The sequence below is a fragment of the Massiliimalia massiliensis genome (assembly GCF_900155615.1).
Lineage (GTDB): Bacteria > Bacillota > Clostridia > Oscillospirales > Ruminococcaceae > Massiliimalia > Massiliimalia massiliensis.
The window spans coordinates 1-113,930 of record NZ_FUHT01000003.1 but is presented as its reverse complement, the minus strand read 5'-3'; the positions used below and the strand labels follow the sequence as shown (position 1 = coordinate 113,930).

119 protein-coding genes, 1 tRNA gene and 1 riboswitch are annotated in these 113,930 nt (G+C 48.9%); of the genes, 41 read left to right on the top strand and 79 right to left on the bottom strand.

Annotation, left to right across the window (positions count from 1 at the left end):
• The first annotated feature begins 222 nt into the window (after positions 1-222).
• The gene (locus CZ360_RS04570) at positions 223-1,077 is read left to right on the top strand and encodes an LCP family glycopolymer transferase (RefSeq protein ID WP_077533034.1); all 855 of its coding nucleotides are present in this window, start codon (positions 223-225) and stop codon (positions 1,075-1,077) included.
• 35 nt (positions 1,078-1,112) lie between these two features.
• On the opposite strand, the gene CZ360_RS04565 is transcribed toward CZ360_RS04570, so the two are convergent.
• The 3 genes from CZ360_RS04565 to CZ360_RS04555 are packed head-to-tail and all read right to left on the bottom strand — an operon-like array spanning position 1,113 to position 2,217.
• A complete protein-coding gene (locus CZ360_RS04565; protein WP_077533033.1) occupies positions 1,113-1,466 on the bottom strand; it encodes a hypothetical protein in 354 nt (117 codons plus the stop codon).
• Entirely contained in the window at positions 1,453-1,887 is a 435-nt protein-coding gene (locus CZ360_RS04560; protein ID WP_077533032.1) for a hypothetical protein, read from the bottom strand. Before CZ360_RS04560 ends, CZ360_RS04565 begins: the two co-directional genes overlap by 14 nt.
• Before the next feature lie 36 nt (positions 1,888-1,923).
• Positions 1,924-2,217, bottom strand: a complete 294-nt coding sequence (locus CZ360_RS04555; protein ID WP_077533031.1) for a hypothetical protein — start codon at positions 2,215-2,217, stop codon at positions 1,924-1,926.
• 133 nt (positions 2,218-2,350) lie between these two features.
• Here CZ360_RS04555 and CZ360_RS04550 point away from each other — a divergent pair, with 133 nt between their 5' ends.
• The 6 genes from CZ360_RS04550 (at position 2,351) to CZ360_RS04525 (ending at position 9,137) form a co-directional block, all read left to right on the top strand.
• Positions 2,351-2,839 carry a metallophosphoesterase family protein gene (locus CZ360_RS04550; RefSeq protein WP_077533030.1) on the top strand — a complete coding sequence of 163 codons (489 nt, stop codon included), beginning with the start codon at positions 2,351-2,353 and terminating at the stop codon, positions 2,837-2,839.
• Between the two features lie 59 nt (positions 2,840-2,898).
• A complete protein-coding gene (locus CZ360_RS04545; protein ID WP_077533029.1) occupies positions 2,899-3,648 on the top strand; it encodes a biotin--[acetyl-CoA-carboxylase] ligase in 750 nt (249 codons plus the stop codon).
• Positions 3,649-3,882: 234 nt separating this feature from the next.
• Positions 3,883-4,821, top strand: coding sequence for a nucleotidyltransferase family protein (locus tag CZ360_RS04540; protein ID WP_077533028.1), 939 nt, complete (start codon positions 3,883-3,885; stop codon positions 4,819-4,821).
• The gene (locus CZ360_RS04535) at positions 4,818-5,942 is read left to right on the top strand and encodes a phosphotransferase enzyme family protein (RefSeq protein WP_077533027.1); all 1,125 of its coding nucleotides are present in this window, start codon (positions 4,818-4,820) and stop codon (positions 5,940-5,942) included. Before CZ360_RS04540 ends, CZ360_RS04535 begins: the two co-directional genes overlap by 4 nt.
• Positions 5,939-6,652, top strand: coding sequence for a glucosamine-6-phosphate deaminase (gene nagB, locus CZ360_RS04530; RefSeq protein ID WP_077533026.1), 714 nt, complete (start codon positions 5,939-5,941; stop codon positions 6,650-6,652). Before CZ360_RS04535 ends, nagB begins: the two co-directional genes overlap by 4 nt.
• 52 nt (positions 6,653-6,704) lie before the next feature.
• Positions 6,705-9,137 carry a beta-mannosidase gene (locus tag CZ360_RS04525; RefSeq protein ID WP_077533025.1) on the top strand — a complete coding sequence of 811 codons (2,433 nt, stop codon included), beginning with the start codon at positions 6,705-6,707 and terminating at the stop codon, positions 9,135-9,137.
• 50 nt (positions 9,138-9,187) lie between these two features.
• Here CZ360_RS04525 and CZ360_RS04520 read toward each other — a convergent pair whose 3' ends face one another.
• The 12 genes from CZ360_RS04520 to CZ360_RS04465 form a co-directional block, all read right to left on the bottom strand.
• Complete coding sequence (locus tag CZ360_RS04520; protein ID WP_077533749.1) at positions 9,188-9,724, bottom strand: GNAT family N-acetyltransferase; 537 nt, start codon at positions 9,722-9,724, stop codon at positions 9,188-9,190.
• A gap of 56 nt (positions 9,725-9,780) precedes the next feature.
• Positions 9,781-10,821: a [FeFe] hydrogenase H-cluster radical SAM maturase HydE gene (gene hydE / locus CZ360_RS04515; protein WP_143530151.1), complete on the bottom strand. Its 1,041-nt coding sequence runs from the start codon at positions 10,819-10,821 to the stop codon at positions 9,781-9,783.
• A gap of 102 nt (positions 10,822-10,923) precedes the next feature.
• The gene (locus CZ360_RS04510) at positions 10,924-11,334 is read right to left on the bottom strand and encodes a VOC family protein (RefSeq protein WP_077533023.1); all 411 of its coding nucleotides are present in this window, start codon (positions 11,332-11,334) and stop codon (positions 10,924-10,926) included.
• A gap of 41 nt (positions 11,335-11,375) precedes the next feature.
• The gene (locus CZ360_RS04505; protein ID WP_077533022.1) at positions 11,376-11,693 is read right to left on the bottom strand and encodes a hypothetical protein; all 318 of its coding nucleotides are present in this window, start codon (positions 11,691-11,693) and stop codon (positions 11,376-11,378) included.
• Positions 11,694-11,864: 171 nt separating this feature from the next.
• Complete coding sequence (cuyB, locus tag CZ360_RS04500) at positions 11,865-12,593, bottom strand: cysteate racemase (RefSeq protein WP_077533021.1); 729 nt, start codon at positions 12,591-12,593, stop codon at positions 11,865-11,867.
• Between the two features lie 27 nt (positions 12,594-12,620).
• Positions 12,621-13,838, bottom strand: a complete 1,218-nt coding sequence (locus tag CZ360_RS04495; protein WP_077533020.1) for a carboxylate--amine ligase — start codon at positions 13,836-13,838, stop codon at positions 12,621-12,623.
• A 207-nt stretch (positions 13,839-14,045) separates the two neighbouring features.
• The gene (rbr, locus tag CZ360_RS04490; protein WP_077533019.1) at positions 14,046-14,585 is read right to left on the bottom strand and encodes a rubrerythrin; all 540 of its coding nucleotides are present in this window, start codon (positions 14,583-14,585) and stop codon (positions 14,046-14,048) included.
• A 29-nt stretch (positions 14,586-14,614) separates the two neighbouring features.
• Positions 14,615-15,031, bottom strand: a complete 417-nt coding sequence (locus tag CZ360_RS04485; protein WP_077533018.1) for a Fur family transcriptional regulator — start codon at positions 15,029-15,031, stop codon at positions 14,615-14,617.
• A gap of 149 nt (positions 15,032-15,180) precedes the next feature.
• Positions 15,181-16,428, bottom strand: coding sequence for an ATP-dependent Clp protease ATP-binding subunit ClpX (gene clpX / locus CZ360_RS04480; RefSeq protein WP_077533017.1), 1,248 nt, complete (start codon positions 16,426-16,428; stop codon positions 15,181-15,183).
• 21 nt (positions 16,429-16,449) lie between these two features.
• A complete protein-coding gene (gene clpP / locus CZ360_RS04475) occupies positions 16,450-17,031 on the bottom strand; it encodes an ATP-dependent Clp endopeptidase proteolytic subunit ClpP (protein WP_077533016.1) in 582 nt (193 codons plus the stop codon).
• A gap of 132 nt (positions 17,032-17,163) precedes the next feature.
• Positions 17,164-18,450: a trigger factor gene (gene tig, locus CZ360_RS04470; RefSeq protein WP_077533748.1), complete on the bottom strand. Its 1,287-nt coding sequence runs from the start codon at positions 18,448-18,450 to the stop codon at positions 17,164-17,166.
• Between the two features lie 160 nt (positions 18,451-18,610).
• Positions 18,611-19,297 carry a metallophosphoesterase gene (locus CZ360_RS04465; protein WP_077533015.1) on the bottom strand — a complete coding sequence of 229 codons (687 nt, stop codon included), beginning with the start codon at positions 19,295-19,297 and terminating at the stop codon, positions 18,611-18,613.
• 230 nt (positions 19,298-19,527) lie between these two features.
• Between CZ360_RS04465 and CZ360_RS04460 the strand changes: the two genes are divergently transcribed.
• Positions 19,528-19,710: a DUF1540 domain-containing protein gene (locus CZ360_RS04460; RefSeq protein WP_077533014.1), complete on the top strand. Its 183-nt coding sequence runs from the start codon at positions 19,528-19,530 to the stop codon at positions 19,708-19,710.
• Positions 19,711-19,763: 53 nt separating this feature from the next.
• Here CZ360_RS04460 and thrC read toward each other — a convergent pair whose 3' ends face one another.
• From thrC to CZ360_RS04380, 16 genes are all read right to left on the bottom strand, one after another.
• Positions 19,764-21,257 (bottom strand): threonine synthase, encoded by a 1,494-nt coding sequence (gene thrC / locus CZ360_RS04455; RefSeq protein WP_077533013.1) that lies wholly within the window; start codon positions 21,255-21,257, stop codon positions 19,764-19,766.
• Entirely contained in the window at positions 21,247-22,203 is a 957-nt protein-coding gene (locus CZ360_RS04450; protein WP_159438104.1) for a dipeptidase, read from the bottom strand. Before CZ360_RS04450 ends, thrC begins: the two co-directional genes overlap by 11 nt.
• A 20-nt stretch (positions 22,204-22,223) precedes the next feature.
• Positions 22,224-22,631, bottom strand: a complete 408-nt coding sequence (locus CZ360_RS04445) for a YraN family protein (RefSeq protein ID WP_229408025.1) — start codon at positions 22,629-22,631, stop codon at positions 22,224-22,226.
• Positions 22,589-23,212: a ribonuclease HII gene (rnhB, locus tag CZ360_RS04440; protein ID WP_077533010.1), complete on the bottom strand. Its 624-nt coding sequence runs from the start codon at positions 23,210-23,212 to the stop codon at positions 22,589-22,591. The genes CZ360_RS04445 and rnhB overlap by 43 nt, the downstream gene beginning before the upstream one ends.
• Complete coding sequence (gene ylqF, locus CZ360_RS04435) at positions 23,205-24,095, bottom strand: ribosome biogenesis GTPase YlqF (protein ID WP_077533009.1); 891 nt, start codon at positions 24,093-24,095, stop codon at positions 23,205-23,207. The genes rnhB and ylqF overlap by 8 nt, the downstream gene beginning before the upstream one ends.
• A 72-nt stretch (positions 24,096-24,167) precedes the next feature.
• Positions 24,168-24,716, bottom strand: a complete 549-nt coding sequence (gene lepB, locus CZ360_RS04430) for a signal peptidase I (RefSeq protein ID WP_159438103.1) — start codon at positions 24,714-24,716, stop codon at positions 24,168-24,170.
• 98 nt (positions 24,717-24,814) lie between these two features.
• Complete coding sequence (gene rplS, locus CZ360_RS04425; protein WP_077533007.1) at positions 24,815-25,159, bottom strand: 50S ribosomal protein L19; 345 nt, start codon at positions 25,157-25,159, stop codon at positions 24,815-24,817.
• Between the two features lie 206 nt (positions 25,160-25,365).
• The gene (locus tag CZ360_RS04420) at positions 25,366-26,058 is read right to left on the bottom strand and encodes an LrgB family protein (RefSeq protein WP_407656944.1); all 693 of its coding nucleotides are present in this window, start codon (positions 26,056-26,058) and stop codon (positions 25,366-25,368) included.
• Positions 26,051-26,416, bottom strand: a complete 366-nt coding sequence (locus tag CZ360_RS04415) for a CidA/LrgA family protein (RefSeq protein WP_077533006.1) — start codon at positions 26,414-26,416, stop codon at positions 26,051-26,053. Before CZ360_RS04415 ends, CZ360_RS04420 begins: the two co-directional genes overlap by 8 nt.
• A gap of 250 nt (positions 26,417-26,666) precedes the next feature.
• Positions 26,667-27,929 carry a GTPase HflX gene (gene hflX / locus CZ360_RS04410; protein ID WP_077533005.1) on the bottom strand — a complete coding sequence of 421 codons (1,263 nt, stop codon included), beginning with the start codon at positions 27,927-27,929 and terminating at the stop codon, positions 26,667-26,669.
• 60 nt (positions 27,930-27,989) lie between these two features.
• The gene (locus CZ360_RS04405; RefSeq protein ID WP_077533746.1) at positions 27,990-28,592 is read right to left on the bottom strand and encodes a stage II sporulation protein R; all 603 of its coding nucleotides are present in this window, start codon (positions 28,590-28,592) and stop codon (positions 27,990-27,992) included.
• 59 nt (positions 28,593-28,651) lie between these two features.
• Positions 28,652-29,536, bottom strand: coding sequence for a 4-(cytidine 5'-diphospho)-2-C-methyl-D-erythritol kinase (gene ispE, locus CZ360_RS04400; RefSeq protein WP_077533004.1), 885 nt, complete (start codon positions 29,534-29,536; stop codon positions 28,652-28,654).
• Between the two features lie 14 nt (positions 29,537-29,550).
• A complete protein-coding gene (locus CZ360_RS04395; protein WP_077533003.1) occupies positions 29,551-30,687 on the bottom strand; it encodes a DUF362 domain-containing protein in 1,137 nt (378 codons plus the stop codon).
• Between the two features lie 63 nt (positions 30,688-30,750).
• The gene (locus CZ360_RS04390) at positions 30,751-31,941 is read right to left on the bottom strand and encodes an aminotransferase class I/II-fold pyridoxal phosphate-dependent enzyme (protein ID WP_077533002.1); all 1,191 of its coding nucleotides are present in this window, start codon (positions 31,939-31,941) and stop codon (positions 30,751-30,753) included.
• Positions 31,925-32,395 carry an Lrp/AsnC family transcriptional regulator gene (locus tag CZ360_RS04385; protein WP_077533001.1) on the bottom strand — a complete coding sequence of 157 codons (471 nt, stop codon included), beginning with the start codon at positions 32,393-32,395 and terminating at the stop codon, positions 31,925-31,927. Before CZ360_RS04385 ends, CZ360_RS04390 begins: the two co-directional genes overlap by 17 nt.
• 88 nt (positions 32,396-32,483) lie before the next feature.
• Positions 32,484-33,338, bottom strand: a complete 855-nt coding sequence (locus CZ360_RS04380) for a histidinol-phosphatase HisJ family protein (protein WP_077533000.1) — start codon at positions 33,336-33,338, stop codon at positions 32,484-32,486.
• Between the two features lie 361 nt (positions 33,339-33,699).
• Between CZ360_RS04380 and CZ360_RS04375 the strand changes: the two genes are divergently transcribed.
• Entirely contained in the window at positions 33,700-33,969 is a 270-nt protein-coding gene (locus CZ360_RS04375) for an ACT domain-containing protein (RefSeq protein ID WP_077532999.1), read from the top strand.
• Positions 33,970-34,065: 96 nt separating this feature from the next.
• Entirely contained in the window at positions 34,066-35,424 is a 1,359-nt protein-coding gene (locus tag CZ360_RS04370) for a PFL family protein (protein ID WP_077532998.1), read from the top strand.
• 47 nt (positions 35,425-35,471) lie between these two features.
• Here CZ360_RS04370 and CZ360_RS04365 read toward each other — a convergent pair whose 3' ends face one another.
• The 3 genes from CZ360_RS04365 to cls form a co-directional block, all read right to left on the bottom strand.
• Complete coding sequence (locus tag CZ360_RS04365; RefSeq protein WP_229407988.1) at positions 35,472-36,491, bottom strand: glycoside hydrolase family 172 protein; 1,020 nt, start codon at positions 36,489-36,491, stop codon at positions 35,472-35,474.
• 75 nt (positions 36,492-36,566) lie between these two features.
• Positions 36,567-36,983, bottom strand: a complete 417-nt coding sequence (locus CZ360_RS04360; RefSeq protein WP_077532997.1) for a hypothetical protein — start codon at positions 36,981-36,983, stop codon at positions 36,567-36,569.
• 17 nt (positions 36,984-37,000) lie between these two features.
• Positions 37,001-38,533 carry a cardiolipin synthase gene (cls, locus tag CZ360_RS04355; protein ID WP_077532996.1) on the bottom strand — a complete coding sequence of 511 codons (1,533 nt, stop codon included), beginning with the start codon at positions 38,531-38,533 and terminating at the stop codon, positions 37,001-37,003.
• A 184-nt stretch (positions 38,534-38,717) separates the two neighbouring features.
• Between cls and CZ360_RS04350 the strand changes: the two genes are divergently transcribed.
• Positions 38,718-39,491, top strand: a complete 774-nt coding sequence (locus CZ360_RS04350) for a type III pantothenate kinase (RefSeq protein WP_077532995.1) — start codon at positions 38,718-38,720, stop codon at positions 39,489-39,491.
• 40 nt (positions 39,492-39,531) lie between these two features.
• Here the strand turns inward: CZ360_RS04350 and CZ360_RS04345 are convergent, their stop codons facing one another.
• The 16 genes from CZ360_RS04345 to asd all read right to left on the bottom strand — a co-directional run bounded on the left by CZ360_RS04345 (position 39,532) and on the right by asd (position 53,194).
• A complete protein-coding gene (locus CZ360_RS04345; protein WP_143530149.1) occupies positions 39,532-39,993 on the bottom strand; it encodes a hypothetical protein in 462 nt (153 codons plus the stop codon).
• Between the two features lie 127 nt (positions 39,994-40,120).
• Positions 40,121-41,059 (bottom strand): diacylglycerol/lipid kinase family protein, encoded by a 939-nt coding sequence (locus CZ360_RS04340; protein ID WP_077532993.1) that lies wholly within the window; start codon positions 41,057-41,059, stop codon positions 40,121-40,123.
• Positions 41,060-41,151: 92 nt separating this feature from the next.
• Positions 41,152-42,177, bottom strand: coding sequence for an acyltransferase family protein (locus CZ360_RS04335; protein ID WP_077532992.1), 1,026 nt, complete (start codon positions 42,175-42,177; stop codon positions 41,152-41,154).
• Between the two features lie 141 nt (positions 42,178-42,318).
• Positions 42,319-43,602 (bottom strand): aspartate aminotransferase type Ic, encoded by a 1,284-nt coding sequence (locus CZ360_RS04330; protein WP_077532991.1) that lies wholly within the window; start codon positions 43,600-43,602, stop codon positions 42,319-42,321.
• A 117-nt stretch (positions 43,603-43,719) separates the two neighbouring features.
• Positions 43,720-45,009, bottom strand: a complete 1,290-nt coding sequence (gene larC / locus CZ360_RS04325) for a nickel pincer cofactor biosynthesis protein LarC (protein ID WP_077532990.1) — start codon at positions 45,007-45,009, stop codon at positions 43,720-43,722.
• The gene (gene larB / locus CZ360_RS04320) at positions 45,006-45,776 is read right to left on the bottom strand and encodes a nickel pincer cofactor biosynthesis protein LarB (protein ID WP_077532989.1); all 771 of its coding nucleotides are present in this window, start codon (positions 45,774-45,776) and stop codon (positions 45,006-45,008) included. The genes larC and larB overlap by 4 nt, the downstream gene beginning before the upstream one ends.
• A gap of 138 nt (positions 45,777-45,914) precedes the next feature.
• Positions 45,915-46,778 (bottom strand): YitT family protein, encoded by an 864-nt coding sequence (locus tag CZ360_RS04315; protein ID WP_077532988.1) that lies wholly within the window; start codon positions 46,776-46,778, stop codon positions 45,915-45,917.
• 23 nt (positions 46,779-46,801) lie between these two features.
• A complete protein-coding gene (locus tag CZ360_RS04310; RefSeq protein WP_077533744.1) occupies positions 46,802-47,131 on the bottom strand; it encodes a Mini-ribonuclease 3 in 330 nt (109 codons plus the stop codon).
• A 79-nt stretch (positions 47,132-47,210) separates the two neighbouring features.
• Positions 47,211-48,485, bottom strand: a complete 1,275-nt coding sequence (obgE, locus tag CZ360_RS04305) for a GTPase ObgE (RefSeq protein ID WP_077532987.1) — start codon at positions 48,483-48,485, stop codon at positions 47,211-47,213.
• Between the two features lie 167 nt (positions 48,486-48,652).
• The gene (rpmA, locus tag CZ360_RS04300) at positions 48,653-48,934 is read right to left on the bottom strand and encodes a 50S ribosomal protein L27 (protein ID WP_077532986.1); all 282 of its coding nucleotides are present in this window, start codon (positions 48,932-48,934) and stop codon (positions 48,653-48,655) included.
• A 5-nt stretch (positions 48,935-48,939) separates the two neighbouring features.
• Positions 48,940-49,257, bottom strand: a complete 318-nt coding sequence (locus CZ360_RS04295) for a ribosomal-processing cysteine protease Prp (protein ID WP_077532985.1) — start codon at positions 49,255-49,257, stop codon at positions 48,940-48,942.
• A complete protein-coding gene (gene rplU, locus CZ360_RS04290; RefSeq protein ID WP_077532984.1) occupies positions 49,257-49,568 on the bottom strand; it encodes a 50S ribosomal protein L21 in 312 nt (103 codons plus the stop codon). The genes CZ360_RS04295 and rplU overlap by 1 nt, the downstream gene beginning before the upstream one ends.
• Positions 49,569-49,703: 135 nt before the next feature.
• Positions 49,704-50,201, bottom strand: coding sequence for a prolyl-tRNA synthetase associated domain-containing protein (locus CZ360_RS04285; RefSeq protein ID WP_229407986.1), 498 nt, complete (start codon positions 50,199-50,201; stop codon positions 49,704-49,706).
• A 90-nt stretch (positions 50,202-50,291) separates the two neighbouring features.
• Complete coding sequence (gene dapB, locus CZ360_RS04280; RefSeq protein ID WP_077532983.1) at positions 50,292-51,041, bottom strand: 4-hydroxy-tetrahydrodipicolinate reductase; 750 nt, start codon at positions 51,039-51,041, stop codon at positions 50,292-50,294.
• A 75-nt stretch (positions 51,042-51,116) separates the two neighbouring features.
• A complete protein-coding gene (gene dapA / locus CZ360_RS04275) occupies positions 51,117-52,007 on the bottom strand; it encodes a 4-hydroxy-tetrahydrodipicolinate synthase (protein ID WP_077532982.1) in 891 nt (296 codons plus the stop codon).
• A gap of 107 nt (positions 52,008-52,114) precedes the next feature.
• Complete coding sequence (asd, locus tag CZ360_RS04270) at positions 52,115-53,194, bottom strand: aspartate-semialdehyde dehydrogenase (protein ID WP_077532981.1); 1,080 nt, start codon at positions 53,192-53,194, stop codon at positions 52,115-52,117.
• A gap of 234 nt (positions 53,195-53,428) precedes the next feature.
• Positions 53,429-53,607: riboswitch (Lysine riboswitch) on the bottom strand.
• A 203-nt stretch (positions 53,608-53,810) separates the two neighbouring features.
• On the opposite strand from asd, the gene queA reads away from it, so the two are divergent.
• The 3 genes from queA (at position 53,811) to CZ360_RS04255 (ending at position 56,723) form a co-directional block, all read left to right on the top strand.
• Positions 53,811-54,839, top strand: coding sequence for a tRNA preQ1(34) S-adenosylmethionine ribosyltransferase-isomerase QueA (queA, locus tag CZ360_RS04265; protein ID WP_077532980.1), 1,029 nt, complete (start codon positions 53,811-53,813; stop codon positions 54,837-54,839).
• 60 nt (positions 54,840-54,899) lie between these two features.
• A complete protein-coding gene (tgt, locus tag CZ360_RS04260) occupies positions 54,900-56,030 on the top strand; it encodes a tRNA guanosine(34) transglycosylase Tgt (protein WP_077532979.1) in 1,131 nt (376 codons plus the stop codon).
• A gap of 135 nt (positions 56,031-56,165) precedes the next feature.
• Entirely contained in the window at positions 56,166-56,723 is a 558-nt protein-coding gene (locus CZ360_RS04255; protein WP_077532978.1) for a manganese efflux pump MntP, read from the top strand.
• 24 nt (positions 56,724-56,747) lie between these two features.
• Here CZ360_RS04255 and CZ360_RS04250 read toward each other — a convergent pair whose 3' ends face one another.
• Positions 56,748-57,230, bottom strand: coding sequence for a GNAT family N-acetyltransferase (locus tag CZ360_RS04250; protein ID WP_143530148.1), 483 nt, complete (start codon positions 57,228-57,230; stop codon positions 56,748-56,750).
• 25 nt (positions 57,231-57,255) lie between these two features.
• The gene (locus tag CZ360_RS04245) at positions 57,256-58,239 is read right to left on the bottom strand and encodes a peptidylprolyl isomerase (RefSeq protein ID WP_077532977.1); all 984 of its coding nucleotides are present in this window, start codon (positions 58,237-58,239) and stop codon (positions 57,256-57,258) included.
• Between the two features lie 350 nt (positions 58,240-58,589).
• On the opposite strand from CZ360_RS04245, the gene CZ360_RS04240 reads away from it, so the two are divergent.
• From CZ360_RS04240 to CZ360_RS04165, 15 genes are all read left to right on the top strand, one after another.
• Positions 58,590-58,678, top strand: a tRNA-Ser gene (locus CZ360_RS04240).
• A 577-nt stretch (positions 58,679-59,255) separates the two neighbouring features.
• Complete coding sequence (locus CZ360_RS04235) at positions 59,256-60,146, top strand: LysR family transcriptional regulator (RefSeq protein ID WP_077532976.1); 891 nt, start codon at positions 59,256-59,258, stop codon at positions 60,144-60,146.
• 90 nt (positions 60,147-60,236) lie between these two features.
• Positions 60,237-60,614 (top strand): MerR family transcriptional regulator, encoded by a 378-nt coding sequence (locus tag CZ360_RS04230; RefSeq protein ID WP_077532975.1) that lies wholly within the window; start codon positions 60,237-60,239, stop codon positions 60,612-60,614.
• Positions 60,611-61,270 (top strand): flavodoxin, encoded by a 660-nt coding sequence (locus CZ360_RS04225; protein ID WP_077532974.1) that lies wholly within the window; start codon positions 60,611-60,613, stop codon positions 61,268-61,270. The genes CZ360_RS04230 and CZ360_RS04225 overlap by 4 nt, the downstream gene beginning before the upstream one ends.
• 11 nt (positions 61,271-61,281) lie before the next feature.
• Positions 61,282-62,727 (top strand): flavodoxin, encoded by a 1,446-nt coding sequence (locus CZ360_RS04220; protein ID WP_077532973.1) that lies wholly within the window; start codon positions 61,282-61,284, stop codon positions 62,725-62,727.
• A gap of 16 nt (positions 62,728-62,743) precedes the next feature.
• A complete protein-coding gene (locus CZ360_RS04215) occupies positions 62,744-63,187 on the top strand; it encodes a cupin domain-containing protein (protein ID WP_077532972.1) in 444 nt (147 codons plus the stop codon).
• 1 nt (position 63,188) lies between these two features.
• Positions 63,189-63,656 carry a flavodoxin gene (locus tag CZ360_RS04210; protein ID WP_077532971.1) on the top strand — a complete coding sequence of 156 codons (468 nt, stop codon included), beginning with the start codon at positions 63,189-63,191 and terminating at the stop codon, positions 63,654-63,656.
• 242 nt (positions 63,657-63,898) lie between these two features.
• On the top strand, positions 63,899-64,903 hold the full coding sequence (locus tag CZ360_RS04200) for an aldo/keto reductase (RefSeq protein WP_077532970.1): 1,005 nt from the start codon (positions 63,899-63,901) through the stop codon (positions 64,901-64,903).
• A 17-nt stretch (positions 64,904-64,920) separates the two neighbouring features.
• A complete protein-coding gene (locus tag CZ360_RS04195) occupies positions 64,921-65,607 on the top strand; it encodes a carboxymuconolactone decarboxylase family protein (protein WP_077532969.1) in 687 nt (228 codons plus the stop codon).
• Positions 65,604-66,296 carry a DUF4405 domain-containing protein gene (locus CZ360_RS04190; protein ID WP_077532968.1) on the top strand — a complete coding sequence of 231 codons (693 nt, stop codon included), beginning with the start codon at positions 65,604-65,606 and terminating at the stop codon, positions 66,294-66,296. Before CZ360_RS04195 ends, CZ360_RS04190 begins: the two co-directional genes overlap by 4 nt.
• Entirely contained in the window at positions 66,293-66,556 is a 264-nt protein-coding gene (locus tag CZ360_RS04185; protein ID WP_077532967.1) for a hypothetical protein, read from the top strand. Before CZ360_RS04190 ends, CZ360_RS04185 begins: the two co-directional genes overlap by 4 nt.
• A gap of 487 nt (positions 66,557-67,043) precedes the next feature.
• Positions 67,044-68,408: a hemolysin family protein gene (locus CZ360_RS04180; protein WP_407656939.1), complete on the top strand. Its 1,365-nt coding sequence runs from the start codon at positions 67,044-67,046 to the stop codon at positions 68,406-68,408.
• 372 nt (positions 68,409-68,780) lie between these two features.
• Positions 68,781-69,494 (top strand): ABC transporter ATP-binding protein, encoded by a 714-nt coding sequence (locus tag CZ360_RS04175; RefSeq protein WP_077532966.1) that lies wholly within the window; start codon positions 68,781-68,783, stop codon positions 69,492-69,494.
• Positions 69,487-71,103 (top strand): hypothetical protein, encoded by a 1,617-nt coding sequence (locus tag CZ360_RS04170; protein WP_077532965.1) that lies wholly within the window; start codon positions 69,487-69,489, stop codon positions 71,101-71,103. Before CZ360_RS04175 ends, CZ360_RS04170 begins: the two co-directional genes overlap by 8 nt.
• Before the next feature lie 51 nt (positions 71,104-71,154).
• Positions 71,155-71,625 (top strand): low molecular weight protein-tyrosine-phosphatase, encoded by a 471-nt coding sequence (locus tag CZ360_RS04165; RefSeq protein WP_077532964.1) that lies wholly within the window; start codon positions 71,155-71,157, stop codon positions 71,623-71,625.
• Between the two features lie 21 nt (positions 71,626-71,646).
• Here the strand turns inward: CZ360_RS04165 and CZ360_RS04160 are convergent, their stop codons facing one another.
• From CZ360_RS04160 to CZ360_RS04150, 3 genes are all read right to left on the bottom strand, one after another.
• Positions 71,647-72,474 (bottom strand): sugar phosphate isomerase/epimerase family protein, encoded by an 828-nt coding sequence (locus CZ360_RS04160; protein WP_143530147.1) that lies wholly within the window; start codon positions 72,472-72,474, stop codon positions 71,647-71,649.
• Positions 72,475-72,555: 81 nt separating this feature from the next.
• The gene (locus CZ360_RS04155) at positions 72,556-73,002 is read right to left on the bottom strand and encodes a hypothetical protein (RefSeq protein WP_077532963.1); all 447 of its coding nucleotides are present in this window, start codon (positions 73,000-73,002) and stop codon (positions 72,556-72,558) included.
• Positions 72,992-73,957, bottom strand: a complete 966-nt coding sequence (locus CZ360_RS04150; RefSeq protein WP_077533739.1) for a DNA adenine methylase — start codon at positions 73,955-73,957, stop codon at positions 72,992-72,994. The genes CZ360_RS04155 and CZ360_RS04150 overlap by 11 nt, the downstream gene beginning before the upstream one ends.
• Before the next feature lie 262 nt (positions 73,958-74,219).
• Here CZ360_RS04150 and CZ360_RS04145 point away from each other — a divergent pair, with 262 nt between their 5' ends.
• From CZ360_RS04145 to CZ360_RS04130, 4 genes are all read left to right on the top strand, one after another.
• Positions 74,220-74,897 carry a YoaK family protein gene (locus CZ360_RS04145; RefSeq protein ID WP_077532962.1) on the top strand — a complete coding sequence of 226 codons (678 nt, stop codon included), beginning with the start codon at positions 74,220-74,222 and terminating at the stop codon, positions 74,895-74,897.
• Positions 74,898-75,016: 119 nt separating this feature from the next.
• Entirely contained in the window at positions 75,017-76,141 is a 1,125-nt protein-coding gene (locus CZ360_RS04140; RefSeq protein ID WP_159438102.1) for an ROK family transcriptional regulator, read from the top strand.
• 150 nt (positions 76,142-76,291) lie between these two features.
• Positions 76,292-77,338 (top strand): NAD(P)-dependent alcohol dehydrogenase, encoded by a 1,047-nt coding sequence (locus CZ360_RS04135; protein WP_143530146.1) that lies wholly within the window; start codon positions 76,292-76,294, stop codon positions 77,336-77,338.
• Positions 77,339-77,499: 161 nt separating this feature from the next.
• Positions 77,500-80,520 (top strand): alpha-mannosidase, encoded by a 3,021-nt coding sequence (locus tag CZ360_RS04130; protein ID WP_077532960.1) that lies wholly within the window; start codon positions 77,500-77,502, stop codon positions 80,518-80,520.
• 67 nt (positions 80,521-80,587) lie between these two features.
• Here CZ360_RS04130 and CZ360_RS04125 read toward each other — a convergent pair whose 3' ends face one another.
• The 9 genes from CZ360_RS04125 to CZ360_RS04085 all read right to left on the bottom strand — a co-directional run bounded on the left by CZ360_RS04125 (position 80,588) and on the right by CZ360_RS04085 (position 87,935).
• Positions 80,588-80,932 (bottom strand): phenylpyruvate tautomerase MIF-related protein, encoded by a 345-nt coding sequence (locus CZ360_RS04125; protein ID WP_077532959.1) that lies wholly within the window; start codon positions 80,930-80,932, stop codon positions 80,588-80,590.
• Between the two features lie 19 nt (positions 80,933-80,951).
• Positions 80,952-81,305: an arsenate reductase family protein gene (locus CZ360_RS04120; RefSeq protein WP_077532958.1), complete on the bottom strand. Its 354-nt coding sequence runs from the start codon at positions 81,303-81,305 to the stop codon at positions 80,952-80,954.
• Between the two features lie 43 nt (positions 81,306-81,348).
• Entirely contained in the window at positions 81,349-81,516 is a 168-nt protein-coding gene (locus CZ360_RS04115; protein ID WP_077532957.1) for an EGFR-like transmembrane domain-containing protein, read from the bottom strand.
• A 33-nt stretch (positions 81,517-81,549) separates the two neighbouring features.
• Positions 81,550-83,565, bottom strand: coding sequence for a ferrous iron transport protein B (feoB, locus tag CZ360_RS04110; protein WP_077532956.1), 2,016 nt, complete (start codon positions 83,563-83,565; stop codon positions 81,550-81,552).
• 151 nt (positions 83,566-83,716) lie between these two features.
• Positions 83,717-83,950, bottom strand: a complete 234-nt coding sequence (locus CZ360_RS04105) for a FeoA family protein (RefSeq protein WP_077532955.1) — start codon at positions 83,948-83,950, stop codon at positions 83,717-83,719.
• Between the two features lie 201 nt (positions 83,951-84,151).
• Complete coding sequence (locus CZ360_RS04100; protein ID WP_077532954.1) at positions 84,152-85,327, bottom strand: phosphopentomutase; 1,176 nt, start codon at positions 85,325-85,327, stop codon at positions 84,152-84,154.
• Positions 85,328-85,345: 18 nt separating this feature from the next.
• Positions 85,346-85,738, bottom strand: coding sequence for a zinc ribbon domain-containing protein (locus CZ360_RS04095; protein WP_077532953.1), 393 nt, complete (start codon positions 85,736-85,738; stop codon positions 85,346-85,348).
• A gap of 97 nt (positions 85,739-85,835) precedes the next feature.
• The gene (gene hydF / locus CZ360_RS04090) at positions 85,836-87,080 is read right to left on the bottom strand and encodes a [FeFe] hydrogenase H-cluster maturation GTPase HydF (protein ID WP_077532952.1); all 1,245 of its coding nucleotides are present in this window, start codon (positions 87,078-87,080) and stop codon (positions 85,836-85,838) included.
• Positions 87,081-87,161: 81 nt separating this feature from the next.
• On the bottom strand, positions 87,162-87,935 hold the full coding sequence (locus CZ360_RS04085) for a polysaccharide deacetylase family protein (RefSeq protein ID WP_077532951.1): 774 nt from the start codon (positions 87,933-87,935) through the stop codon (positions 87,162-87,164).
• A 263-nt stretch (positions 87,936-88,198) separates the two neighbouring features.
• Between CZ360_RS04085 and CZ360_RS04080 the strand changes: the two genes are divergently transcribed.
• Together CZ360_RS04080 and CZ360_RS04075 are read left to right on the top strand one after the other, a co-directional pair.
• A complete protein-coding gene (locus CZ360_RS04080) occupies positions 88,199-88,639 on the top strand; it encodes a PH domain-containing protein (RefSeq protein ID WP_077532950.1) in 441 nt (146 codons plus the stop codon).
• A 37-nt stretch (positions 88,640-88,676) separates the two neighbouring features.
• Positions 88,677-90,137 carry a PH domain-containing protein gene (locus tag CZ360_RS04075; RefSeq protein WP_077532949.1) on the top strand — a complete coding sequence of 487 codons (1,461 nt, stop codon included), beginning with the start codon at positions 88,677-88,679 and terminating at the stop codon, positions 90,135-90,137.
• A 37-nt stretch (positions 90,138-90,174) separates the two neighbouring features.
• Here CZ360_RS04075 and CZ360_RS04070 read toward each other — a convergent pair whose 3' ends face one another.
• The 5 genes from CZ360_RS04070 to ilvD all read right to left on the bottom strand — a co-directional run bounded on the left by CZ360_RS04070 (position 90,175) and on the right by ilvD (position 95,592).
• Positions 90,175-90,855, bottom strand: a complete 681-nt coding sequence (locus CZ360_RS04070) for an HD domain-containing protein (protein WP_229407985.1) — start codon at positions 90,853-90,855, stop codon at positions 90,175-90,177.
• A 34-nt stretch (positions 90,856-90,889) separates the two neighbouring features.
• Positions 90,890-91,732, bottom strand: coding sequence for a hypothetical protein (locus CZ360_RS04065; protein WP_143530145.1), 843 nt, complete (start codon positions 91,730-91,732; stop codon positions 90,890-90,892).
• Positions 91,733-91,829: 97 nt separating this feature from the next.
• The gene (locus tag CZ360_RS04060; RefSeq protein WP_077532947.1) at positions 91,830-92,855 is read right to left on the bottom strand and encodes a sugar kinase; all 1,026 of its coding nucleotides are present in this window, start codon (positions 92,853-92,855) and stop codon (positions 91,830-91,832) included.
• Positions 92,856-92,871: 16 nt separating this feature from the next.
• Entirely contained in the window at positions 92,872-93,840 is a 969-nt protein-coding gene (locus CZ360_RS04055) for a bifunctional 4-hydroxy-2-oxoglutarate aldolase/2-dehydro-3-deoxy-phosphogluconate aldolase (protein ID WP_077532946.1), read from the bottom strand.
• A 36-nt stretch (positions 93,841-93,876) separates the two neighbouring features.
• Positions 93,877-95,592 carry a dihydroxy-acid dehydratase gene (gene ilvD / locus CZ360_RS04050; RefSeq protein WP_077532945.1) on the bottom strand — a complete coding sequence of 572 codons (1,716 nt, stop codon included), beginning with the start codon at positions 95,590-95,592 and terminating at the stop codon, positions 93,877-93,879.
• 155 nt (positions 95,593-95,747) lie between these two features.
• Here ilvD and CZ360_RS04045 point away from each other — a divergent pair, with 155 nt between their 5' ends.
• Genes CZ360_RS04045 through CZ360_RS04035 form a run of 3 tightly spaced genes read left to right on the top strand, consistent with a single transcriptional unit; the run spans position 95,748 to position 97,307 of the window.
• The gene (locus CZ360_RS04045; RefSeq protein WP_077532944.1) at positions 95,748-96,305 is read left to right on the top strand and encodes a hydrolase; all 558 of its coding nucleotides are present in this window, start codon (positions 95,748-95,750) and stop codon (positions 96,303-96,305) included.
• 37 nt (positions 96,306-96,342) lie between these two features.
• A complete protein-coding gene (locus CZ360_RS04040) occupies positions 96,343-96,963 on the top strand; it encodes a DUF4867 family protein (RefSeq protein ID WP_077532943.1) in 621 nt (206 codons plus the stop codon).
• A 17-nt stretch (positions 96,964-96,980) separates the two neighbouring features.
• Complete coding sequence (locus CZ360_RS04035; protein ID WP_077532942.1) at positions 96,981-97,307, top strand: hypothetical protein; 327 nt, start codon at positions 96,981-96,983, stop codon at positions 97,305-97,307.
• A gap of 39 nt (positions 97,308-97,346) precedes the next feature.
• Here the strand turns inward: CZ360_RS04035 and CZ360_RS04030 are convergent, their stop codons facing one another.
• From CZ360_RS04030 to CZ360_RS13995, 5 genes are all read right to left on the bottom strand, one after another.
• A complete protein-coding gene (locus CZ360_RS04030) occupies positions 97,347-99,257 on the bottom strand; it encodes an NAD(+) synthase (protein ID WP_077532941.1) in 1,911 nt (636 codons plus the stop codon).
• A 213-nt stretch (positions 99,258-99,470) separates the two neighbouring features.
• The gene (locus CZ360_RS04025; RefSeq protein ID WP_077532940.1) at positions 99,471-100,412 is read right to left on the bottom strand and encodes a transketolase family protein; all 942 of its coding nucleotides are present in this window, start codon (positions 100,410-100,412) and stop codon (positions 99,471-99,473) included.
• A gap of 3 nt (positions 100,413-100,415) precedes the next feature.
• On the bottom strand, positions 100,416-101,249 hold the full coding sequence (locus tag CZ360_RS04020; RefSeq protein ID WP_077532939.1) for a transketolase: 834 nt from the start codon (positions 101,247-101,249) through the stop codon (positions 100,416-100,418).
• A 136-nt stretch (positions 101,250-101,385) separates the two neighbouring features.
• Positions 101,386-103,740, bottom strand: a complete 2,355-nt coding sequence (locus CZ360_RS04015; protein WP_077532938.1) for a cation-translocating P-type ATPase — start codon at positions 103,738-103,740, stop codon at positions 101,386-101,388.
• Positions 103,716-103,853 carry a hypothetical protein gene (locus tag CZ360_RS13995; RefSeq protein ID WP_159438101.1) on the bottom strand — a complete coding sequence of 46 codons (138 nt, stop codon included), beginning with the start codon at positions 103,851-103,853 and terminating at the stop codon, positions 103,716-103,718. The genes CZ360_RS04015 and CZ360_RS13995 overlap by 25 nt, the downstream gene beginning before the upstream one ends.
• 137 nt (positions 103,854-103,990) lie before the next feature.
• On the opposite strand from CZ360_RS13995, the gene CZ360_RS04010 reads away from it, so the two are divergent.
• The gene (locus CZ360_RS04010) at positions 103,991-104,446 is read left to right on the top strand and encodes a GNAT family N-acetyltransferase (RefSeq protein ID WP_077532937.1); all 456 of its coding nucleotides are present in this window, start codon (positions 103,991-103,993) and stop codon (positions 104,444-104,446) included.
• 27 nt (positions 104,447-104,473) lie between these two features.
• Here the strand turns inward: CZ360_RS04010 and CZ360_RS04005 are convergent, their stop codons facing one another.
• The 3 genes from CZ360_RS04005 to CZ360_RS03995 form a co-directional block, all read right to left on the bottom strand.
• Entirely contained in the window at positions 104,474-105,547 is a 1,074-nt protein-coding gene (locus CZ360_RS04005; protein ID WP_077532936.1) for a tetratricopeptide repeat-containing glycosyltransferase family 2 protein, read from the bottom strand.
• A gap of 237 nt (positions 105,548-105,784) precedes the next feature.
• Positions 105,785-107,173, bottom strand: coding sequence for a hypothetical protein (locus tag CZ360_RS04000; protein WP_077532935.1), 1,389 nt, complete (start codon positions 107,171-107,173; stop codon positions 105,785-105,787).
• A gap of 113 nt (positions 107,174-107,286) precedes the next feature.
• On the bottom strand, positions 107,287-108,315 hold the full coding sequence (locus CZ360_RS03995) for a zinc-dependent alcohol dehydrogenase family protein (RefSeq protein WP_077532934.1): 1,029 nt from the start codon (positions 108,313-108,315) through the stop codon (positions 107,287-107,289).
• 293 nt (positions 108,316-108,608) lie between these two features.
• Between CZ360_RS03995 and CZ360_RS03990 the strand changes: the two genes are divergently transcribed.
• Positions 108,609-109,991, top strand: a complete 1,383-nt coding sequence (locus CZ360_RS03990) for an MATE family efflux transporter (protein ID WP_077532933.1) — start codon at positions 108,609-108,611, stop codon at positions 109,989-109,991.
• Between the two features lie 15 nt (positions 109,992-110,006).
• Here CZ360_RS03990 and CZ360_RS03985 read toward each other — a convergent pair whose 3' ends face one another.
• Both CZ360_RS03985 and CZ360_RS03980 read right to left on the bottom strand, forming a co-directional pair.
• The gene (locus CZ360_RS03985; RefSeq protein WP_077532932.1) at positions 110,007-110,696 is read right to left on the bottom strand and encodes an anaerobic ribonucleoside-triphosphate reductase activating protein; all 690 of its coding nucleotides are present in this window, start codon (positions 110,694-110,696) and stop codon (positions 110,007-110,009) included.
• Complete coding sequence (locus tag CZ360_RS03980; RefSeq protein ID WP_077532931.1) at positions 110,693-112,789, bottom strand: ribonucleoside triphosphate reductase; 2,097 nt, start codon at positions 112,787-112,789, stop codon at positions 110,693-110,695. The genes CZ360_RS03985 and CZ360_RS03980 overlap by 4 nt, the downstream gene beginning before the upstream one ends.
• Positions 112,790-113,171: 382 nt before the next feature.
• Between CZ360_RS03980 and CZ360_RS03975 the strand changes: the two genes are divergently transcribed.
• Positions 113,172-113,702, top strand: coding sequence for a DUF4854 domain-containing protein (locus tag CZ360_RS03975; RefSeq protein ID WP_077532930.1), 531 nt, complete (start codon positions 113,172-113,174; stop codon positions 113,700-113,702).
• Positions 113,703-113,930 lie beyond the last annotated feature (228 nt).

The window sequence follows — 113,930 nt, the reverse complement described above, 5'->3', positions numbered from 1 at the left end:
AGACGTTCTTTTCCAGCGTTACGTCCCCTTCCACAACAGCAGTATCGAAAACCACAGCTTCCGAATCAATTTTCGGTTCTTTTTCCATTCTCATAACCATTCCTTTCACATGGATTCTTTCTGCTGTTATCATACCATGAATAAAAAATCAGATCAAGTTCTGTTTATTTTTCTTTTCCTCCGCCCATACTTTACATAAATTGAAGGAAAGGAGATTCTGTTATGCCGCAGCGTACCCATCGCAATTCCAGCCTGTTCTGGAAAACCTTCTGGATTTCGGTCGGGTGCCTGGGACTAATTTTTGCAGTTTTCTATTTCTGGACCTTACGGCCCGTATCAAATGTCTCTCACAACGAGGTGTCCGTCCCGATTGAGGAAAGCTACACGCCCCAGGTATCAGATAATCAGAATATTCTAGTGATTGGCTGTGACGAGCGCAGCCAGCCCGCCAAATTTTTTCTGCTGCTTCGTTTTGACGCCGAGGATAACTGCTGCTATGTTACACCGCTGCCGCCGGAAGCGGAAGCAACAGTGAATGTAAAAACCATGTCCATCACCGAACACTATGACTATGGCGGATATGAATATGCAGTATCAGCCGCCGAGAATCTTTTTCTAATCCATATCCAAAAATATGTCCGGATCGACAAAAGCGGGATCGCTGCGTTAGTTGACTATTTCGGCGGAATGGAAATCGATCTGTCCCGAGGAGTGGAGACAGAACATTACCAGTTTGAAAGCACCAAGCAGCGGATTGACGGTGACCGGATGGCAGAGCTGCTCCTGTTAGGCGACACCAATCTCAACGGAGAATTAACCTGTGCATACATCAACCAATGTATGACTGAGGCCCTGGTAGAAAAGCGGTCAAATTTTTACTCTGCACTGTTTAACCAGTGCGACACCAATTTTACAAATCTCGACCTATCCAATTTGGTCACACCAATTAAACGTTTTTTTGCCCGGTCAGAGGAAAAGGCAATCCCTGTGCTTCTGGACGGCGACTATTTTGACGATGGGGAACGCTTCACACCCAATGAAGATTCTGTCAAAGAAATTCAAGAGCTGTTTCAGTAATATAGAGAAGGGTATGGCGTATGCCATACCCTTCTCTATATCAGGAGGTAACATAACGCTAAAATCAGCTTAGTGTCAGCTCCTTCCCGGATCAGTAAAACGAGCAGCATCAAAAGCATGATCTTTTCCTGATCCAGATCAAGGTTGGATAAAAACGAGGAGAGCCCCGAAGCCTGCGGCGCCGCCTCTGAAGAGACAGATGCAGGAACCGGGACAGCGTGGTTATGTTCGGTGTGTACCGGCGAGGAAGACGGTCTGTTCTGTCTAGCCGGAGGCGATGCCTGCTGTCCGAGCTTTTCATTGGCGCGGCGCTGCATTTCGCGGACACGCCGAATCGCATCCCTCTGCATTGACATCATATCCCCGCCGCTGTATCTATTTTCTGCCATCGCCAAACAATCCTCCCAGCAAACCGCTTTCCTGGATCATCGGCAGAAGGGAAAATAGCTGCAGCATTCGGATTGCCTTATCCACCTTTGCCTGCCTTGAATCCGAAAAGTGGGGTTTTAACGCGCGCAGCAGCCGCGTGTTGTCATCCTCCATGTTCATGGAGCTGACAATTTTCTGTACCTGCATCAGCATATTCAGGTCAATACCGGAAAGATCCAGTCCGGTATTCTCGGCTGGGGCCTGCTGCTCTGTATTCTGCGGGCTGTTATTGTTCCCCAGCATGTTTGACAATTCGGATAAATCCGGCATCTGCCCGCCGTTTTCTTCGTCCATGCCAAGCATCTGCGCCACGCTTTTTAGCTGTTGCTGACCCTCTTCACTGCTCAGAATACTCTGTAATTTTGAAAGCAGGTCATCCATTTTCTCTCCTCCTTGCCATGCTCAGCACTGGTTTTCTTATTTGGAATTAAAAAGCTTCTTCATCAAAAGCTTTGCCTGCGGTGTATCCATCAGTTTTTTGGCCTTTTCCGGATCGCTGATAATTTCCTGGAAGCTCTTTGCCTGCTGAGGCGGCAGCTTCCGCACAATATCATCAAGCTTTCCGTTATCAATCTGCTGTTTTAACTGCTGGGGAGAGGTGCCAATCGTCTGGCTCGCCTTTCCGATTAATCCCCCGACGTCCTCGCTCCGGTATTGCTGCTTCGGCTGATTATTTTTTCCATTCATTGGCTGTTTGTTTCTTTGATTCATTTTAAAACAACTCCTTTCTTAGTATTCTATTTTCATTCCTGCATTTTCGTGATATAATCATTCTATAAAAGAAGGTCTGTTATTATCCTATGCCTTCTGGTATGAAACTAGAACGCGGAAAGGGGCAAAAGAGATGCCAAACCGGGCTCGGATTATTGTGATTTCAGATACGCACGGCAGGTTCCGGCCGCTGTACGAAATTGTGTTAAAACATATGGAGGAGGCTTCCTGCTTCATCCATCTCGGAGATGGGATGAATGAGACAGAGGATATTCATGCCCTTTATCCGGATCTCGCGCTCTACTCTGTGCCCGGAAATTGTGACTTTGGCGCACAGGGGCCATTTATGAAATCGGTAGATGTAAGCGGGAAAACCATCCTTTTTACACACGGGCATTATCATCAGGTCAAATACGGGCTGTATGATCTCAAACAGATTGCACGTTCCCAGCATGCCAATATTCTTTTATATGGCCACACCCATCAGAGTATGGCCGAATATGACGACGGGCTCTATATTATGAATCCCGGAAGCCCGGTTCAGCCGCGGGACAGCAAGGCAGGATACGGCATCATTGATATTACAGAGGCCGGCATTGTTCTCAATCTGGTTCAGATATAACAAAATCAGCTTTAGTTTTCAGAAAGGAAGCTTTGCACCGGCAAAGTACAGGCGCCATTATGGAATGTAACTATACCATCTATTCATTTCAGGAACTCAGCTCCACGAACACCTATGCAAAGGAACAGCTTTCTTTCCTGCCGGATCGCTGTGTCATCACTGCGGACTGCCAAACAGCCGGCAAGGGACGGATGGGCAAAAACTGGTCAAGCCCTCCGGGATTAGCCCTATACCTCACATTTGTATTAAAAAATCCCCCATTTGATATTTCTATGCTCCCGCTGATCAGCGCGCTGGCGGTCTGCCGGGCTTTAGAACATGTGACAGAGGGACTTGACCTACAGATCAAGTGGCCGAACGATGTCCTGCTTCGCCGAAAAAAGCTGTGCGGAATCCTGTGCGAAAGCGTCCTAAAGAAAAACGATTGCTCGGTAATCAGTGGGATTGGCATCAATGTAAACCAGTGTAGTTCAGATTTTGCGTCTGATGCGCTCGCCTATGCCACCTCCCTTTTAATAGAAACCGGAAAGCGCTTTCCGATTCAGGAAATAAGGGACGCCCTGATCCAGTCCTTTGACGAAGCGCTGGAATTCTATGCCGCAGAAGGATTTTCCGCTTTTCAGCGTGAATATGAACGGCGGCTGGTCAATATCGGCAAGGAGGTGCGGGTTCTATACCGGGAGCATGAGGTCCAGGCCGTTGCGGTTGGAATTCTGGAAAACGGAAATCTGCTCTGTGAAAATGAAGAGGGACGTTTTGCTGTAAACAGCGGCGAAGCCTCCGTCCGGGGCTTATATGGGTATACATAAAAAAGAGAGAAAGAGGCGGCGTCTCTTTCCCTCTCTTTTATTCTTCACGGACTGGGATCGTCGCGCTCCGCGAGGCGGCGGTAGCATTTTTCGCATAACTGTATAGAAAGTCAGAACGAAACAATTTTTCGTTATCCTATTTTTATTTTGCTTTTTTCCTTCTTCCATCTGGTAATTTTATCCCCTATATCTTATAATAAAGGAAACAGACTTCATACATAAAGGAGCAGCTTCATGACAAAACCATCCTTAGTAGTGATGGCCGCCGGAATGGGCAGCCGGTTCGGTGGATGCAAACAGGTAAAGCCGATCGATTTGGCCGGGCATACCATCCTCGATTTCTCTGTCTATGACGCCATGCGCGCGGGTTTTGGCGCCGTTTATTTTATTATCAAGGAAGAGATGCGGGCATCCTTTCAGGAGACTGTCGGGAATCGGATCGCCGAACATATTCCGGTCTGCTATGTGTTCCAAAAAAATGAAGATCTTCCGTCCGGTTTTTCCTGTCCCCCGGAGCGCAGCAAGCCGTGGGGCACCGCCCACGCGCTTTTTGCCTGCCGAAACCAGGTGAAGGGACATTTCGCGGTCATCAATGCGGACGATTATTACGGTTCCGAAGCATTTCAGGCAATATTCCGTTTTTTTACAGAAAGCCCAGACGACACTCAATATGGCATGGCGGGATACCGGCTTGAAAACACCCTGTCGGATTACGGAGCTGTTTCCCGCGGAATTTGCCGGGTCAATCAAGATGGATCGCTTTTATCGGTTGTCGAACATCTCAATATCCGGCGGGAGGGACAGCAAATTTTGTCTTCCTGCCCCGATGGACGGCGCGTTCCGCTTCTCCCGGATCATACCGTTTCAATGAACTTCTGGGGACTGTCCGACTCTATTTTCCCTTTTCTGGAGCAAGGGCTTGCCCGCTTTCTCTCAGAACAGGACAGCATGGGCTTATGCCGCAATGAATACTACCTACCCAGTCTGATCAGCGAGCTGATCGAACAAAGGCTTGCTTCTGTCCGCGTAATTCCTACCGGTGAGAGCTGGTTCGGCATGACCTACCCGGAGGATTATCCTCTGGTGTGCCAGACTATCAGTTCGTTTCAGGAAAGCGGCCGCTATCCCAAATATCTTTGGGCACATTTGGAAGAGAGGAGGAACACCCTATGACAGACTATCCGGAAGCGTTCCTCCAGTCAGTCATCCGCCAGTTTCGGACAGAGGGAATATTTCAGCGAGTCAAACGCTTTGGAAACGGGCACATCAACGACACTTTCCTCGTGACCTGTGCCGATTCCAATCGGCAGTATATATTACAGCGGATTAACGGCCACGTCTTTTCCCATCCGGAACAGGTCATGGCGAACATGGCTGCGGTTACAGCCTATTTAAAGGAGGCTGTCCGACAGAGCGGCGGGAATCCTGAAAGGGAAGTTTTAACGCTGATCCCAGCTCATAACGGAAACCTGTTTTATCAGGATCATCACTGCGGTTTCTGGCGGATGACCCTGTTTCTGGAGCAGGCCTATTGCCTGGAGGCCGCGGCCTCCCCAACAGAATTCAGGCAGAGCGGCTTTGCTTTTGGGAGCTTCCAAAAACAGCTTGCCGCCTTCCCAGCCGATACGTTGTATGAGACAATCCCCTGCTTTCATGATACGCCCAAACGGTTGTCCGATTTTCAGAAAGCTGTTTCCGAGGATACATGCGGCCGAGTGAAAACAGTAGCTGAAGAAATTGAATTTATCCTGGAGCGGGCGCCCTTTACTACAATTCTTGCCCATGCATATGCGGAGGGTGATATTCCTCTGCGCGTTACCCATAATGACACAAAGCTTAACAACATCATGTTTGACAGCAACACGAGAAAGCCGCTCTGCATCCTGGATCTGGATACGGTGATGCCCGGATTTTCCGCAACCGATTTCGGAGATGCCATCCGGTTCGGCGCCAATATTGCAGATGAGGATGAGAGAGACCTATCCATTGTTCACTTTGACCTTTCCATGTATCAGGCGTTTGCTGAAGGATTTTTGGCAGGCTGCGGCGATATCTTGACGCGGAAGGAAATTAGCCTGCTGCCCTCCTCTGCCAAGCTGATTACACTGGAAAACAGCATGCGGTTCCTCGCGGATTATCTGGAGGGGGATCATTATTACCATACCTCCCGGCCCGGACAGAATCTGGATCGATGCCGCACCCATCTCAAGCTGGTTTGGGAGATGGAACAGCAGTGGAAGCAAATGAACGATATCATCGCTGAAATTAGAAAGAACAAAGGAGAGAAAAAATGAAAATCTATGAAGCGCACAGCATGGGAGAGATGAGCCGGAAAGCGGCAAACATCATTTCCGCTCAGGTGATCCTTTATCCGCATAGTGTTCTGGGGCTGGCAACCGGTTCTTCCCCCATCGGAACCTATGAACAGCTTGCCGATTGGTACAAAAAAGGCGACCTGGACTTTTCTGAGGTGACTACTGTAAACCTGGACGAGTACCGCGGGCTGGACGGAAGCAGCGAACAAAGCTACCGGTATTTTATGAACCAGCACCTTTTTTCTAAGGTAAATATCAAGCTGGAACGCACCCATATTCCCAATGGAATGGCAGAGGATGTGGAAGCTGAATGCAGAAGATACGACGAGCTGATCGCCTCGCTTGGCGGGATTGACCTCCAGCTGTTGGGCCTCGGCCACAATGGGCATATCGGCTTTAACGAGCCGAGCGGCGCCTTTGAAAAGACAACCCACTGTGTGGATTTGGGCGAGAGCACAATCCAGGCGAATTCCCGTTTTTTTGAAAGGATGGAGGATGTTCCCCGACAGGCAATCACGATGGGGATTAAGTCCATCATGCAGGCGAAAAAAATCCTACTGATTGTGGGCGGTGAGGATAAAAAAGAAATCCTGCATCGATCCTTGTTCGGCCCGGTAACGCCGAATGTCCCGGCATCGATCCTGCAGCTTCACCCGAATTTAACAGTGGTGTCCTGCAACGCGTTATAGTGATTCATCAGTTATTGAAAGGACAAAAGTCCTGAACATAAAGGAGGAAAAAATGGAGAGACAAAAGCTGCACAGTGGCTGGAGCCTGCAGATTGCAGGAGAGATGGAAAAAATCCCCGCGACCGTTCCCGGCTCAGTTTACAATGACCTATTGACAAATGGGAGGATGGAGGATCCATTTTGGCGCGACAATGAAATGAAGGCGCTGAAAATCATGGAACATGATTTCATCTATACCACAGCCTTTACGGTAGAACCGTCCGTCAGGGCAAGCGAACAGATTTTGCTGCACTGCGACGGCCTGGATACCATCTGCGAGCTCTATCTGAACGACGTTCTGCTGGGTTATGCTGATAACCAGCACCGCACCTGGGAGTTTGACGTCCAGGATTTGTTAAAAGACGGAGAAAATATTTTAAAAATCATCTTCTATTCTCCGACAAGATACATTAAAGAAGAACAGAAAAAGATTATTGTCGACGGTTCTTCTCACGCCATGGTAGGCTTCCCGCATATCCGAAAGGCCCACTGTATGTTCGGCTGGGACTGGGGCCCGAGACTGCCTGACGCGGGCATCTGGAGAGATATCGAGCTGCTGGGCATTAATGAGGCCCGGATCGACAGCGTATATATCACCCAAAACCATGCGGATGGGAAAGTGGATCTGGAACTGGAGGTAGAAGCCGATGTTCTCTGTGAGGAATGCGGCATTTCCTATGACGTGACCCTCACTGCACCAGACGGAACAGTCTCGCGCTATGAAGATTCACCTGAATCCATTTCCGTTGAAAATCCGCAGCTCTGGTGGCCAAACGGCTATGGGGAACAGCCGCTCTATACTGTCAGGGTAGAACTGAAAGTGGAAAATACAGTGGTTGACGTTTGGGAAAAACGGATCGGTCTGCGTACCATGACCATGCATATTGAAAAGGACGAATACGGGGAAAGCTTTGCCCATGAGGTAAACGGAGTACAGATTTTTGCCATGGGCGGCGACTATATTCCGGAGGACAATATCTTTTCCCGGATCACCCCAAAACGCACCCGCAAGCTTTTGGAGCAATGCGCTGCGGCAAACTATAATGCGGTACGCGTCTGGGGCGGCGGATATTATCCGGACGACTGGTTTTACGACGCCTGCGACGAACTGGGCCTGATGGTCTGGCAGGATATGATGTTTGCCTGTGCGGTTTATGAACTGACTGAGGAATTCGAAGAAAACATCAGGCAGGAGCTTATCGACAACATCAAGCGTCTCCGTCATCATGCCTCTTTAGGCCTGTGGTGCGGGAACAATGAAATGGAGATGTTTGTCGACCAGTGGGAATGGGTGACCACCCACAAGCAGAAAGCGGACTATATCAAGATGTATGAATACATCTTCCCGAACATTCTCAAGGAATATGATCCAAACACCTTCTATTGGCCTGCAAGTCCGTCCTCCGGCGGTTCCTTCGATTGTCCCAACGACCCAAACCGCGGGGATGTGCATTACTGGGAGGTATGGCATGGAAACAAGCCGTTCAGCGATTACCGCAATTTCTATTTCCGGTACGCTTCCGAATTCGGCTTCCAGTCCTTCCCCTGTGAAAAGACAGTGGAAGGCTTTACCCTTCCGGAGGACCGAAATATCTTCTCCTACGTAATGGAAAAGCATCAGCGCAATGATTCCGCCAACGGGAAGATTATGAACTACCTGTATCAGACCTATCGCTATCCTACCGATTTCGGCACGCTCCTGTATGCATCCCAGATGCTGCAGGCTGAGGCGATCAAATATGGCGTAGAACATTGGAGAAGAAACCGCGGGCGCTGCATGGGAGCGATTTACTGGCAGCTCAACGACTGCTGGCCGGTTGCAAGCTGGGCCTCTATCGATTATTTCGGTCGCTGGAAAGCACTGCATTACTACGCGAAACGCTTCTTTGCGCCCCTGATGCTCTCCTGCTGTGAGGAAAGCACCATGACCCAGGAACCAAATGTCAATGCGGAAAACCAGGACATTGAAAAGAGCATCCGCCTAAGCGTCGCAAACGAAACGATGAAGGAACAGTCTGTGGTTGTCCGGTGGGCGCTGCGAAATAACGACGCCTCAGTGGTGCAGAGTGGTGAGGAAGCTGTAACTGTCCCCGCGCTGAGCAGCCAGTGGCTTGAGAAGGTCTGCTTCCCAGAGGCCGATATCCATACACAGTATGCAAGCTTTGAAATGGAGCAGGATGGACAAATCATTTCTTCAGGATCAGTTCTGTTCTGCGCACCGAAGCATTTTATCTTCCTTGACCCGAAAATCTCTGTGACGGTGAAGGGAGATGAGCTGATCGTCTCCACAGCCGGCTATGCTAAGGGAATTGAGCTTTTGAACGAGAACGAGGACTGGGTTTTGGAGGACAATTATTTTGACCTGAATAACGAAACCAGAAGGGTGAAAATCCTTAACGGCTGTGCTGACTCAGTTAAAGTCAGAAGTATTTACGATATCCGGTAAAGAGGATAAACGAAAAGGCACTGTGGAAAAATCCACAGTGCCTTACTTTTCTATGGCAATACCTTGCATTCCAACTGGCAGTCAAACGGTTCCTGTTCTACATGCCCACGGTGATATTCCTTTGCTTCCACACAGCCCATCGCGCGGTAAAAGGACTGCGTCTCTGCCGCCGAATGAGATGAGATATAAAGCTTTTTCGCGCCATGTCCGGCTGCCCACTGCTGTGCTGCCCGAAATAAATCCCGGCCAATACCAGCCCGGCGCATCTCCTCCGATACATGCAGGCTGGACAAATCCAGGTATTCCTGTTCCTGCCCAAACAGTCCGGCCTCTACGGATACAAAGCCCTTAAGCCACCCCTGATGAAAAGCGCCCAACACCAAGCCGCCGGTTCGCACGGTATTTCTGAGGCAGGATACCAATGTATGGTAATCCTCCTCCGACCACTCATCAATAAAAGGCGCCTCTTGGATCAGCCATTCCCCGCCGATTTTTCTCCAGCAATCGGTCACAACCTGCCGCCGCCTGAATTTTGAAAATAGCGAACGGTCAATTTCTTCTTCCGTTAACTTTCGATATGTCGTCATTTCTGTCTCCATCTTGTCCTGCGGGCACAGCGAGAGCCGTGCCCGGATTTTGTTCGTTATTCCTTTTTGCAATCTCCACGGTCTACCAGCAAATGGTAGCCGATCTCCTCCATTCGCTGCTCCAAATCTGCCAAGCCTTCTGCTGCTTCCACACCGGAGGAAATCTTGTTGTCATACAGCATATATTTTTTTCGCACATCTAAGGGGGATAGGTTTGGCATTACGACATTGGCCCCTGCCAATACTCCCTTTTCCCTGCCAAACGGATGAATGGTTCCCAGCGCGGTGGTTGCTGGAATCAGGATATTCGGGAACATCAGCCGAAGAATACCGATCATCAGCAGGGTCTGTTCCATGCTGCCCGATTCATATTTGGCAAACGGGGTATCCTGATGGCGGATAAACGGACCGATTCCAACCATCTGCGGCCCCAGCTCCTTGAGGAAAAGCAAATCCTTCGCTAGATGGCGGGCGGTTTGGCCGGGAGAGCCAACCATGAAACCGGAACCCACCTGAAAGCCGGCCTCCTTGAGCCAGAATAGACACTGCTTCCTGTGGGCAGCGGAGAGATTCTGCGGATGAAGTGCTTTATAATGTGCTTCATCCGCAGTCTCATGGCGGAGAAGGTACCGGTTTGCCCCAGCATCAAAAAAGCGCTGGTAGCTTTCCTTGGAGCGTTCTCCAAGCGACAGGGTGATGGCGCAGTCCGGATAAGCCGAACGAATCCGGGATATGATGTGCGCCATCCGGTCGTCGGTGTAATATCCGTCCTCGCCGCCCTGCATTACAAAGGTTCGGAAACCCAGCTCATAGCCCACCTCGCAGCAAGATAGAATCTCTTCCTCTGTTAAGCGGTACCGTGAAGCCTTTTCATTGCTTTTTCTAATCCCGCAGTAATAACAGTCATTCTTGCAGTAGTTGCTGATTTCAATCAGTCCGCGGGTATAAATCCCATTTCCGTAATATTTCCCGGCAAGCTCACGGGACTGGCTGAACAGGTACTCCCTGTCCTCTTCGGAGGCTTTTTCGATCAGCTCCGTAAACTCATCCTCTGATAGAACCCGGTTTGCTTTGAGCTTATCAATCAATTGGCGCATTTTCATTCCTCTTTATCCGTTTATTATCCTCATTATATCTTTTTTTCATCTGCCTGTAAATAGAAAACCCGCATAGGAAATATTCCCATGCGGATTTTACTTTTAGTCGCTTAGCTGTGCGAATTCCAGGCGTTCCTGGCTTGGGCCGGTAATAAAGAAATATCGGCAGGTTTTCGGCGCAAATACATCAAGGTGTTCAATTCCGTCCGATACAATTTCATAGCCCTTATCCTGACATTCCTGATAGAGGTCGTCCAGATTATCAACCCACATTGCAATATGGTCGACATGCCCGTCTGCGCGCGCCATGTTCTTCGCGTTGATCTCTTCATCGAGCGGATGATATGCCTCGATCGTGCAGGTGCCGTTTTGGAGCATCACAACGTCAAACCCATTCAGGTTTTCCGCAATTGCTGTAACCTCAAAGCCAAACTCCTTGTAAAAATCAATGGTCTTGTGAATGTCCGCACATGGAACGCCGATGTGCGCCAATCCGGTTGGATTGTATTTCATGATAAGCCCTCCCTTTATTTTAAGCTGTCTGTACAGCCTGTTTACTCTTCCAAGTCCTCTTCAGCAGATTCAATCCATCCAATATACCGCTCATAGGCTTTGACCTGCTCCTCAACGTAAGGGAGCATATGCGCCTTGATTTTTGTCAGGATAGTATCCTTATCTGCTGTCAGCCAAATACCGCCCATATGGCTGCGGAACCCATAGTCTCTAAGACTCAGCCAGTAATCCACAAAGCAGTTCCCACGTTTGGGATCGCTCTGGTCTACTCTATATTCTACTGTCACTTCAACGTCATCCCGTCCGCATTCTTCCTCTGTTAGAAAAAAACGAAATGCGTTGAGCTTTTTATACTGCACAGCCCTCTACCTCTTTTCAGTTTCGCAATCTTGGTCTACAGCACATAATAGTTCCGGACTTTTGATATCCCGAAACCATTATAGCATAACGCTCTCCAGTTTGACAGCCTGTCCGCACTTTTTTGTCAGGAACATCAAAACGGTACAGAAAATTCTGTACCGTTTTCCAAATCAATTTTCACATGGCGTTTTCAGCTCTTTACCGGCAAACAAAATCGTCTGCTCCGCCAATACCGTCAGGGAATCTACCACATCCGGACATTCCGGCTGGAGATTCAAATCAGCAAACGCCACAGAAAGCTCCGTACATCCCAGCACGACCGCATCACAGCCTTTTTTCCGCAGAGCATCGATCACCGCCGTAAATTCCCGTTTTGAAACCGGCTTCCCGGCCTTGACCTGATGATAGATAATCTCCGTCACCTTTGACTGGATGTCCGATTCGGGCACAACGCATTTCAAACCATGCGTCTCGCAGGCCATCCCATAGGTGTTGGAGCAAATGGTACCCTCTGTGGCCATAATGCCAATCCTCTTGACACCGGGAATCCTCCTTTCGCAGTAGGAAACCGTCTCCTGAATGATATTAAGCAGGGGAATGTGAATTGACTGCTGAATCTTTTCAAAGAAATAATGCGCGGTATTGCAGGGAAGTACAATAAAATCGCATCCGGCCGCTTCCAGCATCTTGGCGTCCGCGACCATCACGTCCAGCGGCGATTCCTCGCTTTTTCCCAAAATATAGGCGGTTCGATCCGGAATTGTCGCATGGTTTGACACCAGCATGTCCAGATGCTCCTGGTCTTTGCTGGCGTTGGTTTTTTTGAGCAGCATTTCCATGAAGTAGACTGTCGCCATCGGGCCGACGCCGCCCAGAATCCCAACCAAACGCGATCTCATTCTCCGGTTCTCTCCCTTTCTTGTTTTTTACAGGTATGCTTCAAAACGCCGTTTCTGCTTGAGCATAAAATATTTCGCATACAGTTTGTGAATTAGATTGCTGTCACCCTTATAGTCGATCGGATTGGAGACCTTACCCTCCCGGTACAAGCGTTCTACCTGTTCTTTTAGCTTGTCATCCTTAACATATTTCATGATAATGGACTTCGGTATTACGGTATAAAGATTTTCACGATCTGCAATGACCGGTTCTCCATCGAATTTTTTATGATAAATCAAGTCGTCAACAATCCATTTCACCGCATTGAACCCGCTTCCGGTTACATAGAAATTGCTTCTCCCCAGACGGGTGTTGATCTCAAAATAACGGTAGCTTCCGTCCCGCATATCATATTTGATATCAAAATTCGCAAATCCGGTATACCCAACCGCTTCGAGCATAGCCTTCGCCTTGTTCATGACATCCAGCTTTACCTCGTTGATAATGGCAACCGGATTTCCAATCGCCATTGGGCCCTGGTCCTCCATCAGCGTGCGGCCGAAGGACATAAACCGCACCTTGGAATCGCGGTCACAGTAACAGGTCAGGATATTCATATAGGTATCGTCGCCCGGAATAAAATCCTGAATCAGGAATTTATAGTCATAGCTGCTGGTTTCCAGTTCCTTGAGCATCGCCCGAAGCTGATCCATTGTCTCAAATTTATAAACCTTCTTTTTCCCTTTAAACTCCGCATAGTGATACTGCGCACTGCTTGCCGGCTTTGCAATCACCGGGAATTCAAACGGCAGGTTCAGTTCATTCTTTTCCTTGCAGTCATATACAAAAGTCTTCGGATAAGGCACGCCGGTCTGATCGCAGATTTCATAGAAGCTGTCCTTCAGAACCATCCGGTTCATCAGCTCCTCGTCGATATAGGGGATAACATAGTATTCCCCCAGCTCCTTTTTATGTTCAATAATCAGCCGAACATACCAGTCCCCGCAGGCAATTAGAATCAGCTTCTTTTCCTTCCCGCGCGTTTTTCCCAATTCTAACAGTGTACGGAGGAACACTTCTTCCCGGTGCATGTTCGGTACAATAATATTTTCGATAATACCGGAATAGGAATTCAGCCAGTTTTTTTGCATGCTGATCGCGATCGACTTGATATGGTATTCTTCATGAAAGCTTCTTGCTAAGCTATAGGTGGTAATATCTCCGCCCAAAATAACCGGTAAAAATTCTCTTTCTTCTAGCTTCATTTTATTTCCGTCCCCTATTTACACAGGATTTTTCTTGATTTAGCCTATATTAGTATCACCAAAAGCGCCTAAATTATGGGCGCCTCTTCGTCTTCCGTCGAGGCCAAACCACACTTCCGTTTGACTTTTCCAGAAGTAAGCCTATTTATTTTATTATATCATAAAAAAGCCGGAACGACAACGCCGTTCCGGCTTTTTAACACTAAATTAATAGTTTTCCGCTTTGATTTGGAAATAAGACTGCGGGTGATTACATACCGGGCAAATCTGCGGCGCGTCTTTTCCAATATGGATGTGTCCGCAATTCGCGCACTGCCAAATCGTATCGCCGTCTCTGGAGAATACGAGCTTACCGTCCAAATTGCTGAGCAGCTTCAAATATCTCTCCTCATGCTCCTTTTCAATCTTCCCGACTTCTTCAAATAAATAGGCGATCTTGTCGAAGCCTTCTTCTTTTGCTTCCTTTGCAAAGGTAGCGTACATGTCAGTCCACTCATAGTTTTCACCAGCAGCAGCATCCTTCAGATTTGTCATCGTATCAGCAATTTCGCCGTCGTGGAGAAGCTTAAACCAAATTTTCGCATGTTCTTTTTCATTATTTGCTGTTTCCAGGAACAGATCCCCAATCTGGTTAAAGCCCTCTTTTTTCGCCTTGGAAGCGTAATATGTATACTTGTTTCTAGCCTGGGATTCTCCTGCAAATGCAGTCATCAGATTTTGTTCGGTTTTTGATCCTTTTAAATTCATTCTAAATTCCTCTCTTTCATCAATTGTATTTATTCTATCGGTTGTTTCACCGTAGAAGCCGGCCGGCATTCCTTTTCCCTGCATGACACGCATTTTCCCAGAAGCATCAGCCCACAGTGATTCATCTCAAATCCTGTTTTTAAGAGGATTTCCTGGGAGAACTCCTCCGCCAGGTCATGTGCAAGGTCAAAAACCTCACCGCATTGGGTGCAGAGCATATGATGATGCTCCACAACAGTTCCGTCAAACCGGTCAGAGGCATTCGGAACCAAAACCTTTCGGATCAGTCCGGCATCGGACAGAAAATTTAAATTCCGGTAGACGGTTCCCAAACTGATATTCGGCTCGGTCTTGCGCAGGATTGCAAATACATCGTCAGCAGTTGGATGGATCGGACGGCTTCTGACAGTCTCTAAGACAAGCTCCCTTTGTCTGGAATACTTCAACTGGAAAGCCTCCTATCTACAAAATTAAAAATAGTAATTATTACTGTTTCTGTTTTAAGAATACCATGCTTTGCTCAGTTTGTCAACTCTATTAATAAAAAAATTTCTGTACAAACACAGCGAGGCGCCTTCTCTGGGCGCCTCGCTCTCTATTTATGGTAGATTTTCACCTTTTCCGGTTCCTCGATGCTTTCCTCGTTCAGGACAATCCGGGTCACTGTTTCGTCCGATGGAATTTTAAACATAAAATCGGTCAGAACAGATTCCATAATTCCCCGCAGTCCACGCGCGCCGGTTTTGCGTTTGATCGCCTTTCTGGCAATCGCCCGCAGCGACTCTTCGGTAAATTCCAGAGCAACGCCATCCATGCGGAACATCGCCTCATACTGCTTCACCAAAGAATTTTTCGGCTCGGTGAGGATACGGACTAAGGAATCCTCGTCCAGGTCTTCCAACGCTGTAATCACTGGGAGCCGGCCCACCAATTCTGGAATGAGTCCATATTTTACCAGGTCATGCGGAATCACCTTTTTCATGACCTCTTTTCCGTTTACATCAGTTTTCGATTTGATATCGCTCCCAAACCCAATCGCGGAGGTATTAAAGCGTTTGTTGACGATCTTTTCGATCCCGTCAAACGCTCCGCCGCAGATAAACAGGATATTCCGGGTATCCATCTGGATAAATTCCTGATGAGGATGCTTCCTTCCGCCCTGCGGAGGAACATTGGAAACCGTTCCCTCAATAATTTTCAGCAGGGCCTGCTGAACCCCTTCTCCGCTGACATCACGGGTGATGGAGGTGTTCTCCGACTTGCGGGTAATCTTATCGATCTCGTCAATATAGATAATTCCGCGCTGCGCGGCTTCCACGTCATAATCCGCTGCCTGCAGCAGCCGGACTAGAACATTTTCTACGTCATCTCCAACATAACCGGCTTCAGTAAGCGTCGTTGCATCGGCAATCGCAAACGGAACATCCAGCGTGTTGGCAAGGGTCTGCGCCAGAAAGGTTTTCCCCACCCCGGTAGGACCAAGCAGCAGCACATTGCTTTTCTGCAGCTCCACCCCGAGTTCTTCCTGACAGTTGATCCTTTTATAGTGGTTATAAACTGCCACCGACAGGGTCACTTTTGCATCATCCTGTCCAATGACATATTCATCCAAAACAGCTTTAATTTCAGCCGGTTTTAAAAGCACCTGCGGCTGGTGGCTTTCTGCTTTTTTCTTTCTCCGGGAAAGCGGCGCTTCCTCTTCCTCATAAAGCATCTGATAACAGAGGCTGACGCATTCATCACAGATAAACGCGGTTTTCCCATAAAGCATCAGGTCAACCTCTGCCTCGGTTTTTCCGCAAAACCCACACCGCGGCGTTACCTTTTCTCCTACATTTTCCACTTAACTACCCCTAATCTTTTCTTACCGTTTTGTAAGAACCTTGTCAATCAATCCATATGCCTGTGCTTCCTCAGCAGACATAAAGTTGTCGCGGTCAGTATCCTTTTCAATTTTTTCAAGCGGCTGACCGGTTGCTTCTGCCAGCATCTTGTTCAATTTCTGCTTTGTTTTTAAAATCCAATCCGCATGAATCTGGATATCGGACGCCTGCCCTTTCACACCGCCTAAAGGCTGATGGATCATCACTTCGCTGTTCGGCAGGGCATAGCGCTTACCCTTTGCACCGGCTGTAAGCAGGAAAGCGCCCATAGAAGCCGCGAGCCCCACACAGATGGTGGACACATCGCATTTCACAAGCTGCATGGTATCGTAGATCGCCATGCCTGCGGTGACAGAACCGCCCGGGCTGTTGATATAAAGGCTGATATCCTTATCCGGGTCCTGGCTTTCCAGATAGAGAAGCTGTGCGACGACAAGACTCGCAGTCTGATCGTTTACCTCATCACAAAGCATGACAATACGGTCGTTTAACAGGCGGGAAAAGATATCATAGGAGCGTTCCCCGCGACTCGTTTGTTCTACTACATAAGGGACTAATGCCATAATCAATCGATCCTTTCTAATAATTAAAGTTTGATTCAATGTTGATCACATTACATTCATAAAGTGCTCTAAAATAAAGGCAGCCTGCCTGATAATTCAGACAGGCTAAAGCCTAAAATGAAACGAAGGTGCTTATTTTACCGTGATCTTTGCGGTATCTTTGATCAAGTCCACTGCTTTGTTAACAGCCATGTCTTTTCTGAACTCTTCGTCCGGAATAAAGCCTTTGACCTTTTCCACTTCCATCTTATACTGGTCAGCGAGCTTCTTATATTCTTCCTCGACCGCTTCATCTTCCACTGTGATGTTTTCAACTTCAACGATCTTTTCCAAAGCAAGACGAATTTTAACCTGTTTTTCAGCCTGTGCGGCAAAGGTTTTGCGGAAGGAATCCAGCTCCATGCCGGTATACTTCAGGTATGTTTCAAGGTCCATTCCCTGCATCTGAAGGCGGTATTCAAAGTCGCGAACCATTTCATCGATACGGACTTCATACATTTCTTCCGGAATTTCGCCGGTCATGTTTTCAAGCACAGTATCAATCAGTTTGTTTTCCACTTCGGTTTCAGCAGCTTTTTCATTTGCTTCTTCTGCCTTTTTCTTCAGGTCAGCTTTCAGCTCATCCAGAGAATCGAATTCGCTCGCGTCTTTCGCAAACTCATCATCCAGAATCGGCAGCTCCTTATATTTGATCTCATGCAGCTTGCATTTGAAAACAGCCGGTTTGCCTTTCAGGTCGTCTACATGATAATCTTCCGGGAAAGAAACATTGACGTCAAATTCTTCTCCAATAGATTTCCCAACGATCTGTTCTTCAAATCCTGGAATAAACTGGCCGGAACCAAGTTCCAGATTGAATTTTTCCGCCTTGCCGCCGTCAAAAGCCACACCGTCTACAAATCCTTCAAAATCAAATACAACGGAATCGCCGTTCTGCGCCGGACGGTCATCAACATCAATCATTCTAGCATGCTTTTCCTGCATGTTCTGTAGGTTTCTGTCGATTTCCTCGTCAGTCACTTCTTTTACTTCTTTTTCAACTTCAATACCCTTGTAGTCCTTGACTTCTACTTCCGGTTTTACTACGCATTTCGCAGTGAAGGTAAAGCCGTCAGCCTTGTTAACCTCTGTTACTTCTACTTCCGGACGTGCAACAACCTCCAAGCCCGACTCAGTGATTGCTTCCTGCAGAGCAGCCGGATAAAGGTCATTAATCGCATCTTCAAAGAAAACGCCTTCGCCATACATTCTTTCCACGATCTTTCTAGGTGCATGGCCTTTTCTGAAGCCTTGGATATCTATTTTCTTTACATTTTTGCGGTACGCTTTTTCAATTGCCGCTTCAAATTTTTCGGCATCAACTTTAACCACCAATTCATAGCGGTTTGTGCCGACATTTTTTGTTTCTGCTAAGCTCATTCTGGTTTCCTCCAACCTGTATTTTTGCTTCTTTCCCGGTATTCCGGGCATAGAGAGACATCTTCCTGATTATAGCATACTTCCATTGGAATAGCTACTATTTTTTTAAAAAAACAGCGAAATTTACAATTTTTTCACGCTATAAAAAGAACCTTTCCTCTTACAATACCTTCACCGGCGTAAAATCAACCTGATCGCAGGAGACGAGCCGGAATTGGATTCCCTTCCTGTCTCCATTGATCGCATATTCTGCCGATTTTCCATGGATATGCCCATAATAACAGCGCCGCACCTGGTACTGAAGCAGCACCTCTAAAATCTCCCAGCACTCGCTGCTCCCATAAATAGGCGGATAGTGCAGGAACGCGATCGGTTCTTTCCCGCTTTTCTTCCCATCCTCCAGCGAGCGTCTGAGCCGTCCGGCCTCCCGGTTTAATACCTTTTTATCAACCGCTTCTCCCTGCTCGTTGATCCATCCGCGGGTGCCGCACAGGACATAATCGCCATAGGGATAAGAATTATTAAATAAAATTTTGATGGAATCAAACCCCATCTGTTCCAGATATTGCTCCACCTTCGTTTTGGTAGTAAACCAGAAATCGTGGTTTCCCTTCATCAAAATTTTGGTACCGTTCAGTCGGTGGATAAAGGAGAAGTCCTCTCCGCAGTCCTCCAGATTCATCGCCCAGGAAATATCCCCGACTACGACGACTGTGTCCCGCGGTGTTACGATCCGGTTCCACCTTTCCTGGAGCAGCTCCACATAATTCTCCCAACCGGGGAAAACATCCATTGGTTTATTGCCGCCCAACGAAAGATGCAGGTCTCCTATTGCAAATAAACTCATACGTATGGCCTCAGCTTTCGCCCTGGCGAAAGCGCTCCTTTCTTAATAGAATTAAATCGGCGCCGCCGTTCTCTTTGATTTCCGCCCGGCTAAACAGCATCTCTTCGTTTCCGATGCCGGTTTTTCCCATGCTTTACGTCTTTTGCCATTGATATTTTTCCTCATCCGGCAAACGATAATACCGTGAAAGCAATCGCTTTTACAAGTTTAAGGAAAAGGAGTCGGAATTCATGTCTGATAAAGGCTGTAACAAGGAATGCATTCATGGCATTGCATGCAATGTCGAAAACTGCATCCACAATAACCACCACTGCGGCTGTACCGCAAATCAGATCGAAGTAGGGCCGTCCTTTGCGACAACAGTCAGCGATACGATCTGCCGTTCCTTTAAGGAGCAGAAAAAAACCTATTAGCTGTTGCTTCTCAATGAAATTCCCCCTGCCGGTGATGGCGGGGGGAATCTTTCTTAGGCAAGTCCCAACATGCCAAGGACAACCTGTTCCATCTCCTCTTTGTCTACAGAGCCAGTGAAACGAACCGTCTTATGCTTGAGCTCTGCCAACGCAGCCGGGATTTCCAGCTTAGACAGCTCATGAAGCTGTTCAAGCTGTTCATAGTCGTCTGCCGGAATCTCATCTGTGATCGCAGGCAAAACACTGGGTGCAAATTTATAAGGGCTGGCTGTAGAAGCAATAATCATCTTCCTGTCATCTCCGGTTTCCTTTTTATATTCCTGCGCCACCTTGACAGCAACCGCTGTGTGGGTATCGCAGAGATAGGAATATTTCCGGAATATTTCACCAATGGTTGCGCGGGTGGCGTCATCATCGCAGCAGCCCGCGTAAAATTCCTCAGACAGCTTTTCCATCACGCCGGCATCCACCGTATATTTCCCGGTCTCGGAAAGGGAAGCAAACCAAGTCTTAATCTTTTCGTCATCACAGCCGCACAGATCATACAGAAGCCGCTCCAGATTGGAGGAAATCAGGATGTCCATAGACGGCGAAATGGTGGTATGGAAATCGCGGACTCGGTTATAGGTTCCCGTACGGATAAACTCGGTTAAGACGTTGTTCGCGTTGGAAGCACAAATCAGCTTCCCGAACGGTACGCCCATCTTTTTAGCATAATAAGCCGCGAGGATATTGCCAAAGTTTCCGGTTGGAACAACGACATTTAATTCATCGCCCATCGCGATTTCTTCATCCCTGACTAATTCACAGTAGGTAGAAATATAGTAGACAATCTGCGGCAGGAGCCTGCCCCAGTTGATGGAATTTGCGGATGAGAACATCATATTGTTTTCCGCCAGCTTTTCAACTACTGCCGGATCGGTAAAAATCTTTTTGACGCCGGTCTGCGCATCGTCAAAGTTTCCTTTAATCGCGCTTACCGCAACGTTTTCACCCTCCTGGGTAGTCATTTGGCGTTTCTGCATCGCGCTTACGCCATCCTCCGGATAAAATACCAGAATCTGCGTGTCCGGCACGTCCTTAAAGCCCTCCAGCGCGGCTTTTCCGGTATCTCCGCTGGTCGCCACCAGGATAACAATTTTTTTGCCTTTCGCCACCTTTTTGGCAGAAGTAGTCAGAAGATACGGCAGAATCTGTAAGGCCATATCCTTAAACGCACAGGTCGGCCCATGCCAGAGCTCCAGCATATAGGTTCCGTCAAACAGGTGAGAAATCTCCGCAATATTATTGGTTTTAAACTTTTTATCATGATATGCATTTTCCGCGCAATAGCGGATTTCCACATCGGAAAAGTCTGTCAAAAATTTTGCCAGAATCACAATCGCGCGTTCTACATAAGATTTTTCAATTAAAGCGTTAAAATCCGCTTCGGTCAGCTTAGGAAGCTGCTCCGGAACAAACAGGCCCCCTTCGGCCGAAATTCCTTGTGTAATCGCCTGAGCAGCGCTCACCTTAGCGGCGCGGTCCCGGGTACTGTTATAAAACATTTTCTTTCTTCCCCTTTCTCCTCGTAACGCGGCGGAAAAACTCTGCGGCGTTGCCGAAAAAGACATCCTTTGTAATCTCTGTTCCAAAATATTTTATCATACTTTGGTATAGGTTTTCAAGTCCCTTTATATCCGGGATTGCGGCCGGCATATCGGCTCCGTCAAAATCGCTTCCTAGTGCAAGAATCCGTTCTCCGCCCAAAGACAAAATATGCTCCGCATGCCGGATTAGTTCATCAATCGCATACTCCTGTCCGCCGTTGACAAACAACGGATAAAAATTTAAACCAATCAAACCTCTGCGGTCAATGATACACCGGATCTGTTCATCTGTCAGGTTTCTCGGATGTGCGCATAGAGAGCGCGCATTGGAATGAGTTGCAGCAAAAGGTTTTTTCGCTAGCCTTTCCACATCATAAAACCCGGCGTCGTTGAGATGAGAAACATCGACAACCATACCGTTTTGTTCCATTTCCCTGACAGCGTTCTTTCCAAACGCGGTCAGTCCTTCGCCGCATCCGTCGATCCCGCTGCCCAGCTCGTTTTCCCCGTTCCAGACCAATGTCATCATGGCCACGCCCAGTCTGTAAAGCTCCCCGATCCGTTCGAGCTTCCCGCCGAGCACAGCCCCGCCTTCTACAGACAGCATCGCCTGACAACAGGGGTCTGTCGGAAAGGATGTCGGGCTCCAAAGCCGGATAGCCTCGGAATTTTCTTCCAAAAACCGGCGCATCAGCCTATATTGATCAAAAAAATGGTTCCATGCATCTTCGCCCCGATAACAATCGTCGATAAAAAAGGCAAGGGTCTGAATCCACCTCTCCGCCGTCTCTAGTCCCCGTTCAAGGTCAAGCTGCAGATGGTTCCTTTTCAGCTCGGCGCCCTGCTTTAGGCATGCTAAAACCGTATCGCAGTGCAGATCAAAAACCGCTATTTTTTCATTCATGGTCATTCCTCCTATCACTGCTATATGTTGGATTGGCCTGAATCATTCCGATCCTGAAACGCATTTTCCAGATACCGGATCAGCGCGCGCCGATCCTCAGTAAAATATATCTCGCAGACGTCAAAGCGCGGCTGCAGGGAGGCTGGGTGCTCCGCCAGATACAGGGCGGCGGTTTGGCACAGCCGTTCCTGCTTTTTGGGAGTTACGGCGTCCTGCGCGGCATATAAGCTGCCATACGCACGGGTCTTAACCTCGATAAAGGCAAGCACCGTCCCGCGCTCAGCAATAATATCAATCTCTCCATATGCGGCTGTAAAATTTCGCCGGACAATCCTCCAGCCATGCTGCCGAAGATATTTGCAGGCAAGGTTCTCCCCTGCCGTTCCTACTTTTTTTCGGCTGTATCCTCCTGCTTCTGCGCATAGTATTTTTTCAGAAAGCTGTGCCGGTGAACCGGGCTTTCCCCATATTCGTCCAGCTTTTCATAGTGGAGTCTGGTACCATAGCCCTTATGCTTTTCAAACTCATATTCCGGATACTGACGCGCCACTTCCTCCATGTAATGATCCCGCGCGACTTTCGCCAGGATCGAAGCAGCCGCTATGCTTGCCGAGGCCGCGTCTCCCTTGACAATGCATTTTGTATGTACCGGCAGTCCAGGGCCGCGGTTGCCGTCTACCAACGCCACCTGAGGCTGCTGTGACAAGCCCTCTACTGCGCGCCGCATCGCCAGAAAGGTCGCGTTGAGGATATTCACCTTTTCTATTTCCTCGACACTTGCTGTTGCAATGCAGAAGGACACCGCCTTCTCTTTTATTTCACAGAACAGTGCTTCCCGCTTTTTTGCAGTCAGCTTTTTGGAATCGTTGAGTCCCTCGATTTCACAGTCCATCGGCAGGATCACCGCGGCGGCGTAAACGTCACCGGCCAACGGCCCGCGGCCCGCCTCATCCACTCCGCAAAGCAGATTACACTGCTGTGATCGGTCAAATTCATATAAGTCACTCATCTGTTTGCTCTCCTTGTTTCACAGGACGGTCAAAGGTGATCTTTCCAAGTCTGCCGGAGCGGTATTCATCCATGACGGTAATCGCGGCGCGCTCAGTATTGACTTCGCCGCCGGAAACCAGCATCCCGCGCTTCCTGCCAACCAGCTCTAACAGATCGTATTCGTCCAGCTCCTGATAATTGGTTCCGGCCAGCTTATAGCGTTCTTCAATCGACTGAGGATATTCCTGTCTCAAATATCCCAAAAGGCGCATGGCGAGCAGTTCAATATCAATGACATCGTCTTTTACCGCGCCGGTAAAGGCCAGCTTTTCGCCTACAGCCGGATCCTCAAATTTCGGCCACAGAACGCCCGGCATGTCAAGAAGCTCCAGATCGCTGCTAATGTTCACCCATTGCCGCCCCCTGGTGACGCCCGGACGATCCTCCACCTTGGCGCGCTTAGAGCCCGCCATCCGGTTGATAAAGGAGGATTTCCCGACATTGGGAATCCCGACGACCATGACCCGGAGCGCGCCGCCAATCAGCCCTTTTTTCTTCCTTTTTTCCAATGTTTCAGAAAGCATTTCCTTCACTGTCGGCAAAAAACGGTTTAATCCCTTGCTGCTTCGGCAATCGCAGGCAATCGCCGGAATTCCTTGATCCCGATAGTATTCGATCCACTCTGCCGTTGCTTTCGGGTCGGCGGAGTCCGCCTTGTTCAGTAAGATCATCCGTGGTTTGGCGCCGACCCATCGGTCAAGCTCCGGATTCCGGCTGCTCTGCGGAATCCTGGCGTCTGTTATTTCCAGTACCAGGTCACAAAGCTTCAGGCTTTCCTGAATCAACCGCCGGGTTTTTGCCATATGGCCCGGAAACCATTGGATGGATGGAATTTCAATCATAGTGATACCCTGTTCCTTTCTCGCGGTCAGCAAACGTAATTCTCCCCTGCAGCATACCGGGCCAAGCCCGTCCTAAAAGTCAGTGCCCATTGCCTGAAAGGGATAAATTCGCAGTACCACTTTCCCGAAAATCTGATTTTCCCTGATGATTCCGACTTCCCTGTAACGGCTGTCCAGCGAATTGCCACGGTTGTCCCCCATCACAAAATAGCTGTCCTCGGGTACCTCAACCGGAAAAGACAGCATCCGGTCTTCATCATAGTCAGAAATCTGCGAGCTGACATAGGGCTCGTCCAACATTTCTCCATCCACCGTAACAGCTCCGGTGCGGAAATCAATATCAACCGTCTGTCCGCCGCAGGCAATGACCCGCTTGATGATCGGCCGTTCCTCATCACGGTGTATCACAACGATATCACCCTGCCCGGCCTGGTAAAACACCGGCAGCGTAATCAGGCGCTGACCGTCCTGCAGGGTGTTGTCCATCGAATCACCGTTGACAATCACAATCCCAATGACAAAAACAAACAGGAAAATCATGAATGCCAGGGCAATCATAACTGATTCCAGCCATTCTTCAACTTCCCGCTTGATATTGCGTTTTTGCTGTATTTCTTCCATTTCAGGTCCTCCAACATTCATTTTCCCCTGTTTCTCCGGTTCTAAAGATGGGAAAAAGAAAAAAGGACAGCTCAAGAACCGTCCTTTCTTTGCCGCAATTAGCGAAGTCTTTCTTTAACTTTTGCAGCTTTCCCAACTCTATCGCGCAGATAGTAGAGCTTGCTGCGGCGGACTTTACCGCTTCTTACCAGTTCGACCTTCTCAACATTGGGTGAGTGGATCGGGAAAACCCTTTCGATTCCACAGCCATGAGCTACACGGCGTACCGTGAAGGTTTCGTTGATTCCGCCATGCTTCTTAGCAATCACAGTGCCCTCAAAGATCTGGACTCTGGATTTGTCTCCTTCTTTGATTCTCACGTGAACTTTTACAGTATCACCAATTTCCATGCTTGGCGCTTCTTCTTTCATGCTCTGGGAGCTGATCAGTTTTAATGCGTCCATTTTGTTCCTCCTATAGTTTTCAGACATTCATGCTTTATCATACCAGCAGAGGACTGCCCGCTTTAATGTTTGAAGTGTACATTAATCCCCACTATCGAACGGTTTCGAAGCGGTGAAACCTCTGATCCCTCGATCAGAGCACACTAAATGCTTATATACTATACCACAAAGCCGAAGAAAATGCAAGTGTTTTTTCTAATTTTTTCTCATCCGGCAAACATTGCAAAAATTACGGTGCAAAGCCCTGCAGCTCCGATTGCAATCCCGCTCATCGCACCTTCTATCTCCCCGATCTCAATCGCCTTGGAGGTGCCCAGCGCATGGCTTGCGGTGCCGATTGCAACACCTGCCGCCACTGGATTCTTTACCCGAAACAGCTTAATCAGGGCTGGCGCGAGCATTGCCCCGACTATTCCTGTCACTACAACCGCTGCCACTGTGACAGATACGATGCCGCCATGCTGCTCGGAAATTCCCATTGCAATCGGGGTGGTGACTGATTTGGGAAGAAGAGAGGCCGTGATTTTCTCTTCAAGCCGGAACAGCCTGCAAAGCAGGGTAACGCTTCCCATCGACACGAGCGACCCCACTACCGCACCCGCTACCACCGGAACGATGTTTTTCTTCAGGATATCAAGCTGACGGTAAATAGAAACTGCCAGCACTGCTGTAGCAGGAGCAAGAAACATCGAGATAATATCTCCTCCCTGGTTATAGCTTTCCATCGGGATATGTAAGATCTGAATGACAAGCACCACCAGAATAATGGCAATCAGCAATGGGTTAAGCAGGGGCAGCCCGGTTTTCCGGTTAAGCCAGTATCCCACCGCATAGGCCAGCACGCTCAGGCAGATTGCAAAAAACGGGGACGAATAGATTTCCTGCAAAAACTCATTCATACTTTTCCCCCCTGTTCATCCACCTGGACACCAGGGCAACCGTCCCGGCCGTTGCCGCAAAGGTTAGGATCGTTGTGAAAAAACAGATAAAAAGAAATGGGAGGATAATCCCTTTTATGGTATCAAAATGCTCCAGGATGGAAACACCCGCCGGGATAAAGAAAAACGCCATATTTTTCAGCAAAAAATCAGCCTTATCCCGTATGTGTTCTTCCCGGAGCCACCCGAACAGAAGACAGAGGAACAGCAATACCATACTAACCACACTTGCCGGAACCGGAATCGGAATCAGCATGGATATTCCTTCTCCCAAAAGGCAAATTCCAAACACAATTGCAATTTGTATCAGCAGTTTCATTTATATTCACAGCCTTCGCCTCGGCGAAAGCTCTCCTTTCTCATGCATGAGGCCGACCTCGCTTGCAAGCCAGCTCCTTTTCTCAGACGGGATAGAAGCTGCCGGCAAAAAAACCGGCTGCTGCAGCCGGTTTTTCTTAGGTCTATTCCGCCTCGAACCAGAAACATTCTGTCAAACCGATTATAGCATGAAACGGGGGTTCGCGATAGCGGTAATCTACACAAAAATGAACGGTTCGGCCAAAGCAGTTTTATTCTGCCAGACGAAAGACTTCTGCCTCCTTGACCAGCTTGGCGTCTACATTGGCGCTGACCCTGATCCCATCCTCGGTATACTCCTCCGATAAAATTTTCCCGGTCTTTCGTATCCTGTCAAGAAATGGCATGTCGCGGTAAGGCACCAGAAGCTCCATCTGCCTTCTCCCCCCGCTCAGCATTTCACAGATCAGCTTCAGCAGACCGTCAATCCCCCGGTTTTCCTTTGCCGAGATAAAGACGCTCTTATCACTGATCGTGAGCATGCTCTGGAATTGATATAAGTCCGTTTTGTTGAATACGGTCAAAACCGGCGTGTCTCCGCAGCCCAAATCCCGGAGCAGTTCCCTGGTAACGGAAAGCTGTTCCTCCGCATCCGGGGAGGAAATATCACAGACATTTAAAATCAGGTCTGCATTTGCCGCTTCCTCCAGCGTCGACCGAAACGCCTCTACAAGCTGATGCGGCAACCTCCTGATCAGCCCGACTGTATCGATCACTACCGCCTTCTGTCCATCCGGCAGCCGAAGCTCCCTCGCCGTCGGATCAAGGGTGGCGAACAACTGGTTCTTGGCCAGTACCCCTGCATCGGTCAGCAGGTTAAGAAGCGTCGATTTTCCCACATTGGTATATCCGACAATTGCGATGGTGGTCACGTCGTTTTTCTGCCGTCTTTTCCGAATCCGTTCCCGCCTTTTCGCAAGACTGTCCAGTTCTTCCTGAAGCGCTTCAATCCTCCTGCGGATATGCCGGCGGTCTGTTTCCAGCTTGGTTTCACCCGGTCCCCGGGTTCCGATGCCGCCGCCCTGGCGGGAGAGCTCCGTCCCCAGTCCGGTCAGCCTCGGCAGCATATATTTCTGCTGCGCCAGCTCCACCTGCAGCTTTCCCTCCCGGGACAGAGCGCGCTGGGCAAAAATATCCAGGATCAGCATTGTCCGGTCAATCACGCGGACACGCACAGCCTGCTCGATATTCCGGATCTGCGCGCCGCTTAATTCATCGTCAAAGATTACAAGCTCTACCTCCTGCTGGGAACAGAACTCCTTTAGCTCATGCAGCTTGCCCGCGCCGATATAGGTCGCTTTGTTGGGGACAGACAGCTTTTGCAGCATTGTCCCCACTACCTGCGCCCCGGCGGTATCCGCCAATTCACAGAGTTCCTGAATGGATTCCTCCGCATTGTAATCCCCTGTATCCGCGCCGACCAGCACTACGCGCTGTAATGTTTCTTCCGTACTAAACAGTAGTTCCGCCCCCATCCCGTATTCGATTTAACTGTAAATCCATCATAGCATGATTTCCGGGATTGCGCAACCGGGTTAAGAGGCAAACCAGTTTTTGATCTTTTCGATAATCTCTACTGTCGCAAATTCCACCTGATAGTCCTCCGCATTTTCGATCATATCAGCCTGCGACTCAGTAAAGTTCTGTTCCAATTCCTCCTGGGGCTGGGCGGCGGGCAGGCAAAGCATGGGATAGAGCACGCACCACCAGTTATGCCCCTCGGCTTTGCCAATCGTTACCCTGACAGCGTCATACTGCCCGGCCGGAAGCGTAAACGTCTCATAGACGCGGGTATCGAAAAACATCCTAACCCGTTCCGCCTTAACAGGATAATCATACCCCTGCCTTTCGATCTCATCCGCAGCAATCTCTTCGATCTGCTCCAGGTTTTCATCCACCGATTGCTCTGCCGCCTCTTTGCTGTCAAGGCAGTTAAACAGCGTTCCGCTCTCCTCCAGAATCCGGTCGCGTACCGCCAGCTTGAGGTCTTGATCCTCCTGGGTGTCAGAATTTGCCAGAATATGTAACCGGAGCACCTTGTTCCTAATCTCTCCGCAATCCGCGGCAAAACCGGTCATAAACTGTACGGAAATTGCTACGAGTAAACCAATTGCAGCTGCTTTGATCCATCTGCTCATAAGAAAAGCCATCCTTCCTTTTTCGCTTTCAGGAAAAAGTATGGACAGCTTTTTTTCTTTTATACAATCACAGAGCCATGCGGAACAGGATTGCAGAGAAAACATTCCGCATACCGTTCCTTTAGTCTCTTTTCACAGGCGTATGCTCTGCCTCGGTCAGTAAAAATGCCAAAGACGGCCGAGCCGCTCCCTGTCATCAGCGCGCCCTTTGCGCCGCAGCTCATCATCATATTTTTGATGATTTCCACATCCCGCAGGCCGCAGACCCGCTCAAATGCATTATAGAGATTCTCTGAAACGCTCAGGATATCCCCTTCGCCTATCGCTTTGCACATCTTCTCTAAATCAAGGCTGGGAGCAATTCCTCTGCGGTCAAATTCTGCGAAAGCCCGCTGGGTACTGATTCCTCCCTTTGGCTTGGCAACCACAAACACACAATCCGGCAAATCAGGCAGCTTCGTGATTTTTTCCCCGATGCCCTCCACCAAAGCCGTACCTCCGGTCAGACAAAAAGGAATATCCGCCCCCGTTTCCTTCCCGATCCGGCATAATTCCTCCAAAGACAGCTTCGTCTGGTAAAGCGCGTTGAGCGCGGCTAAAACGCCCGCTCCGTTCGCAGAACCGCCGGCCATACCCGCCTGCTGCGGAATAAGCTTTTGAATATGAATCCGCAGGCTCCGATCTCTGATTCCGCAGGTATCAAAAAAGCTATGGGCAACCGCATAGGCGATATTATGCTCGTTGCATGGAACAGCCGGATGGGTGCAGGACAGGATAATCTCCTCCCCGGATGTCCCTTCGGGCTGCTTTTGGACTGTAATGGTATCATACAGGCCAATCGTCTGCATCACCATCTTCATAAGATGGTAGCCCCTGCCGTCCGTACCGACGATATCCAGAGCCAGGTTCAGCTTTGCAGGCGCCTTTACTGTAATCTCCTGCATCCTTTTCCCCCCTCTTAGTGATCAAATAAGGTCGTCCGCTTAATGTCAATCGCTTTGACCGGACACATCTCGTGGCAGCAGAAGCAGTGGATGCAGCGCTGATAGGAGATAACTGCTTTCCGGTTTTGGATCGCAATGGTTTTGGCCGGGCAGCTTTCCGCGCATTTTCCGCAGCCAATGCAGTCTTTTTTCCGGATCGCGGGCCGGGAGGTGAAAAATCGGTTGACAATTCCCTTCACCGGCTTCCGAAGCGCCTTTGGCACATGGCCGATAAAATCAATCCCTTTGTCCTGGGGTATGACAAACGGGCGCACCCTTGGCATCTCTCCCGCAAGCTCAATTTTGTCCAGATCGCCGCAGCAAAGGCCCCGTTCCACCGAGCTTTTCACCATACAAATCTCCATCGGATCTATCCCGATTACATGGCAAAGGAAAAAGTCCAAATCATAAAGGCTGTCGGAAGCGGCAATCATTCCAAGCTCCCGCAGCTCCCCGCCGGAGGGGCCGTTTCCTTCCATTGCCTGCACGCCGTCAACGAGGGCAAATCCGGGCCGGAGGGTTTCACACAGGTCGACCAGCATCTCCCCAAAAAGCTCCTTTTCCGGAAAACGCCAATGGTATTCCGGCTTCGTCAATCCCGGAATACAGCCAAACAGGTTTTTCACCGTCCCGCTCAAGCCGGTCATGGCATGAGTTTTCAGCTTGGCTATATCAATGATAAAATCTGCATCGCACGCCGGCTGAATAATCGGAAAGGATTTGACCAGATGATTTTCCGGCCTGTGGATCTCCCTGGAATCAGTAGAGAAGTTCAACGCCACCTGCTGGCGGCGGCAGACCTCCGAGATTCCGCAGGTGTCATAAATCCCTTTCAGGAGCTGGGCGGAATAAAGCCCTCCCGGGCTGTCCGCCACTGTAATGTTTTTGATTCCCGCTTCCTTCAGGCAGATAATCACAGCTTCTACCAGGGTGGGGTGCGTGGTGGTAAACTCCTCCGGCCTGCGCTTCATCAATAGGTTTGGCTTAATCAGGACACGGCTGTCCGCAGGAATGCGTTCTGTCAGGCGAAACCGTCCCAAATGCGTCCGGACATCGCTGAGGATCTGTTCCGGCGCATAGCCGGCTGTATGCGTAATGCTGACTAATGACATCTTCTTCCTTCCTTTTATGACAAAGACGGCTTTTTGCGTGTACAAAAAGCCGTCTCCTCCAGGTTATGATAAGGTATCGAGGAAACGGCGAATCCGTTCCACCGCCTCTAAAATATGAGTAACAGAATAGGAATAGGACACGCGGATAAACCCTTCCCCGCTCTCTCCGAACGCAGTCCCCGGCACAACCGCCACCTTTTGTGAAAACAGCAGGCGTTCACAGAATTCCTCAGAGGACAGCCCAGTGCTTTTGATGCAGGGGAAGATGTAAAACGCGCCCTCCGGCTCAAAGGTATCAAGTCCCAGACGGTTGAACTCGCTGACAATCAGCCTCCGGCGCATGTTATATTCATTCGCCATCCGCTCAATGCTCTCGTCTCCGTTGCGCAGCGCCTCAACCGCCGCATACTGGCTGGTGGTCGGCGCGCACATAATAGCAAACTGATGGATTTTTGTCATCTGCTTCAGAATAGGAGCAGGCCCCGCGGCATAACCAAGCCGCCAGCCAGTCATCGCATACGCTTTGGAAAATCCGTTGACTACCACCGTCCGCTCCTTCATCCCGTCGATGGAGGCAATAGAGGTATGCTTTCCATTATAGGTCAGCTCCGCATAGATTTCATCGGACATCACCACGATATCCCGTTCCCGCAGAACTTCCGCAATCTCTTCCAGATGCTCCCTTCGCATCACGCCTCCGGTCGGATTATTGGGATAAGGGAGCACCAGTACCTTGGTTTTATCGGTAATCTTGTCCAGCAAATCCTGCTTAGTAAGACGGAACTGGTTCTCCGCCTTGGTCTCAATCGGAACAGGCACCGCCCCGATCAGCTCCACCAGCGGAGTATAGCAGACAAAGCTGGGTTCAGGAATAAGGACTTCCTCCCCCGGATTGACCAGAGCACGCAGGCAAAGGTCGATGGCCTCTGAACCGCCCACTGTCACCAGCACCTCGTCCTTTGGATTGTAGGAGATGTCAAACCGGCGTTCCAGATACCGGCTGATTTCCGTCCTGAGCTCCATCAGCCCCGCGTTGGCAGAATACCAGGTCTTTCCGTTTTCAAGCGTGCGGATTCCCTCTTCACGGATTGCAAACGGGGTTTTAAAATCCGGCTCCCCTACTCCGAGGGAAATCACACCGTCAAGTTCGTTCGCAATATCAAAAAATTTCCGTATTCCGGACGGCTTGATCAGCTTCGTCTTGCTGGATAGCATATTTTCATAATCGATCACAGCCTTAAACGCTCCTCTCATCTTTCTCCGCAGTATCGAGCAGCACGCCGTGCTCCTTGTAGCGTTTCAAGAGGAAATGGGTTGCAGTAGACTCCACCGAATCCAGGGTGGAGAGCCGCCGTGCGACAAACATTGCTATATCCTTAAAGTTCGTTCCGGTTACCACCACAATCAGGTCGTATCCTCCGGACATTAGGTAAACGTCCTTTACCTCGTCGTAAGCGGCTACCTTTACCGCGATTTCATCAAAGCCGTGGTCGCGTTTCGGCGTAACCTTCAGTTCAATATATGCCTCGACATACTCTTTGTCCAGGCGCTCCTTGTCAATCACCGCTGTATAGCCAATCAAAATCCCATCCGATTCATACTGGCGGATCTGTTCCGCCACCTCCTCTTCAGAAATATCAAGCATTACCGCAAGCTGTGCATTGGTTAAGCGGGAATTCTCTTCCAGCAAACTGATCAATTGGTTCATATCGTTGACCTCCTTTTTCATTCGAAAAAACGTTATGATTCTCTTATCATAGCAAAATACAGACCGTTAGGCAAGCCTTTTCCTCCGGTCAGAGCGCAGTCTGAACCGGCCGGCGGTGTTCATAATAGGCGACATAGCGAAAACCCGCTCGGCGGAGAATATCATAGCCCTCTAAAATCCCGGTACCCAGCGCGGCAGGGTCATGCGCATCCGAACCGATTGTTACAAGCTCGCCGCCTAATTCCCGGAAGCGCCTTACATACCGTTCCTCCGGCAGGGTCGACTGGATTTTTTGACGCAGCCCGGAGGTGTTCAGCTCCAGCGCCTTTCCGGAATCAGCCAGGATTTTCAACACCTGTTCTATCATATCGTCGTAATAGGTCATATCATAGCTGACGTTTCGTTCCTTTAGATAACGGAACGGATAGGTAATATGCGCAAGCGTATCAAACCGGTTCCATTTCGCAAGCTCCGTCAGCTCCAGGAAATAATTGACCATGACCTCTCTCAGCTCCAGACGGGACATCGTGGAAAAATCAAGGAAATAAAAATCCGGGAATCCGGAAATATTGTGCAATGATCCAATGACCATATCATAGGGACGCGTTAAAATACGCTCCGCCTTTTTTAGATCCTGCAGCGGCTCTCCAAGCTCAATCCCATTCAGAATTTTCACCGGAGAGTCTGCCTCCTGCTCTTTTAACGCCATAACAGCCCGGAAGGCCGCCTCGGTATCTTCCCAATATTCACTGCGTTCAAATTCAAAATCATATTGAATCAGCTGCTCCTCCGGCGTATCACAGCAGTGGTCACAATGGTCGGTTACAGCATAAACGCTGATCCCAAGCTTCTCCGCCCGCCCGTACATCTCGTCGAGGCCCGCATCAGAATCATAAGAAAAAGCTGTATGGGTATGGCAGTCTATCAGCTGCGGCTGGGACATGGACTATCATTCCTTTCTGGAAAGCATTTGCCGTAAAAATTTATTTCTTTTTATTATACCATAAGTGAACTTTCTGAGCAAATAGAACCTCTGCCCTGCAGCCAACACCTGCTTTTTTGGTTTAGCCCTGCTTCTCTCCCTCTGAGCGTAAAGCAGAGGCTTTCTTTCTGTGTGCACCTTCCTTTTCCAGGGTTGTCATACATCATTCTGCCGTTTGACCGGATCGATATCGAAATACTATTGGTATTTTTACAACTGTGCCTTTACAATCGCCGGAAAAATGTGTTATAGTGGTTTATATAGATTGGGGACGTATGGCCGTTTTGCTAAATTGGAACCCCATGCAGGAGGAAGAAAGATTATGAAAGCTGTAATCACTGTTGTCGGGAAAGATACAGTTGGAATTCTGGCAAAGGTCAGTGCGGTCTGCGCTGAATATTCTGCCAATATTATCGACGTAAACCAGACTGTTATGCAGGACCTGTTTGCCATGGTAATGCTGGTTGAAACCGATCGGCTTTCGGTTGACTTGGGCGTCATGCGCAAAGAACTGGAAAAGCTGGGCGAGGCAAACAACCTGAAAATCCATGTAATGCATGAGGATATCTTTAACAGCATGCACCGCATCTAGCCGACAATATCGTAAACAGTACGTGCAGCTAACCCGCGCATCGTTCACCTTGAGCCCTTCGGCAATCGGCTCAAATCCCAAAGAAAGGTAATGAATATGCTCAACACCAATGATATTTTAGAAACCATCAAGATGATCCAGGAGGAAAATCTTGATATCCGTACCATCACCATGGGGATTTCCCTGCTCGACTGCATTGACAGCGATATTGACAGGGCCTGCGAAAAAATCTATCAGAAGATTATGAAAAAGGCGGGCAGTTTGGTCAAAACCGGGGAAGAGATTGAAAAGAAATACGGTATCCCCATTATCAACAAGCGGATTTCCGTTACACCGATTGCAATTGTTTCAGCCGCCTGTCCAGGGAAAGACCCGGTTCAGTTTGCATTAACGCTGGAACGCGCCGCCAGGGACTGCGGCGTCAACTTTATCGGCGGTTATTCCGCCCTGGTGCAGAAGGGCTTTTCTGCCGGAGACGAAGAATTGATTCGTTCTATTCCTCGGGCGCTCAGTCTGACAGACCACGTCTGCTCCTCGGTCAACATCGGTTCTACCAAAACAGGAATTAACCTTGACGCATGTAAAATAATGGGCGAGATCGTCCGGCAGGCCAGCGAAATGACTGCCGACCGCAACTGTATCGGCAGCGCAAAGCTTGTGGTATTTTGTAATGCGCCGGAAGATAACCCGTTTATGGCGGGCGCGTTCCACGGCGTGGGAGAGCCCGACTGCATTATTAACGTCGGCGTATCAGGGCCGGGCGTTGTTCGAGCAGCACTCGCCAAAGCGCCAAATGCAAATATTACAGAGGTCGCGGATATTATCAAGAAAACCGCGTTTAAAATCACCCGCATGGGCCAGTTGGTCGGGACAGAGGCCGGCAAAATGCTGGGCGTACCATTTGGAATTGTCGATCTTTCCTTAGCGCCCACCCCAGCGGTCGGGGATTCCGTTGCGCATATCCTCGAGGAAATCGGGCTGGAGCGATGCGGCACACACGGCACCACCGCCACCCTTGCCATGCTGAACGACGCTGTCAAGAAGGGGGGCGTCATGGCTTCCTCCAAGGTTGGCGGACTTTCCGGCGCATTTATTCCTGTTACAGAGGACGCCGGAATGATCGACGCGGCGCGCTGCGGTTCCCTCAGCCTGGAAAAGCTGGAAGCTATGACCGCGGTCTGCTCTGTTGGCCTTGACATGATCGTTGTGCCCGGCGACACGCCGGCGGATACCATTGCCGCCATCATCGCGGACGAAGCTGCAATTGGAATGGTCAATTCTAAGACAACGGCCGTCCGCCTGATCCCTGCAATCGGCAAGAAGAGCGGTGAGGAACTGGATTTCGGCGGCCTATTGGGATATGGCCCGATTATGAAAATCAACCCAAATTCCTCCTCCAAATTTATTAGCCGGGGCGGACAAATCCCCGCGCCGATGCAGAGTCTGAAAAACTAAATTAGATGATAAAGGCCGCTATGAAATCATCTCATAGCGGCCTTTTATTATTTCATAGTCAAATCAGTGTCATCCGGCAAGGTAAACGGCAATTGCGCCGGTCTGTCCAAATACCAGTATGCAACAGAAGTATAATCGTCATACCTAGGTCCTGTCCATCCAAGGTTATCCATGGTCATTTTAAAGCTTTTTTCAAAGTAGATGGCATCCACCACATGCCACCGGTACAGCAAAAACCTTTTCTGCGCGTTGTACATTTCATCCGTATTTCCCAATATCGCGTACATCCCCACATACAAACCGCTGAACGGCTGATATTTTTTCAGCGCAATATCGTTTCCAAACCCATAAGCCCCACAGAAGTAGTCCTCTGTGCCCGTGTAATTGATCGATGGGTATTCTTCTCCCTCCAGATACATCTTCGCTTCCCCTTCGACCCAACAGCTATTATGTCCGTTAACACCGACCGAAAGGGTCACACCAACAAAACGTCCTTTTCCAGAGATGTGATCGGCTACCACATAGCTTCTCCCTTTCTGCACCGGATGTTCCTGACGATAGGCAGCATGAAAATAGGAAATTTCCTTCGGCAGGCTGCCTCGCCAGCCAGTAATCATATAAAACAGATACTGTGATTCCGTTCCCCTGTTTTCTATGGTGATCCGACAGTGCTTCCGAAAAGGCATTTCAAAATAGCTGTTGTACCCTCTTCCGGGTGCTACCAGTATCATATTGGAATTCAACACAGGGTACCGGCCCTCTGTGTCGGCAAAATTTTCATCGTATCCGCAGCCAAAAAATGCAGAAATCGGCGCTTCTACACTGGGAAAATCAGAATTTTCCCAGTAGATCCGCAGAACAAAAGAATGTCCAATATACCCTGTAAACCATAAGTGGGTGATCATGCCCGGCCCGTCAATATCACACAAAGTCACGGTATCCCCAGGCGTCACAGAAAGGCATGGGCTCAATTTTTCACAATCCTTTCCATGGGTCCCGCCATTTCTAGCCCCAGTTGGATTTTCCGCAGAAAAGGCAAAGGTGGATCGATCCTGTAAAATATACATATTAATTCCTCATTTCTTAGTAAACTTACTTTCGCATATAACAAAGCAGCCGATAAAACTACTGGACAAAACAGCCTATAGGGCAGTGGTGAAATTCCCCAAAAATCCAAGCCACTTTTCAAACAATTCCGAAACACCGGTCGGCAGCAATACATAGACGGTATGCAACACTTCCTGATACATGACGATGTAAACGATTGTTACGCAAACGGTAGCCAAAAGGCCCAAAATCCAGAAAACCAACGCCACCCCGCAGGCAGCCTTTCCTTTGCCATCCCGCTTTTTTGCAAGATGGAATCCCGTCAAAATTAAGACCAAGCCGAGTACCACAAGGACAAGGTTATAAACCGATAGCGCACTACACAGTAAGCTGAGCACGCAGAAAAACACTGCCCACCCTGAAGCGTGGTTTACTGCCGATACCGGTGCGCTGCAACCCTTGCAGACAATATCAGTCGGTTTGATTTTTGAGCCGCAATAACTGCATCTCATAGCCTCTTCATTCCTCTCTACATTAATGGTGAAAATACTCTCAACAGCGCCCGCAGAATCCGGACAGGAAATTTCACCTTTCGACAATCCTCTTCTGTAACCTGCTCTGAAACCTTCTGCGTTTCCAGGAAATCATTCCTCACGTCCAGCACGGTGGAGGAACGGAACAGGAATACTCCACATTCAAAATGGAGGTAAAAACTCCGGAAATCAAAATTCTGTGTCCCTACAATTGCGTACTCATCATCTGAAACAATCGTCTTGGCATGGATAAAACCAGGCGTGTATTCATAAATCTTTACTCCGGAATAGACAAGCTGGTCATAATTCGCCCTGGTTACCGCATGGACATACCACTTGTCCGCAATATGCGGAGTAATAATCCGTACATCCACTCCGCACTGTGCCGCAGTACAAAGGCAGGTAGTCATCTCATTGTCCAGAATCAGATAGGGCGTCTGAATATAAACATATCGTTTCGCATTATTGATGATATTCATGTAGGTGATTTCCCCAACCAGATCGGAGTCAATTGGAGAATCGCCAAACGGCTGGACAAAGCCGTCTGTCGGATAGGGTCGGGTGGGCTTGTACGCCAAAAAATCAATATCGTCTTCCGAAAGGGAATTTCCCCAGGTCTGTAAAAACAGGATGGTAAGCGACCACACTGCATCGCCTTTGAGCATGATCGAAGTGTCTTTCCAATGCCCATGCTTTTCGTAGGCGTTAATATATTCATCAGCTAGATTAATTCCCCCGGTAAAACCAACATTTCCATCAATAATACAAATTTTCCGGTGGTCGCGGTAATTCATAAACACATCCGGGGACGGCCGGAAACGGTTGAATACCCGGCATTCAATTCCCAGATTTTCCATCTGCATCCGGAAATCGTCCGGAAGTGTCTGGATGCATCCCAAATCATCATACAGAAGCCGGATCTCCACTCCTTCGCTTACCTTCTGCTTCAGGATATCCAGGACGCTCTGCCACATAATTCCGTCCTGAATGATGAAATATTCCAGGAAAATATATTGGCGGGCTTTTTTCAGTTCCTGGAGCAAATATTCCCACTTCTGTTCCCCGGGAGTCAGGAGCTTGGTATAAGTGTTCTGGAAAACAGGCGCAAATGCCTTTTGCGTGATATAATAGCTCTGCTTGTAAGCGGCCGGATCGATTCGCCTTAGCTCTTCGCTCACATGTTTGGGCTGCTCATCGATCACCTTTCGCGCTTGGCTGTAAACCATTTCCATATAGCGGCGGATTTTCCGGGAAATATTTCTGCTTCCAAACAGCAAATATAAAAATCCTCCGACAATCGGAGCTGACAAAATCGGGATTAGCCATGCGATCTTATACATGGGATTTTGCGGCTGTGAAATAATGTATACCACCATAATCAGAGAAAGAACCTCTAAAAAAATCATGACATAACTGTAATAGCCGGCCAGAAACACCATACCGACAACCAGCACCACTAACTGTAAAACGATTAGAATGGCAAACACAACCAACCGGCTTGTTAGAATTTTAAACAGTTTTTTTAACATCGTATCTTTTTCCTCTTTTTCTCAGTAAAACCCCTAATTTCTCATTGTCTATATTATATCATAAATATAAAAAATGAAAAGTCCCATTAAAAATTCTTTCTGAATAAAGTTGCTTTTTCATTGGTTTATGCTATAATAGAAAAGCAAATATTCACATTCCTGGAATAGATTGGAGGAACCCAGTTTGCTTTTAGCCGTTGATATTGGTAATACAAATATGGAGTTCGGAATTTTTGAGCGGAATCAGCTAAAAGCAAGTTTTCGCCTGGCCACCCATCATGACGTCACTTCCGATGAGCTCGGCTTGTCGATCCGCCAGTTCTTCCTGATTCATGGGATAGACCTTTCCACGCTGGAGGATGTTTTAATTTCCTCCGTTGTTCCGCAGGTAATCTATTCGGTAAAAAACGCCATGAGGAAGTACCTGGGAATCGAACCGATGATTGTCCAGGAAAATTTTAACATCAACATCGTCAACCGGTACGATAATCCGGCAGAGGTGGGAGCCGACCGTTTGGTCAACGCCTATGCCGGCTTTAAAAAGTATGGCGGAGGGATTGTGGTCGTTGATTTTGGAACTGCTACAAACTTTGACGTGATCGACCGTGACGGAGCTTACTTAGGCGGCGTGCTGTACCCCGGCGTAAAAATCTCGATGGACGCCCTGGCGCAAAAGGCGTCCAAGCTTCCGAAGGTGGAAATTGAAACGCCGAAAAAGGTTATCGGCACCAACACCATCATGAGTTTGCAGGCAGGAATTGTTTACGGCTATACCGGTGTGGTCATCCATATTATCGAAATGCTGCAAAAGGAGCTTGGCTACCGACCCAAGGTAATTGCAACCGGCGGGCTGGCGCGGGTAATCGGGAAACAGACCGACGCCTTTGATGTAATAGACCGTTCCCTGACCCTTGACGGGCTGTGCATGATCTATCAGGATTACAAAACTTCCAAATAATATACTTTCAGTATAAAAGACCGCTGTTTTTACAGCGGTCTTATTCCATATTGGTAACTTCTTTTTTTCCGTCTCTGGAGACAGAGACCATTTCCCGGTTCTGCCGCAAATCTATCCTTTGCAGGCCTGCCTCGTCATAGGTCAGGACGACTCGTTTGGTATAGGCGGACTCCTCCTTCAGAACATAATCAATCTCCAGTTCCTGGTTTTGATGGGAAACACCCACTAATTTCCCCTCTGCAGGAAGCACTGATGAGACAGCGGACAGAACGGAATCGTTCGTGACCGTTTCCTCCTCTGCCTGCATCTCCAGAATACCGGCTGCGATGGTCCCGCCTGCGTCTCCCTGTAGTCCGTATTCCTCCTGATACCGGTTAAATTCCTGCACAGAAACCTGCTCCACCGTATGGCTTTGCTTTTGAACGGTGAGCACTACAAAAAGAATACCAAAAATCACAACTCCGGCCAGTACTGCCGTTAATGCCCATTCAAATTTTTTCACTGACAGAACTCCGCTTTCGCTAAAGCGAAGGCACTCCTTTCTCGTGGAATTGGAGCCGAATTTGCTTACAATGCTGCCGCTCATCCGGTGATGAAGGCCACAAACTACAGTGCGAAGGACTTTTTCCCTACGCTTCTTCCCCGGCCTCAACCCGCTCTATCAGCTTTTCCGGATCAGTCATAATTCGGATCGCCTGGCGGTGGTTCTTCACCCTGACCGCTTTATGCGTACCGCCGTATTCTCCGTCCAGAGTCCACGGCACGCCTTCCGAACAGGTCAGCTTCAGTTCAGAAGTCCGGAAGGTGGTGATAAAGTCCTGGTTGATCACCTTCTGCATCAGGGCACTGACAATCATCTGAAGCTCAATGGAGTTTTTCGGCGTCTTAATCAGGGATACCTCAAAAACACCGTCATCCAGCTTGACCCCTTTTCCCCGAAACCCTTTAAAGCCGCCGACAGAGGTCGAATTCGTTACCAGGCCAAAGATAAAATCGTCTTCCATCACCTGCCCGTTGTATTCAACAGCCATATGATAGGATTTAATGTTATATAGCTGCTTTGCTCCCTCCAGAACATAGGCCGTTCTGCCCAGGATGTTTTTAAAATGCTGCGGGGTCTGGTACGCCACATCGGTAAAGATGCCAAACGCGGCAACATAGGAAAAATACCGGTCATTGAACCCGCCGATATCGCAGGAGAACGGCGTTCCCTCCATGGCAAGATGTGCGGCTTTCAGCATATCCTTGGGAATGTGCAGGCTGGAAGCAAAGTCATTCACTGTCCCTGCCGGAATATATCCCAGGAGCGGTCGGTCAGCTACGCTCATTAGGCCGCTTACCACCTCATTCACAGTCCCGTCCCCGCCGCTGCATACAATCATGTCGTACTCCGGAGCGTTTTCCTGTACCAGCTCCAGAGCGTCCTGCTGTGCCTGTGTAGGGTGGGCAGTTACCTCATAACCATTTTTTACAAACAGGTCAATCATGTCCAAAAGCTTGCTTTTGATCTGCGCTTTTCCGGAACGGGAATTAAAGACAAACAATAATTTTTTCTGTTCTGTTTCCATTACCGCATCTGCCCCTCCTTTTTGCTTTTTTTATCATAGCATAAACAAAGCGCAAAATCTACTATTCTCTGTAGATATCCTGTGTATTTTCTTTAAAGTCCCTTCTCTTTCTTCCTGCCCATTACCCAAGGGAACGCCGTATTGATAATATAGCTGATCAGGGCCAGCAACAGGCAAGCAATCAAAACAGCCGCCAGGCTTTTGAAGCTGTTGATCCGAAACAGGATAAACCCGCTGGAAGCCAATGCGGCTACAATCGCTTCCGCTTCGGGCAGCGCTATAAAATTCTGGAAGGTATAATAGATCAGGCTGTTTCTCCCAATCCACTGGATAGGACGGCATCGGCTCACCTTCCGAAGCAGGATCATGCTGGCCCAAATTCCGAAAAGCGCTGACAGAAAATAATAGAATCCATTGCCAAGATGGCTGTAATACAGATCGATCTTACCTTCTTTTGAATAGTTTAAATAGCCCAAGACCAAATTTGCCGGAACAGCGAGAAGCAAAAAGCCCCAATGGAACAATATTGTAAGCTTTTCCATCCTCTGCCGCAGCAGATAGCCCGCTGCAAAGAAAAGAAGCGAGACAAACGCCGCGTCAATGTTCCATGGGAGAGAGCGTCCGATCCATTCCACATAAAAATACCCCGCCAGGGAACCTGCCAAAGCAATCACTAAAATGAACACCGGCCGATTTCCTGACAGCCGGACAACCCAGTACAGCAGCAAATCCATGACAAATAGACAGGCTACATACCATAGAGAAAAATAATAGGGCGTATCACGCATTTGCACCACTAATCCCAACAATGCCTGAAGGGTGTCCAACGTTAAGATATGATCCGGATTTCGGAAAAAGATTTTCCAGACAAACAGAATACTAACAAGCGCCAGATAAGGCAGCAAAAGGGTCTTAGCCTTATGGATAAAAAATTCCCGGAAAGACGCATATTTGGAAACGGAAAACACCATGCCGGAAAGGAAAAAGAACAGCGGCATATGAAAGGTGTAAATAAAGTTGATTCCCCATTCCGGCGTGAACTCGCAGTGTCCGATTAGGACGAGCAGCATAGCCACGCCCTTTCCTAAATCAATCCATTCAATTCGCTGTTTCGGCATTTTTTGATTCTCCCATTTTTCCGTAATTTTATTTAGATTATCTATACTATTTCATTCTGTGAAAATTAGCAGATAATATGAAAAAAAACACCCATAAATGGGTGTTTTTTTAATGCCCATTTTGTGAACGATAAGGCATATTTATCCTAGCAGCAATTTTTCCAGGCTAGCCAAGCGTATACATAGGCAGAACAGCTCCATAGCCTGCTCCAGCTCTGAAACCGACGGGTACGTAGGTGCAATCCGAATATTGCTGTCATGCGGATCCTTCCCATAGGGATAAGTTGCGCCGGCCTCCGTCATCACAACGCCCGCTTCTCTGCACAGGGCAACAACCCGTTTGGCACAGCCGTCCATGGTATCCAAAGAGATGAAATAGCCGCCGTTCGGGGCATGCCATTCGGCGATTTCCAGCGGTTTAATCTCCCGCTCCAGCACAGAGAGCACCATCTGAAACTTTGGCTCCAGAACCTTGCGGTGCTTCTGCATGTGTTCATAAACCCCCTGCGCATTGTGGAAAAACTTCACATGACGCAGTTGCTTGATCTTGTCAAATCCGATCGTCTGAATCGACATCTGCTTTTTTAGAAAGCTGAGATTTTCCTTTGTCGCGGCCATCGCCGCAATTCCCGCGCCCGGAAAACTGATCTTCGACATCGAAGCAAAGATAAAGACGCGGGATTCTGTCCCTATCTTTTTACATTCATCCATCAGGCTCAGAAGCTGATCCGGCGTTTGTGTCAGGTGATGGACGCAGTACGCGTTATCCCAGATAATTTTAAAGTCCGGCGCCGCAGTTTTCATCCTGGCAAACCGTCTCACCGTTTCATCAGAATATGTAATTCCCTGCGGATTAGAATACATTGGTACACACCAGATAAACTTAATACTTTCATCCTCAGCAGCCAATTTTTCAACCAGATCCATATCCGGGCCCTGCGGCGACATCGGGATATTGATCATTTCAATTCCAAACAACTCGCTGATCGCAAAATGCCGGTCATATCCCGGCGCAGGACAGAGGCATTTTACTTTTCTCTCGTCCTTCCAGGGGCGCGGGGAATCGTAGAACCCAAACATCATCGCCCTGGTAATAGTGTCATACATCATATTCAGGCTGGAGTTCCCGCCGATTATTACTTCATCTGTCCGAACGCCCAGAATTTCAGCGTACAATTCCTTTGCCTCCGGAATCCCATCCAAAAGCCCGTAGTTTCTGGCATCCAGCCCGTCTTCACATTTTAAGACATCGCTGCTGGTCAATACGTCCAGCATCCCCATCGAAAGATCAAGCTGCTCCGGGGAGGGTTTTCCCCTAGACATGTCAAGCTTCAAGCCCTGGCCTTTAAACTCCTGGTAGGCTTCGTCCAGCCTGTTCTTCTCCGTCAGCAATTCCTCTGCTGTCATCTGTTTATATGGAATCATAATCCGCCTCCTGCGCAATCTATCCTGTACTCCGATGTAAGCCAAATTTTGCATCGTTTTTTATTGTACTATATTATACGCAATTTTGCAAGATTGTTTTTCTAATCCTGCAAAAAATCATTGACAAATTTTTTTGAGGGTTTCTTGAATAACTTGTTCAATTGTCACATGATATATCTCCGCGGCCTGTTTTGCAGATTCAAACTCAACATATTGCTTTAAAATCTCGCCATATTTGCAGCATTTTACCTGAACCAATCCATAAGAGGTGTCCACCTCAATTATCTCTCTTTGCATAATTGCGCGTTCCAGATTGCTTTTTCTGATCCCAATCGCCGTTGTATTCTGAAAAATCAGCTTGACCGCACTCTGCTGAGCTTCTTCCTTCACCAGTACGCATAGCTTATACGCCGGGCGGTTCTTTTTCATGTAGATCGGCTCCAGCCATACGTCCAATGCGCCAGAATCGCGAAGCAGGCCGCAGGCATAAGCGAGCTGTTCCCCGGTTTGGTCGTCAATATTCGTTTCCAGCAGTACAACCTCGTCACTGTCCTGCCTGTCCGATTCCTCCAGCAGATAAGCACGCAGAACATTCGCCCGGTCAGGCAGATCTTTATTTCCTGCTCCATAACCGATTTTTTTTATATTCATCCGTTTCGGGACGGTAAACTCGTCACAGACTGCGCTGAGAATCGCAATTCCCGTTGGAGTAACCAGCTCCCCTTCCACTTCGGTCAGTTCCATCGGCACCTGGCGGGCTGCCGCGATATTTACCACAGCCGGAACCGGAACCGGCATCAGCCCATGCGCGCAGCGCACGCTGCCCTGTCCTTCGCTCAGAGGAGACGCAATCACTCGGTCAACCTTAAGCTGTTCCAGGCAGATCGCCGCGCCGCAGATATCAATAATGGAATCCACCGCGCCGACCTCATGGAAATGAACCTCCTCAACCGGCAGACCGTGGGCCTTTGCCTCCGATTCCGCGATAATATGGAAAATTTGTTTCGCGGTCTCCTTTGCGGCTTCACTCATTTCCCCGCTTTCAATAATTTCCAGCACGTCTCCCAGGTTTCGGTGGACATGGCCGTGATGATGGTGTTCATGTTCGTGGGAATGTCCATGCTTCCCGTCACTGTGATGATGTTCATGGCCAGCGCCATGATGAGAATGAGCGTGAGCATGCTCATGGTGCTGATCCGGATGCTCCGGATGTTCCAGCAGGACATCAAAATCAAATGCATCAATACCCGCTTTCTTGGTTCTGCCAAATTTCAAGGCATACCCTTCTATCTTCAGGCTGTTGAGTTCTTTTTCCAACTGCTTCTGATCCGCTCCCAAATCCAGCAGTGCGCCGACTGTCATATCGCCGCTGATTCCCGAACGGCATTCTAAGTAAAGCGTTCTCATCTTTCCATACCTTCCTTTCCTGTGCCGTTAGCAATCAGGCGGTTCACCTGTGCGCCGAGATAGCCGGCCCCGTAGCCGTTGTCAATATTCACCACTGATATGCCGTCCGCACAGGAGTTGAGCATGGTAAGCAGCGCGCTCAGCCCATGGAAATTGGCTCCGTACCCCACGCTGGTCGGCACCGCGATTACCGGTTTGTCAATCATACCCGCCAGAACACCGGCCAAAGCGCCCTCCATACCGGCAACTGCGATCACAACATTCGCCTGTTCAATCTCCGGCAGCTTATCAAACAGCCGGTGGATGCCTGCAACACCGACATCATAGTAGCGTTTGACCTTTGCTCCGAAAAAGGAAGCGGTTGCCGCGGCTTCCTCCGCCACCGGGATATCCGCGGTTCCGGCAGTGCAGACCGCAACCTCCCCTATGTAATGCGGCTGGTCAAGCATCAGCGTAATCAGGCCGCCGTTCTCCTGATATTCTGCATCCGGGCAGACCTTTAACACCTCTTGATATTGTTCTGTGCTGGCTTTTGTCGCCAATACAGAGGTGTCTTTTTCCGCCAGGTGTTCAAAGATCACCGCGACCTGCTCCTTCGTTTTTCCTTTACAGAAAATCACCTCGCCGAAGCCGGTACGCAGCTTGCGGTGATGATCAATCCTTGCAAAGCCCAGATCCTCGTAGGGCAGGGTTTTTAGCTGCTGTTCCGCCTGCTCCACAGATACGGTTCCTTCCCGGACAGCCCGCAGCAATTTTTCCACATCCATTTCATTTCCTCCTTTTTCCTGAGAAAATGGACGGAGTAAACTCCGTCCTGATTGGTTCATCGTTTCATTCTCTCCGGCTTACTGCCGGGTATTTTTCCAAGTCCGCGAGTCTCTGATCAGCCGGACGGTACGGCCTCTCTACACCTTATCAATCGCCTTAAAGCCTTCCCCGACTACCTCGCTCGCCGTGGTAACAATAATAAACGCCGCCGGGTCGATCTGCTGTACAATCCGCTTGAGGTGATAGTATTCATTCCGTCGGACTGCGCAGAGCAAAACCACTTTTTCCTTATTTTCATAGGCGCCGTTCCCCATCAGCTTGGTTACCCCGCGGTCTGCCCGCTTGATAATCTCCTTCGCAAGCTCGTCGCTGTGGTCGCTGATGATCATCACCATCTTTCCGGCGTCCAGCCCGTACAGCAGGGCGTCGATGATCTGTGCTGTCACAAACATGGCAATGGTCGCATAAAGCGCAGAGCTAACGCTTTTAAACACCACTGTAGAAACAGCGATAATAACGACATCAGTCAAAAATACGATTTTCCCGATTGGGATATGCGGCAGCTTCATCTGCACAACCTTGCTGCTGACGTCGATGCCGCCGGTAGAGCCATCCACCATAAAGGTCAGCGCAATCCCGGTTCCGCTCAGCACGCCGCCAAACAGCGCGGCCAGCATGGAATCTCCGGTGTACTGCGGAAGATTTGTCCATGCGAAAATATAATCATAGAACACTGTAAAGGCAAGCACTGAGAGGATGGACTTGATGACAAACTGCTTCCCCAGAAAGAACAGACCCAGAATTAAAAGCGGAATATTGATCAGCAGGTTCAGCCAGCCAATTGAGATATTTGTCAGAAAGTTAATCAGAATCGCAACGCCTGAAACACCGCCAGGCGCTATCTGGTTCGGCGCAATGAAAACATAGGTGCCGAGCGCCAGAAGCCCGGTACCGGCCACAACGACAATACAATCCCACCAAAAACGCTGTTTCTTGATCATGGCACAGTCCTCCCTATCTCAGATTAGTCTATCCAGATCAAGGCAAATAATTCTTCGATCCGCGGAATATCGCCCATCAAATACAGGTAGCCAAACAGCGCCTCCATTCCTGTTGCGCGGCGGTACTCCTGCGGATCTGCATTTTTAGGAACATGGTTTCCGTTAGCGTTCCTGCCGCGTTTATACACAGCAGCCTCCTCTTCTGTCAGGCGCCCCAGCAGCAGCTCGACCGCCGCCGACTGGGCCTTTGCGCACACCCTGTCCACCGTCATACGATGCAGCTTGTTCACAGGCATATTCGCCCGCTTCACCAGCCGCTCACGAACCATGATCTCCAGCACAGCGTCTCCCATATAGGCCAAGACCAGAGGGCTGTAAAGCTTCGGATTTTCATACTGCTGTTCCAATGTTCTAACCAAATCCCTTCCGGTTTTATTTTACGAAGTCAAACTGCAGCCCGAAAATATCGACTGTGTCGCCTTCCTTGATTCCCATTTCTTCCAGTTTATCAATAATCCCGGAAAAACGCAATACCCTCTGAAAATACTGCAGAGATTCATAGTCTTCCATATTGATGGTGGAGAGTACCGGTTCCAGAAACGGTGCGTCAATATAATAAATGCCGTCTTCTATCTCGATTTCAAACCGGCGGTCCTCCTTCTTCAGCTCCAGTTCCTCTAAAGACATCGGTTCCGGCTCGTATTCTGTAATAGGCGGCAGAGTATCAAGCAGCTTTCCAACCTCGTCGACAAGCTGTTTTGTCCCCTTTGTTGTCGCAGCAGAGATGTCAAAAAACTTAAGCCCCTGTCCTTCGATAAAGCTGCGGAACGCCTCCACCTGTTCGGCGGACGCCATATCGCATTTATTCCCCGCAACAATCTGCGGACGCTCGGCCAGCTCTTCACTAAAGCTTTTCAGCTCCCGGTTGATGGCATGAAAATCCTCAATCGGATCGCGCCCCTCAATGCCCGACACATCCACTACATGGATAATCAGCCGGCACCGGTCGACATGGCGCAAAAATTCATGTCCGAGTCCTACTCCTTCGCTGGCGCCTTCAATCAGCCCAGGGATATCCGCCATAACAAAGCTTTTCTGCTCGTCCAGCTTTACAACGCCCAGCACAGGAGAAAGGGTGGTAAAATGATAGTTTGCAATTTTCGGCTTTGCCGCGCTGACCACACTGATCAGCGTCGATTTTCCAACATTCGGGAATCCTACTAATCCAACGTCCGCCAGAAGCTTTAGCTCCAGAGTCAGCTCGTAGCCCTCGCCTACCACACCAGGCTTCGCAAAGCGAGGAATCTGCCGCGTCGGCGTGGCGAAATGCTGGTTCCCGGCGCCGCCCCGTCCTCCTTTTGCAATGATATAGGGATGATCCCCGGAAATATCGGCCAGAAGCCTTCCGGTCTCGCTGTCACGAAGCAGGGTGCCGCGCGGCACGCGGATCACCAAGTCCTCCGCGCCTTTTCCAGAGCAGCGGTTGCTCCCGCCGTCCTGTCCGTTCGGCGCGACAAATTTCCGCTTGTACCGAAAATCCACCAGTGTGGACATATTATCGTCTACAACAAAGACAATATCTCCGCCTTTTCCGCCGTCGCCCCCATCCGGGCCGCCGGCGTTGATATATTTTTCGCGGTGAAAGGACACCGCCCCGTTTCCGCCGTTTCCGGCTTTTACCGTTATTTTCGCCTTGTCAACGAACATTTTCCTTCCTCCTTTTTGATAAAATCAAAAAATTTTAAACCAGATCAGGCAAGGCCTGACCCTTCCAGTAATAGGATGGTTCCCATTCCAGAAATCATCCGCCCGGAAAAAGAAAAGGCGTGCTCAGGGCTCCGCCCCAAAAGCACACCTTCACGTTTCGGTTTCAACTATTGAGCAGCGTAAACGCTAACTTTTTTGCGGTCACGGCCAACACGTTCAAATCTTACGACACCGTCAATTTTCGCAAACAAAGTATCGTCAGAGCCGCGGCCAACGTTTTCTCCCGCGTGGATATGAGTTCCGCGCTGACGCACTAATATGTTACCCGCCAACACAAACTGACCGTCCGCACGCTTTGCGCCCAGTCTTTTGGATTCGGAATCACGTCCGTTTTTCGTTGAACCCATTCCTTTTTTGTGTGCAAAAAACTGCATGCTGATTCTTAACATATTACTTACACCTCCAGATCGGTAATTTTAATCGTATTCGGATAATCTTCTGCAAGCAAACTCAGTTGCAGATAAAACGCCTGCAAAAACAGCAGCGCTTCTTTTGATTCGCAGCTCACAAGCCGCAGATGGATTTCGTTCTCCAAAACCTCGATCTCAGCCTCCTGGCCAAGAATTTCGGTAATACCGTTGGCTGTCATCTGCAGCGCGGAGGAAACACTCGCACAAACGATATCCTCCCCGGCGTGTCCATAGCCGGCATGGCCGGAAATGCGAAATCCGCAAACAGCACCCTGATGCTTCTCAAACTGAGCGCGTACCATTATGCTTTGATGGATTCAATTCTTACCTGAGTGTAAGCCTGTCTGTGACCCATTTTGCGGGAAGAAGATTTTTTCGGTTTGTAGGTGAAAACAGTGATTTTCTTGCCCTTGCCGTTTTTCAGAGCGGTTGCGTTCACAACTGCACCGTTTACATACGGAGCGCCAACCTTTAAACCTTCGTCGGTGGAAACGGCAACAACTTTATCAAATGCTACGGCTGCGTTTTCTTCTACATCCAGCTTTTCAATAAAGATAACGTCTCCTTCATTGACACGATACTGTTTTCCGCCTGTTTCAATTACTGCATACATTCTAAGGCACCTGCCTTTTCTCTAATCTCGCTGTTTTCCAAGGCGGATACAACATAAAAAATTGCATCACTTAAAAAGCCCGATACATGCGGCTCTACTAGTTTAGCATAATCCCCCTCCAAAGTCAAGGGGTTTTTACAATTTGATCAGATCCACCGGATTCCCCGCCCGATGAAGCACCTTCACCAAATCATCAACTGCCAGATATAGGGTTGCTGTATTCTCATTCGGATGGACTGCCACCCTGCTTTGCTCTCTGAGATCCTCATCCAGGATCACCTGTACCTGATGGTCTCCGTTGTTGAGCACACCGAACGGCGTCACTGCGCCGCGCCGCAGGCCCAGATGCGTCATGAGGCGCTCCTCTGAAGCAAAGCTCAATTTGCTGCTCCCGATTTTCTGTGCAAGCTCCTTTAAATCGACCTTCTTCTCATGCGGCATGGTGACGAGAAAATGCTGCTTCCCATTTGCATTCCTCAAAAAAAGGTTTTTGGCTACGCATTCCAAATCCGGCAAAGCAAGCTGTACCATGTCGTCAATAGTATAAACCGGCTGATGCCGGATCAGCTCATAGGGAATTCCCATCTCGTCCAGCAGCGCGCATACCTCCGCTTGTCCCATCTTGATCACCACAGCTTCCGTCCCTGCGAAAGCACTTCCTTTCTTCTGGTCACAGAACTGATTTTATCCGCAAAATAATTTCCACAGGCTTCAGTCCAAAGACTACACCATCTTGCTCATATCATAAAGTCCTGCCGGCTGGCTCTTTAAAAAAACCGCCGCATTTACCGCGCCGACTGCAAATATTTCCTTGGACATAGCCTGATGCTTTAACGAAAGTATTTCGTCATGGCCTGCAAAAATCACCTCGTGCTCCCCGACGATTGTTCCGCCCCGGACAGCATGAATCCCGATCTCATTTTTATCCCTCTTTTTGCGCTGGGCATGACGGTCGTACATATATTTCTGGGTATGATCCATGGTATCGTTAATCGCGTCGGCCAGCATCAGAGCGGTTCCGCTCGGGGCGTCAATTTTCTGGTTGTGATGCTTTTCGATAATCTCAATGTCGAACTGCCCGCCCAGCACCTCAGCAGCCTTCTTTGCCAGCGAAACCAGCAAATTTACCCCCAGGGACATATTAAAGGAGAAAAATACCGGGATTTCCTGAGCCGCCTCCCGGATCATCTGAATCTGACCGGGCTGAAAGCCTGTCGTCGCAATGACTGCCGGAATTTTTTCCTGTTTCGCATAGGAGAGAATCCCCTCCAGCGCGGCAGGATTGGAAAAATCGATAATCACATCTGCCTTCTCTCCGCAGTCCTGCCAAGAGGAATAGATTGGAAAATCGCTGTAGGGATTGGTGTTTAAATCAATCCCGGCGGCAATCCGGCAATCCGGACGTTCTTCTACACAACGGCTGATCACCCTTCCCATTTTGCCGTTTGCACCGCTCAATAATATACTGGTCATAATTTTTCCCTTTCCTTTTCCTTCAAACACGTAATGGAAAAAATCTGCACATAGCTTATGTGCAGATTCCCCTTTTTATTTTACCAGGCCGGCATCCTGCAAGGCCTTCTTGAGTACTTCAATGGAATGGTCATCCATCCGGTAGAGCGGCAGTCTGCACTCGCCGACATTCATCCCCATCAGGTTCATCGCTTCCTTCACCGGGATCGGGTTGACATCCAGGAACAACTTGTTGGCGATATCCAGCAGCTTTAACTGAAGCTGGGCGCTTTCCGTAACCTTACCATCAAAATAAAGCTGGCAGATATCGTGCGTTTCCTTCGGCATAATGTTGGACAGCACCGAAATAACGCCAATCCCGCCCAAAGACAGAAGCGGCACAATCTGGTCGTCATTGCCGGAATAGATATCCAGGTCGTCTCCGCAGAGATGACGGATTTTAGCGACCTGTGAAATGTTCCCGCTCGCTTCCTTCACCGCGACGATATTCTCAATCTTTGACAGCTCATAGCAGGTTTCCGGCGCAATGTTCACCCCGGTCCGGCTCTGCACGCTGTAAAGGATAATCGGCAGAGAAACGCTTCCGGCAATTTTCTTATAATGCTCAACCAGACCGCGCTGGGAGGTCTTGTTGTAATATGGCGTCACCAGCAAAAGGCCGTCCGCGCCAAGCTGTTCCGCTTCCTTTGACAAGGAAACCGCATAGGCCGTATCGTTGCTTCCGGTTCCGGCCACCACCGGCACCCGGCCGGCTGTATACTGCACCGCAGCCCGAATCGCTTCGCGATGCTCCGCATCCGTCAGGGTAGAGCCTTCGCCGGTAGTTCCGCAGATGATAATGGAATCTGTCCCATTTTCAATCTGGAAATTAATGAGTTCGCCCAGTTTATCGAAATTTACAGACATATCCGGATTCATCGGCGTGATAATCGCGACGCCCGCACCTGTAAAGATTCTTTTCTTCATAGAAATGATCATTCCTTTCAGAAAGCAGACAAAGCGTATCTGCTTTTAGAATTCTGTGCCATCCGGCACGGTGCACATGTTTGAGCGCTTTCTGTTCAGCGCCCGGCCTAGTCCATATAACCCTGTGCCGCCAGTAGTTCAGCGAGCAAAACCGCCCCGCCTGCAGCGCCGCGCAGAGTGTTATGTGACATGCATACGAATTTATAGTCATACTGGCTGTCTTCTCTTAAACGTCCGATCGAAACAGCCATGCCGTTTTCCAGCATCCGCTCCGATTTAATCTGCGGGCGGTCCGGCTCCTCGAAATAGTGCAGGAACTGTTTCGGCGCGCTCGGCAGATTCAGCCGCTGCGCCTCCCCGCTAAAGGCTGCCCATTTTTCCTTGATTTCTTCTATCGACGGTTTGCGGTCAAAGGATACGAATACCGCTGCAGTATGCCCGTCGCTGACAGGAACACGCAGGCACTGGGTCGTAATTGCAGGGCCCTTCGCGTCCACAATGATGTCGCCTTCAATTTTTCCCCAGAGCTTTAACGGCTCCTTCTCAGATTTTTCCTCTTCCCCGCCGATATACGGGATCAGATTGTCGACCATTTCCGGCCATCTCTCAAAAGTTTTTCCTGCCCCGGAAATCGCCTGATAAGTACATGCCAAAGCTTTTGTAATGCCATATCCCATCAATGGATGGAGCGCCGGCACATAGCTCTGGAGGGAACAGTTGGATTTTACAGCGACAAAGCCCTTCTTTGTTCCCAGGCGTTTTCTCTGCGCCTTAATAATTGCAGTATGATCCGCGTTGATTTCCGGTACCACCATCGGAACATCCGGTGTGTGGCGATGTGCGGAATTGTTGGATACCACCGGGCATTCTGCCTTAGCATATGCTTCCTCCAGCGCGCGGATCTCATCCTTTTTCATGTCTACAGCGCAGAACACAAAGTCCGCCAGAGACGCGACTTTTTCAATATCCTTCGCCGCGTCCATCACAACCATATCCTTCATGGACTCCGGCATCGGAGTTGTCATTGCCCAACGGCCGCCGACCGCGGCCTGATATGTTTTTCCGGCACTGCGCGCAGAGGCCGCCAGAGCGGTAACAGTAAACCATGGGTGGTTTTCAAGAAGGGTCGCAAACCTCTGTCCAACCATCCCGGTTGCGCCGATGATCCCAACGTTATAATGTTTCATCTTTCTTACCATTCCTTTCTTCCCGAACCTGCATTTCCAGTGAAATAATGCAGGTTCCCTGTTTGAAAGGCTGTGCTTTCAAACTTTGTCTTTCCAATCCATGCGAAAGCAGGTGAATGTTGCCAAATGTATCCCCTTATAACCCACTATAAATATGAAAAAAACCGGTTGAAAACCGGCTCATCTTATTATATAATGGAAAAGTTGACGACACTGTCTGTTTCGTATTTCTTTTTTGTCGATAGCTCTCCATCAATAACTGATGACAATTCTATATCTCTTAAATATAGAATCAGGGCGAACGGCTGCCGTTTGCAGTTCCCCTTCGGCAAATTTTCCTTTCAACACAAACTCAAACGACTTCGGCAGTCTCCTTTGTTTTACTAATAAAATCCGCGACCTCTATCCGTTTTCTATTTAACTATTATAATAATATCACCGAACGTTTTGCCTGTCAATTCTTTCGTTTATTTTTTCCATTTCTTCTATTTTTTATTCAAACGGTCAATTCTATCATATGCGGATTGACGAGAAAAGGTTTCCTGTTTTTTTGCTTTTCGGATGATTTTTCTGAAAATATAGCGGATTCCGAAATTTGAAAGGATATGATCCAAAGATGAAAACCAGCGATTTTTATTACGACCTACCCCAGGAACTGATCGCGCAAACCCCGGTCGAGCCGCGGGATCATTCCCGTTTGATGGTGCTTGACCGGAAGAACGGAAGCTTGAGCCACCTCCATTTTTATGACGTGCTTCATCTTCTTAATCCCGGCGATCTGCTGGTAGTCAATAATTCCCGTGTCCTGCCCGCTCGGCTTTATGGGACGAAGGAGGATACCGGCGTGGCGATGGAGCTTTTGCTGCTGGAGCAAAAGGAGCAGCTTCTGTGGGAATGCCTGGTCAAGCCGGGCAGGCGCTGCAAGGAAGGCGCAAAATTCGTGTTTGGCAACGGGCTTCTGCACGGCGCGGTGGAAAGGGTTCAGGAGGACGGCAACCGTTTGATCCGATTTTCCTGCGAAAAGGACTTTTTCAGCACGCTCGATCAGATCGGCCAAATGCCGCTTCCGCCCTATATTACCGAAAAGCTCCAGGACAAGGAACGCTATCAAACCGTTTATTCCAAGGAACTGGGTTCCGCCGCGGCGCCGACAGCCGGTCTGCATTTCACCGCTGAACTGATGGACAAACTCCGCGGCAAGGGCGTCTCGATAGCAGAAGTGACCCTTCATGTCGGGCTGGGAACCTTCCGCCCGGTCAAGGCGGACGACATAAACAACCACAAAATGCATTCTGAGCATTATTTCCTGCCGCAGGAAACCGCTGATCTCATCCGTAAAACCAAGGAAAACGGCGGACGGGTGATCGCGGTCGGGACTACCAGCTGCCGGACGCTGGAGAGCGTCGCGACCTTCTGCAATGGCGCAATCGAGGAGTGTGAAGGATATACCGATATTTTCATTTATCCGGGTTATCAATTCAAGGTGCTGGACGGATTAATTACCAATTTCCATCTCCCGGAAAGCACGCTGATTATGCTGGTCAGCGCTTTCGCCGGATATGACCATACAATGGCGGCCTATCAGGCAGCCGTAGCAGACCGGTACCGGTTCTTTAGCTTTGGAGATGCAATGCTGGTCATCTAAGCAGGCAGGATAAAGCAGATAAAAGCAGCCGAACAAATGATATGATAGAAAGGAACTGTTATGTACACCTTATTAACCAAAAACGGACATGCCCGCAGGGGAGAATTCAAAACGGTTCATGGAACGGTTCAAACTCCCGCATTTATGAATGTAGGAACTGCCGCCGCAATCAAGGGCGGAATTTCCTCCTATGACCTGGTTGATCTCAAATGCCAGGTGGAGCTCTGCAACACCTACCATCTCCATGTACGCCCGGGAGATGATCTGATTTATGAGCTCGGCGGACTGCATCGTTTTATGGGCTGGGAGCGTCCCATCCTGACTGACAGCGGCGGATTCCAGGTGTTCTCGCTCGCCTCTCTCAGGAAAATTAAGGAAGAGGGCGTTTATTTCAACTCTCATGTAGACGGCAGAAAAATTTTTATGGGGCCGGAAGAAAGCATGCGCATCCAGTCCCATCTGGCTTCTACCATCGCAATGGCCTTTGACGAATGTGTCGAGAATCCATCCACCCATGAATACTCCAAGCATTCCTGCGAACGGACTACCCGATGGCTGTACCGCTGCAAGGACGAAATGGAGCGTCTGAACGCCCGGCACGATACCATCAACAAGCATCAGATGCTGTTTGGAATCAACCAGGGCTGCGTCTTTGAGGATCTTCGGATCGCCCACATGCAGGAAATCGCCAAGCTGGATCTTGACGGCTATGCAATCGGCGGCCTGGCGGTCGGCGAATCAACAGAAGAGATGTACCATATCATCGATATGGTAGAGCCTTTTATGCCCGCCGGCAAGCCGCGCTACCTGATGGGAGTGGGAACGCCGGGAAACATTATAGAAGCAGTGGCACGCGGTGTTGACCTGTTTGACTGTGTTATGCCCAGCCGAAACGCACGGCACGGGCATCTGAACACCTGGAGCGGTATCCGGAATATTATGAACGCCAAATACCAAAAGGATGATACCCCGATCGACGAGGAATGCGATTGCCCAACCTGCCGCCGCCATTCCAAGGCATATCTCCGCCATCTCTTTAAGGCAAACGAAATGCTGGCAATGCGGCTTGCCGTCATGCATAATCTTTATTTTTACAATACGCTGATGGAAAAAATCCGCGAAGCCCTGGAACAGGGAACTTTCCCGGAATTCCGCGACAGGTATTCCACCCTTCTTGATACCAGAATCTAGCATAACGCCTGGATATGCTTCATAAAATATATGGGTTATCCGAGCTGAATTGGGATTCCCTGATAAAACAAAGCGGCCGAATGTGATGAAAAGCCCTTGTTCTCGCGGCACTTTCAGAAAGGACTATGAACAGATATGGGGATATTTGAAGTTATTGTAATCGGGATTGGACTCTCTATGGACGCCTGCTGCGTATCTATCTCAAACGGGATGTGCACCAACCCGCTAAAGCCGCGGCATGCCCTGGCCGACGCGCTCTTCTTTGGGATTTTCCAGGGTATGATGCCGATCATCGGTTATTTTGCCGGCTCTTTATTTGTCGGCCTTTTCTCCCAGTACAGCTTTTGGGTTGTATCGGTCATCTTCTTGCTGCTGGGCGGTAAAATGATCTATGATGCGGTGACGGAGGAAGAAGCGGTCGTATGTAAAAAAATGACCTTCCGGCTGCTTCTGGTGCAGGCAATCGCAACCAGTATCGATGCCCTGGCTGTCGGTGTCAGCTTTAGTGCAATGAAGGTCAATATTTTTGTCTCCGCCTCCTTGATTGCCGCAACCACCTTTATCATTTCTTTTATTGCAGTCTATTTCGGACACAAGGTTGGAACAATCCTGAATAAAAAAGCAGGGATTTTCGGCGGCCTGCTGCTTTTGGGAATTGCAGTGAAAACATTATTGAGCGGCCTTTTCCAGTAAACATAAAGAGGGATGAAATGAATTTCATCCCTCTTTATGTTTACTCAAACTCTTTTGCATTAAAAAATTTAAAAGCTTTACGCCGCTCCGGTCAACGATGTTTTCGTGAAGCACCGCAAAACCGCAATGCTCAAAGAAACCCCTTGCAGTGATCGAGGCGAAGGTATAAATCCGGTCTGCTCGATCGGCTCTCGCTTTCTCCTCTATTCTCTCGAGCAATCTGCGGGCAACGCCCCTGCCCTGAAAGGCGGAATGAACATAGAGCCGATCAAGGTATCCGTTTTCTCCCAGATCGGCAAATCCAACCAACCGTCCGTCCTCTTCCGCAACCAGTGTATCATGCGCGAGCAGGGAATGATTCCATTCCGTTTCATCCCGGTCCGGCGGCGCCCAGACATTGAGCTGCGCTTGGGAATAATCCCTGGCATTGACCGTGTGAACGGTTTCATAAAAAAGCTCCATAGTCATCCGGCTATCCGATGGGCCGTATGGACGAATCGTGATCATCTGCGTTTCCCCGTTTTCGGCCTGATTAGCTCTTTGTATAGGTGTCTGTGGAAATCTTTTTATAGGTTCCCTTGTATTCCACATCCAGCTTTTCCTGAACCGCAGCCAGCTTGGATGAAAAATCTTCGTTGATTTCATCGTTGGCAAAAGACGTCTTGTTCTCCGCAATATAATCCATATCGAGCGGCATCCGCTTTATAATATGGTAGCCATAGCTCGTTTCTACAATATCGCTGATTCCGTTGATTTCCAGTGCTTGCGTTGCTTTGTAAAACTCCTCGACCAGCCCGCCGCCATCCGGAGTTTGCCCATTGATATCAAAGTAATAGCCCTGCGGTGTGCTTGTCATGCCAGGATCTTCCCCATATTCCTCAATCAGCGTGTCGAAATCCTCGCCGTCCTGTGCGCGTTTTAACAGTTTTTGGGCTGCCTCCAGTTCTTCTTTGTGCGTCTTCGCGTCCTCATCATCAAATTTCACCAGAATATGCTTGGCACAAAAATAATTTTCATCATTGACATTTTCCAGAATTTGATCCCCATAAAGCTGCTCGAATAGCTTTTCACTGAGCAGGTTGTTTTCCATCAGTTTCCGGTAAACATCCGAGGTCAGATTGCTTTGATCTAATGCTTCCTCCATCTTTTCTTCGCTGCCATACTGCTCGATCATTGACTGGATCGTATCATCTACTGTCTTTTTTTCATCCTCTGTCAGCGCCACGCCTTCTTCCTCCGCCAGCAGGCTGACCGCGTAGGAATTTAACAGATACTGGCTTGCCAGGGTTTTGAGACTGGCAATCTGATCTTCATTTTCCTCCCAGTAATTTTCATCCCCCTGGTCAAAATTCGACTTTAACGTGTTAAAATAATAGCGGTATTCCGCATTAGAAATCTCTTCTCCATCGATTGTCATAACCGTGGCATCTAAATCAGACGCCCCACAGCCCATCAGTATAGCTGAGGTCAGCGCTGCAGCAATCGCAATGCTTCCCGCTTTTTTCAAAAAATTCATATCGTAACTCCAATCTTTTCGATCTCTTTCAATCAGCCCGCAGGCTATTAAGTCTCATTATATCATACCCTGCTAAAAATGACAATCAGAAACTGCAAGAAAAGCCCTTGCAACAAAGCAAAAAATAGTATATAATATTATGGTCGTCATACGGAGATGTATCGAAGTGGTCATAACGAGAACGACTCGAAATTTATTGGATTAGTGTCAGTTTTGTCCACTGAGAATCCAGTATTTATGCGGGGTCACGCAGTTCGAAAAACCGAATATTTTGCTGTTCTTTCCGTCAGTTCTTTCCAAAAGTTTTTTCTTTGCAAAAAACATCAGGAAAATGGCGGGCTGACATATACGGAAGCGTATCGAAGTGGTCATAACGGGCCTGACTCGAAATCAGGTAGCCTTCACGGGCTCGTGGGTTCGAATCCCACCGCTTCCGCCATCGGAAACCGCATAAACCCAGTGTTTATGCGGTTTTTCCATACTCGAATGCTCTTACGGCAGGGATAAGAATTCCTGCCGTTTTGTTATTTTAGGAGTGCTGTTATCAGGATTTTTATGATAACAACGCTCTTTTTCGTTTCTTAACCGGAGCATTTAAAACCGTGACAAAATCCCGAATTATTGTAAAAATGTTATCAAAACGAGTAAAGCGATATGAAAAGATATAAGGAAACACGGGGCAATACATAACTCAAATAATTTGGAGGTAATAAAAATGTCAAATGAAAACAACAGCCTAAGTCCCGCAAAATCAGCAGACTTTCTTTGTGGTTGTTCAAAGTTAAGAATAAATAAAAAACGCTATTCGATATACCGGCAAGCATCGCCTTTGTGATACAGCAAAGACACTTATCAGGGAAAATCCCTGAAATCCTTAAACTATTTGTATCCATTTCAACTAAGATACCTTGCTTATCAGACGCCTTGGTATATAAAATTCATAATAGGCATATCTGTTGATTAGATATGTTGAAAATGGAACGGATTTATGTTAGACTATATGCGGAGGTGCTGATATGGAACTTCGTGTATTAAATTATTTTTTGGCAGTTGCAAGAGAAGAAAACTTTACAAAAGCGGCGCAGCAGCTTCACGTTACACAGCCAACGCTGTCAAGACAAATTGCAGATTTAGAACAGGAACTTGGCGTGAAGCTGTTTGTCCGCAGTAATCACAATATTATTTTAACCGAGGACGGCATGATATTAAAGCGCCGTGCGCAGGAAATTTTATCTTTGGCAGATAAAACAAAGCGTGATTTTATGCAAAAAGAGGAAGCGCTCTCCGGTTCCATTTCAATCGGCAGCGGTGAATTTCGTTCCACAGAATATCTGGCGAAAATCATTGCAGAATTCCGCAAAAAATATCCAAATGTAAAATATGAGATATACAGCGGAAATGCGAACAACATTCGGGATTATATTGAAAGAGGAATTCTTGACATAGGCTTGATGTCAGAGCCCGTTGATATGCGTAAATATAACTTTGTCAGTATGCCAATTAAAGAACAATGGGGTGTGTTTGTTCCGAGTGATTCTCCGCTTTCTGAAAAAAAGAGTATAACTCCTGAAGATCTAAAAGGAATGTCGATTGTGACAGCAACAGGCGACTTCAATCAAAGCCGCATCGGAAAGTGGCTTGGTGATTATAAAGATCAGGTAGAAATCGCAGCTACCGCTAATTTACCTTACAACGAAGCCGTATTAGCCAAAGAAAATATAGGCGTCATGCTTAGTATCAACCTTAACTGCATCTATGAAAATCTACGGTTTATTCCATTGCAACCCGTTTTGGAGATTTCAACGGTCTTAGGGTGGAAAAAGGAGCAGATATTTTCTGCTACAACCTCTACCTTTATAGATTTCGCCACAAAATACTTAAAAGGCATATCTTGCGATAAAATATAAGTATTAGACATTTCAAAGAACCGAATTTATAATAAAGGTGTTCCACGACGGAGCACCTTTATTTTATTGTTTACCCGGAAAGGAGTTCATATGACGATCTTTGAGGCAAGTGAAAAATATAACATCCCTGTTAAGATATTGCAGGAATATGAAAGCTGGGGACTGTGCGGCGAGGTAAAAAAGGTAATGGGCTCGTGGCAATACGACGACAGCGATATCGAAAGACTCAGCACCATTATGACGCTCCACGATATTGGATTCACAAACGCCGAGGTGGAAAGGTATATGAAGCTGCTTCTGCAAGGTACATCCGGTGAAGAAGAACGGCTTAAAATGCTGGAAACAAAAAGAAACGGAACGCTTGATGAAATCCACTTTAAGGAACGGCAATTAGACCGGCTGGATTATCTGCGGTTTGAAATGAAATCGCAGAACAAAAATAAAACGAAAAGGAGAAATGTAAAATGAAAAAATTAGTTTCTATCTTTATGGTACTCACTCTGCTGCTCTCTTTTGCGGCTTGCAGCGACAATAAGAATAATGAGAGTTCTTCCTCTGCGCCACAGCAATCAAGCAATCAAAATTCTACATCCTCGGAGGAATCAAACAGTCAAAACGATTCTTCCGCGCCGACCGAAACAGACTCTAAATCATTGGTGGTTTATTTTTCTTGGTCGGGAAACACCGAGAATGTCGCCAAGTCGATTCAGAGCCAAACAGATTCCGATATTTTTGAAATCGTCCCCTCCACACCGTACAGCGATGATTATGATACTGTTTTGGATTTAGCGCAGGAGGAACAGCGAAGCAATGCCCGCCCGGCAATTTCGGGCAGCATTGAAAGCATTGAACAATACGATGTGATCTATGTAGGTTTTCCGAACTGGTGGGGCGATATGCCGATGATCCTCTATACCTTTTTCGATACCTACGATCTGTCCGGCAAGACGGTTGCTCTGTTCTGCACCAGCGGCGGCAGCGGACTTTCTAACACGGTAAACGAGGTAAAGGGACTTGAGCCGAATGCAACGGTAACGGATGGACTTCATATCGGCAGTTCTTCCGCTTCCAATCCTGATGACGCGGTCAGCGAATGGCTGAACAACATAGGACTGGCGAAATAAGGAGTTATTTTATGAGAAAAACGATATCTCTGCTTTTATCGCTGTCCTTTATTTTCTCTCTGGCAGCTTGCGGTCAGTCAGAAAATCCCGGCACAAGTTCACAGCAGCCGTCTGCAAGCAATTCTCTGGAGGTAACTGATATGCAAGTACCCGAAAACTTTGTTTTAATAAAGGGCGGCTCGTTCCAAATGGGCAGCCCCGAATCCGAGGCGTGGCGCAGTGCCGATGAAACACAGCATCCGGTTACTGTCAGCGATTTCTATATGAGCAAATATGAGCTGACACAAAAAGAATATAAAGAAATCACAGGCAGTAACCCGAGCAATTTCAAAGGAGATAACCTGCCTGTGGAAAACATCTCCTGGCTCGACGCAGCAGCCTACTGCAACATCCGAAGTGAAAGGGACGGCTTAACCCCCGTCTATACAATCAACGGTCAGAATGTTTCTTGGGACAGGAGCGCAAACGGCTACCGCCTGCCCACCGAGGCGGAATGGGAATATGCCTGCCGTGCCGGTACGAGTACGCCGTTTTATATGGAAAATTCACCGAGCGCAGAGGATGCAAACTATTACGGGCATTACCCTTATGAAATAGAGGACAATTATTTTTCACAGGGCAATCTGCAGATAAAACCCGGCGAATACAGACAAACCACTGTCCCGGTAGACAGCTTTTCCGAAAACCCTTACGGGCTTTACAATATGCACGGCAATGTAGGCGAATGGGTTTGGGATTATTACGGCGACTATTCCGCTGATGAACAAACCAACCCCGCCGGTCCTGCCTCCGGCACGCTTCGGGTTTACCGGGGCGGCGGCTGGAATGATTTCGCTAAAAATATGCGCTCGGCATACCGCGCGACACTGGAACAAAATAAAGGCAGCTTTAATCTCGGTATTCGCTTGGTGTTAAATGCGGCTCCCGGTTCCGGCAGCGTTTCAGGCACAGGAGCACAAAATACATCCGCTGACGGAAACGGTAAAATCTTGATCGCTTATTTCTCGTGGGGAGGCAATACAGAGGGCATCGCCGAGGAAATCCAAAGCCAGACGGGTGCAGATATCTTTGAAATCACAATGGTAAATCCTTACTCAAGCGACTACAATACCGTTTTGGACGAGGCGCAGCGGGATCAAAACGCACAGGCCCGGCCCGAACTTGCAAATCACATAGACAATATGGACGAGTACGATATTGTTATGATCGGCTATCCCAACTGGTGGGCTTCTATTCCTATGCCGGTTGCGTCTTTCCTTGAAGAATATGATTTTTCAGGTAAAACGATACTTCCGTTCTGCTCCCACGGCGGCGGCCGGTTCGGACAGAGTTTGACGGCTATCGCTAAACTTGCGCCAAACGCTGCAATGGGAGAAGCTCTTTCTATTCACTATTCGGGCGGCTCGGAGCTTTCGGGTGATGTGTCCGAATGGCTGAATAGCAACGGAATCCAATAAAAGGGAGATATGATCAATGAAAGTGACAGATAAAAAACAGTTTGAAGCAATGAATGTGTTTGGGACAGGAAATCCCAACGAAGCCTTTGCACAGTATTTTACCGGCGAATCCTTTTTGAACCCGCTGACAAATCCGCAGGAAACAGCATTGTTTCTTGCCAATGTGACCTTTGAACCAGGCTGCCGCAATAACTGGCATATTCATCACGCCAAAAGCGGCGGCGGTCAGCTTCTTATCTGTACTGCCGGCGAGGGCTGGTATCAAGAGGAAAACAAAACGCCGGTTTCTCTCACCGCAGGGACGGTCATTACCATTCCGGCGGAGGTGAAGCACTGGCACGGAGCAAAAAAGGATAGTTGGTTTTCGCATATTGCCGTGGAAGTACCGGGCGAGGACACCTCGAATGAGTGGTGCGAGCCTGTGAGCGATGAAGAATATAACAAGTTGGAGGAAAAATAAGATGAAAAAATTAGTTGCATATTTTTCGGCGAGCGGCGTCACCAAAAGTGCCGCAGAGCGTTTGGCAAAGGCGGCCGGCGCCGATCTCTTTGAAATTAAGCCTGCTGTTCCCTATACCCGTGCCGATCTTGACTGGACGAATAAAAAAAGCCGCAGCTCTGTTGAGATGAACAATCCCGCTTCCCGTCCCGAAATCGCCGAACAGATTTCTAATATAGAGGACTACGATACCATATTTATCGGTTTCCCGATTTGGTGGTATGTCGCGCCAACCATTATCAACACCTTTGTGGAAAGCTATGATCTTTCTGGCAAAACAATCGTCCCCTTTGCTACTTCCGGCGGCAGCGGGCTGGGTAAAACCGCAGAAGTGCTGATTCCTCTCTGTCCGTATGCAAATTGGGAAAGAGGCAAAATGCTCAACCATGTATCAGAGCAGGAGTTGGAAACTTGGGCGAATCGCTTTTGAATAAAAATAAGGAGGCAGCGTTATGCCGCATATTGATATTATGATGATTCCCGGACGGGACGATACGGCAAAAAAGAGATAGCCGTTAAGGTTCAGCAGTTCCTGGCAAAGGAACTGAACATTGATGAGAAATTCGTTTCGGTGTCGATTGAAGAGGTCGAAAAGGAAGAATGGGCTGCCCATATGGAACGCTTGAAAGATAAAAAGATGTTTGTAGAGCCGGGCGTATAAGGAGATTTTTTATGGAATACACAAAATTAGGAAATTCAGATATAGAGGTGTCAAAACTGTGCGTCGGTTGTATGAGCTTCGGAAAAGCCGGAACGATGCACGACTGGACTTTGGATGAAGAACGAAGCGAAGCAATGATTCAGCACGCACTGGATCTCGGTATCAACTTCTTCGACACTGCCAATGGATATTCAGCAGGCACCAGTGAAGAATATCTTGGACGGGCAATCAAAAAGAATATCGCAAGAGACAAGGTCGTGCTTGCCTCAAAGGTATATTTTAACGAAGGGCGGCTTTCCCAAAAAGCAATTCTGCGAGAGATTGAGGGAACACTTGCCCGTCTGGGGACGGACTATCTCGATTTGTATATCATCCACAGATTTGATTATGATACACCGATTGAAGAAACGATGGAGGCCCTGCACTCTCTGGTAGTTGCAGGAAAGGTTCGGGCAATCGGCGCTTCCGCGATGTATGGTTATCAATTCCACAATATGCAGATTGCCGCAAAGGAACACGGCTGGACGCCGTTTTCCGCTATGGAAAATCACTACAATCTGCTTTACAGAGAAGATGAAAAAGAGTTGATTCCCATTTGCCGACAGATGAATGTCTCTCTAATGCCGTACAGCCCTCTTGCAGGCGGACATTTGGCAAGAAACACCTGGCAGTCCAATACCCTCCGCGGAAAAACCGACCGTGTGGCAAAGGGAAAATATGACCATATGGAACAGCAGGATATTCTTATCGTAAAGCGCGTAGAAGAACTTGCAAAAAAATATGACTGTACAATGTCTCAGATTGCTATTGCGTGGCAGTGGGCAAAAGGCGTGACCGCTCCTATCATCGGCGCAACAAAAGAAAAGTATCTTGATGACGCAGCCGGCGCATTTGGTATAAAACTGACGAACGAGGACATCGCGCTTCTTGAGGAACTATATGTGCCGCATCCAATCGTAGGTGCGATTGACAAAAATCCGGAGCAGGGAGTCATTCTGCTGAATGAGAAGAAATAAAGAAAGGGGAAATGAAAATGGATTTGCATATCACTGATCCCGAATTTGCAGAACGCTTCGAGCATTTTGCTTTCAACGAAGTGCCAAACGAAGAGAGTCAGCAGTTAGATGAAAAGACACGCTATATGGCAATTTTGGCGGCACTGATTGGCTGCCAAGGTGTAGACGCATACAGAGAAACGCTTCCCAAAGCGTTAGAGAACGGTATCACGCCGATTATTGCAAAGGAAATTGTTTATCAGGCAACCGACTATTTGGGTTTTGGCAGAATGCTGCCGTTTCTGAATATTACAAATAAAGTATTTGCAGAGCGAGGCGTTAAACTTCCTCTTGACGGGCAGGCGACGACTACCCTTGACAACCGGCTTGAAAAGGGAATTGAAGCGCAGGCGGAAATCTTCGGAGAACAAATGAAAGAGGCTTGGAAAGCGGGCCATATCAATCGCTGGCTGGCGGCAAACTGCTTTGGCGACTACTACACCCGAAAGGGTCTAACCCTTGCGGAGCGTGAACTTATTACCTTTTGCTTTCTTATGGCGCAGGGCGGCTGTGAACCGCAGCTTATCGTCCATTCCAAAGGAAATATCAAGATGGGAAACGATAAGACCTTTTTGATTAAGGTCGTTTCACAGTGTTTGCCGTATACCGGTTATCCCCGCAGCCTAAATGCGATTTCCTGTGTGGGTAAGGCGGTGGAGGAATGAAGCTGAAAGTTGTTATCAAATTATCTGTTGATATTTTCATGACGCTGGCACTGCTTTTCTTAATGGGCTATCATTTGTGGGGAGAAGCGCTCCACGAATGGGTAGGCGCAGGAATGCTGTTCCTTTTTATTGCTCACCACATTTTGAACGGGTATTGGTATAAATCCTTATTTAAGGGAAAGTACAACACAATACGTATTTTAACGCTCTGTATTGATATTCTTGTGCTTGTTTCTATGCTTGCTCAAATGTACAGCGGCATTGTGATGTCACGCTATGTGTTTGATTTCTTGCCGTCAATTGGCGGTATATCGTTAGCTCGGAGGCTTCATATTCTCGGTGCATATTGGGGCTATATTCTTATCAGCCTGCATTTAGGTCTGCACTGGAATATGATTTTGGGAATGTTTCGAAAGGCGGCAGGACTAAAAAACAAGTCAAAAATCCGCAGTATCGTTGCTTTTATTGCCGGATTGATGATTGCCGGATATGGTGTGCGGGCGTTTATCAACAGAGATTTTTCGACTTATCTGCTGCTGAAATCTGAATTTGTATTTTTGGATTACAGCGAATCGAAAATTTTGTTTACCATAGATTATCTCGCGCTTATGGGACTTTGCGTCTTTATTGCCCATTACTGCACAAAGATGATACGAAAATTAAGAAAGAAATCGGAGGAACAGCAATGAAAAAAGTTGTTTTAATCGTTTTAGGTGTACTGCTGTGTTTCGGTCTTTCCGCTTGTGCAGGTCAGCAAGTCAAACCGCATGTTTCCGAGCCAAGTTCCAGACAGGAGCAGTCGGACATACAAAACAACGATGAAGTTTCAGAAAATCAATCAACTAATCCGCAAGAGCCGAAATCATCGTCAAGCAATACAGAAGCACCCGAAACAGGAGAACAAAAAGTGAAGCTGACAATAGACGGACAAGAATTTGACGTGACCTAACAAAGGATTATCCGCCAGCACTTGCCGACGTGCACAGAGAATAGTAAGCGCCGCAAATGTTATCAAACCGCTCCGCACGCAAAAATAAAGCGATATGAACAGACAGGGCGGCTTTTTTATTCCAAACCTATGTGTTATCCTCTTGAGATAGGCGCAGGAGACAAATCTTCCCTATTGACGCAGCCAGTCCTAAAGAGCTTTAGCATCCAAACAAGGACTTTGCATCCTTTTTACTTGACTGAATCCCAAAAATCTCTTATACTATTTTTCATGAAAGGATGTGAGATCGTAGTGGATGCCCCTTCTGGCCCTGACGCAGAGCCTCCTAATCGAAGAAGCACAATAATCGGCTTTTATCATCCCGCTAAAGGTTTTTTCATACACATAGCAGAGGACAATGTTGTATTGTCTTTATTGTTATGTGTTTTTTTATTACTTTAAACGCAATATATGAAAGGTAGTTATCAACAACTGTGACAATTAAAATTTGGAGGTTATTATTTTGTCGGAAAGTCCGTTATTTTGGTTGCTTTTGCTCCAACTCATATTTATATGCCTAAATGCAATTTTTGCCTGTGCTGAAATTGCCGTTATTACGATGAATGACAACAAGCTTGCAAAACTTGCTGCCGCCGGAGACAAGCGCGCCCTGCGCCTTGCTAAATTAACCGAGCAGCCCGCAGGCTTCCTGGCAACCATTCAGGTTGGTATTACGCTGGTCAATTTGTTAAGCAGCGCCGTCGCTACAGAAAGCTTCTCAGACCGGCTGGTTGACTGGTTTGTCGGCATAGGCGTTACTATTCCCGTCTCCATCGTCAACGTGCTGTCAGTCGCTCTCATTACAATTGTACTGACCTATTTTACCGTACTGCTGGGCGAACTGATTCCAAAGCGGCTCGCTATGAAAAAAGCAGAGCAGATCGCGCTTGGCATGTCCGGCTTGATCTATGCAGTTTCCAGAATCTTCACACCTGCCGTCTGGCTTTTCACTGTGTCTACCAACGGCCTTCTAAGACTGCTGGGTGTTGATCCCAACAGCGAGGATGAAGAAAATGCGGAAGAAGAAATCCGCATGCTGCTGGATGCCGGCAGACAGAAAGGTACCATTCAGTCAGAGGAGCGGGATATGATTCAAAACATATTCGAGTTTGATGATACCTATGCCGGAGAAATTATGACTCACCGCACAGAGGTTACCCTTTTATGGCTTGACGAATCCGATGAACAATGGGAAAATGCCATAAATGAGAGCAGACATTCTGTTTATCCGATCTGCTCGGATAGTACGGATGATATTGTCGGGGTTTTATACACCAAGGATTACCTCAGGCTGAAAAACAAGGCGCGTGGCGAGGTGATGAAAAGCGCTGTAAGGCCTGCCTGGTTTATCCCAGAATCCGTTCGGGCCGATGTGCTGTTCCGCAACATGAAAAAATCTAGAAACCACTTTGCGGTTGTTGTCGATGAATACGGTGGCATGAGCGGGATTATCACCATGAATGATTTGCTGGAGGAATTAGTAGGAGATCTTGAAGACGATGTTTCCATTCCTGCGGTGTCACCGCCCATTGAGCGGATTGATTCCAAAACCTGGAAGATACAGGGAACCGCACCCCTGGACGAAGTGTCTGAGCAGCTTGGCGTGCTTCTCCCTGATGAGGAATACGACACTTTTGGCGGTCTGGTTTTTGGTCTGTTGGGAACTATCCCAAATGACGGCAGCACTCCAGAACTGAGTGAATATGGTCTGACAATCAAGGTACAGGAAATTAAAGAACGCAGACTGGAAAGCGCTGTGGTAAGTTTATCAGAAACGCAGTCCGCAAGCAAAGCCGGCGGTGAAATAGAATAGACTCTAAGTACAACAGTTGATTTTCAAACGCCTCCAGCCAGTGAGAAAGCCGCAGGATTATCTCTGCGGCTTTTAAAATATGAAATGTGTGTAAAAATTGCGTTTTCCCTCTTGTCCGACACAGGCAGATCAATTATAATAGTGCTAGATAGCGTAAAGAGCGAATCGATGGTCAATACAAAACGCGGTGCCGGCTTTCAGGCAAACCTCTCTTTGATTGAAAAAGCACACCTTTTCGTTCACGATATTTTTAAGTAATACACCCTTTTTTGGGGTGCTTTTTTATGCCTTTTTGATGGAACGGAAAGGTGTAACAGAACATTCAAGCCACTCTTCGCATTGTATGAACCAACCGAAAGGAAAGGAACAAAAATGGAACTGCAGCTAAAAGGAATTAAAAAATCGTTTGGAAGGAAAGAGGTCTTAAGGGACTGTTCTTTTGCCTTTGAAAAGGGTAAAATTTACGGCCTGCTCGGTCGGAACGGGGCCGGAAAAACCACCTTGTTCAACTGCCTGACAGATGAAACTCAGCCGGACAGCGGATCGGCCTCCATTCTTCCGGAAAACGGCTCACCCTACGAGCTGACTCCGGATCAGATTGGCTATGTTTTTTCAACGCCGGTACTGCCGGATTTTTTGACCGGATATGAATTCATCAAATTTTATATGGATATCAACGAGGGGCATATTGATGCAGGAAAAACCATTGACGATTATTTCGATATCGTGAAAATCCAACCGGAGGATCGGCATCGCTTGATTAAGGGATACTCCCATGGGATGAAAAACAAGATCCAGATGCTTTGTTTTATTATCTCACGCCCGCCGGTTATCCTGCTGGATGAGCCGCTCACCTCGTTTGACGTTGTCGTCGCATTGGAAATCAAGCAGCTTTTGCGCGAGATCAAGCACGACCATATCATTATATTCTCCACCCATATTCTCCAGCTTGCCACCGACCTCTGCGACGAGATTGTCGTGCTGAGCGAGGGACATCTGCAGCAGGTTGACCATGCTATGCTGCAGAGCAAGGACTTTGAGACACAGATTATTGAACTGCTGAAAGATGAGGGCGCCGATGATTAATACGTTAAAACAAATTGCCAATATGAAAGCCTCCCTCTGGGTGAATGCTTTTATCTTCTATTTTAAACGTCTATGGCTGATCGGGAAGTGTATGCCGGATTCCTTTTATTCGGACTATTCCCTGAAAAAAGCCTTGTCCTGGATTGCTGTGGTAATCCGGCAGATCATTGATTTTTTTGGCAAGCCGCTTTATCTGCTTTTCTTTGCAGGGCTGCCGCTAATGCTGTTCGCAGAATCTCAGCCGGGGCTAAAGGGGCGGGAATTTGCCGTCATGGTACACATCCTGTTTTTTCTCAGCTGCATCATCGGCGCATTCGGGGACAGCAATATCTTTTCCGTAACAAGGGATAAGGTTACCTTTATCAAATACATGCATATGAATGCCGGGAATTATATCCATGCTTCCTTTGCATTCAAATATGTCCCCTTCTTTGTTTATTATCTTCCCAGCCTGATTGCCGCCGCCCTGCTGCTTGGTGCTTCTGTGCTCGATGGTTTGCTGCTTTGGCTGCTGCTTCTCAGCTTCCGTATGTTAGGAGAAGCCTTCCAGCTTTTCTATTTTGACCGGACAGGAAAGGTGCTCAGCCGGAATATGCTTTTTAATTGGCTGATTATTATTGCAGGCGTTGCCGGAGCATACCTGCTCCCCGCAATGGGAATGCAGATTTCAGGCGTTCTGCTGCATCCCGCCTTTCTGATTGTCTCTGTCATCCTAGGCGGACTGGGCTTTTATTATATTGCTATTGGATATAAACAGTATGAGGAAAAAATCCCGCATTCCCTTGACCTGAATTTTCTTCTCTCTTCCCTTCTGAAGGTATCCTCCGGCGCAACCTTCAAGGACGTAGAGATCAAAGAAACAGATGCAAAGCTTTCTGAAGCAAACCAGTCGCAGTTTCAGCATCTGAAGGGGTATGCTTACTTTAACGCCCTTTTCTTCGCGCGCCACCGCAGGCAGCTGATCCGGCCTGTTATTTACCGGCTTTTACTGGCTGTCATCCTGTTCATCGCGGCCGCCGTATTCTTTTGGTTTAACCCGGAACGCGCCGAGGAGATTAGTCAAAATCTCACTGCCATACTCCCGGCATTTGTCTTTATCATGTATTTTATGACCGTTGCCGACAAGGCCAGCCGCGCTATGTTTTTTAACTGTGACAAGGATATGCTCCACTATGCTTATTACCGAAACCCAAACATGATACTGCAAAATTTTAAAGCGCGGCTGTTCCGGGTGTCTCTCTACGACCTCGCTATCGCCGCGGTTGTCTGCCTTGCGGCTATTGGGTTCTGCCTGATCTGCGGTACGAATATTTTTACAGTAGATATGCTGCTTTTCTGTCTTTCTATTCTGCTGCTTTCGATTCTGTTTACCACCCATCATCTCTGTCTGTACTATATTTTCCAGCCATATTCCGAAAGCCTGCAGATCAAGAACCCCTTCTTTACTGTGATCAATACCGCCATTTACATGCTCTGCTTCCTGTGCCTTCAGATCAATGTCGGTGGATTTGCCTTTACGATGACCGTCCTTGGCTTTACCGTTGTCTACATTGCGGCGGCACTGATTTTGGTCTATCGCCGTGCCCCGAGGTCCTTCCGGGTGAAATAGCAAATACTGCCGGATTTCAATTTTAAACAGGAAAGGGGTTATACTGATACTATGGTGAAGCTACTATTTATCTGTCACGGCAACATCTGCCGTTCTCCAATGGCGGAGTTTGTGATGAAAGAGCTGGTCAGGCAAAAGGGACTCGACGGCTTTTTTGAAATTGCATCCGCCGCAACCAGCAGGGAGGAAATCGGAAATGACATCCATTACGGTACCCGCCAGAAGCTTTTAGCTGAGAAAATCCCATTTCAAAAACGGCATGCGGTTCAGCTCACGAAAAAAGATTACAGCAGTTATCATCTTCTCATTGGGATGGATCGCTACAACCTGCGGAATATTGCCAGGATCATCGGCAGAGACCCGGAGCAGAAGGTTCATCTTCTGCTGGAATTTTCCGGCCAGAACCGAGACATTGCCGACCCCTGGTACAGCGGAAATTTTGACCAGACCTATGAGGACATCCTTTCAGGATGCACCGCGCTGCTGCAGAAGCTCATCAAAGAAAACCGCCTTCCCGGTTAACCGGGAAGGCGGTTTTTGTTTTTACCGGCAGGTTTCCCATACCTGGTGCAGGTGTGCAACCGCCGTTTTATATTCTTCATAAGTATCCAGATGCTCTACCAGAACCGGCATTTCCCTTCCCAGGGAATCCGCAAGCTTCAGCACCTTCCGGTAATTAATCGAGCCTGTGCCCGGCAGCACCTCGCGGATCGAACAGGGAAGCTGCGTTTCCGCAATAATATCCTTGGCATGGATTGACTTGATATAAGGCCCCAGCTTTTGGAAGCATTCCCTGATAAAGTCATCGCTGTTGAAATATTTGTCCAGGCCGTTGATCATATTAGTATAATCCATATGTACTGCAAACGCGGGGCGGTCAATATCCCGGATCAGCTTCAAATAATTGTCCGGCGAATCCGGATACATCCAGGGCATCGGTTCAATGGTATAAAAGGTATGCTTCGGGTTCACAGCATCGATGATCTGCCGAACAGTATCAACCGACAGCGCATAGGTGTCCTCGGTCAAATTTTCAGCATAGCATCCGTCCCAAACCTCTCCTGCCGCGCCCATAATATTAACGCAGCAGCTTGCGCCCAGCTCCTCCGCAAGCTCTAGCTGGCGAACCGCCTTTTCCACAGCCGCCTTCCGTTCTGTCAAATTGGGCGAAATGGGATTATTCCAGACGCCGACCTCCGCGATCAGGATATCATGCTCCTTCGCAGCCTCCCGATAAGCGCGGCGTTCCTCAGCAGACGCCGTATCGTCAATCGGGCTGGAAATTGCCTGGCAGTTTAAATCCCGCGCCTGCGCAATCCATTCTTCGGGATCTTTGGGATTCAGGCCCAGGTTTGCTCCTAATCTGATCATATGATTCCCTCTTTCTCACTCCCGCCGCAGCAGGTTTTTTCTCTGGTTTCATCTTATTCCATTCTGTCCCTGCTGTCAATCCTAATCCAGGCATTCCCGGTTTAATTTTCGGAACCACGCCTGAAATATCTCTCTTGTACAGTTGCAGCTCTCCTCTTTTTTGATCCCGTCACGGTCAAGCTCAATCACCCGGATCACCTTGATTTTATCCTCATGCAGTGTCCCTGCTTTTGCATAGTTCACCAGCACAAGGATCGCGCCCATGGCCTGCGCGGCCTGCCATAACGAGATAAATTTCCGTTTGTTCCTAAACCAGTACCGGTTGGGATGGCTAGTATAGGGCGTAGCGTTCGGCTGTTCCTCATCACAATTGAGATATTCAAATAGGATATAGCCGTACACCGGATGGTACTGCAAACGGTCAAAATTAATTGCCGCCGTCACATCGCCGTCCAGCATTTCCTTTGCAAACTGAAAACCACTCTCGTCATCGTGCTCCAGCTCTTTGCTTTTATTTTCATCTGCCACTGTTCATCCCTCCCATAGGATAATTCACGATCAGAACCTCTTCTGACGAATTTGAGGATTTATCCTTGGTGTGGTAGTTTGCATTGCCATAGTGGTAATCAAGCGGCACGACACAATATTGGGGATTGCAGTCCAGCCATTCCAAAAGAATCGGGTTTTCTTTTCCCTTGCTCCGCAGCACATTGGAGAGAGCAAACCGGATTTTCCGTCTATCCGCTTCGTCCAAAAACGCCAAAAGCTCCCGTTCCGCCGTCTCGTTCCATCCCCCCTGCTCGTTATAGGTGGCACAGGTGATCAGATAGGGCGGATCGGCATAGAGAAAGCTGCCGGAATCCAACCGATCCAGCGGGAACTCCCGGAAATCGCAGCAGGTAAATTCGTCCTCCCTTGTTTGCAGAGCGTCGATAAAGCGGCTGAGCTTGTCTCTCATCCGAAGATTAAAGTCCCGTTTTCCTACAGGCAGGTTGTATTCACCAGAACGGTTAAAGCGGATTTGGTTGTTAAACGCATAAACGATCAGCACATAGAGCAGGATGTCATAATATGCGCTGTCCTGATCTCTCTGGTTATAGTCGGCGCGAAGCTTTAAAAACCGTTCCCGGTTATAGGAGCCAAGCCCGGCCGAGCTGTTGCAGTGGTAGTAATCGTATCCGTATTCCGCCGAACGGGAAAGCCCGTAGCGGTCAATCGCCTCTTCGATCCAGGAGAAAATCTTTGTCTTTTCCACCTGACGGAATGTCCGGTAAAGCCGCATCAGGACAGGGTCAATATCATTAAACACAGTTTTTCGGCACGGAACATTGATCCCTACATTTCCTCCGCCGCAAAAAAGATCCACAAACAAATTCATTTCTTTTGGAAAAAGGGGAAGTATCTGCGGAAGAAGACGGTATTTTCCGCCGGTATAATTAAGCGGAGACTGGATCAGCTTCCGTTCCTCTGTCACTCTGCCCATATTTTCCCCCATTTCCCTGAAAATTGGATTTCTGTCCAAGAGCATACGTCACATTTGCTCCCTTATCGAGACGTTTCCTGCAATGCCGTAAGGCCTAAAGGAGTCTGTTCTGAGATCCGTTTAACGTTATTATAACATGTCAGTATCTCCGCATCAACGAAAGTTTCGGCTGTTTGCCAAACATTCCTGTCAGTTTGACAGTTGTTTTTCCGCTCTCCGTTTGTTAAAATGGGATGGTAATAAAATGGAAAGGAATCTGATCATGAAGCCGAAACCCAGTCCTCCCCGCCTATTTCCACTCCATGAATCGCTCAGGATAGGTATCTGCCTTGCCATTGTCGGCGGAATTTTAGACGCGCACACCTATCTCTTCCGGGGCGGAGTATTTGCCAACGCCCAAACCGGAAATATGGTCCTGTTTGGCATCTCCGTCGCGGAACAGGAGTGGCTGCGCGCCTTCTATTATCTGATTCCGATTGGAGCGTTCTTTCTGGGAGTTGCCGTCACAGAGCTGCTGAAGCGGAAGATATCTGAGCAGGCGTTTTTAAACTGGCGCCACACCATTCTGCTGATTGAAGCGGTTTTGCTCTGCGTGATGGGATTCTGCCCACAGTCCTTTCCAAATGCAATTGTCAATGTGGCCGTTTCCTTTATCTGTTCCCTTCAGGTCAATGCGTTCCGGACATTAAAGGGGAATGCCTACGCTACTACTATGTGCACCGGAAACCTCCGGTCTGCGGCCGAGCAGCTCTGCCGGTACTGGTTCGACCATGACCACAAGGCGCTTTCGCACGCCCTGCACTATTTTGTGATTATCTTTTTTTTCTGCTGCGGCGCGGCAATCGGCGCATTCCTTACCGAGTTCCTGTCCGGCGGCACGCTTTGGGTCTGCTCCGGAATGCTGTTTTTCACCCTGCTGATGTTGATAACAGATGAATGACAGAGAAGAAAACCAAATCTCAGCCTGTAAAAAGTTCCGAAAAAGCCTTGCGCTTTTTCGGAACTTTTGTTACACTCAGTTTAATAACTACTTTTATAAAAGAAACAGGAGATTCTACTGTGAAAGCAGAAGAAAAACGGCATAAACCGTTAAAACAACAAAATAAAATTAAAATTTTCCGCTATATTTGCCAACACCCGGAGGCCACAAAACAATCCCTTACCTACCACCTGAATATGAGTATGCCCACCGTTCTGCAAAATATCAAGGAGCTGGCAGAGGCAGGGCTGGTGGAAGAACAGGGAGTACTTGCCTCTACAGGGGGCAGGCGTGCGAAAACAATCTCTGTTGTCCGGGACGCGCGCTATGCACTGGGTGCGGACATCACCGCAAATCATATCAGCCTTGTCCTATTGGATCTGAGCGGTTCCATTACCGCACAGACACGAATCGCCAAGCCATATGCAGACGAGACGGAATACTACCAGTTTTTCGGCACGCTTGTTTCCTCTTTTATCGCAGACCATCAGGTTCCTGCGGAAAAGCTTTTGGGAATTGGGGTTTCTCTGCCGGGAAACATTGATGTTGACCATGATCTGATTACCCAGTCCCACGTACTGCATGTTTATCAGATAAACCTCCAAAAGTTCCGTCAGTTTTTGCCCTGCGACGCCATCTTCTGCAATGACGCAAACGCTGCGGGTCTCGCAGAGCTCAATCATATTGAGGATACGGCCGTTCTGCTCTCCCTGGGCTATACCGTTGGAGGGGCTATTTTCGTTCACCGCCAGCTCTATTTTGGAGAGCTATACAAAGGCGGCGAGTTCGGCCACATGATCCTAATTCCCGACGGAAAAACCTGCTACTGCGGCAAAAACGGATGTGTGGATGCCTACTGCTCTTCAAAGGTGCTCTCCGACTTGGCGGAGGGCAGCCTTCCCCTGTTTTTCGAGCGGCTTGAACAGCAGGAGGAAGCCTGCACAGAAGCCTGGGACGCCTATCTGAGGTATTTGGCCATCGCTGTGACAAACCTCCGGTCTGCCTTTGACTGTCCGATTATTCTAGGCGGAGATGTCGGAGGCTATCTCGAGTCCTACCTTCCCCGTTTAAAGCGTCTGGCTGCCCGGTATAACACCTTTGATCCCAATTCGGACTATCTCAGCCTCTGCCATTCCCCAAAGGAGTCCTTTGCACTCGGCGCCGGGCTCCAATTCATTGAGGCTTTTTACGACACGGTAATCTAAGCCTTTGTGGATAACTGTCAGAATGTAATCTACTGTCTTGTGACTTCATACAAAACACCTTTTTTCTATTGACAAAAAGGTGTTGCAGAACTATAATATAGATACTTTAATAAAACGTTTAACAAAAGTGTGAACAGGGAGGTTTTTGCTGTGAGCGAAAAAATGAAAGTTGCCGTCATGACCGGAATCGGCAAGATGGCCTTTGAAGAACGGGATATCCCGCAGCCGGCGGATAATGAAGTATTGGTGAAATTGGAGTATGTCGGAATCTGTGGTTCTGACCTGCATTATTTTGAGACCGGACGGATCAGCGATTTTATCGTAGAACCGCCGTTTGTCCTGGGCCATGAACCAGGCGGTACCGTCGTTAAGGTGGGAAAGGCTGTAACACATCTGAAGGAGGGCGACCGGGTCGCGCTGGAGCCGGGCAAAACCTGCGGCCACTGCGAATTTTGCAGAAAAGGGCTGTATAATCTCTGCCCGGATGTTATCTTCTTTGCAACCCCGCCGGTAGACGGCGTATTCCAGGAATATGTCGCGCATGAGGCGGATCTCTGCTTCAAGCTGCCGGATAACGTCAGTACCATGGAGGGCGCTTTGATCGAACCGCTGGCAGTCGGCTTCCACGCCGCGCAGCAGGGCGGCGCGCATGCCGGCCAGACCGCTGTTGTCACAGGCTCCGGCTGCATCGGACTGGTTACCATGATGGCGCTCAAAGCGATGGGCGTTTCCAAGGTGTATGTCGTGGACATCATGCAGAAACGTTTGGATAAAGCGTTGGAATTGGGAGCTACCGGTGTCATCAACGCGAAAGAAGAAGACCCGGTTGAAGCGATTATGAGATTGACCGACGGCAAGGGCTGTGATTTGGGAATTGAAACCGCCGGTACGGAAATTACCACAAAGCAGCTCATGAGGGCCGCGAAAAAGGGTTCCACGATTGTGTTGGTTGGATACAGCGCTTCCGGCGACCTGACCCTGCCAATGGGTATGGCGCTCGACAAGGAGCTCTCCTTCAAAACTGTGTTCCGTTACCGCCATATCTATCCGATGGCAATTGACGCAGTTGCTGCCGGCAAGGTAAACCTGAAGGGAATTGTAACCGACCTCTATAACCTGGACGATATCCAGGAGGCCATGGATCACTGCATCAATAATAAAGCCGATGTTGTAAAGGGCGTCATTAAAATTTGCTAAAAATACATAGCTTGTAACCCAGGAGTCATATAGCAGCCGCTATATGACTCCTGGGTTTGTTTTCAGTAAAATATTATGAGAAATTAAATGATATTCCCCTAGTAATTTCTCATTTCTTTCTGTATAATGAGATTATCAATACAATGATTAGGAGGAATTCTATGCCATTTGATTTCCATCATAAAGAACGTCTTGCCAAACATATTTCCCAGCTTGCTGAGCTGCGGTACCGCCCCTTAATTTCCCTGGATTCCTTTACAGCTTACGAGGATGACGGGACAGTCGGCGCCCGTTGTCCTGATCCGACGGCTGCGCCTTTTCAGATGCAGCTTGGCGACCACTGGAAGGGATGGGACAAATATCTCTGGCTTTGTACCGAATTTACTGTTCCTTCCCCCGGTATTGGGAAGGAAGCAGTCGGCATTTTCAATTTTGGAATTACCGGCGGCGGGAATACCAGCCATTTTGAAAGCCTGCTATATGTCAACGGCGAGCCTTATCAGGGCGTTGATTCCAATCACATGGAAGTCTTTTTCCCGCCCGAACTGACAAAAGAGCCGATCAATCTGCAGTTCCGTCTCTGGAGCGGATTAAACGGCGGCGGCCCGCATACTGTCATTGAGCATCAATTAAAGCAGGCCGATATTGTGCAGCTGGATCACCATACGGACGAGCTCTATTTTATGTCCCGGAGTATTCTGGAGACCATCGATCTGCTGGATTCGAACGACCCCAACCAGTCCTGGCTTTTCAATGTCCTGCTGCATGCGTTTAGGCTAATCGATTTTTCCTACCCGCGTTCGGAGGAATTCTACGCCTCCTGTAAGGAAGCCAACCGCTACCTCAATCGGATTCTTCAGGGACAGAACAAGCCGGACGTTTCCGTTTCCCTTATCGGACATACTCATATTGACGTGGCCTGGCTCTGGAGATACCGGCACACCCGCGAAAAATGCGCCCGTTCCTTCTCCACAGTCAACCGGCTGATGAAGCAGTATCCGGATTATCAATTTTTGCAGTCCCAGGCACAGGTGTATGATTTTATCCGACAGGATTATCCGGAAATCTACGCGCAGATTAAAAAGCTTGTCAAGGAAAACCGATGGGAACCAAGCGGCTCGATGTGGGTGGAATGCGACTGCAACCTTTCCGGCGGCGAGTCCATTGTCCGCCAGATTCTTTACGGGAAGCGCTTCTTCGAAAAGGAATTCGGCTATGAAAATGATTTCCTCTGGCTTCCTGACGTATTCGGATATTCCTGGGCGCTGCCTCAGATTTTAAAGAAATCCGGCGTCAATACCTTTGTAACTACCAAAATCAGCTGGAATGATACAAACAAGCTCCCATATGATACCTTCCTATGGCGCGGGATTGACGGAACGGAAGTAACAACCCACTTTATTACAGCGCCGGAAGATTCCGACAACTGGTACTATACCTATAACGGGAAAACCGATCCGTTTACCGTCAAGGGCGTGTGGGACGCCTACTCGAACAAGGATCTGAATACCGATATGCTGATCGCCTATGGCTATGGAGACGGCGGCGGCGGGGTGAACCGCGATATGCTGGAAACAATGCGTTGCGTCGCCAAAATACCGGGACTTCCGCATGTAAAATCAGAACATGTCCGCGATTATCTCAAGCGTCTTAACCGTACCCTGGCAGAAAATCCGCGTGAAGGTTACCTGCCTGTTTGGGATGGGGAGCTCTATCTTGAATTCCACCGCGGAACCTATACCTCACAGGCATATAACAAAAAGACCAACCGCAGGCTTGAGTTCGCAATCCGCAATGCCGAACTTCTTTCTGTTCTTGGGAATAATCCTTCGGCAAAGGCGCTTTTGTGGGAGGCCTGGAAAATCATCCTGAGAAACCAGTTCCATGACGTTATCCCTGGCTCCTCCATCCACGAGGTATATGAGGACTGCCATAAAGAATACCAGGAAGCGGCGGAACTGATCGAGGCGGCTGTCCAGCAGTCAACTGCTGCCCTCCTCAAAAAAGAGGAAGATGCCGTTACCGTCTACAACACATCCTCCTGGCCGCAATCCCAGATTATTGAAAGGGACGGCAAGCAGGCACTGGTTCAGGAGCTGCCGCCGTTTACTGCTAAGGTGCTCACCAGCTCTGATTTTGTCTCTAACACACCGATGGTATCTGCCAGCGCCCATGAATGCCAGACAGCATTCTACCGGGTTTCCTGGAATAAACAGGGACAGCTTACCTCTATTTATGACAGGGAAGCCAAACGCGAGCTGCTGCAGAACGGACTTTGCGGGAACGTATTCCAGCTATTTGAAGACAAGCCGAGACAATTCGACGCATGGGAGCTGGAAGCCTCCTTTGAGGATAAAATGGACACTGTCCGCGAGCTGAAGAAGGTTACTGTAACCAAGGGCGTTTATTCTGATACAGTTCACTTTGTTTGGTCTTACAAGCATACTACAATCCGCCAGGACATGGTACTATATGCCCATACCAAACGGATCGATTTCAAAACGGAAATCGATTGGCAGGAACGGGAAAAAATCCTGAAGGTTGCTTTCCCATTGGATATCCGCGCAACCACTGCCCGGTTTGACATCCAATTCGGCAGTATTGAACGGCCGATTACCCGCAATACCAGCTGGGAAGCCGCCAAGTTTGAGGTGGTCGGGCATAAATGGGCAGACCTTTCTGAAAGCGGGTATGGCGTTGCGCTGCTTAACGACTGCAAGTACGGTTATGATGTAAAGAACAGCGTGCTCCGCCTGAGCCTGCTCAAGAGTTCCAACTATCCGGATTACGATGCTGACCGCGGGATTCAGACCGTTACCTATGCGCTTTATCCGCATGAAGAGGTCTGGTATCAATCCGGTCTGGAACAGGAAGCCTGGACGCTCAACAATCCGCTCCTTGCGTTCTCGGGAAGCTGGCAGGGCAAAAAGAATCCTGCCCTTTCTATTGATCGTGACGGCATCTGTATTGATGCAGTAAAGCCTGCCGAAGAAGGCGATGGGTGGGTTCTTCGTCTCCACGAATGCAGCGGCATGCGAGGCGATGTCCATCTCACTGCCGCCCTGCCTTATGCTCAGTGGCAGGAATGCGACCTGATGGAACAGCCTTATGGCAAAGCGTCAGACGGCCCGATCAGCTTTACAATTAAACCGTTTGAAATTAAAACATTCCTGTTAAAATAATGAGAGAAAAAGGCCGAAGACTTATAGTCTCCGGCCTTTTTCTCTTCTGTAAGCGTCAAATCTGGGGTCAAAAATTCCCACCGTTCCAGCCCCAGTCATCCCCCGGGCTGTATTTGATGTAGATGCGGGACGGCGCGATCGAAAGCTCTTCTTCGAAAATCGCCATCACTTCCTTTGTCATCTGGACATACGCTTCTTTCGTGGATTCCCGGAACAGCTTAATCTCTACAAACGCAGTGGGTGTGTCGTTGTTTCCCTGGAAATACATCCTGCACTGATCCTCAACATTGAGCATCAGCCACTCCTCACTCTTTCCCGGGATCACTGAGATTGCCTTTCCCAGTCGTTCTTTCAGGCGCTGTTCCTTTTCCGCAGAGAGCGGAATACTCATTTTTGTTTCAATATAAGGCATTTTTTCTTTCCTCTCTTTTCTATTTAATCAAATGGCTTTGCCATTCTTTTTCTTTAAATCCAACCAGGATAAAATCATCTGCAATAATCAGCGGGCGTTTTACCAGCATTCCGTTGGTGCCCAGCAGCGCAAGCTGCTCCTCCTCGGTCATTGCCGGCAGCTTTTCTTTCAGGTTCATCTCTTTATACAACATTCCGCTGGTATTAAAAAAGCGTTTCAGAGGAAGCCCGCTGCGTTGATGCCACTCAGTTAGCTCCTCCTTCGTTGGATTCTGTTCCACAATATGACGGTCCTCAAAGGGAACCTGATGGTCTAAAAGCCATTGCTTTGCTCTCTGACAGGTAGAGCACTTCGGATATTCAATAAACAGCATCGTTCATTACCAAACCTTAATTTGAAAAGGTTCCTTTCTAATATTATATATTTTCATTTTTTTCTTCACTTTGATGAGGGCACTGCCCAGCCTGCGCACATCCCGCACAGCCGGAGCATCCACCCCGTTTTCTACGGCGGCGCATCAGTATAATTACAGCCACAATCGCCGTCAAAAGCAATCCCAGCACAACCCAGTCTGCGGCGCTCATGTAATCAACCCTTTCCGCTTTACACAGCAGTGATCAATGGAACCATATACTCCCGACCTGGAAAACCAGCGTTGCGACAAGATAAGCCGCCCCGGTCTGATACAGCGCCGTAAGCAGCGCTCCTCTGAGCGAACCCAATTCCCGTTTTGTAGCGGCGAACGCGGCCACACAAGGCATATAAAGGATCGTAAACGCCAGGAAGGAGATCGCGCTCAACGGTGTAAAAATTTGCTGCAAGGAAGCGGCAAGCTGTGCATCAGTAGAAGAGCCGGTCAGAACAGACAGGGTGCTGACGACGGTTTCCTTTGCCGTGATGCCAGTAATCAGCGCGGTAGAGGCACGCCAATCGTTGAAGCCAAGCGGGATAAAGACCGGCGCAATCACCGAGCCAATGGAAGCCAGGATACTTTTGGTTGCATCGCTTACCGGATTGAGGTGCAGGTCAAAGTTCTGCAAAAACCAGATTACAATTGCCGCCAGGAAGATAATCGTAAACGCCTTGCGGATAAAATCCTTCGCCTTTTCCCACATGTGAAGCAGCACGCTCTTCCCGGACGGAATCCGGTAGGACGGAAGCTCCATGACAAAGGGCACCGGTTCCCCGCGGAACAGCGTTCCCTTAAGCAAAAGCCCGGAAAGAATTGCGACGATAATTCCCAGCACATAAAGCCCGAACATCACAAAGCCGCCATAATCCGGAAAGAATGCCATTGTAATCATTCCATAGATGGGAAGCTTTGCGCTGCAGGACATGAACGGTGTCAGTACAATTGTCATCTTTCTGTCGCGTTCACTCGACAGTGTCCGGGTAGCCATGATTGCAGGAACGCTGCATCCAAACCCAATCAGCATCGGCACAAACGAGCGTCCGGACAGCCCGATTTTCCGCAGCAGTTTATCCATGACGAATGCGACGCGCGCCATATAGCCGCTGTCCTCCAACAGAGACAGGAAGAAAAACAGCAATACAATAACCGGCAGGAAGGAAAGCACACTGCTGATGCCGACGCAGGCTCCGTCAATAATCAGCGACCGCAGCCATTCGCTTACCCCAACCTCCTGCAGCAGACCGGAAAACTGCACGGTCGCAAAGCCCAGCATATCCTTCAGCAAATCCTGAAGCGGCTGTCCGATCACACTGAAGGTCAGCCAGAATATCACCAGCATAATTGCAAAGAAGATCGGAATGCCCAGGTATTTATGAGTGAGCAGGCGGTCAATCTTCTCAGAGCGCACCTGTTCATGAGTCTCCTGATATTTTACCACGCAATCCGCGCAGATATTCTCAATATAGCTATACCGCATGTCGGCAAGTGCCGCCTCACGGTCGGTATGTAGATGCTCCTCCATCTCCTCGACAATATGCTCGATGATATGTTCTTCATTTTCATCAATCTGCAGAGCCTTCATGGTCGGAGCGTCGCCCTCTACCATCTTGGTTGCCGCAAACCGGAGCGGATAGCCGGCCGCCTTCGCCTTATCCTCGATAATATGCGCAATCGAATGGATAGCGCGATGCACCTCTCCGGTACAGAAATCCAGCTTCGCCCTCGGCGGCTGTGCAGCCATCAGTTCCTTTACCGCCAGGGTCAAATCTCCAATCCCCTCGTTCTTTCCCGCCGAAATCGGAACGATGGGGACGCCGAGCATCTGGGACAGCTTCTGAACATCAATAGAATTTCCGCTGGCCCGCACCTCGTCCATCATGTTCAGTGCAATCACCATCGGCAGGTCAAGCTCCATAAGCTGGAGCGTCAAGTAAAGGTTTCGTTCAATGTTGGTCGCATCTACAATATTGATAATGCCGGTCGGATGCTCCTTGAGAATAAAATCTCTCGTTACAACCTCCTCAGAGGTGTAGGGGGAAAGGGAATAGATTCCCGGCAGGTCAACCAGCGTGACGCCTTTCAGCCCCTTGATCTGCCCATCCTTCTTTTCCACCGTTACGCCCGGAAAGTTTCCAACATGCTGATTGCTTCCGGTCAGACGGTTAAACAGGGTGGTTTTGCCGCTGTTCTGGTTTCCGGCAAGCGCAAATAAGCCATTCATATCTATAACCATACTTTGTAAGCCAAAGCTTCCTTTCCATCCGTAAAATTGTCCAGTTCAGTTTTAATCCGGGAAAAGCATAAAATGATCTTACGCCGGATCAATTGACGGCATAGCCTTTGCCGTCAATTTTTCAAAGAAAGGGCGTTGGTCAGGCTTTTTCAACCTGAACAACCTCGATTTTTGCCGCGTCCTCCCGCCGCAGGGTCAGCACATATCCCCGAAGAAAAAGCTCAATCGGATCTCCCATCGGCGCGACCTTCCGCACGGTTACCCTGGTATTGGGCGTTAACCCCATATCCAACAAATGCCGCCTTAAAGCTCCTTCTCCGCCAATGACCGAGAGAATTGCCGCATAGCCCGGCTTAACCTGATCCAATGTCATATCTATCCCGTACAGACCGCTCTGTACCCTCCCTTTACCAAAATAACAGGTGTCCCCAGTTAGTTTTACCTCATTTATTGTACTGTTTTTGTATATCCCTGTCAACTTACAATATGCACAAAAGCAGTCTCTCCGCAATGGCTGTCCTGAAACGAAAAGAACGGCGTCTTGCGGATTAATGCAAAACACCGTTCTTTTTATCTATTGCAATGCCGGAAGCAGGCTTTCGCCAAGCCCCTCTGGAGAAATGCCGAACAGGTCGCAGACAGTTGCCGCGATCCTGCAAAACCCCTTTTTCGTGCCCAGGTTGACACCTGCCGGAATCTGATTTCCATAAATCAGAAGCGGCGTGTATTCCCGCGAATGGTCGGTGCTCGGCGTCGCGGGATCACAGCCATGATCCGCCGTAATCATCAGTACATCGCCCCTGCGCATCAATGGAAGGAAATCTCCCAGCCAACGGTCAAATTCATTCAGCGCCAGGGTATACCCTGTCACATCATTGCGATGCCCGTACATCATATCGAAATCCACGAGATTCACAAAGCATAGGCCATGGAAATCTTTCTCTGCCAACACCCTCGTCACTTCCATCCCATTGGTATTTCCGGTAGTCCGATAGGTTTCCGAGATTCCCTTTCCCGCAAAAATATCGTATATTTTCCCAACGCCAATGGTATCCAGTCCCGCTTGTCCCAGCCGGTCTAACATGGTTTCGGCAGGCGGCTTTAAGGAAAAATCGTGCCGGTTTGAAGTCCGCTTGAAGCTGCCTGGCTCCCCGATAAACGGACGGGCAATGACCCGCCCTACACCATGCTCGCCCTGAAGAATCTCCCTGGCAATTTCACAGTATTCATATTGCTGCTCAATCGGTACGATTGCTTCGTGCGCCGCGATCTGAAACACGCTGTCCGCCGACGTATAGACAATCAGGGCGCCGGTTTTCATATGCTCCTCGCCGTAATCCTCAATCACCTTAGTTCCGGAATAGGGCCGGTTACAGAGTACCGCGCGTCCTGTCCGGCGGGAAAATTCATCCAAAACCTCTTTTGGGAATCCGTTCGGATAAGTCGGCATCGGCTTCGGGGAAACAATGCCTGCAATTTCCCAATGCCCGATGGTTGTGTCCTTTCCTTTGGAGAGCTCCTCCAACCGCGCAAAGCTTCCTGCCGGGACTTCGCCCCCGGACGGAAGCGAGACGCCGTCAATTTCGGAGAGTCCCAGGCGTATCATATTGGGAACCAAAAGCTTGCCGCTGGCAGCACAGGCGGCCAGGGTATTGCTCCCTTCATCCCCATATTGCGCCGCATCCGGCATCTCCCCGATTCCGACACTGTCCAATACAATCAAAAAAATCCGTTTTGCTTTTTCCGCCACGCCGAAGCCCTCTTTCCTTTATGTTTTTTTCTCAAACTGCCGCCTGCATTTCGGACAGGTCACCCGAAGCTTTCCGCGTCCCTTAGGCAGCCGTATTTTCTGCCTGCAGTTCGGGCATCGGGTAAAGCGGTAAACCTTCCGGTCAGCCCAATGCTGTTTTGTCCTCCGGAACCACCCGGCAACCCGGCTCCACACTGCAAGAAACCTTGCGTTTTCTTCTCCGCGCTTTAAAATATTGCGCGAAAACATCCGAAATATACCATAGCCCAGAGGGAGATAGGAAATCATTGAAAGGAAGGGAACCGGAACCCACATCAGGACAAAAGATAAAAGGAAGGAAAAAATCAACAGCGCCAAAGTCAACTGGTCGGCCCCATACCGTCCCACCATAAAATTTCTCAGCCAATTCACGTGCTATTACGCCTGCCTATCATAAAATTTAGTTGTAATAAAGTATAACAGATCTTTGTGTCCAATTTATCACGCAACTTTAAAGAAATAGAACTTTTTATTCGCCGCAGGTCTGTTTCCAAGCCTCCATCGCATCTGCAAACGGTTCAATGCACCGCGGTAAAATTCCTTTCATGCAGGCAATCAGAATGCCGTAATTCACAATCGGAACGCCCTGCTCTGCACAGCAGGCAGTGCGGTAGAGCATCTCCCTGCGGTTTAGCATACAGCCGCCGCAATGTATCACCATCTTATAGTTTGACAGTTCCTTCGGGAATTCGGTGCCGCTTGAGGTTTCATACCGGATATCCCTGCCGGTGTATTCCCTCAGCCATTTCGGAATCTTGACTGTTCCGATATCCTCGCATTGGCGATGATGGGTGCAGCCCTCTGAAATCAAAACGGTATCGCCGTCCTGAAGCCGGGACACTGCTTTCGCCCCTGCGATCAGGTCGGGCAGCTCTCCTTTATACCGCGCCATCAAAATGGAAAAGGATGTCATCGGGATTTCCTGTGGCGTATCCTTTGCTACCTGGCCGAATACCTGGGAATCAGTTACTACCAGCTTCGGCGTTTTCCCGAGGCTTTGCAGCGTCTGCTTAAGCTCTGTATTCTGGCACACCACTGCAACCGCGCCGGCATCCAGGATGTCTCTTACAGCCTGCTGCTGCGGCAAAATAAGGCGGCCTTTCGGCGCGGCCTTGTCAATTGGAACAACCAACACGACCATATCGCCCGGCTCCAGCAGATCGCCCAGAAGCCTGCGTTCCTCCTCATCCGGAACCAGGGAGGCGATTTTTTCTTTCAGCTCTCTGACCCCATCCTTTGTCTTGGCGCTGACGGCAAGTACCGGAGAGTTTGTCTGTTCTGCAATTTCTTTTATCCGTTCCTGTACAGAACCACGATAGCGGTCGGCCTGATTTAAGACAATCAGATACGGAATCTGCTTTTTCTTAATCTGCTCCAGCAGTCCCGCTTCAAATGACGAAAAGCCTTCGGTAATATCACAAATCACCAGCGCAATATCCGTTTTGTTCAAAACATCGTTTGCCTTCTCCACTCTCAGCCTGCCCAATTCCCCAACATCGTCCAAGCCGGGTGTGTCAATCACGGTAACAGGCCCTAGCGGCAGCAGCTCCATTGCCTTGAAAACCGGATCAGTTGTAGTTCCTTTTACATCGGAAACAACAGCCAAATCCTGTCCGGTGATCGCATTGATGACACTGGATTTTCCTGCATTCCTCCTGCCAAAGAGCGCGATATGCACCCTTTCTCCCTTTGGCGTTTGATTCAAGCCACTCATTTTCTTTTTCCTCCTCAAAGCGTACCGTACCCCCCTTGCAGGCACGCTTTTCTTTTATTATATCAAAAAACAGGCAGAAACTCAATCTGCCTGTTTTTCTTTCGCGTGCTGACGGCCCGCGTGGTCAATTTCATATTCTTCCTGACAGATCAGCTCTCCGACTGGCACGATCTGGTAGCCTTCTTCCTGGATGTCAACAATGATATGCGGCAATGCCTGGGCCGTATACTTGGTGTCATTGTGAAACAGCAGAATTGAACCCTTTTGCAGTCCTTTCATGATTCTCCGGCGCATTTCATCTACGCTGAGTCCCTTCCAGTCCAGGCTGTCGCAATCCCATTGAATCACCTCATATCCCATCTCCCGCGCTGTGTCTACCACCAGATTATTATATGCACCGGAAGGCGGACGGAACAAGCTTGGCTTTTCTCCGGTTACTGCCTCAATTTTGGAAGAGCAGTCGTTGATCTCCTTCATAATTTCGTTCCGTTCCAGAGAGGGCATGTCGGGGTGTGTATCGGAATGGTTTCCGATTTCATGTCCCCGGTTTTTGATTTCCTTCACACTCTCCGGATATTTTTCACACCAATCCCCTACTAAAAAGAAGGTCGCCTTTACCTGGTACTGATCGAGTGTATCCAGTATCTCGGGAATATCTTCATTCCCCCAGGCACAGTTGATCCCAAAGGAGACCTTCATTTCCTCTGTCTCTACAGAATAGACCGGCAGGCTGCGGAATCCCGCGGCAACCTGCAGGGCTGTTTCCCGCACACCCAACAGACAGAAAAAGCCGATTCCAATTACCAGTACCGCCGCAAGGCACAGTCCCTTTTTTCCTATGATTCGATATCGCATGATCCTTCACCAATCCCCTATTACGCAAAAGGAATGAACCCCTGCTGCATCAGCCCAATCCTTCGCATGATTATCTCCCTGTCTTATGCTTATGCCCCAAGGGCTTGACCCATGCATAAAACGACAGGTTTCTATTTACATAAATATCCCAGAATGTTACAATAATAAAATAGATTCCAAGTTAAGAGAAAGCTGTTTGAAACAACAATTCTAATTCCATAAGAAAGGAATGCTCTCGCATTGCGAAAGCTAAGGCTGTCAAGATGAAATATGAAATGCTTCCCAAGCGGAGCCTTGTCTTTTGGGAACTGCTGTCCTGCCTGCTGTTCGGAGGACTGATTGCCCTGGCCTGGATTTTTCTTCCGGTCTCCACCTGGATTTGGTATGGCGTGCTTTGGATCCTGGGCGCTTTATTGATCCTGTCGTCCTTTTTATATCTGCCCCTTTTATATCTCAGCGTGGGTTATTGCTGCCGCGGTGGAGATATTATTGTAAAGGGCGGGGTGATTTTCTATAAAACCCGGTTTTTAAAGCGGGATAAAATATCCTTTGTCACTGTATATAACACACCGTTTACCCCATTGATCCATCTGAGTATGCTGGTGATCACCGCGCCGGGATCGCATCTGGTAATCCCATTTCTTGAGTCCAGCCGCGCCGATCAGATCGCAGATGACCTAAACCGGGAATTGGCTGAACGCTAACAGCCTGTCTGATTACTTTACTAAAGGAGGTGGAGGGATGAAAGCAATGCGTTCGCATCCAATCAATATCCTGGAAAATACTTCCCGGTTCCTCATCCTGCTGCTGCTCCCTCTGCTCCGCGCGCTGATTATCGGACGGATGGGCTTTTATGAGTGGCTCTCCGGCGCGTGGTTTGACCTTTTGATTGTCGCGCTCATCATCGCGCTCGGCGTTTACGGCTGGTACAGCTACACCTTCACCATCAACGAGGCAGGTATCCATATCTTTCGCGGCGTGATCGTTCGTCAGAGCCGCTTCCTTGCATTTGGAAATATCACTGCCATCTCCGTAGAATCGCCATGGTATTACCGTCCGATTAAGGCGGTTCGCCTGCAGGCAGATACCGACGGCGGAGAGACCTCCCAACCGGATTTTTCTATTACAGTAAAGCGCGAGCTGGCTGAAATGATCATGGAAGCCTCCAGAACGCCGCTGATCCCAAAAAGCTCGTTCTTCAAAACCTACATTCCGCGCAACCTGTATATCACCATCTTCTCACTCCTGACCTCCAACTCTCTCACCGGCGTACTCTATCTCTGGGCGGCGTTATCCCAGGCTGAAAAGGTGTTCGGGAAGCCGTTCCGAAACGAACTGCTAAATACCTTTACCCAGCTTGCGGAGCTAAACAGCTTCGGGCTGCCGCCAGTCTTTGCTATTATCGCATATATTATTCTGGGCTGCTGGCTGTTCTCCTTCCTGCGGAACATGGAACAGCACCTCCGTTTCCAAACCACCCGGTATGGCAACGCGCTTGGCATCCAATCCGGTTTATTCACTATCCGGCGTTATTCCATCTCGGTTCCCAGGATTAATTTCCTCACGCTGCGGCAATCGCTTTTTTCCAAGCTGTTTGGGATTACCAGCGTATTCATCCATTGTACCGGTTATGGGAAGAAAAAAGACGAGCTCGCCGTTCTTCTGCCCTCCGGTTTGAATCAGGAAATCAAAAGCAACCTAAATCTTCTGTTGCCGGAAATCCCCTTTGTCAAAAAACAGATTAAGCCGAAAATCCAAAACCTGTCCCGCTTTTTAATTCCGCCGCTCACCCTCTGCCTTTGTGTGCTGGCGGCAGGGCTTTTGGCGCTTTACTTCATCACCGGCTTTGACCGGCCTCTGATCTTTGTGCTGGTTATCTGTGAAATCCCATGCCTTTGGTGGCTGACCGTCAAAACCTTTGCCTATTTCCATACGGGTATCGGCGTCTCGGAAGAAGCCGTTACAATTTACTACACGCGGCTATACCAGATCATAAGCTGCTCTATTCCCAAGGACAAAATTACTAAGATCGCTTTGCAGCAAACCCTGTTTCAAATCCCGACCAAATGCTGTGACGTCCATATCTATACCTGGGCAGAAGGGACAAAACGCCAAAGGGTGCTGAATATGTATCTTCCCGAGGTGTTGGATCTACTGGCGCCGGAAGCCTTTTTCGAGCTGGAAAAAGAGAAGGAGGTATAAAACAGGAGACGTTTTAATAGAACGTCTCCTGTTTTATTTATTTTGTTATATTTTTTTCAAGCAGTTCCATTCCTCTGCGGCGGGAAGCTGTGATCTCCTCGAGCATATTTTTATAAAATGTTGCAGCAGCATTCTGCCGCTCCAGAGCAATCTCCTTGCCGCGCTCAGTATAGAATTGGGTATAAAGCGTTTCCAGCTTATACTTATACTCCCGAAAGAAGGACGGGCTTGTGTCCCCGCTTCCATCAGAAATCTCTCCGTTTTCTCTCAATACATACAGAGGCTGTCCCGTCTGCCCTTGATAACAAATCGTACGTGCAATTCCCAGCGCCCCGCAGACATCTATCTTGTCGGCATCAAACAGAATTCTTCCTTCCAGACTTTCCGGTGAATTTTCTGTCCTGAAGCGATGGGTTCTGATACAAGACGCCACGCTTTCAGCAAAGACAGAAGCAAACCCATTTCTCTTCAAAAACGCCCGCGCCTTCTCTGCCCCTACAGCAGCATGACATAACTGTGGGTTTTCAAACTGCTCCCGTCTCCCGATATCATGCAGGAGACAGGCTGCTGTTAAAACATCACAGTCAACGTGCTCTTCTTTTTCAGCAATATCCAATGCCACATACAGCACCCTGTAAATATGCTCCTGATCATGGGCGCTGTCCTCCATGCAGTCAAGCATATACTGTTCAATCCTCTGATAATCTGAAGCTGTCACAGCAATCACCTGCCATACTCAATATATCATGTTTCTACTCCGCCTCTGCCTGTACCTCACAGGTCAGGGTTTCCTTTATCTCTGCCCACTCAGGCAATTCAAAGGTTTTAAATTGTCCTGATTTTGGCTGTAACGAAAGCGCAAGCTTTTCATCGGAAAGGTCGGCGGCCACCTTCCCTGTCGCGGTGTTGACCACCTGAAATTCAGAGAAGGCAGTAAAGCTTTTTTCTTCCTCTGTCCCGTTCCAGAAATAAACCCGTACTGCCAGCCTGCCTTCTTCCGTTTGATACAGCACCTGAGCATCCGCTCCGTACAGTCCGGGCAGGTAACTGCCGATATCCGCGTACGGACAATTAAACTTGACGCTCGCTTTGCTGGCGGCCGCTTCCCCGCCGAACATTGCTGCTGTGGCCTGTTCCGCCAGATTTTGATATTCCTGCTGCGTAGGGTTGCTGTCTATTTTCCAGCTTCCATTTTCCCGCGCCATCATATAGGAATAACCAGCAAAATCGTTTTCTGTGCTCTTTTCTGATACGGTGTACAGCATCAGATATACATATGCCTGGCTTCCGTTGGAAGCGACTACCTTTACTTCCCGGTCATGTCCGTCAAGGTTGACGTCCGTATTATACTCGCTTTTCACAAACTGCTCGTTCAGATTCCCTTCCTTGAACAGTGAGAGGAACGAATCATAGTCGTGAGCGGACAAATATTGGACATACTCCCCTATAATCTGCTCCGCCTCTTCTCCGGCCATTGGTTCCCCTGCCTCTGTATTCGCTGGCTGCGATGCCGACGGAGAGCTGTTCCCAGTTCCCGAACATCCTGCCAGCCCAAATAGAGTAACCGCAAGGATTACTGCGATAAATCGCTTCATTTTTTCTTTCTCCTTTTTCTTGTCCGTCACTCCGGTTATCCGGAATAAAACCGGGCCAGATCCTCTGTCATAAGCCGCAGATCTGACCCGGTATGGTTTATCTCTGTACCTTTCCTGAGCCGTCTCCGCCGGCCAGAGCTTTTACCTCTTCTACGCCTTCCACACTGACATCCCCTTCAATGGAATGCTTCAGCACGCCGGAAGCAACCGCAAACTCAATCGCTTCCTGCGCCGGGAATTCATTCATGATTGCGTAGATGATCCCCGCGCTGAAGGCGTCGCCGCTGCCAACCCGGTCTACCATATGGATCAGGTAATTTTTCGCATGATAAAACCCCGCTCCGTCGTCATAACAGGCTCCGAAATAATTGTCGTCTCCGGACACCGAACCGCGCAGGCTCAGCACGATTTTTTGAAGCTGGGGCCAGGTTTCCCGAAGCTGAGCGCATAAGCTCTGGCATCCGCTGTAATCAACCTCCGTCTCTTTAATTTCAGCACTCACTGCCTGCATTCCAAACAGGCTTTTCACCTGTTCCTGGTTCGCAATCAGCACGTCTACATAGGGCATCAGCTCTTTCATAACGCAGCCTGCTTCTTCCAAACTCCAAAGGTTTTTCCGGTAGTTCAGGTCACAGCTCACGATAATTCCCTTGTCCCTGGCAGCTTTGCAGGCGTCAAAGCTGATTTGCTTTGCATTTTCCCCCAATGCAGGCGTAATACCGGAAAAATGGAGCCATTTCGTACTAGCAAGAATCTTATTCCAGCAAAATTCGGCCGGATCGGCCAGGGCAAACGCAGAACCTGCGCGGTCATAGACCACCTTTGCAGGGCGCTGTGCCGCGCCCATTTCCAGGAAATAAATCCCCAGCCTTGCGCCGCCGCGCACAATTGCCGATGTGCTTACCCCGTATTTTCTCAATTCATTGACAGCAGCCTGTCCAATCTCATGAGAAGGAATTTTGCTGATGAAGCCTGCATCCATCCCAAAGTTAGAAAGCGCCATCGCTACATTTGCTTCTCCGCCGCCATACACAATGTCAAATTCGCCGGCCTGAACAAACCTCCGGTGCCCCTTTGGGGAGAGCCGAAGCATAATCTCGCCCAATGTCATAATTTCTGCCATCTGCCGTCTCCCCCTCCTAGCTGTCCTTAGCGGCAAGGTGAACTCCAAACCCGCCAATTTCCTCTTTCAGATAGATGAAATTGAGAGCTCCCCTTTCATTATAGCGTGCCGTATCATAATTGAATTCGATGCCCTTTGCCTCCAGATAGGCGACCGCGCGGTCAACATAATTACAGGCAATTCCGATATGCCCATGCGTCCCGCGCCCAGTGCCGCTCATGACCTCGACCAGATCTCCGGCAAAGACAGAAATCGGCGTCGGACGGACTTCCTGCTGCAGCGCGCTGCCAAAGAGCTTTGCAATTCCCATTGCCTGGTCTGCATCCTCCGCATTGACTCCGACATGCTTTACCTTAAAGTCCAGCATTGTTTCTACAGCCTCGCGGGTGAGACGGGTAATTTCCTCAAAATCACCTGCTTTCATGAGATCCTCCCGGACCATCCAGCTTCCGCCACAGGCAAAAATTTGCGGAAAGGAGAGGTACTCATTCAGGTTTTTGGCGTTGATGCCGCCGGTCGGCATAAATTTTATCTTCGTATAAGGCGCCGACATTGCCTTGATCATAGGCAGGCCGCCGGCCGCCTCCGCAGGAAAGAATTTCACAGCCGAAAGCCCCAGCTCAAGCGCCTGCTCCACATCGCTGGGATTCGCGCAGCCGGGCATTACCGGGATATTGCGTTCTACGCAATATCCCACCACCCTGGGATTCAGGCCGGGGCTGACAATGAATTTTGCGCCTGCCGAAACCGCCTCGTCCACCTGCTCGGTGGTTAGAACTGTTCCCGCGCCGATTAACATCTGCGGCGCCGCTTCACTCATCAGCCGGATTGCTTCCGCCGCGCCCTCTGCCCGGAAGGTTACCTCCGCACAAGGCAGACCGCCCCCGCACAGAGCCTTTGCCAAGGGAGCCGCCTTTTCCAGGTCTTCTATTTTGATGACCGGTACAATCCCGATCTTTGAAATTTGCTCTAATACTTCGTTCATTCTCAAAATCTCCTTTTCGCTGAAATGGCTTTTCTGCTATCTCATATATCCGCCCTTCATAGGGGAAACGGCATGCTGAGAAAATATTTTAAGCACCCCGGACCGGTATTTTTCCGGCTTAGGCGTCCAATGCTGTTTGCGGTTCGCCAGTATGGCCTCGATTTCCTGTTCGGATTTTCTTTCGCCCCGAACGCCGACAATCCGCAAAACCCGATTTAGAATGTCAATTTCAATCAAGTCATCCTCTTCCACCAGCGCGATTGGGCCGCCCTCGGCCGCTTCGGGAGAAACATGCCCGATTGCCGGCCCTTTGGAGGCTCCGGAAAACCGGCCGTCTGTGATCAGGGCGATAGCCGAACCAAGCTCCGCATCCGAGGAAATGGCCTCAGTAGTATAGAACATCTCCGGCATCCCGCTTCCTTTCGGCCCCTCATAGCGGATCATAACTGCGTCGCCGGGACGGATCACATGTTTTAATACCGCGTCGATTGCTTCCTCCTCACAGTCGTATGGCTTAGCCCGTAAAACAGCCCTGTGCATCTCTTTTGGAACAGCGGAATGCTTTACTACCGCACCCTCCGGTGCAAGGTTGCCTTTCAGAATGGCAATTGTCCCGTTTGTGCCGATAGGCTTGTCATACGGACGAATCACGTCACGCCGGGTCAAACCGGTTTTTTTCAGATATTCCTCACAACGTTCATAGAAGCCGTTTTTCTTCAAATCCTCCAGGTTTTCGCCCAGGGTTTTTCCAGTCACAGTCATCGCGTCCAGATGCAGCCGGCCCTTGATCTCTTCCATAATCGCAGGAACACCGCCTGCATAATAGAAGTACTGTGCCGGCCATTTTCCCGCCGGACGGATATCAAGCAGGTAATGCGCGTCTGCATGAATCCGGTCAAAGGTTTCCTCGTCAATCTGCAGCCCAAACTCATGAGCCGCCGCCGGGAGATGAAGAAGAGAATTTGTCGACCCCGAAATCGCCGCATGCACCATGATCGCATTTTCAAAGGAGTCCATCGTCACCATATCGCGCGGCTTTAATCCCAGTTTTGCCAGTTTTACCGCCTGCTTCCCTGCTTCTGCGGCAAAGGTTTTTAAATCCTCGCAGGTTGCCGGCATTAAAGCGCTTCCCGGAAGCATCAATCCCAGCGCCTCCGCCATGATCTGCATGGTAGAAGCCGTCCCCATAAAGGAACAGGCTCCGCAGGACGGACATGCATGGTGTTTATACCAGGTAAGCTGTTCCTCTGTAATTTCCCCGCGCTGGCACATCGCGCTGTAGGCGCCGATTTGTTCCAGGGTCAGCAAATCCGGGCCCGCTTCCATCACGCCGCCTGTAATGACAATCGACGGGATATTGATCCGCCCAATCGCCATTAAATGCGCGGGAACCGCCTTGTCACAGCTTGAAATAAAGACTCCTGCGTCAAACGGCGTTGCATTTGCATGAATTTCAATTAGGTTCGCTATGGTATCCCGGGACGCCAGGGAATAATTGATCCCGTCGTGTCCCTGCGCCATACCGTCGCAGATGTCAGTTGCAAAATAGCGCGCGGCTTTTCCGCCGGCTTCTGCTACCCCTTCCGCCGCGCAATTGGCAAACGCAAGGAGATGCGCGCTTCCCGGATGGCTGTCGCCGAACGTGCTCTCCACGATAATCTGGGGCTTTTCCAAATCCTCAACCTTCCAGCCCATCCCCATTCGCAAAGGGTCCATTTCCGGTGCAATCCGTCTAATTTCCTGACTCACCATAGTTTCCACTCCCCATTTCCGATAAAACTTCCAGCCATAGTATTTTCATTATAGCATTTTCACTGAATATTGAAAAGTTTTTTCTCCAGCTCGTGTAATTCCTTTTCCTCTTTTTTGTGATATAATGAAAAACAGAATTGAAAGGAGGTAATCGGATGGGAACGATTCCCAGCCTATCAGAGGCACAGGCTTTGCTGGAGGAATATAATCAAGAGGAGTTTCACCTCCGCCACGCCAAAATTGTTTCAGAGGTATTGGGGTACTTTGCCGGGGAATACGACAGCGAACGGGTCGAATTCTGGAAGGTGGTCGGACTGCTGCACGATCTGGACTTCGAGCAATATCCCGAACAGCACTGCATCAAGAGCCAGGAAATTATGCGGGAACGCGGCATTGACGAATCGGTTATCCATGCTACAGCCAGCCATGGATGGCAGCTTACCGTTGACATCGAGCCGGCTTCCACAATGGAGAAAATCCTTTATGCAACCGACGAGCTGACCGGGCTGATCGGCGCTGTAGCCATTATGCGCCCGTCAAAAAGCGTGCAGGATTTGGAGCTTAAATCGGTAAAAAAGAAGTTTAAATCCGCAAACTTTGCCGCCGGCTGTTCCAGAGAGGTTATCTCCCGTGGGGCAGAGCTGCTCGGATGGCCGTTGGATGAATTAATTATCCGTACCATTGAAGCTATGCGGACTATTGAGGGCTGCTGAAAATAATATTTTATTGATAGGGAAAGAAGGAATAGCCATGAAAATTTATCAGGTAACAGACAAAGAATTTGCAAAATATGGACGGGTTCTGGAAGGGTATGACTTTTCAGAGCTCTGCAGCGCTATGATGAAAACACCGATGTCCGACGGGGTCGCCTATGTGCCGTCTGTCCCGGAGCTGGAGGCCTGCGGGGTCTATGATGACTTGACAGTCAAGGCATTTGGAGAGCTTCCTATCCAGCTTGGCTACTGCAACGGGCATAACCATCTGCTCAACGCACTGGAATACCACCGTTCCTCCGAGCTGGACATTGCGGCTACCGATTTGATTTTGCTGCTGGGAATGCAGCAGGATATCCAGGATGATTTCACCTACGATACCGCCAAGGTTGAGGCGTTCCTTCTTCCTGCAGGCGTCGGAGTGGAGCTTTATGCAACGGCCCTGCACTACGCGCCATGCAGTGTCGGCGGCAAGGAGTTCCGTTGTGTGGTAGTTCTGCCAAAGGGTACCAATACCGGCCTTTCCAAACCGCATGGCGGCGACGGGGAGGACAAGCTGATGACTGCGAAAAACAAATGGCTGATCGGTCATAAGGACGGCGGCTTCACAGGAAATGAATTCATCGGTTTGATCGGAGAGAATATCAGCGTAGAATAATCGAGAGGATATATAAAATGAATCCTAGCTATCAGAACGATTTAAAACAATTTTTAAATATTGGCGAAGAATTGTGCAATGGTGAGGAAACGGCAAAATTGAAAAAACTTCTGGCTCAGGACAAGCCTCTTCCACCAGGTTACCGGCAGAGTCCCAGTGATCCCGAATTATTTTATAAAAGTATTTCAGATTTATCAGAGGAAATACTAGAAAAACGAATGCTGCTGGAACAAGCCAAACATATTAAAACCATCAAAAACTGCGTTGTTGCCCTGACAGTTCTATCCGGAATTTTCCTCTTAGTATTTTTATATTGCATGCTTCCATATGTCTTTACAAATTAAAAGCAGGGGATACAGTGATGAACCGTATCCCCTGCTTTTTTATTCCATCGAATCGATTTCATTCAGCCACAGATGCGCCACCGCGTCGCTCGGCATCCGCCAGTCACCGCGCGGAGATAGGGTAACCGACCCTACCTTCACTCCATCGGGCAGACAGGAACGTTTAAATTGCTGGGCAAAGAAACGGCGGTAAAAGGTTTTCAGCCATTTCAGGATTTCGTCCCGGGAATAGTTATCCTCAAAAGCAATCTTTGCCAGATGGTTTACCTTGCGCGGAGAAAAGCCATACCGCAGGATATAATAGAGGAAAAAGTCATGCAGCTCATACGGGCCGACAATATCCTCGGTTTTCTGGGCAATTTCCCCGTCTACGGCCGGCAGCAGCTCCGGGCTAACCGGCGTGTCCAGAATATCATAAAGCACGTCATGAATAGTCTGGTTTCCCGAAAAATCCGCGTAATAAGAAACCAGATACCGCACCAATGTTTTCGGGATCGACGCATTTACCCCATACATGGACATATGGTCTCCGTTATAGGTCGCCCATCCCAGCGCAAGCTCAGACAAATCTCCCGTTCCAATTACAAGGCCGGCCTCCTTATTGGCAACATCCATTAAAACCTGGGTGCGCTCCCGCGCCTGGGAATTTTCATAGGTTACATCATGGGCGGTTAGCTCCTGGCCGATGTCCTGAAAATGCTGGATTACCGAATCAGTGATCGGTATTTCCCGGAAGTCCACGCCCAGTGCCTCCGCCAAAATCTGCGCGTTGGAACGGGTGCGGTCAGTGGTGCCAAAGCACGGCATTGTCACTGCCAGGATATCTGTCCTGGGCCGGCGAAGCAAATCCATCGCCTGGACAGTTACCAGCAGAGCCAGGGTGGAATCCAAGCCGCCGGACAGGCCTACCACCGCAGTTTTCGCGCCGGTATGCGCCAGGCGCTTTTTCAGCCCGGCAACCTGCAGGGAAAGTATTTCCTTGCAGCGGCTTCGGCGTTCTCCTGATTCATACGGGATAAAGGGCTGCGGGGATACAAAGCGGGTCAGCGCCGTATCCCGGCAAGGAAAATCAAAATATACTGTCTCATACCCCTCGTCGACGTGAGAAAAGGTGTTCATCCTACGGCGTTCCTCCGCCAGGCGCATCACGTCGATTTCTGACAGGATGATGTCATTTTCAAACAGGGTGCTTTCCTCCAGCAGTACTCCGTTTTCTGCAATCAGGTCATGCCCGGCGAAAACGAGGTCTGTCGTAGATTCCCCTTCTCCGGCATCCGCATAAAGATAGCCGCAGAGAAGCCGGGCAGACTGTCCGGCCACCAAATCGCGCCGGTATGCGCTCTTGCCAATTGTCTCGTCGCTTGCAGATAGGTTTCCGATGATAGTCGCGCCGGCCATTGCATGCCCAACTGACGGCGGATTTGCCACCCACAAATCCTCACAGATTTCAAAGCCGACTGTAAACTGGGAAAACCTTGCATAGGAGAATAACAGCTTTGTTCCAAACGGATATTCTTTCCCGCCTATCACTATCACGCCGTTTTCCTCTGGCGCAGGGGCAAAATGACGCAGCTCATAGAATTCACTGTAATTGGGAATATTTCTTTTGGGGACGATTCCCAAAATTTTTCCGTTGCACAGGATCACTGCACAGTTATATAGCTTCTGGTGATGTACGAGCGGAGCGCCCACCGCTACAAGCATGTCATGCCCGGCAGTCGCCTTTCGGATTTCCTCTAAGGAATCCCGCACGCTCTTTAACAGCAGATCCTGCAAAAACAGGTCGCCGCAGGTATACCCTGTCAGGCAAAGCTCCGGCAGAACCAGCAGCTTTGCCTGGGCATCTCTCGCTTTGCCAATCGTCTCAATAATCTGCGCGGTATTATACTCACAGTCTGCCACCCGGATATTCGGCGTTGCGGCCGCGACCTTGATAAAACCGTATTTCATCGTTATGACCATACCTTTCGAGAGAATAGAAAGTCCTCCTATCCTCTTCCGTTTCTTTCCAGTTTATTATTCACTACCTCTACTATACATGACAGCGCCTGATCTTTCAAGCCCTTTCCGGGAAAACATCGTTTGATTCTCTCTCCACAGTATGCTCTGTTCAGGATAAAAAAATGCCTCTTTTCTGCTGAAAAGAGGCGTTTTTGTTGATTCTTATTTACCCAGGACTTCTTTCACTTTTTTCACAATGTGCGGAGCAGTCAGGCCGTATTTATCAATCAGCTCCACAGCCGGGCCGGATTTGCCGAATTCATCATTCATGCCAATCTTGTAAACCGGAACCGGGTTTTCAGCAATTGCGCCAATTACCGCGTCGCCCAAGCCGCCGATCACAGAATGTTCTTCCACTGTGACAATCTTTCCGGTTTCCGCAGCCGCCTTTGCAATCAGCTCCGCATCAATCGGTTTGATGGTATGAATATTAATCACACGTGCGTCAATCCCATCCGCCGCCAGCTCTTCCGCTGCTTTCAGGCTTTCGCTGACAGTCAGGCCGGAAGCGATAATGGTGATATCCTTTCCGTCTTTTAAGGTAACGCCTTTGCCGAGTTCAAATTTGTAATCCGGGTTATCATTGATTACCGGGACGGCCAAACGGCCAAAACGCAGGTAAACCGGGCCGACATATTCCAGCGCCGCACGGACAGCAGCCTTTGCTTCCACATCGTCAGAAGGGTTGATCACAACCATTCCGGGAATGGTTCTCATCAGCGCAATATCCTCGTTGCACTGATGGGTCGCACCGTCCTCCCCAACAGAAATACCCGCGTGAGTCGCACCGATCTTTACGTTCAGATGCGGATAACCGACAGAGTTTCTCACCTGCTCAAAGGCACGCCCTGCGGCAAACATCGCAAAGGAGCTTGCAAACGGAATCATCCCCGCAGCAGCCATCCCAGCCGCTACGCCGATCATATCGCATTCTGCGATCCCGCAGTCAACATGGCGTTCCGGATAAGCCTTTTTAAAGGTTCCGGTTTTGGTCGCGGCTGCAAGGTCGGCGTCTAACACAACCATATTCGGAAAATCAGGGAAGCATTCAACCAACGCGTTCCCATAGCTTTCTCTTGTCGCAATTTTCTTTACATCTGCCATTGTCTAGCCCTCCAATCCTGCTGCAATCGCGTCTAAATCAGCCATTGCTGTTTCATACTGCTCTGCGTTCGGGGCGGCGCCGTGCCAACTCGCTTGGTTTTCCATAAAGGATACGCCCTTGCCCTTAACCGTTTTCGCAATGATTGCGGTTGGCTTTCCTTTGGTTTCTTTTGCTTTTTCAAAGGCTGCCGCAATTTCATCAAAGCAATGACCGTCAATGCAGATTACTTCAAAGCCAAATGCCGCAAATTTTTCATCAATTGGATATGGAGACATGACGTCGGCAACGTTTCCGTCAATCTGGAGCCCGTTATTGTCCACAATAACAACCAGATTGTCCAGCTTATTGTGCGCCGCAAACATCGCAGCCTCCCACACCTGGCCTTCCTGGATTTCGCCGTCGCCAAGCAGCGTATAAACGCGGTAGTCCTTGTTCATCAGCTTTCCGGCTTTCGCCATGCCGCAGGCGGCAGAGATGCCCTGTCCCAAAGACCCGCTGGACATATCAACACCCGGAATATGCTTCATATCAGGATGGCCCTGCAGCCTGGAGCCCAGCTTGCGCAGGGTTTTCAGCTCTTCTACCGGAAAATAGCCCCGGTGAGCCAGCGTACTGTAATAAGCCGGGGCTACGTGCCCTTTGCTCAAAACAAAGCGGTCTCTGTTTTCATCCTCCGGTTTGCTCGGGTCAACCTTCATTTCTGCGAAATACAGATATGTAAAAATATCTGTCGCTGACAAAGAGCCGCCCGGATGTCCGGATTTTGCATTGTAAACCGCTTCAATGACGCCTTTTCTGATGTCATTGGCAGTTTTTTTGAGTTGTTTTACATCCATATAACACACCTACCCAATCTGATAATTTGGCAAAAAATCGAAACCCTTTCCCCTTTTGCCCTTTCGATTTGATACACTGTTATTGTACTTCAAATCCCAGTAAAAGTCAATTTATATCCGGCCTTGAAAACGAATTTTATACACCGCGCCGCTTCCCTCCGGACGGCTTCTTGCCGGCTCCGGCAAAGCGCTCCAGACACCAATAGAAAAATTGGAATAAAAGAAAACATAGTATACCCAACACAAGGAGAATCCAGAACATTTCCATAGAGAAGGGGGCAAAATCGAAAAACCATTTGAAGGCGGTCAAGCCCAGCGCCATCCCGCCCAGGACTACCGCCAGCAAAGCCGTCCGAATCGGTGTGAACGGGATTGAAATCCGGATCAGCAGCAGAATACCCGTCAGGGCTGTCAGCACAACCGCCATCGTGGAAACCTGGCTGTAATTGAGCTCAAACCATCCCTGGCAGAGATATACAAGCCCAATATTGATTACAATTGTCAAAGCGCCCGGAATCGCCCTGGAAATAATATTCCAGAAAAAGTTTCCGGTCACCCGGTCTTTGTTTGGTTCCAGCGCCAAAACAAAGGATGGTATCCCAATGGTAAACGCGCCTACCAAGGACATTTGGATTGGCTGAAACGGATAGCGCAGATGCACCAGAACCGTCAGCAGGCCCAGCAGGATGGAAAAGAGTGTTTTAACCAAAAACAGAGAGGAGCTTCTCTGGATATTATTGATCGAGCGCCGCCCTTCGGCAACTACACGCGGCATAGCGGAAAAATCATTATTGATCAGCACAAGCTGCGCGACATTTCTGGCAGCGTCGCTTCCCGCAGCCATCGCCACCGAGCAGTCCGCTTCTTTCAAGGCCAGCACGTCGTTCACCCCATCTCCGGTCATTGCGACGGAATGCCCATTCTCCTTGATTGCCTTGATAAGCTTCTGCTTCTGCTGCGGCGTTACTCTGCCGAATACAGTGCATTCTTCCGCCGCTTTTTTGAGCTGCTCCTCAGTCTGCAGGGCGGAGGCGTCCACGGCCCGCTCCGCATTCGGAATCCCGGCTATTTTGGCAATATTGGATACCGTCGTCGTCCCGTCTCCGGAAATCACCTTGAGCTGGACTCCCTGCTCGGTGAAATAGCGGATTGTTTCCTCCGCATTATCCCGGATTTTATCCTGGATCATTACCAGCGCCATCGGCTGCGCTTCTCCGATCAAATCGCCGTCCTCAGTAAATCCTCCGGGCACCTCTGCAAGGGTCAGTACCCGGTAGCTGCCCGCTTTCTCCTGTATAACGTCCGCAATCAGGGAATACCTGTCTTTTAAAATAAATTCACCCGCGCCGACCACGTAGCCTGTTCCATCCTCCAGCACGGCACCCGACCATTTTTTCTCCGAGGAAAAATCAATGAACCGGCTGACTTCCCGGGCCGGCGCGTCCTGAAAAAAGCTTTTTAGAGCATTCATGGTAGAATTATCGTCATGGGAGGCATGGGCAATCGAGGCCAGGATTTCATCTGTTTTTGTCTCTTCCTGGCCAAGCAAAGGAATAATCTGCTTTAATTCCATTTCATCGCAGGTGATGGTTCCCGTTTTATCCAGGCATAATACATCCACCCGCGCCAATGTCTCGATACAGTAAAGATTCTGCACCAGCACCTTATGCCGGGACAGCCGGATTACTGAAACCGCCAGCACCGTACTGGTTAAAAGAATCAGCCCCTCCGGAATCATCCCAATCAGCGCCGCGACCGTATTGACAATTGCACTCGAAGCCGTCGCCCCATCCGCGGTATACTGATTATAAAAAAGCAATGCGCCAAGCGGAAAAATAATCACCGAAACGAACCGAATAATCCGGTTAAAGGTGTCCATGATTTCCGAATTTACCTTTTTGAGATATTTGGCGTTCCGGTTAATGACAGACGCATAGTTGTCCTTGCCGACATGGACTACCCTTGCCACACATTCGCCCGATACGATAAAGCTGCCGGAGAGCAGCTGATCTCCTTCACGCTTCCGGATCAAATCTGATTCGCCGGTCAGGAGGCTTTCATTGACCATACAGGAGCCGGACAATACCTCAGCGTCAGCTGGAATCTGATCTCCTCTCCTCAGCCGGACCACATCGTCAAGCACAATCTCCTCGATTGGGATTTCCGTAAGCCGCGCGTCACGATATGCCTCCGCCTTCTCTGAAACTACAATGGACAGCTTGTCAACAGCGCGCTTGGAACGGATTTCCTGGATGATCCCAATCATGGTGTTGCAGAAAATTACGCCCATAAACAGCATATTTTTATAAGAACCCACCGCCAGCAGCGCGGCGGCAAGAACAAAGTTAATCAGGTTAAAGAGGGACAGGATATTTTCTGCGCAGATCCGTTTGATTGATTTGGTCTTGACATCCACATTCAGGTTAACCTGTCCGGCGGCTCTTCGCTGTGCTACTTCGCCGCTGGTCAGTCCCTGGCCATTCCATTCCATGATTTTTCCCCCAAGCCTTTGTCGATAATAATTTGTTTCCGGCCGCTCTGGCCAGCTCCAAACTGCCCTCTCCGGAGAATCCAGAGCAGTGAAACTACTTGCTCTTTTACCATATCATGTTTTTCCTTTCACTTTGTTACGAAACCATAACAATTTGCAGAGATTTTTCTTATTGTTTTTTGTTCTGTCCCATGCTATGATAGTGTAACAGGAACGGTTGTCCCTGAAATTCAAAAAGGAGGGAACCCCTATGTACCAAATCTGTTTTTTACAGGATTGCCCCCAGCGCAGTCAGGAGCTGGCCGACTATGTCTGCCGAAATTGGCCGGCGGTCAAGGATGTCGTACTGCCGGAAATTCCCAAAAGCCTTCACCCGCAGGACAGTCTGCCCTTGACGGTACTGCTGCTTCGGGATGGTGAGATGAAAGGATTTTATCAATTGCTGGAGCAGGAGTGTATTCAAAGAAAAGATCTGTCTCCCTGGATTTCCCCCTTGTTTGTCGATGAGTCAGAACGCGGACATGCGCTGGGCGAACAGCTTTTATGGCACGCACGCCAGACTGCCGGTTCACTGGGCTATGACCAGGTTTATCTGACGACAAATCATATCCAGTATTATGAAAAATACGGTTTTCGGGAAATCGGACTGGATCTGTTTGAATCCGGCCGCCCCACCAAAATTTATGTACACAAGACCATCAAATAAGAGGAACGGCTCTGAAGGCCGTTCCTCTTATTCTTCAAAGGAAAGGAAATAATCTCGGTTATGCTGGTAGGCTTCCGCATCCGGCTTGAATTTTCCGGCAAGATCGTTGTACTGCTTTGCAGCCGCAAGGTTTCCCAGACGGTCATAGCAGACGCAAAGCTGGATTGCCGGGATATAGCCATAGCAGTCCGGCAGTACAAACGCGCCGCTCTGGTCATTGCGCGGCGTTTTCAGTGCCTGCTCATACCAGAAAACAGCAAGCTGGTACGCCTGGCGTTCTGCAAAATAGAAGCCGATTTCGCAGCATAGCTCTGCTCGCGGAATATCATATGCAAAGCTCTGGAAAAGTGCCGGCAGGATTTTTTCCGGCTGCCCGGCATCCTGGTAGCAGTAGGAAAGCATCCGACAGGCCTCTATTTTATTTTCTGCCCAGCCGTCGGGGCGCTGTAGAAACTGTTCAAACTCATAAATCGCCTTTTCGTACCAGCCGTGGTAATAAAGCTCCCGCGCATAGTAAAATTCTGCCCGCGGGTCAAACGGTACGCCCTGTTCTTTTTTCGCTTCATAAATTTTCAGGTTGCGGCCCGACGAGCTTTTCTTCACCCGGCGGTGAGTCACCGCAATATCAGAATATAAGATGTTTCCGAACGGAGCAATGACCTCATGAACAAAGCCTTGCCACAAGGGCGCCGGTTTTCTCCGGATGAGCCGTTCCCGATAGTAGGAATAGGTTGGATTCCCCTGGTCATCAAACTGAACATGGTATTTCATCATCACTACATCGGTTTCTTCCGGCAGAGAAGCTTTCAGCTGGAGCAGCGCCTGCCGGTCTGCTTCAAGCAGGATATCATCCGCATCCATCCACATGCAGTAATCCATTGCAGCCCTGGCAAATGATTCATTTCGGGCTGCTGAAAAATCGTCATTCCAGTTAAAATCATATATATTTTGTGTATAGCGCTCCGCAATCTGTTTTGTCTGGTCTGTACTGCCGGTATCAACAATCACAATCTCGTCAAACACATCCCTCACGCTGTCAAGGCAGCGTGCCAAAACCTGTTCCTCATCCTTCACAATCATACATAAGCTTAATGTAATCATTCGTATCTCGACCTTTTATCATCGATTTTATCGCCGTACAATCACGATAAATCTACAGCAGCAAACAAAAATCAGACAGATCCGCTCTTTAATATTTCTGCGCAGTCCTTTCCAGAACTGCGCAGAAACAGATCGATTCCTGTTAAGCTGCAGCATAATGAATGGTGCTCGATTGAAAAATCCGATTCCACAATAGTCTTTCAGCTTCTTTTTGCCAATTTTTCGCTGTTATGCCGATTAATCGACAGACAGGGACACATCGTCAAGATCCATGCTTTGCGATCCGTCGGCATTGACGGTAAACTGAATTCTCGCTGTCACTGTGCCGGTCGGCGCGGCAGAAGTGATTCCACGGAAATAGGTGAAAATCCGGTTTGAAGTGACTAAATCCTGCTGTCTTACCTGAATAGTCAAAGCATCGGTCTGCTGGTTCTGGGCGTTCAGATAGATAACCTTCGCTGTGAACCCAACCTGGCTTCCTTCTCCTCTTGCAAAGAAGGAGAACTGATAGAAGCAGCCGGCCTCCACTGCAATATCCTGATAAAGAACAGCATGGTCCTTCAGATTAACCGCCCAGTTCCCGGAATGCACTCTGCCCTGCTGGCCAACTTTAGAAACAAGAGCTGGGTTGTTCGCCGTCCACCCAGTCGGAATGTTTTCAGTAAAGGATTCCATCCCGCCGTTAACAACCATCTCACCCTTTGACCGACAGGTGCACGAACAAGTTCCAGTGGCACCTGTAGCGCCCGTTGCTCCAGTTGCTCCCGTAGCGCCGGTAGCACCCGTTGGGCCGGTAGCACCCGTTGGGCCGGTAACACCTGTAGCGCCAGTTGGGCCAGTGACTCCAGTAATGCCCGCAGCACCGTCGGCTCCGGTGGCTCCTGTAGCGCCAGTTGCTCCATCGGTTCCATCAAAGCCTCTGGGAATCACAAAGTCCAAAATGTGGTTCGGACCTCCGCTTACGTCCGTTACGCTTGCCTCTGTGCCAGGCTCTCCTGTAGTGGTATTTCTAACTGTTATTGTATCTGCTGTCCCAGTTGCTCCAGTAGCGCCTGCGGCGCCGTCTGTTCCGGTAGCGCCGGTAGCGCCCGTTGGACCAGTCGGGCCAGTTGCTCCGGTGGCACCGGTAGCGCCCGTTGGGCCAGTTGGGCCGGTCGCTCCAGTAGCACCTGCGGCACCGTCTGTTCCGGTAGCGCCCGTTGGACCGGTCGGGCCGGTTGCTCCAGTAGCGCCTGCGGCGCCGTCTGTTCCTGTGGCACCGGTAGCACCTGTTGGGCCGGTCGGGCCAGTTGCTCCAGTAGCACCTGCGGCACCGTCTGTTCCGGTAGCGCCGGTAGCGCCTGTTGGGCCGGTCGGGCCAGTTGCTCCAGTGGCACCGGTAGCGCCAGTCGGGCCGCCGCTAGGACCGGTTGCTCCAGTGGCGCCGGTAACACCCCGAGGTATTGTGAAGTTTAGCACTGGATTGCATCTTGTTCCGGTATTAGTAACCTCGGCAGCGGTTCCGGGTTCGCCCGTAATCGTTGTGCCAATAGTAAGAATGGGCTCACAAGCAGGAGGGCAGCATGGAGGAGGACAGGCCGGCGTGCATGGCTGACAGCTTTGTCTGTCCTGAGAATGATAAAACATAAATGAAACCTCCTAAGATCATTGTCGTTATACGACAATACATGCTATTCTCAGAAGCCGCAAAAGGTGACAAAGAGGGCCCCGGCATCTGCCGGGGCCCTCTTTATGTTACATTAGTCCTTCCAGGGGTCAATAATAAATTTCCCCTTTTTGCGAAGCTCAGCATTTGCCAGAACCTCTTCTAGTCCGGAAAGCCCTCTCACCTCATACACCATAGAGCTTACATCGATTTTCTTTGCATTAATTAAATCAAGCGCACGCTGCTGCGTATACGGATTGATGAAGGAAGCCTTCAAAATAACCTCCTTCTGGAAAATCTGAAATGGTTTAATCGCCACTTCATCGTCCGGCTTTGTCAAGCCGAACATCATCACAATGGAATATTTTCCCGCCAGATCAATTGCCTGCGCAATCGTCTGCTTTAATCCTGCACATTCAATCACTACGCTGATCCGATGGATCTGGTGTTCAGCCAGAACAGCCTTAACGTCCTCATGGATCGGGTCAATACAGAGATCGGCGCCAAGCTTTTTCCCGACCTCCCTTTTTCCTTCTACCGGTTCAAGCAAAATCACCTGATGTGCACCGGACAGCTTAGCAAGCTGAACCATCAGTAAGCCGATCATGCCCCCGCCGATCACCATCACAGTCGAGGCCGCAGAAATTTCACAGAGATCAATCCCATGCAGGCAGCAGGCGACAGGTTCTGTCATCGCGCCTTCCTCAAAAGGAGTCGTATCCGCGAGATGGTAAACCTGGGATTCATTTACAGCGCAATACTGTGCAAATCCACCTTCTACAGTCGTTCCGATTCCTACCATGTTTTCACAAAAATGCCCGATTCCGCTTCGGCAATAATAACATTTTCCGCATAACTGGTTCGGGTCTACGCAGACCCGGTCTCCCACTTTGACCTGGGTGACCGCTTCGCCCACCTGTTCTACTACGCCGGCAAACTCATGCCCTAAAATTGTAGGGGGATTCGTTTCAGCCGCGCCTTTATCCCCTTCGTAAATATGAACATCCGTCCCGCATACGCCGCAGGCCATTACCTTGATCAGCACATCATGCTTCCCAACGCTCGGAAGCGCGCGTTCTTCCAGACGGAGATCATGCTTGCCATAAAACACTGCACTTTTCATCTTATTCTGCCACTCCTTTTAGAGGTTTTCATCCTGTCCTCTTTTCTTCAGTATAAAAGATTTGTTTTCCAAAATCAAGATACCGCGGACAGTTTGGCAAAATTTATTTTTTCATCTTAGGCTGCGCCTTGCTGCTGCGGCAGGCTTACGGCCGTTGAGGGAACTATAGCCGAAAGGTAATCTCCACAATAATATTATTGCAGTTTTTTTCGGATCTGGAACCGCTTTTATTCTTGGCGCAGGCGTGATATAATAATACCATTGGAAAAGATTGTTCAGAAAGAAGAAATCAGATGGAAAACGACTTTTCAAAAGGCAGTGTTGGGAAAAACATCTTATATCAGGCAGTTCCGCTTACTGTCGCGCAGCTAATCCAGCTTTTATATAATGTAGTTGATCGAATTTATATCGGGCATCTGCCGCATTCCGACGGCCTGGCCTTAACCGGAATCGGCCTGACCTTCCCTATCGTCGCTCTAGTTACCGCTTTCACCAATCTCTTTGGGATGGGCGGGGCGCCGTTGTGCTCAATTGCGCGCGGCGCCGGTAATACCAAGCGCGCGGAAAAAATTATGGGGAATTCGGCTGCGCTTTTGTTTTATTCCTCTTTTTTGATTATGCTGGTCTGCTATCTGTTTAAAAAGCCGATCCTTTATTTGTTCGGCGCGAGCGATAATACATATGCCTATGCGGACGATTATCTTTCAATCTACCTGCTTGGAACGGTGTTCTCCATGCTGGGAACCGGGATGAACTACTTCATCAACTCCCAGGGCTTTCCAAAGGTGGGGATGTTCACTACCCTGCTGGGCGCGGTGCTCAATATTATCCTAGACCCGCTTTTTATTTTCGTGTTCCACATGGGGATTCGGGGCGCTGCGATTGCGACTGTAATTGCGCAGGGTGCTTCCGCTGTTTGGGTGCTCCGCTTTTTAACCGGCAGAAAAGCTATCCTGCGGATTAAAAGGAAGAGTCTTCGGGTCGAATGGAAGCTTTTCAAGGAAATCACAGCGCTTGGCATGTCGGGCTTTATCATGTCCGCCACCAATTGTTTGGTGCAGATTGTCTGTAATATTACGCTCAAGTCCTATGGCGGCGATCTCTATATCGGTATTATGACAATCCTGAATTCTGTCCGCGAAATCATCAGCCTGCCGGTCAACGGAATCACGAATGGCTCTCAGCCGGTCTTGGGGTATAACTACGGCGCAAGGGAATATGGCCGCGTGCGAAAGGGCATTTTATTCACCACCCTGATCGGCGGCATTTATTCTGCCCTGGCCTGGCTTGCTGTCGTAATATCGCCGGGATTTTTTATCCGCATTTTTAACGATCACGAGGATATGCTGCTATATGGAAGTCAAGCGATGCAGCTCTATTTCTTCGGATTTATTATGATGATCTTCCAGTTTGCAGGACAGTCCACCTTTGTCGGCCTCGGCAAGTCTAAAATGGCAATCTTCTTTTCTATTCTCAGAAAGGCGATTATCGTTGTGCCGCTGACGATTTTTCTTCCCCGGATCGGAGGACTCGGCGTCAACGGCGTCTTTATCGCAGAGCCGATTTCCAATTTGATTGGCGGAGTCTCCTGTTTTGTGACCATGATGCTGACCGTCTATCGCCGGCTCGGCAAAGAAGAACAACCATGCAAAGTAAAAGAAGGCGGAAGGAATTAATCCTTCCGCCTTCTTTTACTTTTCTATAGCCAGGTTGGGCTGATGTCTCTGCAGGAAAGGCAGCGCTTCCTTGAGCATCACCGGTGTCAACGCGGGTTGTTTCAGCCGTTTTTCATCTGTCGGACAGTACTGCTCCGGCATTTTAAAATAATTCATCCGCCATAATGGAAGCACAGGAAAACTGCTCAATAATTCTTCCAGTTCCTCGATGCTCAGCCCGGGGTAAAGCGTTGTCCGGGCTTCAAAATGAGCGCCGCGCTTTAGCAGAGCGAGAATGGTTTCCCGTGTTTTCTCAAAGCCGCTCACGCCGCATATCTCTGCATATTCCGCTTCCGGCGCCTTTACATCCACCGCAATATAATTAAGCAGCTCCTCCTGCCACAACTGTTCTGTCAGCCCGGGACGCTGGCCGTTGGTGTCCAGTTTCAGCTTGTACCCCATTCCCTTGCACAGATTGAGAAATTGGGATAAATCCGGCTGCAGGGTAGGCTCTCCTCCGCTGACCACCACACCGTCCAACAGGCCCTGCCGCCGCCTGAGAAAGGAAAGGGCCTCATCCTCCGATATTTCCGGCCCAATTCCTTCGATCAGCTCCCGGTTATGGCAGTAAAAACAGTTTAGGTCACAGCCCCTGGTAAATAACACACAGCTCAGAACGCCTGGGAAATCAATAGTGCTGGTTTTCTGAATCCCGCCGAACCTCATACCCGGAGCTCCTCTTCACGAATCACATATTTGACGCGCTGCTTATACTCCTCCTGTTTCCCCTTGTGGAAATTCTGTACCGGGCGCAGATACCCGACAACGCGGCTCCAAACCTCTGTATCCCTCCCGCAGTCCGGGCAGGTGTATACCTCGCCGTTCAGGTATCCGTGTTCCGGACAGACAGAAAAGGTTGGCGTCAGAGACAGATAGGGCAACTGATAATTGGTAAAGGCTTTCCGAATCAGCTGCTTGGCAATCTCTGTATCCTTAATTTGTTCGCCTAAGTAGAGATGGAGTACAGTCCCGCCAGTATATTGACACTGCAGCTCGTCCTGAAGGTCAAGGGTTTCAAAAATGTCGTCCGTATATCCTACCGGGAGATGGGTGGAGTTGGTATAATAAGGCTCGTCCTTCCCGGCGGTAATAATATCCGGATACCGTTCCCTGTCAAGCCTTGCCAGGCTGTAGCTGGTTCCTTCCGCCGGAGTTGCCTCCAGGTTATAGACATGCCCTGTTTCTTCCTGGAAACGGGTAATAATATCCCGCATAAGCTTTAGCGTATCCAGGGCAAATTTCTGCCCTTCCTCTGTTGTGATATCTTTTCCCAGGAAATTCAGGCAGGCTTCATTCATCCCGATCAGCCCGATGGTGTTAAAATGGTTAAACCAGAAATTACCGGTACGCTCCTTCACATTTTTGAGGTAATGGGCAGAATAGGGATACATGCCGCGTTCCGTCTGCTCCTCAATTGTCTTGCGTTTGATTTCCAGGCTTTCCTTGGCAATCTCCATCAAATGCTCCAGCCGGCCGCGGAAATCAGCCTCATTTTTTGCAAGATAGCCGATTCTCGGCAGGTTGATGGTAACAACGCCGACTGAACCCGTCAGAGGGTTGGAGCCAAACAATCCCCCGCCTCGTTTCCGCAGTTCACTGGTATTGAGCCTCAGCCGACAGCACATAGAGAGCGCGTCCTCTGGGGACAGGTCAGAATTAATATAGTTCGAGAAATAAGGGATTCCATACTTGCAGGTAATCTCCATAAATTTGTTTACAACCGGGCTGTCCCACTCAAAATCCGGCGTGACATTGATGGTTGGAATTGGGAAAGTAAAAACCCTTCCTTTTTTATCCCCTTCCATCATCACTTCACAGAAAGCGGTATTAATCATATCCATCTCTTTTTGGAATTCTCCGTAGGTTTCCTCCTGAAGCGCTCCGCCGATAATAACCGCCTGGTCCTTCAAGGTGCGGGGCGGATGGATATCAAAGGTCAGATTCGAGAATGGGCACTGGAATCCGACTCTGGTCGGTACATTCAGGTTGAAAATGAATTCCTGCATCGCCTGCTTGACTGTCTGGTAATCCAGATGATCATACCGGATAAATGGAGCGCAGTAGGTGTCAAAGCTGCTCCAGGCCTGTGCGCCTGCTGTTTCGCCCTGTGTCGTAAAGGTAGAGTTGACAATCTGGCCCAGAAAGCTGCGCAGATGCTTTGCAGGAGATGACTCCACCTTGCCCGGCACTCCGCCGAAGCCCATTGTCAAAAGCTGCCTCAAATCCCACCCTGCACAGTACGGGCCAAAAAATCCAAGGTCATGCAGATGAAGGTCTCCTGAGAGGTGGGCTTCCCTGATTTCGTCCGGATAAATTTCATGCAGCCAGTATTGCTTTGTAAAGGTCTCGCGGATATAGTTGTTCATCCCATTAATGGATTTCTGTGCATTGGCATTTTCCTTTACCCGCCAATCCTGATCGCCCAGGTATTGGGAGAACATATTGATCGTGGCGCCGATCAGGGCGTTTGCTTCACGCGCGGCGCGGCGTTTTTCACGATAAAGGATATACGCTTTTGCTGTTTTTGCATGCCCGTTTTCAATCAATACCTTTTCTACCAAATCCTGAATTTTTTCTACATCGGTTACATCATCCGGCATTTTTGCTTCAGCCAAAACAAGAACCTGTCCGGTTAAATCTTCCGCCTTCTCCCAATCATTTCCTCCAACGGCATTTGCCGCTTTAAAGATGGCGCGGGTAATCTTTTCGGGCTGAAAGGGCACAATATTTCCGTCCCGTTTCCGTATTTCCTTTAGCATGTCGATTCCTCCCTATAATATATCAATATATTGTATGTTTAGCTCCAATTATACACCATATATTGTTGTTGTCAACTAAAATTCTTGAAATATTTATAGAAATCTCTTGTCCTTTTCCCAAATTGTTCCTTGTCATTTTGAACAGATACAGATTAATAAACAATAAATTTTTCACAAATTATTACAATTTTATTGTGAAGCTTTTATTCTGATTGACACTAGAAGCGCAATATATTACAATAAAAGTGTACAATCTCGTTCGTTGTAAATAAAACTAGGAAGCACCCTAAAACGGGTGTTTTTTATTGGCTTTTATCCAATTTTCAGTCGAACGAAAAAGTACAAATATTCATTCATGACAGAATAAAGAAGGAGAACAACCATGAAAAAATTATTAATCGCTTGTGTAGCAACAGTGATGATGGCTTCATTCGCTTCCTGCGCACCAAAAGCACCCGCATCCGATAACGGTTCGTCTTCCGCTCCGGAAGCTTCCAGCAGTGTCGCTGCTAACGAAGAGGATCAGAGCTCCTCTAAAGCCGAAGAATCCAGCAGTGATGAGTCCGGCAATGCTTCTCTTGGAACCTATGAAACCATGGAAGAGTATGCAGCTTCTGAAGAAGTTCAGTCTCAAATCGCAGAGCTGAAAGACACTCTCGCTGATTCCGGAATGGAAATCGCGATCACTGGTGAAGGAAACAAATTCATCTACACCTATACTTTTGCCGAAGGCATTCCAACAGACGGCATGGCAGATAGCCTGAAATCCGGGTTGGAAGGACAGGCATCAACATTTGAAAGCCTTGCTGGATTGTTAAAGATCACTGTAAAGGTTGACTCTCCGGTTGTAGTCGTTCGTTATGTAGCCAGCGACGGAACAGAAGTTTATTCTCAGGAATTTGAAGCAAAATAAGTAGATTCATAAATAAAAGTGGCGGGTCAAAAAAATTTACCCCCCCCTTTTTTTTAAATATGCAACGAAAACAATTTCTCTTTTTTAATTAATATATATTAAACAAACTTACTAAATACAATAACTGCACATATAAAAAAACTACTCTTATAACACATTATAATTGTTTAAAAGCAAGGAGGTAATATCTCCGGGGTTTTTTATAATTGAAAGAGCGTGGTGTAGGGG

Excerpts from the sequence above, each read along its gene's own strand:
- CZ360_RS04570 (WP_077533034.1), top strand. The coding sequence starts at position 223 with ATGCCGCAGCGTACCCATCGCAATTCCAGCCTGTTCTGGAAAACCTTC.
- CZ360_RS04565 (WP_077533033.1), bottom strand. The coding sequence starts at position 1,466 with ATGGCAGAAAATAGATACAGCGGCGGGGATATGATGTCAATGCAGAGG.
- CZ360_RS04560 (WP_077533032.1), bottom strand. The coding sequence starts at position 1,887 with ATGGATGACCTGCTTTCAAAATTACAGAGTATTCTGAGCAGTGAAGAG.
- CZ360_RS04555 (WP_077533031.1), bottom strand. The coding sequence starts at position 2,217 with ATGAATCAAAGAAACAAACAGCCAATGAATGGAAAAAATAATCAGCCG.
- CZ360_RS04550 (WP_077533030.1), top strand. The coding sequence starts at position 2,351 with ATGCCAAACCGGGCTCGGATTATTGTGATTTCAGATACGCACGGCAGG.
- CZ360_RS04545 (WP_077533029.1), top strand. The coding sequence starts at position 2,899 with ATGGAATGTAACTATACCATCTATTCATTTCAGGAACTCAGCTCCACG.
- CZ360_RS04540 (WP_077533028.1), top strand. The coding sequence starts at position 3,883 with ATGACAAAACCATCCTTAGTAGTGATGGCCGCCGGAATGGGCAGCCGG.
- CZ360_RS04535 (WP_077533027.1), top strand. The coding sequence starts at position 4,818 with ATGACAGACTATCCGGAAGCGTTCCTCCAGTCAGTCATCCGCCAGTTT.
- nagB (WP_077533026.1), top strand. The coding sequence starts at position 5,939 with ATGAAAATCTATGAAGCGCACAGCATGGGAGAGATGAGCCGGAAAGCG.
- CZ360_RS04525 (WP_077533025.1), top strand. The coding sequence starts at position 6,705 with ATGGAGAGACAAAAGCTGCACAGTGGCTGGAGCCTGCAGATTGCAGGA.
- CZ360_RS04520 (WP_077533749.1), bottom strand. The coding sequence starts at position 9,724 with ATGACGACATATCGAAAGTTAACGGAAGAAGAAATTGACCGTTCGCTA.
- hydE (WP_143530151.1), bottom strand. The coding sequence starts at position 10,821 with ATGCGCCAATTGATTGATAAGCTCAAAGCAAACCGGGTTCTATCAGAG.
- CZ360_RS04510 (WP_077533023.1), bottom strand. The coding sequence starts at position 11,334 with ATGAAATACAATCCAACCGGATTGGCGCACATCGGCGTTCCATGTGCG.
- cuyB (WP_077533021.1), bottom strand. The coding sequence starts at position 12,593 with ATGAGATCGCGTTTGGTTGGGATTCTGGGCGGCGTCGGCCCGATGGCG.
- CZ360_RS04495 (WP_077533020.1), bottom strand. The coding sequence starts at position 13,838 with ATGAAGCTAGAAGAAAGAGAATTTTTACCGGTTATTTTGGGCGGAGAT.
- rbr (WP_077533019.1), bottom strand. The coding sequence starts at position 14,585 with ATGAATTTAAAAGGATCAAAAACCGAACAAAATCTGATGACTGCATTT.
- clpP (WP_077533016.1), bottom strand. The coding sequence starts at position 17,031 with ATGGCATTAGTCCCTTATGTAGTAGAACAAACGAGTCGCGGGGAACGC.
- tig (WP_077533748.1), bottom strand. The coding sequence starts at position 18,450 with ATGAGCTTAGCAGAAACAAAAAATGTCGGCACAAACCGCTATGAATTG.
- CZ360_RS04465 (WP_077533015.1), bottom strand. The coding sequence starts at position 19,297 with ATGAGTTTATTTGCAATAGGAGACCTGCATCTTTCGTTGGGCGGCAAT.
- CZ360_RS04460 (WP_077533014.1), top strand. The coding sequence starts at position 19,528 with ATGTCTGATAAAGGCTGTAACAAGGAATGCATTCATGGCATTGCATGC.
- thrC (WP_077533013.1), bottom strand. The coding sequence starts at position 21,257 with ATGTTTTATAACAGTACCCGGGACCGCGCCGCTAAGGTGAGCGCTGCT.
- CZ360_RS04450 (WP_159438104.1), bottom strand. The coding sequence starts at position 22,203 with ATGAATGAAAAAATAGCGGTTTTTGATCTGCACTGCGATACGGTTTTA.
- rnhB (WP_077533010.1), bottom strand. The coding sequence starts at position 23,212 with ATGAGTGACTTATATGAATTTGACCGATCACAGCAGTGTAATCTGCTT.
- ylqF (WP_077533009.1), bottom strand. The coding sequence starts at position 24,095 with ATGATTGAAATTCCATCCATCCAATGGTTTCCGGGCCATATGGCAAAA.
- lepB (WP_159438103.1), bottom strand. The coding sequence starts at position 24,716 with ATGGAAGAAATACAGCAAAAACGCAATATCAAGCGGGAAGTTGAAGAA.
- rplS (WP_077533007.1), bottom strand. The coding sequence starts at position 25,159 with ATGGACGCATTAAAACTGATCAGCTCCCAGAGCATGAAAGAAGAAGCG.
- CZ360_RS04420 (WP_407656944.1), bottom strand. The coding sequence starts at position 26,058 with ATGAATGAGTTTTTGCAGGAAATCTATTCGTCCCCGTTTTTTGCAATC.
- CZ360_RS04415 (WP_077533006.1), bottom strand. The coding sequence starts at position 26,416 with ATGAAACTGCTGATACAAATTGCAATTGTGTTTGGAATTTGCCTTTTG.
- hflX (WP_077533005.1), bottom strand. The coding sequence starts at position 27,929 with ATGGGGGCGGAACTACTGTTTAGTACGGAAGAAACATTACAGCGCGTA.
- CZ360_RS04405 (WP_077533746.1), bottom strand. The coding sequence starts at position 28,592 with ATGAGCAGATGGATCAAAGCAGCTGCAATTGGTTTACTCGTAGCAATT.
- ispE (WP_077533004.1), bottom strand. The coding sequence starts at position 29,536 with ATGCAGGAGATTACAGTAAAGGCGCCTGCAAAGCTGAACCTGGCTCTG.
- CZ360_RS04395 (WP_077533003.1), bottom strand. The coding sequence starts at position 30,687 with ATGTCATTAGTCAGCATTACGCATACAGCCGGCTATGCGCCGGAACAG.
- CZ360_RS04390 (WP_077533002.1), bottom strand. The coding sequence starts at position 31,941 with ATGAGAGGAGCGTTTAAGGCTGTGATCGATTATGAAAATATGCTATCC.
- CZ360_RS04385 (WP_077533001.1), bottom strand. The coding sequence starts at position 32,395 with ATGAACCAATTGATCAGTTTGCTGGAAGAGAATTCCCGCTTAACCAAT.
- CZ360_RS04380 (WP_077533000.1), bottom strand. The coding sequence starts at position 33,338 with ATGTCCCAGCCGCAGCTGATAGACTGCCATACCCATACAGCTTTTTCT.
- CZ360_RS04375 (WP_077532999.1), top strand. The coding sequence starts at position 33,700 with ATGAAAGCTGTAATCACTGTTGTCGGGAAAGATACAGTTGGAATTCTG.
- CZ360_RS04370 (WP_077532998.1), top strand. The coding sequence starts at position 34,066 with ATGCTCAACACCAATGATATTTTAGAAACCATCAAGATGATCCAGGAG.
- CZ360_RS04365 (WP_229407988.1), bottom strand. The coding sequence starts at position 36,491 with ATGTATATTTTACAGGATCGATCCACCTTTGCCTTTTCTGCGGAAAAT.
- CZ360_RS04360 (WP_077532997.1), bottom strand. The coding sequence starts at position 36,983 with ATGAGATGCAGTTATTGCGGCTCAAAAATCAAACCGACTGATATTGTC.
- cls (WP_077532996.1), bottom strand. The coding sequence starts at position 38,533 with ATGTTAAAAAAACTGTTTAAAATTCTAACAAGCCGGTTGGTTGTGTTT.
- CZ360_RS04340 (WP_077532993.1), bottom strand. The coding sequence starts at position 41,059 with ATGGAAACAGAACAGAAAAAATTATTGTTTGTCTTTAATTCCCGTTCC.
- CZ360_RS04335 (WP_077532992.1), bottom strand. The coding sequence starts at position 42,177 with ATGCCGAAACAGCGAATTGAATGGATTGATTTAGGAAAGGGCGTGGCT.
- CZ360_RS04330 (WP_077532991.1), bottom strand. The coding sequence starts at position 43,602 with ATGATTCCATATAAACAGATGACAGCAGAGGAATTGCTGACGGAGAAG.
- larC (WP_077532990.1), bottom strand. The coding sequence starts at position 45,009 with ATGAGAACGCTTTACTTAGAATGCCGTTCGGGAATCAGCGGCGATATG.
- larB (WP_077532989.1), bottom strand. The coding sequence starts at position 45,776 with ATGGATGTGGAAAAATTGCTGCGGGCTGTCCGGGAAGGAACCGTATCT.
- CZ360_RS04315 (WP_077532988.1), bottom strand. The coding sequence starts at position 46,778 with ATGATCAAGAAACAGCGTTTTTGGTGGGATTGTATTGTCGTTGTGGCC.
- CZ360_RS04310 (WP_077533744.1), bottom strand. The coding sequence starts at position 47,131 with ATGGGAGACGCTGTGCTGGAGATCATGGTTCGTGAGCGGCTGGTGAAG.
- obgE (WP_077532987.1), bottom strand. The coding sequence starts at position 48,485 with ATGTTCGTTGACAAGGCGAAAATAACGGTAAAAGCCGGAAACGGCGGA.
- rpmA (WP_077532986.1), bottom strand. The coding sequence starts at position 48,934 with ATGTTAAGAATCAGCATGCAGTTTTTTGCACACAAAAAAGGAATGGGT.
- CZ360_RS04295 (WP_077532985.1), bottom strand. The coding sequence starts at position 49,257 with ATGGTACGCGCTCAGTTTGAGAAGCATCAGGGTGCTGTTTGCGGATTT.
- rplU (WP_077532984.1), bottom strand. The coding sequence starts at position 49,568 with ATGTATGCAGTAATTGAAACAGGCGGAAAACAGTATCGTGTCAATGAA.
- dapB (WP_077532983.1), bottom strand. The coding sequence starts at position 51,041 with ATGACCAGTATATTATTGAGCGGTGCAAACGGCAAAATGGGAAGGGTG.
- dapA (WP_077532982.1), bottom strand. The coding sequence starts at position 52,007 with ATGAAGAAAAGAATCTTTACAGGTGCGGGCGTCGCGATTATCACGCCG.
- asd (WP_077532981.1), bottom strand. The coding sequence starts at position 53,194 with ATGAAACATTATAACGTTGGGATCATCGGCGCAACCGGGATGGTTGGA.
- queA (WP_077532980.1), top strand. The coding sequence starts at position 53,811 with ATGAAAACCAGCGATTTTTATTACGACCTACCCCAGGAACTGATCGCG.
- tgt (WP_077532979.1), top strand. The coding sequence starts at position 54,900 with ATGTACACCTTATTAACCAAAAACGGACATGCCCGCAGGGGAGAATTC.
- CZ360_RS04255 (WP_077532978.1), top strand. The coding sequence starts at position 56,166 with ATGGGGATATTTGAAGTTATTGTAATCGGGATTGGACTCTCTATGGAC.
- CZ360_RS04250 (WP_143530148.1), bottom strand. The coding sequence starts at position 57,230 with ATGATCACGATTCGTCCATACGGCCCATCGGATAGCCGGATGACTATG.
- CZ360_RS04245 (WP_077532977.1), bottom strand. The coding sequence starts at position 58,239 with ATGAATTTTTTGAAAAAAGCGGGAAGCATTGCGATTGCTGCAGCGCTG.
- CZ360_RS04235 (WP_077532976.1), top strand. The coding sequence starts at position 59,256 with ATGGAACTTCGTGTATTAAATTATTTTTTGGCAGTTGCAAGAGAAGAA.
- CZ360_RS04230 (WP_077532975.1), top strand. The coding sequence starts at position 60,237 with ATGACGATCTTTGAGGCAAGTGAAAAATATAACATCCCTGTTAAGATA.
- CZ360_RS04225 (WP_077532974.1), top strand. The coding sequence starts at position 60,611 with ATGAAAAAATTAGTTTCTATCTTTATGGTACTCACTCTGCTGCTCTCT.
- CZ360_RS04220 (WP_077532973.1), top strand. The coding sequence starts at position 61,282 with ATGAGAAAAACGATATCTCTGCTTTTATCGCTGTCCTTTATTTTCTCT.
- CZ360_RS04215 (WP_077532972.1), top strand. The coding sequence starts at position 62,744 with ATGAAAGTGACAGATAAAAAACAGTTTGAAGCAATGAATGTGTTTGGG.
- CZ360_RS04210 (WP_077532971.1), top strand. The coding sequence starts at position 63,189 with ATGAAAAAATTAGTTGCATATTTTTCGGCGAGCGGCGTCACCAAAAGT.
- CZ360_RS04200 (WP_077532970.1), top strand. The coding sequence starts at position 63,899 with ATGGAATACACAAAATTAGGAAATTCAGATATAGAGGTGTCAAAACTG.
- CZ360_RS04195 (WP_077532969.1), top strand. The coding sequence starts at position 64,921 with ATGGATTTGCATATCACTGATCCCGAATTTGCAGAACGCTTCGAGCAT.
- CZ360_RS04190 (WP_077532968.1), top strand. The coding sequence starts at position 65,604 with ATGAAGCTGAAAGTTGTTATCAAATTATCTGTTGATATTTTCATGACG.
- CZ360_RS04185 (WP_077532967.1), top strand. The coding sequence starts at position 66,293 with ATGAAAAAAGTTGTTTTAATCGTTTTAGGTGTACTGCTGTGTTTCGGT.
- CZ360_RS04175 (WP_077532966.1), top strand. The coding sequence starts at position 68,781 with ATGGAACTGCAGCTAAAAGGAATTAAAAAATCGTTTGGAAGGAAAGAG.
- CZ360_RS04170 (WP_077532965.1), top strand. The coding sequence starts at position 69,487 with ATGATTAATACGTTAAAACAAATTGCCAATATGAAAGCCTCCCTCTGG.
- CZ360_RS04165 (WP_077532964.1), top strand. The coding sequence starts at position 71,155 with ATGGTGAAGCTACTATTTATCTGTCACGGCAACATCTGCCGTTCTCCA.
- CZ360_RS04160 (WP_143530147.1), bottom strand. The coding sequence starts at position 72,474 with ATGATCAGATTAGGAGCAAACCTGGGCCTGAATCCCAAAGATCCCGAA.
- CZ360_RS04150 (WP_077533739.1), bottom strand. The coding sequence starts at position 73,957 with ATGGGCAGAGTGACAGAGGAACGGAAGCTGATCCAGTCTCCGCTTAAT.
- CZ360_RS04145 (WP_077532962.1), top strand. The coding sequence starts at position 74,220 with ATGAAGCCGAAACCCAGTCCTCCCCGCCTATTTCCACTCCATGAATCG.
- CZ360_RS04130 (WP_077532960.1), top strand. The coding sequence starts at position 77,500 with ATGCCATTTGATTTCCATCATAAAGAACGTCTTGCCAAACATATTTCC.
- CZ360_RS04125 (WP_077532959.1), bottom strand. The coding sequence starts at position 80,932 with ATGCCTTATATTGAAACAAAAATGAGTATTCCGCTCTCTGCGGAAAAG.
- CZ360_RS04120 (WP_077532958.1), bottom strand. The coding sequence starts at position 81,305 with ATGCTGTTTATTGAATATCCGAAGTGCTCTACCTGTCAGAGAGCAAAG.
- CZ360_RS04115 (WP_077532957.1), bottom strand. The coding sequence starts at position 81,516 with ATGAGCGCCGCAGACTGGGTTGTGCTGGGATTGCTTTTGACGGCGATT.
- feoB (WP_077532956.1), bottom strand. The coding sequence starts at position 83,565 with ATGAATGGCTTATTTGCGCTTGCCGGAAACCAGAACAGCGGCAAAACC.
- CZ360_RS04105 (WP_077532955.1), bottom strand. The coding sequence starts at position 83,950 with ATGACATTGGATCAGGTTAAGCCGGGCTATGCGGCAATTCTCTCGGTC.
- hydF (WP_077532952.1), bottom strand. The coding sequence starts at position 87,080 with ATGAGTGGCTTGAATCAAACGCCAAAGGGAGAAAGGGTGCATATCGCG.
- CZ360_RS04085 (WP_077532951.1), bottom strand. The coding sequence starts at position 87,935 with ATGCGATATCGAATCATAGGAAAAAAGGGACTGTGCCTTGCGGCGGTA.
- CZ360_RS04080 (WP_077532950.1), top strand. The coding sequence starts at position 88,199 with ATGAAATATGAAATGCTTCCCAAGCGGAGCCTTGTCTTTTGGGAACTG.
- CZ360_RS04075 (WP_077532949.1), top strand. The coding sequence starts at position 88,677 with ATGAAAGCAATGCGTTCGCATCCAATCAATATCCTGGAAAATACTTCC.
- CZ360_RS04065 (WP_143530145.1), bottom strand. The coding sequence starts at position 91,732 with ATGAAGCGATTTATCGCAGTAATCCTTGCGGTTACTCTATTTGGGCTG.
- CZ360_RS04060 (WP_077532947.1), bottom strand. The coding sequence starts at position 92,855 with ATGGCAGAAATTATGACATTGGGCGAGATTATGCTTCGGCTCTCCCCA.
- CZ360_RS04055 (WP_077532946.1), bottom strand. The coding sequence starts at position 93,840 with ATGAACGAAGTATTAGAGCAAATTTCAAAGATCGGGATTGTACCGGTC.
- ilvD (WP_077532945.1), bottom strand. The coding sequence starts at position 95,592 with ATGGTGAGTCAGGAAATTAGACGGATTGCACCGGAAATGGACCCTTTG.
- CZ360_RS04045 (WP_077532944.1), top strand. The coding sequence starts at position 95,748 with ATGGGAACGATTCCCAGCCTATCAGAGGCACAGGCTTTGCTGGAGGAA.
- CZ360_RS04040 (WP_077532943.1), top strand. The coding sequence starts at position 96,343 with ATGAAAATTTATCAGGTAACAGACAAAGAATTTGCAAAATATGGACGG.
- CZ360_RS04035 (WP_077532942.1), top strand. The coding sequence starts at position 96,981 with ATGAATCCTAGCTATCAGAACGATTTAAAACAATTTTTAAATATTGGC.
- CZ360_RS04030 (WP_077532941.1), bottom strand. The coding sequence starts at position 99,257 with ATGAAATACGGTTTTATCAAGGTCGCGGCCGCAACGCCGAATATCCGG.
- CZ360_RS04025 (WP_077532940.1), bottom strand. The coding sequence starts at position 100,412 with ATGGCAGATGTAAAGAAAATTGCGACAAGAGAAAGCTATGGGAACGCG.
- CZ360_RS04020 (WP_077532939.1), bottom strand. The coding sequence starts at position 101,249 with ATGGATGTAAAACAACTCAAAAAAACTGCCAATGACATCAGAAAAGGC.
- CZ360_RS04015 (WP_077532938.1), bottom strand. The coding sequence starts at position 103,740 with ATGGAATGGAATGGCCAGGGACTGACCAGCGGCGAAGTAGCACAGCGA.
- CZ360_RS13995 (WP_159438101.1), bottom strand. The coding sequence starts at position 103,853 with ATGGTAAAAGAGCAAGTAGTTTCACTGCTCTGGATTCTCCGGAGAGGG.
- CZ360_RS04010 (WP_077532937.1), top strand. The coding sequence starts at position 103,991 with ATGTACCAAATCTGTTTTTTACAGGATTGCCCCCAGCGCAGTCAGGAG.
- CZ360_RS04005 (WP_077532936.1), bottom strand. The coding sequence starts at position 105,547 with ATGATTACATTAAGCTTATGTATGATTGTGAAGGATGAGGAACAGGTT.
- CZ360_RS04000 (WP_077532935.1), bottom strand. The coding sequence starts at position 107,173 with ATGTTTTATCATTCTCAGGACAGACAAAGCTGTCAGCCATGCACGCCG.
- CZ360_RS03995 (WP_077532934.1), bottom strand. The coding sequence starts at position 108,315 with ATGAAAAGTGCAGTGTTTTATGGCAAGCATGATCTCCGTCTGGAAGAA.
- CZ360_RS03990 (WP_077532933.1), top strand. The coding sequence starts at position 108,609 with ATGGAAAACGACTTTTCAAAAGGCAGTGTTGGGAAAAACATCTTATAT.
- CZ360_RS03985 (WP_077532932.1), bottom strand. The coding sequence starts at position 110,696 with ATGAGGTTCGGCGGGATTCAGAAAACCAGCACTATTGATTTCCCAGGC.
- CZ360_RS03980 (WP_077532931.1), bottom strand. The coding sequence starts at position 112,789 with ATGCTAAAGGAAATACGGAAACGGGACGGAAATATTGTGCCCTTTCAG.
- CZ360_RS03975 (WP_077532930.1), top strand. The coding sequence starts at position 113,172 with ATGAAAAAATTATTAATCGCTTGTGTAGCAACAGTGATGATGGCTTCA.